Source organism: Clostridioides sp. LIBA-7602 (assembly GCF_056688945.1).
In genome coordinates this window covers 57672-173014 of sequence record NZ_CP196991.1, presented here as the reverse complement: position 1 = coordinate 173014, position 115343 = coordinate 57672, and the positions used below count along the sequence as shown (strand labels likewise).

The 115343-nt window shown below is 34.7% G+C and carries 99 protein-coding genes, 34 tRNA genes, 12 rRNA genes and 2 other annotated features (2 of these 147 cut by a window edge); of the genes, 3 read left to right on the top strand and 142 right to left on the bottom strand.

The features are described 5' to 3' along the window. The 35 genes from ACTG45_RS01170 to ACTG45_RS01000 all read right to left on the bottom strand — a co-directional run. Positions 1–681 carry the 5' portion of a YwmB family TATA-box binding protein gene (locus ACTG45_RS01170; RefSeq protein ID WP_021382552.1) on the bottom strand. It extends 54 nt beyond the left edge of the window, so only the first 681 of its 735 coding nucleotides appear in the window; it begins with the start codon at positions 679–681; its stop codon lies beyond the left edge, outside the window. A gap of 86 nt (positions 682–767) precedes the next feature. Beyond that, entirely contained in the window at positions 768–1637 is an 870-nt protein-coding gene (locus tag ACTG45_RS01165; RefSeq protein WP_479919658.1) for a 4Fe-4S binding protein, read from the bottom strand. Between the two features lie 184 nt (positions 1638–1821). After that, positions 1822–3123, bottom strand: a complete 1302-nt coding sequence (locus tag ACTG45_RS01160; protein ID WP_021382558.1) for a rhodanese-like domain-containing protein — start codon at positions 3121–3123, stop codon at positions 1822–1824. A gap of 215 nt (positions 3124–3338) precedes the next feature. Beyond that, positions 3339–5171: a glutamine--fructose-6-phosphate transaminase (isomerizing) gene (gene glmS / locus ACTG45_RS01155; RefSeq protein ID WP_479919657.1), complete on the bottom strand. Its 1833-nt coding sequence runs from the start codon at positions 5169–5171 to the stop codon at positions 3339–3341. 268 nt (positions 5172–5439) lie between these two features. Next, positions 5440–6786 (bottom strand): phosphoglucosamine mutase, encoded by a 1347-nt coding sequence (glmM, locus tag ACTG45_RS01150; RefSeq protein ID WP_479919656.1) that lies wholly within the window; start codon positions 6784–6786, stop codon positions 5440–5442. A gap of 170 nt (positions 6787–6956) precedes the next feature. Further along, entirely contained in the window at positions 6957–7514 is a 558-nt protein-coding gene (locus ACTG45_RS01145; RefSeq protein ID WP_021382553.1) for a 2-oxoacid:acceptor oxidoreductase family protein, read from the bottom strand. Further along, positions 7515–8267, bottom strand: a complete 753-nt coding sequence (locus ACTG45_RS01140) for a thiamine pyrophosphate-dependent enzyme (RefSeq protein WP_003420710.1) — start codon at positions 8265–8267, stop codon at positions 7515–7517. Further along, complete coding sequence (locus ACTG45_RS01135; protein WP_021382548.1) at positions 8267–9346, bottom strand: 3-methyl-2-oxobutanoate dehydrogenase subunit VorB; 1080 nt, start codon at positions 9344–9346, stop codon at positions 8267–8269. Before ACTG45_RS01135 ends, ACTG45_RS01140 begins: the two co-directional genes overlap by 1 nt. A gap of 28 nt (positions 9347–9374) precedes the next feature. Beyond that, on the bottom strand, positions 9375–9590 hold the full coding sequence (locus tag ACTG45_RS01130; RefSeq protein WP_021382532.1) for a 4Fe-4S binding protein: 216 nt from the start codon (positions 9588–9590) through the stop codon (positions 9375–9377). Positions 9591–9632: 42 nt separating this feature from the next. Further along, a complete protein-coding gene (locus tag ACTG45_RS01125) occupies positions 9633–10310 on the bottom strand; it encodes a hypothetical protein (protein ID WP_021382542.1) in 678 nt (225 codons plus the stop codon). Next, positions 10300–11379: a butyrate kinase gene (gene buk, locus ACTG45_RS01120; RefSeq protein WP_479917879.1), complete on the bottom strand. Its 1080-nt coding sequence runs from the start codon at positions 11377–11379 to the stop codon at positions 10300–10302. Before buk ends, ACTG45_RS01125 begins: the two co-directional genes overlap by 11 nt. 21 nt (positions 11380–11400) lie before the next feature. After that, positions 11401–12303, bottom strand: coding sequence for a phosphate butyryltransferase (gene ptb, locus ACTG45_RS01115; protein ID WP_021382540.1), 903 nt, complete (start codon positions 12301–12303; stop codon positions 11401–11403). Between the two features lie 304 nt (positions 12304–12607). Next, positions 12608–13789 (bottom strand): CdaR family protein, encoded by a 1182-nt coding sequence (locus ACTG45_RS01110; RefSeq protein ID WP_479917878.1) that lies wholly within the window; start codon positions 13787–13789, stop codon positions 12608–12610. After that, positions 13786–14625, bottom strand: coding sequence for a diadenylate cyclase CdaA (cdaA, locus tag ACTG45_RS01105; protein ID WP_021382536.1), 840 nt, complete (start codon positions 14623–14625; stop codon positions 13786–13788). The genes ACTG45_RS01110 and cdaA overlap by 4 nt, the downstream gene beginning before the upstream one ends. A gap of 926 nt (positions 14626–15551) precedes the next feature. Further along, positions 15552–15625 (bottom strand) — tRNA-Arg (locus ACTG45_RS01100). 9 nt (positions 15626–15634) lie between these two features. Beyond that, a tRNA-Gly gene (locus ACTG45_RS01095) sits at positions 15635–15709 on the bottom strand. A gap of 10 nt (positions 15710–15719) precedes the next feature. Beyond that, positions 15720–15796, bottom strand: a tRNA-Asp gene (locus ACTG45_RS01090). Positions 15797–15801: 5 nt separating this feature from the next. Beyond that, positions 15802–15877: transfer RNA gene (locus ACTG45_RS01085), tRNA-Val, on the bottom strand. 5 nt (positions 15878–15882) lie between these two features. After that, a tRNA-Gly gene (locus ACTG45_RS01080) sits at positions 15883–15956 on the bottom strand. 9 nt (positions 15957–15965) lie between these two features. Then, positions 15966–16040: transfer RNA gene (locus ACTG45_RS01075), tRNA-Glu, on the bottom strand. 15 nt (positions 16041–16055) lie between these two features. Then, positions 16056–16131, bottom strand: a tRNA-Met gene (locus ACTG45_RS01070). 15 nt (positions 16132–16146) lie between these two features. Continuing rightward, positions 16147–16232 (bottom strand) — tRNA-Leu (locus ACTG45_RS01065). Positions 16233–16237: 5 nt separating this feature from the next. After that, positions 16238–16312: transfer RNA gene (locus tag ACTG45_RS01060), tRNA-Asn, on the bottom strand. Positions 16313–16318: 6 nt separating this feature from the next. Further along, positions 16319–16435 (bottom strand): 5S ribosomal RNA (gene rrf, locus ACTG45_RS01055). Between the two features lie 130 nt (positions 16436–16565). After that, positions 16566–19462, bottom strand: a 23S ribosomal RNA gene (locus tag ACTG45_RS01050). A gap of 311 nt (positions 19463–19773) precedes the next feature. After that, positions 19774–19849: transfer RNA gene (locus tag ACTG45_RS01045), tRNA-Ala, on the bottom strand. A 55-nt stretch (positions 19850–19904) separates the two neighbouring features. After that, positions 19905–21407 (bottom strand): 16S ribosomal RNA (locus ACTG45_RS01040). A 110-nt stretch (positions 21408–21517) separates the two neighbouring features. Beyond that, positions 21518–21594, bottom strand: a tRNA-Ile gene (locus tag ACTG45_RS01035). Between the two features lie 11 nt (positions 21595–21605). After that, positions 21606–21694 (bottom strand) — tRNA-Leu (locus ACTG45_RS01030). Positions 21695–21699: 5 nt separating this feature from the next. After that, a 5S ribosomal RNA gene (gene rrf, locus ACTG45_RS01025) occupies positions 21700–21816 on the bottom strand. Positions 21817–22016: 200 nt separating this feature from the next. Further along, positions 22017–24913 (bottom strand): 23S ribosomal RNA (locus tag ACTG45_RS01020). Between the two features lie 311 nt (positions 24914–25224). Beyond that, positions 25225–25300, bottom strand: a tRNA-Ala gene (locus ACTG45_RS01015). 55 nt (positions 25301–25355) lie between these two features. Beyond that, a 16S ribosomal RNA gene (locus ACTG45_RS01010) occupies positions 25356–26858 on the bottom strand. The 16S, 23S and 5S rRNA genes sit together here with 13 tRNA genes alongside, the layout of an rRNA operon. Positions 26859–27661: 803 nt before the next feature. Then, on the bottom strand, positions 27662–28201 hold the full coding sequence (gene nrdG, locus ACTG45_RS01005) for an anaerobic ribonucleoside-triphosphate reductase activating protein (protein ID WP_021382529.1): 540 nt from the start codon (positions 28199–28201) through the stop codon (positions 27662–27664). Between the two features lie 20 nt (positions 28202–28221). Continuing rightward, the gene (locus ACTG45_RS01000) at positions 28222–30573 is read right to left on the bottom strand and encodes an anaerobic ribonucleoside triphosphate reductase (RefSeq protein ID WP_479919655.1); all 2352 of its coding nucleotides are present in this window, start codon (positions 30571–30573) and stop codon (positions 28222–28224) included. A gap of 372 nt (positions 30574–30945) precedes the next feature. Between ACTG45_RS01000 and ACTG45_RS00995 the strand changes: the two genes are divergently transcribed. Further along, complete coding sequence (locus tag ACTG45_RS00995; RefSeq protein ID WP_021382527.1) at positions 30946–32130, top strand: pyridoxal phosphate-dependent aminotransferase; 1185 nt, start codon at positions 30946–30948, stop codon at positions 32128–32130. A 316-nt stretch (positions 32131–32446) separates the two neighbouring features. Here ACTG45_RS00995 and rrf (ACTG45_RS00990) read toward each other — a convergent pair. The 107 genes from rrf (ACTG45_RS00990) to ACTG45_RS00460 form a co-directional block, all read right to left on the bottom strand. Then, a 5S ribosomal RNA gene (gene rrf / locus ACTG45_RS00990) occupies positions 32447–32563 on the bottom strand. A 114-nt stretch (positions 32564–32677) separates the two neighbouring features. After that, positions 32678–35574 (bottom strand): 23S ribosomal RNA (locus ACTG45_RS00985). Positions 35575–35822: 248 nt separating this feature from the next. Continuing rightward, positions 35823–35898: transfer RNA gene (locus ACTG45_RS00980), tRNA-Ala, on the bottom strand. Positions 35899–35953: 55 nt separating this feature from the next. Further along, positions 35954–37456, bottom strand: a 16S ribosomal RNA gene (locus ACTG45_RS00975). Between the two features lie 116 nt (positions 37457–37572). After that, positions 37573–37649, bottom strand: a tRNA-Met gene (locus ACTG45_RS00970). Between the two features lie 7 nt (positions 37650–37656). Then, a tRNA-Phe gene (locus tag ACTG45_RS00965) sits at positions 37657–37732 on the bottom strand. A gap of 3 nt (positions 37733–37735) precedes the next feature. Continuing rightward, a tRNA-Ile gene (locus ACTG45_RS00960) sits at positions 37736–37812 on the bottom strand. A 6-nt stretch (positions 37813–37818) separates the two neighbouring features. After that, positions 37819–37895: transfer RNA gene (locus tag ACTG45_RS00955), tRNA-Pro, on the bottom strand. A 60-nt stretch (positions 37896–37955) separates the two neighbouring features. Further along, positions 37956–38031, bottom strand: a tRNA-Trp gene (locus ACTG45_RS00950). An 11-nt stretch (positions 38032–38042) separates the two neighbouring features. Beyond that, positions 38043–38116 (bottom strand) — tRNA-Ile (locus ACTG45_RS00945). Between the two features lie 4 nt (positions 38117–38120). Continuing rightward, positions 38121–38197: transfer RNA gene (locus ACTG45_RS00940), tRNA-Pro, on the bottom strand. 8 nt (positions 38198–38205) lie between these two features. Continuing rightward, a tRNA-Ser gene (locus tag ACTG45_RS00935) sits at positions 38206–38296 on the bottom strand. A gap of 23 nt (positions 38297–38319) precedes the next feature. Next, positions 38320–38408: transfer RNA gene (locus ACTG45_RS00930), tRNA-Ser, on the bottom strand. A gap of 2 nt (positions 38409–38410) precedes the next feature. Continuing rightward, positions 38411–38486: transfer RNA gene (locus ACTG45_RS00925), tRNA-Lys, on the bottom strand. A gap of 11 nt (positions 38487–38497) precedes the next feature. Then, a tRNA-Gln gene (locus tag ACTG45_RS00920) sits at positions 38498–38573 on the bottom strand. Positions 38574–38582: 9 nt separating this feature from the next. Beyond that, positions 38583–38659 (bottom strand) — tRNA-Arg (locus ACTG45_RS00915). 10 nt (positions 38660–38669) lie between these two features. Further along, positions 38670–38743 (bottom strand) — tRNA-Gly (locus ACTG45_RS00910). A gap of 16 nt (positions 38744–38759) precedes the next feature. Then, a tRNA-Tyr gene (locus ACTG45_RS00905) sits at positions 38760–38844 on the bottom strand. Between the two features lie 14 nt (positions 38845–38858). Next, positions 38859–38933, bottom strand: a tRNA-Thr gene (locus ACTG45_RS00900). A 12-nt stretch (positions 38934–38945) separates the two neighbouring features. Next, a tRNA-Asp gene (locus ACTG45_RS00895) sits at positions 38946–39022 on the bottom strand. A 5-nt stretch (positions 39023–39027) separates the two neighbouring features. Next, a tRNA-Val gene (locus tag ACTG45_RS00890) sits at positions 39028–39103 on the bottom strand. A gap of 5 nt (positions 39104–39108) precedes the next feature. Continuing rightward, positions 39109–39183: transfer RNA gene (locus ACTG45_RS00885), tRNA-Glu, on the bottom strand. Between the two features lie 4 nt (positions 39184–39187). Next, a tRNA-Asn gene (locus ACTG45_RS00880) sits at positions 39188–39262 on the bottom strand. Between the two features lie 7 nt (positions 39263–39269). Next, positions 39270–39386, bottom strand: a 5S ribosomal RNA gene (gene rrf / locus ACTG45_RS00875). A gap of 132 nt (positions 39387–39518) precedes the next feature. Further along, positions 39519–42415: ribosomal RNA gene (locus tag ACTG45_RS00870) — 23S ribosomal RNA — on the bottom strand. 249 nt (positions 42416–42664) lie between these two features. Next, a tRNA-Ala gene (locus ACTG45_RS00865) sits at positions 42665–42740 on the bottom strand. A gap of 55 nt (positions 42741–42795) precedes the next feature. Continuing rightward, positions 42796–44298, bottom strand: a 16S ribosomal RNA gene (locus ACTG45_RS00860). Positions 44299–44581: 283 nt separating this feature from the next. Next, positions 44582–45286, bottom strand: a complete 705-nt coding sequence (cwlD, locus tag ACTG45_RS00855) for an N-acetylmuramoyl-L-alanine amidase CwlD (RefSeq protein WP_021382515.1) — start codon at positions 45284–45286, stop codon at positions 44582–44584. A gap of 541 nt (positions 45287–45827) precedes the next feature. Beyond that, positions 45828–46220, bottom strand: coding sequence for a 30S ribosomal protein S9 (gene rpsI, locus ACTG45_RS00850; protein ID WP_003421105.1), 393 nt, complete (start codon positions 46218–46220; stop codon positions 45828–45830). 28 nt (positions 46221–46248) lie between these two features. After that, a complete protein-coding gene (rplM, locus tag ACTG45_RS00845) occupies positions 46249–46680 on the bottom strand; it encodes a 50S ribosomal protein L13 (protein ID WP_021382526.1) in 432 nt (143 codons plus the stop codon). Between the two features lie 119 nt (positions 46681–46799). Continuing rightward, positions 46800–47531, bottom strand: coding sequence for a tRNA pseudouridine(38-40) synthase TruA (gene truA / locus ACTG45_RS00840; RefSeq protein WP_479919654.1), 732 nt, complete (start codon positions 47529–47531; stop codon positions 46800–46802). 29 nt (positions 47532–47560) lie between these two features. Then, positions 47561–48364, bottom strand: coding sequence for an energy-coupling factor transporter transmembrane component T family protein (locus tag ACTG45_RS00835; protein WP_479919653.1), 804 nt, complete (start codon positions 48362–48364; stop codon positions 47561–47563). Next, entirely contained in the window at positions 48358–49224 is an 867-nt protein-coding gene (locus tag ACTG45_RS00830; RefSeq protein WP_479919652.1) for an energy-coupling factor transporter ATPase, read from the bottom strand. The genes ACTG45_RS00835 and ACTG45_RS00830 overlap by 7 nt, the downstream gene beginning before the upstream one ends. Next, positions 49212–50045 carry an energy-coupling factor transporter ATPase gene (locus tag ACTG45_RS00825; RefSeq protein WP_021382523.1) on the bottom strand — a complete coding sequence of 278 codons (834 nt, stop codon included), beginning with the start codon at positions 50043–50045 and terminating at the stop codon, positions 49212–49214. Before ACTG45_RS00825 ends, ACTG45_RS00830 begins: the two co-directional genes overlap by 13 nt. A gap of 119 nt (positions 50046–50164) precedes the next feature. Next, positions 50165–50506, bottom strand: coding sequence for a 50S ribosomal protein L17 (rplQ, locus tag ACTG45_RS00820; protein ID WP_003421117.1), 342 nt, complete (start codon positions 50504–50506; stop codon positions 50165–50167). 20 nt (positions 50507–50526) lie between these two features. Next, positions 50527–51474, bottom strand: a complete 948-nt coding sequence (locus ACTG45_RS00815) for a DNA-directed RNA polymerase subunit alpha (protein WP_003427733.1) — start codon at positions 51472–51474, stop codon at positions 50527–50529. Between the two features lie 77 nt (positions 51475–51551). After that, positions 51552–52175 (bottom strand): 30S ribosomal protein S4, encoded by a 624-nt coding sequence (gene rpsD, locus ACTG45_RS00810; protein ID WP_021382518.1) that lies wholly within the window; start codon positions 52173–52175, stop codon positions 51552–51554. A gap of 32 nt (positions 52176–52207) precedes the next feature. Then, positions 52208–52606 (bottom strand): 30S ribosomal protein S11, encoded by a 399-nt coding sequence (gene rpsK / locus ACTG45_RS00805; protein ID WP_003421122.1) that lies wholly within the window; start codon positions 52604–52606, stop codon positions 52208–52210. Between the two features lie 35 nt (positions 52607–52641). Continuing rightward, positions 52642–53013 carry a 30S ribosomal protein S13 gene (gene rpsM / locus ACTG45_RS00800; protein ID WP_021382517.1) on the bottom strand — a complete coding sequence of 124 codons (372 nt, stop codon included), beginning with the start codon at positions 53011–53013 and terminating at the stop codon, positions 52642–52644. Positions 53014–53165: 152 nt separating this feature from the next. Next, on the bottom strand, positions 53166–53279 hold the full coding sequence (gene rpmJ, locus ACTG45_RS00795) for a 50S ribosomal protein L36 (protein ID WP_002509257.1): 114 nt from the start codon (positions 53277–53279) through the stop codon (positions 53166–53168). A 35-nt stretch (positions 53280–53314) separates the two neighbouring features. After that, positions 53315–53533, bottom strand: coding sequence for a translation initiation factor IF-1 (gene infA, locus ACTG45_RS00790; RefSeq protein WP_003421127.1), 219 nt, complete (start codon positions 53531–53533; stop codon positions 53315–53317). A gap of 37 nt (positions 53534–53570) precedes the next feature. Continuing rightward, positions 53571–53840: a KOW domain-containing RNA-binding protein gene (locus ACTG45_RS00785; protein WP_021382520.1), complete on the bottom strand. Its 270-nt coding sequence runs from the start codon at positions 53838–53840 to the stop codon at positions 53571–53573. Between the two features lie 21 nt (positions 53841–53861). Further along, complete coding sequence (gene map, locus ACTG45_RS00780; RefSeq protein ID WP_021382516.1) at positions 53862–54608, bottom strand: type I methionyl aminopeptidase; 747 nt, start codon at positions 54606–54608, stop codon at positions 53862–53864. Continuing rightward, entirely contained in the window at positions 54609–55259 is a 651-nt protein-coding gene (locus ACTG45_RS00775; RefSeq protein ID WP_021382510.1) for an adenylate kinase, read from the bottom strand. A gap of 16 nt (positions 55260–55275) precedes the next feature. After that, complete coding sequence (secY, locus tag ACTG45_RS00770) at positions 55276–56544, bottom strand: preprotein translocase subunit SecY (RefSeq protein ID WP_021382521.1); 1269 nt, start codon at positions 56542–56544, stop codon at positions 55276–55278. A 43-nt stretch (positions 56545–56587) separates the two neighbouring features. Then, entirely contained in the window at positions 56588–57031 is a 444-nt protein-coding gene (gene rplO / locus ACTG45_RS00765) for a 50S ribosomal protein L15 (protein ID WP_003421135.1), read from the bottom strand. 32 nt (positions 57032–57063) lie between these two features. After that, the gene (gene rpmD / locus ACTG45_RS00760; RefSeq protein WP_003421137.1) at positions 57064–57249 is read right to left on the bottom strand and encodes a 50S ribosomal protein L30; all 186 of its coding nucleotides are present in this window, start codon (positions 57247–57249) and stop codon (positions 57064–57066) included. 14 nt (positions 57250–57263) lie between these two features. Next, positions 57264–57773: a 30S ribosomal protein S5 gene (gene rpsE, locus ACTG45_RS00755; RefSeq protein WP_003421138.1), complete on the bottom strand. Its 510-nt coding sequence runs from the start codon at positions 57771–57773 to the stop codon at positions 57264–57266. Between the two features lie 20 nt (positions 57774–57793). Beyond that, the gene (rplR, locus tag ACTG45_RS00750; protein ID WP_021382519.1) at positions 57794–58162 is read right to left on the bottom strand and encodes a 50S ribosomal protein L18; all 369 of its coding nucleotides are present in this window, start codon (positions 58160–58162) and stop codon (positions 57794–57796) included. 35 nt (positions 58163–58197) lie between these two features. Beyond that, on the bottom strand, positions 58198–58740 hold the full coding sequence (gene rplF, locus ACTG45_RS00745) for a 50S ribosomal protein L6 (RefSeq protein WP_003435668.1): 543 nt from the start codon (positions 58738–58740) through the stop codon (positions 58198–58200). 30 nt (positions 58741–58770) lie between these two features. Next, positions 58771–59169 (bottom strand): 30S ribosomal protein S8, encoded by a 399-nt coding sequence (gene rpsH, locus ACTG45_RS00740; RefSeq protein ID WP_021382525.1) that lies wholly within the window; start codon positions 59167–59169, stop codon positions 58771–58773. 32 nt (positions 59170–59201) lie between these two features. Further along, positions 59202–59387, bottom strand: coding sequence for a type Z 30S ribosomal protein S14 (locus ACTG45_RS00735; RefSeq protein ID WP_003421149.1), 186 nt, complete (start codon positions 59385–59387; stop codon positions 59202–59204). 17 nt (positions 59388–59404) lie between these two features. Next, positions 59405–59947: a 50S ribosomal protein L5 gene (gene rplE / locus ACTG45_RS00730; RefSeq protein ID WP_021382514.1), complete on the bottom strand. Its 543-nt coding sequence runs from the start codon at positions 59945–59947 to the stop codon at positions 59405–59407. A gap of 29 nt (positions 59948–59976) precedes the next feature. Beyond that, positions 59977–60282: a 50S ribosomal protein L24 gene (gene rplX / locus ACTG45_RS00725; RefSeq protein WP_021382513.1), complete on the bottom strand. Its 306-nt coding sequence runs from the start codon at positions 60280–60282 to the stop codon at positions 59977–59979. 23 nt (positions 60283–60305) lie between these two features. Further along, positions 60306–60674, bottom strand: a complete 369-nt coding sequence (rplN, locus tag ACTG45_RS00720; RefSeq protein ID WP_021382511.1) for a 50S ribosomal protein L14 — start codon at positions 60672–60674, stop codon at positions 60306–60308. 25 nt (positions 60675–60699) lie between these two features. Beyond that, complete coding sequence (rpsQ, locus tag ACTG45_RS00715) at positions 60700–60954, bottom strand: 30S ribosomal protein S17 (protein ID WP_003421156.1); 255 nt, start codon at positions 60952–60954, stop codon at positions 60700–60702. 23 nt (positions 60955–60977) lie between these two features. Next, positions 60978–61181 (bottom strand): 50S ribosomal protein L29, encoded by a 204-nt coding sequence (gene rpmC / locus ACTG45_RS00710; protein WP_003421158.1) that lies wholly within the window; start codon positions 61179–61181, stop codon positions 60978–60980. A gap of 1 nt (position 61182) precedes the next feature. After that, the gene (gene rplP / locus ACTG45_RS00705; RefSeq protein WP_003421160.1) at positions 61183–61614 is read right to left on the bottom strand and encodes a 50S ribosomal protein L16; all 432 of its coding nucleotides are present in this window, start codon (positions 61612–61614) and stop codon (positions 61183–61185) included. A 35-nt stretch (positions 61615–61649) separates the two neighbouring features. Then, positions 61650–62489 (bottom strand): 30S ribosomal protein S3, encoded by an 840-nt coding sequence (gene rpsC, locus ACTG45_RS00700; protein WP_054268681.1) that lies wholly within the window; start codon positions 62487–62489, stop codon positions 61650–61652. A 22-nt stretch (positions 62490–62511) separates the two neighbouring features. Beyond that, positions 62512–62847 carry a 50S ribosomal protein L22 gene (gene rplV, locus ACTG45_RS00695; RefSeq protein ID WP_009887891.1) on the bottom strand — a complete coding sequence of 112 codons (336 nt, stop codon included), beginning with the start codon at positions 62845–62847 and terminating at the stop codon, positions 62512–62514. Between the two features lie 31 nt (positions 62848–62878). Further along, entirely contained in the window at positions 62879–63160 is a 282-nt protein-coding gene (gene rpsS, locus ACTG45_RS00690; RefSeq protein ID WP_021386634.1) for a 30S ribosomal protein S19, read from the bottom strand. A 34-nt stretch (positions 63161–63194) separates the two neighbouring features. Further along, positions 63195–64025, bottom strand: coding sequence for a 50S ribosomal protein L2 (gene rplB, locus ACTG45_RS00685; protein WP_003421168.1), 831 nt, complete (start codon positions 64023–64025; stop codon positions 63195–63197). Positions 64026–64054: 29 nt separating this feature from the next. Then, positions 64055–64345 (bottom strand): 50S ribosomal protein L23, encoded by a 291-nt coding sequence (gene rplW / locus ACTG45_RS00680; RefSeq protein WP_003435681.1) that lies wholly within the window; start codon positions 64343–64345, stop codon positions 64055–64057. Then, positions 64345–64968: a 50S ribosomal protein L4 gene (rplD, locus tag ACTG45_RS00675; RefSeq protein WP_021386633.1), complete on the bottom strand. Its 624-nt coding sequence runs from the start codon at positions 64966–64968 to the stop codon at positions 64345–64347. The genes rplW and rplD overlap by 1 nt, the downstream gene beginning before the upstream one ends. A 29-nt stretch (positions 64969–64997) precedes the next feature. Continuing rightward, the gene (gene rplC / locus ACTG45_RS00670; protein ID WP_021386632.1) at positions 64998–65627 is read right to left on the bottom strand and encodes a 50S ribosomal protein L3; all 630 of its coding nucleotides are present in this window, start codon (positions 65625–65627) and stop codon (positions 64998–65000) included. A 91-nt stretch (positions 65628–65718) separates the two neighbouring features. Further along, positions 65719–66030, bottom strand: a complete 312-nt coding sequence (rpsJ, locus tag ACTG45_RS00665; protein WP_003421175.1) for a 30S ribosomal protein S10 — start codon at positions 66028–66030, stop codon at positions 65719–65721. A 370-nt stretch (positions 66031–66400) separates the two neighbouring features. Then, a complete protein-coding gene (gene tuf, locus ACTG45_RS00660) occupies positions 66401–67594 on the bottom strand; it encodes an elongation factor Tu (RefSeq protein WP_169469762.1) in 1194 nt (397 codons plus the stop codon). Between the two features lie 90 nt (positions 67595–67684). After that, positions 67685–69751, bottom strand: coding sequence for an elongation factor G (fusA, locus tag ACTG45_RS00655; protein WP_021382502.1), 2067 nt, complete (start codon positions 69749–69751; stop codon positions 67685–67687). A gap of 48 nt (positions 69752–69799) precedes the next feature. After that, the gene (gene rpsG / locus ACTG45_RS00650) at positions 69800–70270 is read right to left on the bottom strand and encodes a 30S ribosomal protein S7 (protein ID WP_021382504.1); all 471 of its coding nucleotides are present in this window, start codon (positions 70268–70270) and stop codon (positions 69800–69802) included. A gap of 121 nt (positions 70271–70391) precedes the next feature. Continuing rightward, a complete protein-coding gene (rpsL, locus tag ACTG45_RS00645; protein ID WP_021382501.1) occupies positions 70392–70814 on the bottom strand; it encodes a 30S ribosomal protein S12 in 423 nt (140 codons plus the stop codon). Positions 70815–71102: 288 nt separating this feature from the next. Beyond that, entirely contained in the window at positions 71103–74588 is a 3486-nt protein-coding gene (gene rpoC, locus ACTG45_RS00640; protein ID WP_021382500.1) for a DNA-directed RNA polymerase subunit beta', read from the bottom strand. 41 nt (positions 74589–74629) lie between these two features. Continuing rightward, on the bottom strand, positions 74630–78346 hold the full coding sequence (rpoB, locus tag ACTG45_RS00635; RefSeq protein WP_021382506.1) for a DNA-directed RNA polymerase subunit beta: 3717 nt from the start codon (positions 78344–78346) through the stop codon (positions 74630–74632). 469 nt (positions 78347–78815) lie between these two features. Then, the gene (gene hdhA, locus ACTG45_RS00630; RefSeq protein ID WP_479919651.1) at positions 78816–79604 is read right to left on the bottom strand and encodes a 7alpha-hydroxysteroid dehydrogenase; all 789 of its coding nucleotides are present in this window, start codon (positions 79602–79604) and stop codon (positions 78816–78818) included. A gap of 388 nt (positions 79605–79992) precedes the next feature. Next, entirely contained in the window at positions 79993–80358 is a 366-nt protein-coding gene (gene rplL, locus ACTG45_RS00625; protein ID WP_021382505.1) for a 50S ribosomal protein L7/L12, read from the bottom strand. Between the two features lie 57 nt (positions 80359–80415). Beyond that, on the bottom strand, positions 80416–80922 hold the full coding sequence (gene rplJ, locus ACTG45_RS00620; RefSeq protein WP_003421187.1) for a 50S ribosomal protein L10: 507 nt from the start codon (positions 80920–80922) through the stop codon (positions 80416–80418). 42 nt (positions 80923–80964) lie between these two features. Then, positions 80965–81093 (bottom strand) — a sequence feature (ribosomal protein L10 leader region). A 51-nt stretch (positions 81094–81144) separates the two neighbouring features. Then, positions 81145–81843, bottom strand: a complete 699-nt coding sequence (gene rplA, locus ACTG45_RS00615) for a 50S ribosomal protein L1 (protein ID WP_021382507.1) — start codon at positions 81841–81843, stop codon at positions 81145–81147. Between the two features lie 70 nt (positions 81844–81913). Next, positions 81914–82339 carry a 50S ribosomal protein L11 gene (gene rplK, locus ACTG45_RS00610; protein ID WP_003421189.1) on the bottom strand — a complete coding sequence of 142 codons (426 nt, stop codon included), beginning with the start codon at positions 82337–82339 and terminating at the stop codon, positions 81914–81916. Between the two features lie 35 nt (positions 82340–82374). Beyond that, positions 82375–82917, bottom strand: coding sequence for a transcription termination/antitermination protein NusG (gene nusG, locus ACTG45_RS00605; RefSeq protein WP_003421190.1), 543 nt, complete (start codon positions 82915–82917; stop codon positions 82375–82377). A gap of 19 nt (positions 82918–82936) precedes the next feature. Continuing rightward, positions 82937–83158, bottom strand: a complete 222-nt coding sequence (gene secE, locus ACTG45_RS00600; protein ID WP_003429494.1) for a preprotein translocase subunit SecE — start codon at positions 83156–83158, stop codon at positions 82937–82939. Positions 83159–83183: 25 nt separating this feature from the next. After that, a complete protein-coding gene (rpmG, locus tag ACTG45_RS00595) occupies positions 83184–83333 on the bottom strand; it encodes a 50S ribosomal protein L33 (protein WP_003421192.1) in 150 nt (49 codons plus the stop codon). Positions 83334–83582: 249 nt separating this feature from the next. Beyond that, positions 83583–84776: an elongation factor Tu gene (tuf, locus tag ACTG45_RS00590; protein WP_169469762.1), complete on the bottom strand. Its 1194-nt coding sequence runs from the start codon at positions 84774–84776 to the stop codon at positions 83583–83585. A 73-nt stretch (positions 84777–84849) separates the two neighbouring features. Continuing rightward, positions 84850–85497, bottom strand: a complete 648-nt coding sequence (gene sigH / locus ACTG45_RS00585; RefSeq protein ID WP_021382468.1) for an RNA polymerase sporulation sigma factor SigH — start codon at positions 85495–85497, stop codon at positions 84850–84852. 64 nt (positions 85498–85561) lie between these two features. Then, positions 85562–86089 (bottom strand): NYN domain-containing protein, encoded by a 528-nt coding sequence (locus ACTG45_RS00580; RefSeq protein WP_479919650.1) that lies wholly within the window; start codon positions 86087–86089, stop codon positions 85562–85564. A 2-nt stretch (positions 86090–86091) separates the two neighbouring features. Further along, positions 86092–86829 carry a 23S rRNA (guanosine(2251)-2'-O)-methyltransferase RlmB gene (gene rlmB, locus ACTG45_RS00575; protein ID WP_021382471.1) on the bottom strand — a complete coding sequence of 246 codons (738 nt, stop codon included), beginning with the start codon at positions 86827–86829 and terminating at the stop codon, positions 86092–86094. 12 nt (positions 86830–86841) lie between these two features. Next, positions 86842–87600, bottom strand: a complete 759-nt coding sequence (thyX, locus tag ACTG45_RS00570; RefSeq protein ID WP_021382485.1) for an FAD-dependent thymidylate synthase — start codon at positions 87598–87600, stop codon at positions 86842–86844. Between the two features lie 105 nt (positions 87601–87705). Continuing rightward, complete coding sequence (locus tag ACTG45_RS00565; protein ID WP_044211958.1) at positions 87706–88101, bottom strand: ribonuclease III domain-containing protein; 396 nt, start codon at positions 88099–88101, stop codon at positions 87706–87708. A 2-nt stretch (positions 88102–88103) separates the two neighbouring features. Further along, on the bottom strand, positions 88104–89501 hold the full coding sequence (gene cysS, locus ACTG45_RS00560) for a cysteine--tRNA ligase (RefSeq protein WP_021382482.1): 1398 nt from the start codon (positions 89499–89501) through the stop codon (positions 88104–88106). A 146-nt stretch (positions 89502–89647) separates the two neighbouring features. Continuing rightward, positions 89648–89803, bottom strand: a complete 156-nt coding sequence (locus ACTG45_RS00555) for a hypothetical protein (RefSeq protein WP_021382499.1) — start codon at positions 89801–89803, stop codon at positions 89648–89650. A gap of 221 nt (positions 89804–90024) precedes the next feature. Continuing rightward, a complete protein-coding gene (gene gltX / locus ACTG45_RS00550; protein WP_479919649.1) occupies positions 90025–91506 on the bottom strand; it encodes a glutamate--tRNA ligase in 1482 nt (493 codons plus the stop codon). A 432-nt stretch (positions 91507–91938) separates the two neighbouring features. After that, positions 91939–93384, bottom strand: coding sequence for a proline--tRNA ligase (gene proS, locus ACTG45_RS00545; RefSeq protein ID WP_021382483.1), 1446 nt, complete (start codon positions 93382–93384; stop codon positions 91939–91941). A gap of 120 nt (positions 93385–93504) precedes the next feature. Beyond that, positions 93505–95220, bottom strand: coding sequence for a proline--tRNA ligase (locus tag ACTG45_RS00540; protein ID WP_479917872.1), 1716 nt, complete (start codon positions 95218–95220; stop codon positions 93505–93507). 63 nt (positions 95221–95283) lie between these two features. Then, positions 95284–95492 (bottom strand) — a binding site (T-box leader). Between the two features lie 94 nt (positions 95493–95586). Then, positions 95587–96072 carry a 2-C-methyl-D-erythritol 2,4-cyclodiphosphate synthase gene (ispF, locus tag ACTG45_RS00535; protein ID WP_479919648.1) on the bottom strand — a complete coding sequence of 162 codons (486 nt, stop codon included), beginning with the start codon at positions 96070–96072 and terminating at the stop codon, positions 95587–95589. Beyond that, a complete protein-coding gene (gene ispD / locus ACTG45_RS00530) occupies positions 96069–96782 on the bottom strand; it encodes a 2-C-methyl-D-erythritol 4-phosphate cytidylyltransferase (protein WP_021382498.1) in 714 nt (237 codons plus the stop codon). Before ispD ends, ispF begins: the two co-directional genes overlap by 4 nt. Positions 96783–97058: 276 nt before the next feature. Next, on the bottom strand, positions 97059–97991 hold the full coding sequence (lplA, locus tag ACTG45_RS00525) for a lipoate--protein ligase (protein ID WP_479919647.1): 933 nt from the start codon (positions 97989–97991) through the stop codon (positions 97059–97061). Between the two features lie 178 nt (positions 97992–98169). Next, entirely contained in the window at positions 98170–98820 is a 651-nt protein-coding gene (locus tag ACTG45_RS00520; RefSeq protein ID WP_479919646.1) for a class II aldolase/adducin family protein, read from the bottom strand. Between the two features lie 171 nt (positions 98821–98991). Next, a complete protein-coding gene (locus tag ACTG45_RS00515; protein ID WP_479919645.1) occupies positions 98992–99465 on the bottom strand; it encodes a hypothetical protein in 474 nt (157 codons plus the stop codon). 27 nt (positions 99466–99492) lie between these two features. Next, on the bottom strand, positions 99493–100848 hold the full coding sequence (locus ACTG45_RS00510; RefSeq protein WP_021382469.1) for a PTS galactitol transporter subunit IIC: 1356 nt from the start codon (positions 100846–100848) through the stop codon (positions 99493–99495). Positions 100849–100924: 76 nt separating this feature from the next. After that, entirely contained in the window at positions 100925–101227 is a 303-nt protein-coding gene (locus ACTG45_RS00505; protein ID WP_479919644.1) for a PTS sugar transporter subunit IIB, read from the bottom strand. Positions 101228–101306: 79 nt separating this feature from the next. Continuing rightward, a complete protein-coding gene (locus tag ACTG45_RS00500; RefSeq protein ID WP_479917868.1) occupies positions 101307–101771 on the bottom strand; it encodes a PTS sugar transporter subunit IIA in 465 nt (154 codons plus the stop codon). Beyond that, a complete protein-coding gene (locus ACTG45_RS00495) occupies positions 101746–104697 on the bottom strand; it encodes a sigma 54-interacting transcriptional regulator (RefSeq protein WP_479917867.1) in 2952 nt (983 codons plus the stop codon). Before ACTG45_RS00495 ends, ACTG45_RS00500 begins: the two co-directional genes overlap by 26 nt. 405 nt (positions 104698–105102) lie before the next feature. Beyond that, positions 105103–106833: a dihydrolipoyl dehydrogenase gene (lpdA, locus tag ACTG45_RS00490; protein ID WP_479919643.1), complete on the bottom strand. Its 1731-nt coding sequence runs from the start codon at positions 106831–106833 to the stop codon at positions 105103–105105. 163 nt (positions 106834–106996) lie between these two features. Then, a complete protein-coding gene (locus ACTG45_RS00485) occupies positions 106997–108043 on the bottom strand; it encodes a 2-oxo acid dehydrogenase subunit E2 (RefSeq protein WP_479919642.1) in 1047 nt (348 codons plus the stop codon). Between the two features lie 12 nt (positions 108044–108055). Continuing rightward, positions 108056–109042: an alpha-ketoacid dehydrogenase subunit beta gene (locus ACTG45_RS00480; protein WP_021382484.1), complete on the bottom strand. Its 987-nt coding sequence runs from the start codon at positions 109040–109042 to the stop codon at positions 108056–108058. A 24-nt stretch (positions 109043–109066) separates the two neighbouring features. Then, positions 109067–110029: a thiamine pyrophosphate-dependent dehydrogenase E1 component subunit alpha gene (locus tag ACTG45_RS00475; RefSeq protein WP_021382479.1), complete on the bottom strand. Its 963-nt coding sequence runs from the start codon at positions 110027–110029 to the stop codon at positions 109067–109069. A 37-nt stretch (positions 110030–110066) separates the two neighbouring features. Beyond that, the gene (locus ACTG45_RS00470; protein ID WP_479919641.1) at positions 110067–111020 is read right to left on the bottom strand and encodes a sugar-binding transcriptional regulator; all 954 of its coding nucleotides are present in this window, start codon (positions 111018–111020) and stop codon (positions 110067–110069) included. 245 nt (positions 111021–111265) lie between these two features. Then, on the bottom strand, positions 111266–112720 hold the full coding sequence (locus ACTG45_RS00465) for an aspartyl protease family protein (RefSeq protein WP_479919640.1): 1455 nt from the start codon (positions 112718–112720) through the stop codon (positions 111266–111268). Positions 112721–112837: 117 nt separating this feature from the next. After that, a complete protein-coding gene (locus tag ACTG45_RS00460; protein WP_479919639.1) occupies positions 112838–114319 on the bottom strand; it encodes an aspartyl protease family protein in 1482 nt (493 codons plus the stop codon). 167 nt (positions 114320–114486) lie between these two features. Between ACTG45_RS00460 and ACTG45_RS00455 the strand changes: the two genes are divergently transcribed. Both ACTG45_RS00455 and ACTG45_RS00450 read left to right on the top strand, forming a co-directional pair. Further along, complete coding sequence (locus ACTG45_RS00455; protein WP_479919638.1) at positions 114487–115221, top strand: response regulator transcription factor; 735 nt, start codon at positions 114487–114489, stop codon at positions 115219–115221. A 4-nt stretch (positions 115222–115225) separates the two neighbouring features. Then, positions 115226–115343, top strand: the beginning of a protein-coding gene (locus ACTG45_RS00450) for a sensor histidine kinase (protein WP_479919637.1). The gene runs 980 nt beyond the window's last position; 118 of the gene's 1098 nt are visible here — the first part of the coding sequence; its start codon is at positions 115226–115228; its stop codon lies beyond the right edge, outside the window.

Genomic DNA, 115343 nt, shown 5'->3' with positions numbered 1-115343 from the left:
ATCCTCATTATATTTAATTCCTATATTTAAATTAATTTTTTCCCCTAAATAGTCTAAATCATCATTTAATACTTTACTATATGCTGTTATTGATAAAAAGTTTACGTCTTTCACTTTATCTATTTGCTTAGCACTCATATTATATAATATTTCTTGTAAAATATCATCATATTTGTTGTTTTGTAACCTTTTTGTGTATTCTCCAACAATGCAAGCAGACACATCTACTTGAGATGAATATTTATTTAACACGTTTTCTACGTTACGATAAATATCCTCTTTATGTTTATATACTTTGTTGTCCAATATGTCAACTATTATGTAACCTTCTTTATTATTTTTATTTATTCCTTTTATAGAAATTTCTTTATCGCTACCTTTTATAGTAGCACATAATTGCATTTTATTGCCATACCCTTTTTGATTCCAATTTATTCCTTTTTCATCCAACTTTAGATTGTTAATTATTTCTATAAAAATATTACGAAATTCTTTATTTGATAAATTATAATTTATAACAGAATTGATTTTTACATTATAAAATTTAAAATCTGCTTCCGAAATTTCAAGTGCATTAGTTAATCTATTATATCTAGTATTTATACTTGTATCTGCATAAGATATTGTCATTCCTATAATCATTAATATAAAAAAGCATATAGCTAATCTTATCCTTTTCATAATAAAAAATCCCCCTTAAATATGTTTTTCTGTATAACAGAATTATTAACAAATTTAAGAGAGATATACTTCCTCAATATGTATTTTTATGCATTTTTGGATTTTGTATTCATTAAATGTTTCTCAAATTCTTCAATACCAATTCTTTCTAATACTTTACTTATTCTTTCTCCTGGACTTGCTAAATGTTTATATGTATCAAATACATCTTGAACTAATTCTTCTATATTATCTTCTGTATACAGATTGCCAAGTCTGTCTCCAAATCTATAACCTCTTCCCATTCTACCACCAAGATAGACAGCTAATCCTTTTTTATCAACTTCCATAGCTCCAAATGGACATACCTCAGCACATTTCCCACAATTTACACACTCGTCTTTATTCCACACTAGTTTCTTATTTTCCATATATACTGATTTTTGTCTACAAGATGATGTACATAGTCCACAATTCTTACATTTATCTTCATTAAATTTTACATATGCTTGTCCTACAATACCTACATCATTAGTATTAGCCTTTGCACAATTGTTTGGACATCCAACTAAAGTAATCTTAGTCTTAGATGGTAAATCATATCCAAAATATGAATCATGTAACTTTCCACATAACTCTTGTGTATCATATATTCCATGTTGACATACAGTACCTTTACATGCAACTAGTGGTCTTACTTTTTTCCCTGTACCACCATGTTCTAGACCTACAGCCTTCAAATCTCCTTTTATTAAATCTATATCTTCATATTTTATCCATGGTATTTCCATAGCTAATCTAGTAGTAACCCCTAAATAACCTCTGCCATATTTTTCAGATAACTTTGATAAGTTGTTAAGTTGTTCTGCTGTAAAGTTTCCAGCTCTACTCAATATTCTTATTGAGAAATATCCTTCTTGGCTTTGGGCTAATATACCTTCTGCTTTCAACTTTGCTTTTTCATCTTTGCTAATCATATTTCACACCTCATATTATATTTATAATTTTATACTGCTAATAATATGTTTAAATAAGTCCACATTTATATAATCATATTCTAACTCTGTTTATATTTTAAAACATAACAAAGGTATATTCAACTTAATAAATTAAATATACCTTATATATTAAATAATTCTATTGTACTTTTAAAGACTGACTCTATTTGTGTTCTCCAACTTCAATTAGATTTGAGTTATCAAGACTCCATCCCATCCATCCATCGCTATAAAGAGAGGTTTCTTCAACACCTATTACATTTGCATAGGTTAATACTTCAGCAGCACGCCAGCCGCTTCCACACATAAATATAAGCTGTTTATTCATATCTATACTTTCTTCATTCCACATTTCTAAAATCTCATATTTGTTTCTCATTGTATTATCAATATTACGATATTCTTCTAGTGAAACACTATCACTCCCCGAATGTCCATATAAAGCACCTGGGACACGTCCCTTTTTATCATAATATGTATATCCAGATATTTTACCTATATGCTCATCCCAAGTACGAATATCTATTAATGCACATTTATTTTTTTCTTTTAGTTTTTGTTTTAATTCGGTTGTTGTAACTATTAATTGTGGATTAACGGGTATATTTGCTCCAAAATTAGTACATGAATGCCTTGAGTTACTAGTAACTTCTAATTCATATCCTGCTGATATCCATGAATCTATTCCACCATTTAATACCCTTACATCTTTTACTCCTATATATCTCAATATAACAGCCAATCTGTAAGATGCCATAGTTGTACTACTTGAAACTATTACAGTATCATCTTTTGTGAACCCATAATCCAAAGCAAACTGAGTTAGATTATCATCATTATCAAGCATCCATGTTGGAGGAGGTTCTATAATATCAGTATTTATATGAATGCTTGTAGGTATATGCCCTTTTGCATACGATTCTTTTTCTTCTCCCCAACTTGCTTCAATCATTTTTATATTCTTGGAGTTTTCAAATGTCTCAGGTATTCCTCCATCGAGTATCTTTTTTATTATAGAAGCTGGAACTATCATTTGATAATTTTTATATCTTTCCATTGGAAGGTTATCATTCTCTGCCCATTGCTTAATATCATATTTATATAAATATTTATATCCTTTTTTAAACAAATAATCTGCTACAAGCAAAGCATCTTTTCCATTTGCATCATATAATACTATATTTTTATTTAAATCAATTCCTTTAGTTCTCAGTGCTTGTTCTAGCACTTTATCTTTTTTATCTGAGTATACACTTAACCAATTAGCAGAAAAGTCTACAGCACCTTTTATATGTCCACCTCTTTTTACTCCATCTAACTTCCATCCATTGTAGGCATCATTTAAACGAGTATCAATTATAATCCAAGATTTGTCTTGTACCTTTTCTTGTAAGACCTCAGTAGAAATTGATTCAAGATTAACAAAAAAATCTTCTCTATTTTTCTTTTTAAAATCATCTGACATAATTTATTCTCCTATTTATAGTATTTTTTATTTCAAATCATAGTATTTTTTATTTCAAATCATTTCACTATGTTAAAACTATTTTCTTATAAGGTGTTAGATTAATTATAACAAAAAAAATATATTTAAACCTCATAAAAAAACTCATCCTATAGATTACAAACAATAGAATGAGCTTTTTAATAAATATTATCTATTTAATTTTTAATATATTTTTATTCAACTGTTACTGATTTTGCTAGATTTCTTGGTTTATCAACATCGCATCCTCTTAATACAGAAACATGGTAAGCAAGTAACTGCATTGGTACAACAGCTAATATAGGAGATAAAATATCATCTGAGTTTGGTATATAGATTATTTTATCAGCAGATTTCTCAACATCTTTATTATGACTTTGAGCTATTGCTACTACATAAGCTCCTCTTGCCCTTACTTCTTCCATATTAGAAACCATTTTTTCAAATAATTTTTCTTGAGTAGCTATAGCAATTACAGGAGTTCCTTTTTCTATTAAAGCTATTGTTCCATGCTTTAATTCTCCTGCTGCAAAAGCTTCTGCGTGTATATATGAAATCTCTTTTAACTTTAATGAACCTTCCATTGCTAAACTATAATCTATTCCTCTTCCTAAATAGAATGCATGGTCAGAACTCACAACTGTTTTAGCAATTTCTTTTATATACTCTTCATTATCTAGTATTTCTTGTATTTTTGATGGTATTTCTTTCATCTTAGAAATCATACTATCATAAAATTCTCTATTTATTGTTCCTTTTTTAATAGCAAAATCTAGAGCTATCATATATAGAGAAGTTATTTGAGTAGTATATGCCTTAGTTGATGCAACTGCTACTTCAGGACCTGCCCAAGTATAGAAAACATCATCTGATTCTCTAGCTATAGACGAACCTACAACATTAGTTATAGAAAGTATTCTTGCTCCTTTAGCTTTTGAATCTCTTAATACTGCTAGAGTATCTGCTGTCTCTCCAGATTGACTAACTAATATTACTAATGAATTTTCATCTACAAATGGGTCACTATATCTAAACTCTGACGCTATATCAGTTATTACTGGTATATTTACAAATTTTTCTATAGCATACTTACCAAGTAATCCAGCATTATATGCTGTTCCACAAGCCACTATATAAACCTTATTTATTTTATCTAAATCTTCTTTAGAAATATTTATACTATCTAAAACTATACTTCCATTGTCATCAAGTCTTCTTTCTAGAGTTTCTCTAACACCTGTTGGTTGCTCGTGAATTTCTTTTGACATAAAGTAATCATATCCACCTTTAGATGCAGCCTCTACATCCCAAGTTACATGGAATACTTCTTTTTCTACTAGATTTCTATTAGAATCATAAACTGTTACATTTTCATCCTTTAAATGAACTATCTCTCCATTTTCTAAGAAATAAACATCTCTAGTATACTTTAATAAAGCAGGTATATCTGATGCTATAAAGTTTTCGCCTTCACCAACGCCAACTACAAGAGGACTATCTTTTCTTACTGCAACTAATTCATTTCCATCTTCTTTACATATAACACCTAGTGCATAAGCTCCTCTTAATTTTGATATAGTTTTGTATACAGCATCTAATAAATTACCTTCATAGTATTTATCTACTAAATGTGCTATTACTTCTGTATCTGTCTGAGATTCAAACTTAACACCTTCAGAAATTAATTCTTCTTTTATTTCCATATAATTTTCTATTATCCCATTATGAACAACTGCTATTGTTTTAGCTTGATTAAAATGAGGATGTGAGTTTACATCAGATGGTTCTCCATGAGTTGCCCATCTTGTATGCCCTATTCCTAAATTTCCATCAATAGGATTCTTTTCTAAATCCTCTGCCAATACAGAAAGTCTGCCTTTAAACTTTCTAATGTTAAGTTCTTCTCCATTAGAGTTATTAACTGCTACTCCTGCTGAATCATAACCTCTGTACTCTAACTTAGAAAGTCCTTCTACTATAACTTCTGCTGCCTTTCTACTTCCTAAATATCCAACTATTCCACACATTATTTGTGTCCTCCTAAAAAATATTATTTATATATTTTAAGAGTTAGGTCATATAAGTTTACTTTGGCTTCCCTTTGTCCATAGGATTACTCCTATTATTTAAAGAAGTCTTTCGATGGTAAACACACCGCAGAGCATCCGCCGACAATTCGATTAACTCTGACCTCGTCAACTTAGTTCCTATGTTACTTAATAATTATGTCTATAACTAAGTTCTGGCGCTTAGAAAGGTGCCCTCAGTATTTATACCTGAGAATACCCTTATAAATTACGATAATTTTTCTTGTATAAGATTAGCTAAATTTGTTGCTAATTCTTTTATTTGACCTTCCTCTTTACCCTCTAACATAACTCTAACTAATGGCTCAGTTCCTGATGGTCTTATCAGAACTCTACCATTTCCATCTAAAATAGATTCTATTCTTTCTATCTCAGTTTTTATTTCTGGATATTCCATATATTTAGTTTTATTTTCATTTTTTATTGTTGCATTTACTAATACTTGTGGATATTGACTCATTATTGCTGCAAGCTCTGATAAAGGTTTCTTTTCTTGCAAGATTATATTTGCAAGTATTAAAGAACTAAGTACTCCATCTCCAGTTGTATTGTAATCTAAGAATATCATATGCCCAGATTGTTCTCCACCAAGATTGTATCCATTCTTAACCATGTCTTCTAAAACATATCTATCTCCAACTGCTGTAGTAGATAAATTTATTCCATTTTCTTTAGCAGCTATTGTTAATCCTATGTTACTCATAACTGTAACTACTAAAGTGTCTTGTGCTAATTTATTATTTTTCTTTAAATTTAAAGCACTCAATATCATTATATGGTCTCCATCAACAATTTGACCCTTTTCATTTACAGCAATTAATCTATCAGCATCTCCATCATATGCAAGACCTAAGTCAGCATTATGTTCCAAAACAGCGTTTTGAAGTTGTTCTGGATGTGTAGAACCACATTTATCGTTTATATTATTTCCATCTGGTGAGCTATTTATTGAAATTACACTTGCTCCTAATTCATCAAATACAATTGGTGCTACTTTATATGATGCACCATTTGCACAATCCAATACTACTTTTAATCCTTTAAAATCAGTGCTTATTATTGATTTCAAATAGTCTACATAGTCTCTTTGTGCATAATGTTCATGTAATTTTCGTCCTACATTTTCACCAATTGGTAGACATTCAATTTTGTCTATATCATCTATATATTCTTCTATTTTTAATTCAATTTCATCATCCAATTTATATCCATTCTTATTAAAGAATTTAATTCCATTATATTCAACAGGATTATGAGATGCAGATATAACCACGCCACAATCAGCACCATATTTTCTAGTTAAATATGCCACTGCAGGTGTTGGTATTATTCCAACAGTAATAACATCACATCCAACAGACATAAGACCTGCTATTAAAGATGCTTCTAACATATCTCCTGATATTCTCGTATCTTTACCTACCACTACTTTTACTCTGTGGTCTCCTTGAGCTAAAACAAAACCACCAGCTCTACCAAGTTTATATGCTAAGTCACATGTTAATTCTGTATTTGCTACTCCTCTAACTCCATCTGTTCCAAAATACTTTCTCACTAAAGATTCTCCTTTCATAATTGAAAAGCTTGCAATTTGTATTATATTTTTATAGTTCATAAAATAACATTATATTCTTAATTTCAGTCATAAAAACATTTTAATACTTATCAGCAAAAAAGACAATAGAAATAATTCTATTGTCTTTTTTTTGACATCTTTTTTCTTTATTAGTTAGTTGCTACAGAACATGCAGCATCCATACCTTTTTGTAAAGCTTCTCTGTTTAATGGAACGAATTTTTCTTTTCTAGGTCCAAAAACTTTCTTAAATGCTTCTAATACAGATTCTATATCTACAGTATCAGCTACTTTTAAGTAAGCCCCTAGCATTATCATATTAGCAACTTTGTCATTTCCTAACTCAACTGCTAATTCATTTGCTGGTATATAATAAACATCTACATCTGTTCTATCAACTTTTTCTTTTATTAAAGAGCTATTTACTATTATTTTTCCACCAGGGATAACATCATCTTTGAATTTTTCAAATGCTGGTATGTTTAATAATATAGCTGCAGTTGCATCATCTGTTATAAGTGGAGAACCAACTGGCTCACTAGATACAGTTACTGCACAGTTTGCTGTACCTCCACGCATTTCTGGTCCATAAGATGGTAACCAAGAAACTTCTTTTCCTTCTAGCATTCCTGCATAAGTAAGTAATTGTCCCATAGACATAACACCTTGGCCTCCGAAGCCTGCACATATTACTCTAGCTGTAGACATTTACTTCACCTCCTCAACTTCAACATTTTTGAAATTTCCTAATGGATAGTATGGTATCATATTGTCTCTTAACCATTGTAAAGCATCATTTGGAGCTAGTCCCCAGTTTGTAGGACAAGTAGATAATACTTCTACTATTCCAAATCCTAATCCTGCTTGTTGAACTTGGAATGCTTTCTTTATAGCTTTTTTAGCTTGTCTAACATGAGCTGGAGTATCAACTGCTACTCTTTCTACAAATACAGCTCCTGTTAATGTAGCTAACATTTCACTTACTCTTATTGGATAACCTTGAGTTTCAGCATTTCTTCCTGATTGAGCAGTAGTAGCTCTTTGTCCAACTAGTGTAGTTGGAGCCATTTGCCCACCAGTCATACCATATGTTGTATTGTTTACGAATATAGTAGTTATTTTTTCACCTCTAGCAGCTGCATGAACTATTTCAGCAGTACCGATTGAAGCTAAGTCTCCATCACCTTGATAAGTGAATACTGTATTTTCAGGATGAACTCTTTTTATTCCTGTAGCTGCTGCTGGCGCTCTACCATGAGCAGCTTCTTGAGTGTCACAGTTGAAATATTTATATCCTAAAACTGAACATCCAACTGGAACAACACCTACAGCATCACCCAATACTCCTAATTCTTCTAATACTTCACCAACTAATCTATGGATTATACCATGTGTACATCCTGGACAGTAGTGAGTTTGAGTATCTTGTAATCCTTCAGTTTTCTTAAATACAACAGCCATTATCTAGCACCTCCTGCAACCAATTCTCCGGCAATAATTTTTTTAGCTTTTTCAACTATTTCTGCTGGTGTTGGAGTCATTCCTCCTGGTCTTCCATGGAAGTAAACTGGTAATTTACCTTCTACTGCCATTTTAACATCTTCCACCATTTGTCCCATACTCATTTCAACAGTTAATATGTTTCTAGCATTAGGAATTTGGTCAAATGCTTCAAATGGGAATGGCCATAATACTTTAGGTCTTATAAGACCTGCTTTTATTCCTTCTTCTCTTAATATATCAATTGCGCTTTTTACTACTCTTGAAGTAGTTCCATAAGCTGCAAATACAAATTCAGCATCTTCTGTTTTGTACATTTCGTATTGAACTTCATTTTTTTCCATTGCTTCAAATTTTTCTTGTAAATGCCAACAATGGTCTTCTAGTACTTCTGGCTCTAAGTATAGAGAGTTTATTACATTAGGTACTCTTTTCCCTTTAGTTCCAACAGTTGCCCAATCTTTAGGAGGCAATTCTCTTTTCTTTTCAGGAGCTTTAAATTCAACTGGCTCCATCATTTGACCTATCATACCATCTGCAACTACCATAACTGGTGATCTGTAGTAATCTGCAACGTCAAAAGCTTCCATTATCATATCAACAGCTTCTTGAACTGTAGCTGGTGCGAATACTGGAGTTCTGTAGTCTCCATTTCCTCCACCTCTTGTAGACATAAAGTAGTCAGCTTGTGAAGGTTGTATACTTCCAAGTCCTGGACCACCTCTCATTACGTTAAGTACAACACAAGGAACTTCTGCACCTACTGCATATGTTATACCTTCTTGTTTTAAAGCAACTCCTGGTGAAGATGAAGAAGTCATAACTCTTGCTCCTGCACCTGCTCCACCATAAACCATGTTTATCGCAGAAACTTCTGATTCAGCTTGAACGAACGCTCCACCTATTTTTGGTAACTCTCTTGATAAATATTCTGGTAATTCACTTTGTGGAGTTATTGGGTAACCGAAGAAATATTTGCAACCAGCTTCTATAGCTGCTTTTCCAAATGCTTCGTTACCTTTCATAAGTATCTTAGCCATTAAAATTCCCCCTTAAATATTAATTAAATTAATCTCTTTCTACTGTTATAACTACATCTGGACACATAGTTGCACAACTTGCACATCCTATGCATTTTTCCATTTCAAAAACAGTTGCTGGGTTATACCCTTTTTTGTTTATTACATTTGAGTCTAATTGTATGATTTTTACTGGACATGCTTCAACGCATAATCCACAACCTTTACAACGTTCTTCATTAAAAGATACTTTTCCTTTAGCCATTTACCTAAGCCTCCTTAAACTTTCTATATATTTGAGCTCAAACTACATCCAATCTTCTCTCATATATAATTTTATAGGAAAAATTTCTCCTTCTATGTCTTTTGGTAACTGTTCAACAAGATTTTCTAAACACGCAACATATCTTATAGGTATATTACATTTCTCAGAAACTTCTTTTGCAACTTTCTGTCCTCTTAAAACATCATCAATAGTAGTAAATCTAATGAGATGAGTATTATTAATCAGACCTGTTACCTTTAACTTAGAAGATTTTTCTATTTCCTTTATATATTGGATAACTTCTTCAGAAGTTTGAGTTTTCTCCCTATTTGCATTTATTACAAAAAGCATATCATAGTCGCCTTCTTTTAACAAATGACTAAATCTTCCTATAACTCTAGCACCTACATTATCTCCACCTAAATCTATAACAGAATTGTATGAATGGTCCACCATAGGAGACATTACTTCTGCTGATACTGCTGGTAAATCTAATGTTGGAGCATTGATTGAGCTATCTATTGGTTGTATACCTAAAGATTTCATTAGCTCTTTCTTTTCTCTAGTTCTAAAGTATACATTTACCACATCTAAATCGGCTATAGCAACTTTGCCAGAAACCATATCTCTTAATTTAACAACATAGTTCATCGCAAATTCACTTTTACCACTTCCATAGTGACCAGTTATGATTCTTATTCTTTTATCATTAGTTATCATAAACTTGGGCCTCTTCTTCACCAGTTAAAACTCTAAGTCCACCTTGAGCTAATGCAATCATTTCATCTTCTCCAGGATAAACTTTTACATCTGCTATAAATTTAACTCTATCTGCAATCATTTCTGTAAACATTTTTGAATATGCGATTCCACCAGTTAATAATATTGCTTTTACATCTCCCTTAAGAACGGCTGCACTAGCTCCTATTTCTTTAGAGATTTGATATGCCATAGCTTCATATAATAATTTAGCTTTTTCATCACCAGCTTCAATTCTTTCTTCAACTTCTCTAGCATCATTAGTATTTAAGTATGCAACTAATCCGCCATTACCTTTTATTTTCTTTTTAATTTCATCTTGAGTATATTTTCCACTAAAGCACATTTTTACTAATGCCCCTACTGGTAATCCACCACTTCTTTCTGGAGAGAAAGGTCCTTCTCCATCTAATGCGTTTGCAACATCTACTATCTTACCATTTTTATGAGCTCCAACAGAAACTCCTCCACCCATGTGAGCAACTATAAGATTTATATCTTCATATTTATTTCCTATTTCTCTAGCATATCTTCTTGCTATTGCCTTTTGATTTAAAGCATGTACTACACTTGCTCTGCTTATTTCAGGCATACCAGAAATTCTAGCTATATCTTCTAATTCATCCACAACAACAGGGTCTACTATGTATGAAGGAACATTTGCTTCATCACCTATTTGTTTTGCTATTATTCCACCTAAGTTTGAAGCATGTTCTCCTAAAACTCCTACTTTTAAATCTTCAATCATCCCAGCACTTACTGAATAAGTACCACCTTTTATAGGTTTAAGAAGTCCTCCTCTACCTACTACAGCATCTAATTCAGATGTTTTTACTCCACCTTCTTTTAGAGCTTCTTCTATTACTTGTTTACGGAATTCAAATTGATCTGACACTTTCTCATATTTTCCTATTTCTTCTGAGGAATGTCTTAAAGTTTTTTCAAATACTAAATCCTCATTATCAAATACAGCTATTTTAGTTGATGTCGATCCAGGATTTATTGTTAAGATTTTAAATATTTTGCTCATTTGCCTATTTCCCCCTTAAATTTAAGCCTTTGCTGCCATTAAAACACCTAAAGCTATTGAGTTAAGTTTAGTTTCTTCGCTGTCTGCTCTAGAAGTTAGTATTATTGGTGCTTTAGCCCCAACTATAACTCCTGCATTTTTTGATTTTGAGAAGAATACCAAAGCTTTATATAATATGTTACCACCTTCGATATCTGGAGCTAACAGTATATCAGCTCTTCCTGCTACAGGATGATTTATACCTTTATGTTTAGCTGCTTCTAAAGAGACTGCGTTATCAATTGCAAAAGGTCCACCAACCATACAACCTTTGATTTCTCCTCTTTCATACATTTCTTCCAGTTCTTTAGCTTCAACTGTATCTTTCATTTTTGGATTTACTTTTTCTTTTGCGCATATTGCAGCAACTTTTGGTTCGTTTATATCTAGTGAATGTGCTACTGTACAAGCATTTTCTATGATTTGCTTTTTAGTATTTGTATCAGGAGCTAAATTCATAGCTGCGTCAGTTATGAAAAATAATCTGTCATATCCCTCTACATCAAATACTGCTACGTGACTCAATACATTTCCAGTTCTAAGACCTACTTCTTTGTTTAAAACTGCTTTTAGTATTATTGATGTGTCTACTAAGCCTTTCATTACCATGTCGGCTTTTCCTTGTGAAACTAATTCAACAGATTTTAGAGATGCTTCTGCTAAATCTTTTATATCTATCAGTTCATAATTTTCGATATCCATGTCTATGCTTTTTGCAATTTCTTTAGTCTTTTCTATATCACCTACTAAAATAGCATCTGCTATTTTTTCTTTTCTAGCCATCTCAACTGCCATTAAAACTTCTTTATCTTGACAACATGCTACTGATATAGTTTTAGGTCCTCTTTCTTTTGCAAACTTAATTACTTCTTCAAAGCTTTTCATGCATTTCCACCTCATCTTGAATTTTTTGAAATAGAACTTTTTATATCTCAATTAAATTATAACTCGTTCAGCAACGTTTTCCTAGGGATAATTGAAATATTTAATTCAAAAATATTTATTTAAATCTATTTATCAGTCTTTTTTCATATATCTAATACTTTTTAGATTTAACAAATATCTCATTGTCCTTATTTTATAATATAACTAAAATAAACAAGATGCAACAAAAACATAAAATTAACAAACTTAATTTTATAGGTTTTTTTGTCGCATCTTGTAACAACTAAATATTCGAAATATTTGTTCATTCCACTTCAACAATATTAGGTTCTATATTTATTTTTTTAAATTGAGATGTTGTTTCATATTTTATTTTATATTTACTATCTTCTACAGGCCCTTCTGATAAATCAATAAACAACGAAATATCTTTTTTATTTAGCTTACTTAAATCTTCTGTTGATTCTACAACAACTTTTATATCTACATCAGAAATTATACTTGGATTATCCATATTTGTTGGAATATTTCTTAATTCAATATCCCCTACACTATATAGAAACTCTGCACTTAACTGTTTTGTTTCATTTAATTTTATTGTTATAGAACTCTCCTCAAGAGTTATACCTTCTGGAACTTCTAAACTCACTTCTTTTTCTTCTCCATTAGCCAAACCAGCTAAATCAACAGGTTTTGTCTTAATATAATTTATTTTGTCTATATTTTCTTTCTTTCCTTTTATTGTAACTTGTTCTGCACTTAATTTATAGTTTTTCAATGCATCATTATCTTTACTATCTTTTAGATTTACTCTTATTGGTACAGTTTTTTCTTTTAATAGTTCTATTTGTGCCGTTACAAAAGATGAACTTAATGTTACACCTTCAACCTTAGTTCCCTTACTATTTAATGGGATTAATTCCAATTTTTTAGAAAAATCTTCTGTTTTATTTCCAACATCTAAATTAGCTCTTACACTTTTGACTTCATTAACTAGACTCCTTGGACCCGACACATCGACAAAATCTTTACTAAGTTCAATTTTATTTATATTTCCTTTTGAATTTCCACTTACTTCTACCTTTATATCTCTTTTTTCTTTTATATTTTTTTCAAGATTCACTACTAAAACATCATGCTTAAATTCTATAGTGACACCTTGAGGAATATTTGCTTTTAAATACACTTCTTTCTGTCCTTGTATTGGGTCTTCAATAGTTCCATATACATGTATATCTTCTTTTTTAACACCTTGTACCTTTGATAAACTGCCTTTTATATATACATCTGCTGTTAATTTTTCGTCTGGATATATAACAAGATTTTTATCTTTTAAATCACTCATATTACTTATAGATACAGGTATATCTTCAAACCCTTTAGTTTCTTCAGGGTCAACCACAGCCATAACATACATCCATAATGCAATTGCACTTAAAAATGATATTATTTTTATTTTGGTATTATTTTTCAGTCTGTTTATCATTTAAATATACCACCTTTGAAAAAACTTCTTGTTTCTGTATTTGTTTTTAAATTACTACGTAATATATTCATCATTCTTTCTCTAGAAATATCTCTATACAATTTACCTGACTTAGCAATTGAAACTCCTCCAGTTTCTTCCGACACAATCAGTGTAATACAGTCAGATACTTCACTTACACCTATTCCCGCTCTATGTCTAGTACCTAAGTCTTTGCTTAAGTCCTTACTTTCTGTCAATGGTAAGAAACATGCAGCTGCCTTTACCTTAGAATCTCTAATTACAACAGCTCCATCGTGTAATGGGGTATTGGGTATAAATATATTTATTAATAGCTGTCTAGAAATTTCAGCATCAATAATAGTTCCTGTATTTATTATATCACTTATTCTAGTTTCTCTTTCCATTATGATAAGAGCACCTATTTTTTGTCTAGAAAGTGAATACAAAGCTTCTACAATTTCCTCTATATTTCTATTAAGAGTTTCTTCCGAAGTATTTACATTCTTTCCAAATAAATTAAACTTTGCTCTTCCTATATGCTCAAGTCCTGCTCTAAATTCTGGTTGAAAAATTATAAGAGCAGCTATAACTCCATAATCTAAAGCTTTAAGAGATATCCAATAAACGGTATGCAATTTAAAAGTGTTACTAAGTTGAGTTGCTAATAAAAGAAATATTATTCCTTTAAATACTTGTTCTGCCCTTGTATCTTTTATAAACATAAATATTTTGTAAAAAATATACGCTACTATAGATATGTCAATTAAATCATATATACTCATTCTTAATATTATATTAAAAAATCCATTTAAAAAAGAATTTATATCTAACACAGTTTTATCCTCCTGTTTGATAACTTCTTAATTATTTACACTATGTATTATACTATATAAATCTAACTCTATACAAACTATTTAACTTTTGTGTAAATAATTCTAATTTTATGCTTCGAGATTGTTAAATAATCTCTAAACACATCAAAAATATCAATCAATAAATACATATTTTTATTAAAATTAGTTTCAAGTCAATTAAATCAAACCATCAAGGCGCGAATACAAAATAGTACTCGCGCCTTAACGCAGTTTTATGCTATAAAACCTATTTAATATATCATTAACTAATATATATTTACTACAATAAATTTGATAATCTACTCATCAATTGTAAAATTAAAAGATTATCTATCATTAATATTATCTTATTAATGTAATTTTTATCTTAAAGTAATAACTTGCTTTATACCTAGTTTAGATAAATTTATTTTAATATGTTACTTTATTTTAATATGTTACTATAAATTACTATTAAAAGTTATTTTCCATAACTAAAATAACACACATTCTCAAATTTATACATTCATCACTCATACTATTATAATCCATTTAGTATAATCTATAAATGTTACATTACATTGTCAATTCTTTATAATACTTAACTTTTTATAATCTATTATATAGGTACAATTAATTACTCTATAAGTTCATAAGGTAATCTAATGTATTAATATTCTAAAGTATACAATATAATGTATATATTCTTTACCTACTAGTTAATAACTCCTTCTAACTATACGTTTCATAAACTTCTTGTAGACTATTATACATTACCATTCATATGTTTACAATATTAATGAATATACTGTAACTCTTACATATTTTAAAGTTTATAAAGAAAAAGACACAGGTAATGTACATGTATCCTGTGTCTTTTTAAACAATATAAAAGTTTACTATAAAATATAGTAAACTTTTCTTAATGAGCGCACAGGGATTCGAACCCCGGACACACGCCTTAGAAGGGCGTTGCTCTATCCAGCTGAGCTATGCACCCAAGTTATTATGGAGCGGGAAACGAGATTCGAACTCGCGACTTCAACCTTGGCAAGGTTGCGCTCTACCACTGAACTATTCCCGCTTATTTAGTTTGGCGACCTGGAAGGGGTTCGAACCCTCGACCTCCAGCGTGACAGGCTGGCATTCTAACCAACTGAACTACCAGGCCGCAAATGGTGGGACCAACAGGGCTCGAACCTGTGACCCCCTGCTTGTAAGGCAGGTGCTCTCCCAGCTGAGCTATGGTCCCATTTTTGGAGCGGGTGAAGGGGATCGAACCCTCACAGCTGGCTTGGAAGGCCAGAACTCTACCATTGAGCTACACCCGCATATTTAATTGGTGACTCGTAGGGGAATTGAACCCCTGTTACCGCCGTGAAAGGGCGGTGTCTTAACCTCTTGACCAACGAGCCATTTTAATATTTTAATGGTTGCGGAGGCAGGACTCGAACCTACGACCTTCGGGTTATGAGCCCGACGAGCTGCCAACTGCTCCACTCCGCGATATTGTTTTATAAGTGCCGAAGACCGGAATCGAACCGGTACGAGAGGTAAGTCCCGCAGGATTTTAAGTCCTGTGCGTCTGCCAGTTCCGCCACTTCGGCTTTTTTGGCTCCAAGGGTGGGGCTCGAACCCACAGCCTACCGGTTAACAGCCGGTTGCTCCACCGTTGAGCTACCTTGGAACATTAACGTGGCTACGTCCTACTCTCCCAGGCAGTTTCCCACCAAGTACCATCAGCGCTAGAGAGCTTAACTTCTGTGTTCGGAATGGGAACAGGTGTATCCTCTCTGCTATTGTAACCACATAATCTTTATACTTAATATATTTTATGTTTAATATAACTATTAAACTTTAGAATCTAGTAAATACTAGTTTCCTTAGAGTTAGTACTCTAAAAACTACACATATATTTTACTGAATGGACATCAAATAATTTGGTCAAGTCCTCGACCTATTAGTATCGATAAGCTAAATACATTGCTGCACTTACACCTTCGACCTATCAACCAGATAGTCTTTCTGGGGTCTTACCCTTGCGGTGGGAAATCTTATCTTGAAGTTGGCTTCGCGCTTAGATGCTTTCAGCGCTTATCCATTCCGTACATAGCTACCCAGCCATGCCCTTGGCAGAACAACTGGTACACCAGAGGTACGTCCATCCCGGTCCTCTCGTACTAAGGACAGGTCTTCTCAAATTTCCTACGCCTGCGACGGATAGGGACCGAACTGTCTCACGACGTTCTGAACCCAGCTCGCGTACCACTTTAATGGGCGAACAGCCCAACCCTTGGGACCTACTACAGCCCCAGGATGTGATGAGCCGACATCGAGGTGCCAAACCTCCCCGTCGATGTGGACTCTTGGGGGAGATAAGCCTGTTATCCCCAGGGTAGCTTTTATCCGTTGAGCGATGGCCCTTCCACGCAGAACCACCGGATCACTAAGTCCGATTTTCATCCTTGCTCGACCTGTATGTCTTGCAATCAAGCTCTCTTTTGCCTTTACACTCTACGTACGATTTCCGACCGTACTGAGAGAACCTTTGAGCGCCTCCGTTACCTTTTGGGAGGCGACCGCCCCAGTCAAACTGCCCACCTGACAGTGTCCCAAGACCAGATTCATGGCCTATGGTTAGAGTCCCAGTACTACAAGGGTGGTATCCCAAGGATGGCTCCGCCAAAACTGGCGTCCTGGTTTCAAAGCCTCCCACCTATCCTGTACATGTAGTACCAAGACCCAATGTCAAGCTACAGTAAAGCTCCATGGGGTCTTTCCGTCCTGTCGCAGGTATCCGGCATCTTCACCGGAATTACAATTTCACCGAGTCTGTTGTTGAGACAGTGCCCAAATCGTTACGCCTTTCGTGCGGGTCGGAACTTACCCGACAAGGAATTTCGCTACCTTAGGACCGTTATAGTTACGGCCGCCGTTTACTGGGGCTTAAGTTCACTGCTTCGATTGCTCTAACAGATCCCCTTAACCTTCCAGCACCGGGCAGGCGTCAGCTCCTATACATCGTCTTGCGACTTAGCAGAAACCTATGTTTTTGGTAAACAGTCGCTTGGGCCTATTCTCTGCGGCCACCGGATGGTGGCACCCCTTATCCCTAAGTTACGGGGTCATTTTGCCGAGTTCCTTAACAACAGTTCTCTCGCGGGCCTTAGGATACTCTCCTCACCCACCTGTGTCGGTTTGCGGTACGGGTACCTTTAACCTCGATAGAGACTTTTCTTGACAGTGTGAAATCAGCTACTTCGCTACTAAATTTCGCTCCCCATCACATCCCAGCATTATCAAAGCGGATTTACCTACTCTGACTGCCTCAATGCTTGGGCACACATAACCAACAGTGTGCTTAGCTTATCCTACTGTGTCATCCCATCTCTCAAACGGTTATCGGTAGTACAGGAATATCAACCTGTTGTCCATCACCTACGCCTTTCGGCCTCAGCTTAGGTCCCGACTAACCCAGGGCGGACGAACCTTCCCCTGGAAACCTTGGGTTTACGGCCTGTGGGATTCTCACCCACATCTCGCTACTCATGCCAACATTCTCACTCCCATACTGTCCACATGTCCTTACGGTCATGCTTCAACCCGTATGGGAAGCTCCCCTACCCATCATAATGATGCCGTAGCTTCGGTAGTAAGTTTTAGCCCCGGAAATCTTCGGCGCAGGATCACTCGACCAGTGAGCTATTACGCACTCTTTGAATGAGTGGCTGCTTCTAAGCCAACATCCTGGTTGTCTGTGCAATCCCACATCCTTTACCACTTAACTTACATTTAGGGACCTTAGCTGACGATCTGGGCTGTTGCCCTTTCGACTATGAATCTTATCACCCACAGTCTGACTCCCAAGTATAAGATGACGGCATTCGGAGTTTGATAGTCTTCGGTAGGTGCAATACCCCCTAGGACATTCAGTGCTCTACCTCCGTATCTCTCACCTTGAGGCTAGCCCTAAAGCTATTTCGGGGAGAACCAGCTATCTCCGGGCTCGATTGGAATTTCACCGCTACCCACAAGTCATCCCCGAGCTTTTCAACGCTCGTGGGTTCGGACCTCCACGAAATTTTACTTTCGCTTCATCCTGCTCATGGGTAGGTCGCCCGGTTTCGGGTCTACGTCAAGTAACTGAACGCTCAGTTAAAACTCGCTTTCGCTACGGCTCCACACCTTAAGTGCTTAACCTTGCTACTTAACGTAACTCGTTGGCCCGTTCTACAAAAAGTACGCGGTCACACAAGAAATGTGCTTCCACAGCTTGTAAGTGCAGGGTTTCAGGTTCTATTTCACTCCCCTCCCGGGGTTCTTTTCACCTTTCCCTCACGGTACTATACGCTATCGGTCACTAGGTAGTATTTAGCCTTGGAGGGTGGTCCCTCCTGCTTCCCACAGGGTTTCACGTGTCCCGTGGTACTCTGGATCATATCTGAAGTCTTCTCGTTTAACATACAGGACTATTACCTTCTGTGGTGGGTCTTTCCAAACCTCTTCAATTACGATACCTCTTCGTTATGATATGTCCGCAACCCCAATAAAGAAAACTTTATTGGTTTGGGCTATTCCGCGTTCGCTCGCCGCTACTTACGGAATCGAATTTCTTTCTCTTCCTTCAGGTACTTAGATGTTTCAGTTCCCTGAGTTCCCCTCATTAAGCTATGTATTCACTTAATGATACTTAGACATTACTCTAAGTGAGTTTCCTCATTCGGAAATCTTCGGATCAAAGTTTACGTGCAACTCCCCGAAGCTTATCGCAGCTTATCACGTCCTTCATCGGCTCCTAGTGCCAAGGCATCCGCCCTGCACCCTTAATAACTTGACCAGTTAAAAAGGTTTGATAGATTAAAGTCTATCAACTTGATAATTTTAAAAAGTTATCAGCTTTATATCTTACAAATTAGATGTCATATCACTAAATATATATGCAGTTTTCAAAGTGCTAACGCACAACGCCAACGGATAAATCCCGTTGCTTAAAGTGCTAACGCACGTCGCCAACAAACAAACTTCACATTCGTTCAGTTTATTCTGTTGCTTAAGGTGCTAATGCACAAGGCTTGTATAAAAATAAGCTTAAAGTGCAATGTAAGAGTCTACTAGATAAATCAAAGATTTAAGTAATATGCTCTTAAATGGTGGAGATGAGGAGAGTCGAACTCCTGACCCCTTGCTTGCAAGGCAAGTGCTCTCCCAACTGAGCTACACCCCCAAATATGAAGTTCATAAAGAACTTTCAAAATTAAACAGTAGGCAATTCTCCTTAGAAAGGAGGTGATCCAGCCGCACCTTCCGATACGGCTACCTTGTTACGACTTCACCCCAGTTATTGATTCCACCTTCGACGACTTCTTCCAAAAGGTTAGATAATCGGCTTCGGGCGTCTCCAACTCCCGTGGTGTGACGGGCGGTGTGTACAAGACCCGGGAACGCATTCACCGCAGCATTCTGATCTGCGATTACTAGTAACTCCAGCTTCATGTAGGCGAGTTTCAGCCTACAATCCGAACTGAGAGTAGCTTTAAGGGATTAGCTCCACCTTACGGCTTGGCAACCCTCTGTACTACCCATTGTAGCACGTGTGTAGCCCTAAGCATAAGGGGCATGATGATTTGACGTCATCCCCACCTTCCTCCAGGTTATCCCTGGCAGTCTCTCTAGAGTGCCCAACTTAATGATGGCAACTAAAGACAAGGGTTGCGCTCGTTGCGGGACTTAACCCAACATCTCACGACACGAGCTGACGACAACCATGCACCACCTGTCACCAATGTCCCCGAAGGGAAGTCTCCGATTAAGGAGATGTCATTGGGATGTCAAGCTTAGGTAAGGTTCTTCGCGTTGCTTCGAATTAAACCACATGCTCCGCTACTTGTGCGGGTCCCCGTCAATTCCTTTGAGTTTCACTCTTGCGAGCGTACTTCCCAGGCGGAGTACTTAATGCGTTAGCTGCGGCACCGAGGGGGGTAACCCCCGACACCTAGTACTCATCGTTTACAGCGTGGACTACCAGGGTATCTAATCCTGTTTGCTCCCCACGCTTTCGTGCCTCAGCGTCAGTTACAGTCCAGAGAGCCGCCTTCGCAACTGGTGTTCCTCCTAATATCTACGCATTTCACCGCTACACTAGGAATTCCACTCTCCTCTCCTGCACTCAAGTCTCCCAGTTTCAAGAGCTTACTACGGTTGAGCCGTAGCCTTTCACTCCTGACTTGAAAGACCGCCTACGCACCCTTTACGCCCAGTAAATCCGGATAACGCTAGCCCCCTACGTATTACCGCGGCTGCTGGCACGTAGTTAGCCGGGGCTTCCTCCTCAAGTACCGTCATTATCTTCCTTGAGGACAGAGTTTTACGACCCGAAGGCCTTCATCACTCACGCGGCGTTGCTGCATCAGGCTTTCGCCCATTGTGCAATATTCCCCACTGCTGCCTCCCGTAGGAGTTTGGACCGTGTCTCAGTTCCAATGTGGCCGATCACCCTCTCAGGTCGGCTACTGATCGTCGCCTTGGTAAGCCGTTACCTTACCAACTAGCTAATCAGACGCGGGTCCATCCTGTACTGGCTCACCTTTGATATTTAAGAGATGCCTCTCAAATATGTTATCCCGTATTAGCATACCTTTCGGTATGTTATCCGTGTGTACAGGGTAGGTTACCCACGCGTTACTCACCCGTCCGCCGCTCTTTACCGAAGTAAATCGCTCAACTTGCATGTGTTAGGCACGCCGCCAGCGTTCATCCTGAGCCAGGATCAAACTCTCAAATAAAAGTTTATCAGGCTCAGATACTATTGTTATCAAAATATCTGGCTTTATGGTTTGTTTCTTGTTTTATAAATTAACCTACTGTTTAATTTTCAAAGTTCTTTAAATTATTGTGGTGGGCCATCAGGGACTCGAACCCCAGACCTACCGGTTATGAGCCGGGCGCTCTAACCAACTGAGCTAATGGCCCACAATAATTTGTGGTGCCGAAGACCGGAATCGAACCGGTACGAGAGGTAAGTCCCGCAGGATTTTAAGTCCTGTGCGTCTGCCAGTTCCGCCACTTCGGCACATCACCTGGCTATGTCCTACTCTCCCAGGCAGTTTCCCACCAAGTACCATCAGCGCTAGAGAGCTTAACTTCTGTGTTCGGAATGGGAACAGGTGTATCCTCTCTGCTATTATAACCAGATTATTGTCTAAATTTTCATTTAACTTTTTTCTAAGACAAGTATTATAATAACATCTTTGTCTTATTATGTCAATACTTTTTTTATTCGATTCTTTAGTTTATAAAACTACTAAAAATCTATAATTTTTGACAAGTTTAAACATATAGAGTTAGCACTCTAAAAACTACACATATATTTTATTGAATAGACATCAAATAATTTGGTCAAGTCCTCGACCTATTAGTATCGATAAGCTAAATACATTGCTGCACTTACACCTTCGACCTATCAACCAGATAGTCTTTCTGGGGTCTTACCCTTGCGGTGGGAAATCTTATCTTGAAGTTGGCTTCGCGCTTAGATGCTTTCAGCGCTTATCCATTCCGTACATAGCTACCCAGCCATGCCCTTGGCAGAACAACTGGTACACCAGAGGTACGTCCATCCCGGTCCTCTCGTACTAAGGACAGGTCTTCTCAAATTTCCTACGCCTGCGACGGATAGGGACCGAACTGTCTCACGACGTTCTGAACCCAGCTCGCGTACCACTTTAATGGGCGAACAGCCCAACCCTTGGGACCTACTACAGCCCCAGGATGTGATGAGCCGACATCGAGGTGCCAAACCTCCCCGTCGATGTGGACTCTTGGGGGAGATAAGCCTGTTATCCCCAGGGTAGCTTTTATCCGTTGAGCGATGGCCCTTCCACGCAGAACCACCGGATCACTAAGTCCGATTTTCATCCTTGCTCGACCTGTATGTCTTGCAATCAAGCTCTCTTTTGCCTTTACACTCTACGTACGATTTCCGACCGTACTGAGAGAACCTTTGAGCGCCTCCGTTACCTTTTGGGAGGCGACCGCCCCAGTCAAACTGCCCACCTGACAGTGTCCCAAGACCAGATTCATGGCCTATGGTTAGAGTCCCAGTACTACAAGGGTGGTATCCCAAGGATGGCTCCGCCAAAACTGGCGTCCTGGTTTCAAAGCCTCCCACCTATCCTGTACATGTAGTACCAAGACCCAATGTCAAGCTACAGTAAAGCTCCATGGGGTCTTTCCGTCCTGTCGCAGGTATCCGGCATCTTCACCGGAATTACAATTTCACCGAGTCTGTTGTTGAGACAGTGCCCAAATCGTTACGCCTTTCGTGCGGGTCGGAACTTACCCGACAAGGAATTTCGCTACCTTAGGACCGTTATAGTTACGGCCGCCGTTTACTGGGGCTTAAGTTCACTGCTTCGATTGCTCTAACAGATCCCCTTAACCTTCCAGCACCGGGCAGGCGTCAGCTCCTATACATCGTCTTGCGACTTAGCAGAAACCTATGTTTTTGGTAAACAGTCGCTTGGGCCTATTCTCTGCGGCCACCGGATGGTGGCACCCCTTATCCCTAAGTTACGGGGTCATTTTGCCGAGTTCCTTAACAACAGTTCTCTCGCGGGCCTTAGGATACTCTCCTCACCCACCTGTGTCGGTTTGCGGTACGGGTACCTTTAACCTCGATAGAGACTTTTCTTGACAGTGTGAAATCAGCTACTTCGCTACTAAATTTCGCTCCCCATCACATCCCAGCATTATCAAAGCGGATTTACCTACTCTGACTGCCTCAATGCTTGGGCACACATAACCAACAGTGTGCTTAGCTTATCCTACTGTGTCATCCCATCTCTCAAACGGTTATCGGTAGTACAGGAATATCAACCTGTTGTCCATCACCTACGCCTTTCGGCCTCAGCTTAGGTCCCGACTAACCCAGGGCGGACGAACCTTCCCCTGGAAACCTTGGGTTTACGGCCTGTGGGATTCTCACCCACATCTCGCTACTCATGCCAACATTCTCACTCCCATACTGTCCACATGTCCTTACGGTCATGCTTCAACCCGTATGGGAAGCTCCCCTACCCATCATAATGATGCCGTAGCTTCGGTAGTAAGTTTTAGCCCCGGAAATCTTCGGCGCAGGATCACTCGACCAGTGAGCTATTACGCACTCTTTGAATGAGTGGCTGCTTCTAAGCCAACATCCTGGTTGTCTGTGCAATCCCACATCCTTTACCACTTAACTTACATTTAGGGACCTTAGCTGACGATCTGGGCTGTTGCCCTTTCGACTATGAATCTTATCACCCACAGTCTGACTCCCAAGTATAAGATGACGGCATTCGGAGTTTGATAGTCTTCGGTAGGTGCAATACCCCCTAGGACATTCAGTGCTCTACCTCCGTATCTCTCACCTTGAGGCTAGCCCTAAAGCTATTTCGGGGAGAACCAGCTATCTCCGGGCTCGATTGGAATTTCACCGCTACCCACAAGTCATCCCCGAGCTTTTCAACGCTCGTGGGTTCGGACCTCCACGAAATTTTACTTTCGCTTCATCCTGCTCATGGGTAGGTCGCCCGGTTTCGGGTCTACGTCAAGTAACTGAACGCTCAGTTAAAACTCGCTTTCGCTACGGCTCCACACCTTAAGTGCTTAACCTTGCTACTTAACGTAACTCGTTGGCCCGTTCTACAAAAAGTACGCGGTCACACAAGAAATGTGCTTCCACAGCTTGTAAGTGCAGGGTTTCAGGTTCTATTTCACTCCCCTCCCGGGGTTCTTTTCACCTTTCCCTCACGGTACTATACGCTATCGGTCACTAGGTAGTATTTAGCCTTGGAGGGTGGTCCCTCCTGCTTCCCACAGGGTTTCACGTGTCCCGTGGTACTCTGGATCATATCTGAAGTCTTCTCGTTTAACATACAGGACTATTACCTTCTGTGGTGGGTCTTTCCAAACCTCTTCAATTACGATACCTCTTCGTTATGATATGTCCGCAACCCCAATAAAGAAAACTTTATTGGTTTGGGCTATTCCGCGTTCGCTCGCCGCTACTTACGGAATCGAATTTCTTTCTCTTCCTTCAGGTACTTAGATGTTTCAGTTCCCTGAGTTCCCCTCATTAAGCTATGTATTCACTTAATGATACTTAGACATTACTCTAAGTGAGTTTCCTCATTCGGAAATCTTCGGATCAAAGTTTACGTGCAACTCCCCGAAGCTTATCGCAGCTTATCACGTCCTTCATCGGCTCCTAGTGCCAAGGCATCCGCCCTGCACCCTTAATAACTTGACCAGTTAAAAAGGTTTGATAGATTAAAGTCTATCAACTTGATAATTTTAAAAAGTTATCAGCTTTATATATTACAAATTAGATGTCATATCACTAAATATATATGCAGTTTTCAAAGTACTAACGCACAGTGGCAACGGATAAATCCTGTTGCTTAAAGTGCTAATGCACGTCGCCAACAAACAAACTTCACATTCGTTCAGTTTATTCTGTTGCTTAAGGCGCTAACGCACAAGGCTTGTATAAAAATAAGCTTAAAGTGCAATGTAAGAGTCTACTATATAAATCAAAGATTTAAGTAATATGCTCTTAAATGGTGGAGATGAGGAGAGTCGAACTCCTGACCCCTTGCTTGCAAGGCAAGTGCTCTCCCAACTGAGCTACACCCCCAAATATGAAGTTCATAAAGAACTTTCAAAATTAAACAGTAGGCAATTCTCCTTAGAAAGGAGGTGATCCAGCCGCACCTTCCGATACGGCTACCTTGTTACGACTTCACCCCAGTTATTGATTCCACCTTCGACGACTTCTTCCAAAAGGTTAGATAATCGGCTTCGGGCGTCTCCAACTCCCGTGGTGTGACGGGCGGTGTGTACAAGACCCGGGAACGCATTCACCGCAGCATTCTGATCTGCGATTACTAGTAACTCCAGCTTCATGTAGGCGAGTTTCAGCCTACAATCCGAACTGAGAGTAGCTTTAAGGGATTAGCTCCACCTTACGGCTTGGCAACCCTCTGTACTACCCATTGTAGCACGTGTGTAGCCCTAAGCATAAGGGGCATGATGATTTGACGTCATCCCCACCTTCCTCCAGGTTATCCCTGGCAGTCTCTCTAGAGTGCCCAACTTAATGATGGCAACTAAAGACAAGGGTTGCGCTCGTTGCGGGACTTAACCCAACATCTCACGACACGAGCTGACGACAACCATGCACCACCTGTCACCAATGTCCCCGAAGGGAACTCTCCGATTAAGGAGATGTCATTGGGATGTCAAGCTTAGGTAAGGTTCTTCGCGTTGCTTCGAATTAAACCACATGCTCCGCTACTTGTGCGGGTCCCCGTCAATTCCTTTGAGTTTCACTCTTGCGAGCGTACTTCCCAGGCGGAGTACTTAATGCGTTAGCTGCGGCACCGAGGGGGGTAACCCCCGACACCTAGTACTCATCGTTTACAGCGTGGACTACCAGGGTATCTAATCCTGTTTGCTCCCCACGCTTTCGTGCCTCAGCGTCAGTTACAGTCCAGAGAGCCGCCTTCGCAACTGGTGTTCCTCCTAATATCTACGCATTTCACCGCTACACTAGGAATTCCACTCTCCTCTCCTGCACTCAAGTCTCCCAGTTTCAAGAGCTTACTACGGTTGAGCCGTAGCCTTTCACTCCTGACTTGAAAGACCGCCTACGCACCCTTTACGCCCAGTAAATCCGGATAACGCTAGCCCCCTACGTATTACCGCGGCTGCTGGCACGTAGTTAGCCGGGGCTTCCTCCTCAAGTACCGTCATTATCTTCCTTGAGGACAGAGTTTTACGACCCGAAGGCCTTCATCACTCACGCGGCGTTGCTGCATCAGGCTTTCGCCCATTGTGCAATATTCCCCACTGCTGCCTCCCGTAGGAGTTTGGACCGTGTCTCAGTTCCAATGTGGCCGATCACCCTCTCAGGTCGGCTACTGATCGTCGCCTTGGTAAGCCGTTACCTTACCAACTAGCTAATCAGACGCGGGTCCATCCTGTACTGGCTCACCTTTGATATTTAAGAGATGCCTCTCAAATATATTATCCCGTATTAGCATACCTTTCGGTATGTTATCCGTGTGTACAGGGTAGGTTACCCACGCGTTACTCACCCGTCCGCCGCTCTTTACCGAAGTAAATCGCTCAACTTGCATGTGTTAGGCACGCCGCCAGCGTTCATCCTGAGCCAGGATCAAACTCTCAAATAAAAGTTTATCAGGCTCAGATACTATTGTTATCAAAATATCTGGCTTTATGGTTTGTTTCTTGTTTATAAATTAACCTACTGTTTAATTTTCAAAGTTCTTTATGCTTTATCTGTTTGCCCTTTTCTTGAGGACAAGTATTACTATACCAACTTTTCCTTTTAGAGTCAATAACTTTTTTTACATTTTTTATTTTCAAATATCTTATTTATCTATATATGGTTATATTATCCACATTATAAACAACTGATTCATATTGTTTTAACTTATTACATTAAATATTATCCACATTATAAACATATTTATCCACAAATTACAAAATTTAATATTTTTTATACAAATACATACTTTATATGTAATTAGCCTTATTCATTCGACTGATTTATATTATAAAATTTATTTCTAAGCTAAATACAAACCAAGAAATTCAGTTAAAATACCTATTTTAAACCTTTTCTATTTTTTAAGATACTTAATACTAATATTAGTAATACTAGGTAAGTAACTTTTTAAGATACTTATCAACATTTAATCATTTATTTAAATATTTCTACTATAGTAATTAAATATCTTTAAATCCCAATTGAATATTCTAGTTTCTTAGCAAAGAATCCATTACTTCATATCTGATATATTTTTAGAAACTATACATTAAACTAATCTAACTTATAAAATAGTTAAATTAGAATAACACAATGAGTATTTTTATTTAACCATTATATCTTAATATAATACAAATTTAAGACATTACATAAAGATAGATGGGAGTAAATATATTAATATATTTACTCCCATCTATTTATATTTTATTCTGCTATAGATAAATCATCTTTCATGTATTGTTCAACTAAAAATACTTTTTTATATTTCAAACTTTTTTGTACATCAATTATTCTTTGATTTGATGAACCTCTAAACTTTAAACTTATATCTTTTTTCTCAGCTATAAATTTTCCATCTACTAAAATATCAATTTGTTTTAGTAAATTTAGATTTTTAAAATATCTACTATTTTTCTTATCTAATAACTGCTCAAATGTAAATCCAGTATATGACCATACATCCAATCCGTTTCTTTTAGCTTCTTTTGCAATTTCTTCTAATGGTTCCGGTTGTAAAAATGGTTCTCCCCCTGATAATGTAATACCCTTTTGTAACTTTAATGATTTTATCTTATTTATAATTTCTTCTGTATCCATATAAAATCCCCCACATAAATCGTGTGTCTGAGGATTATGGCATTCTTTACAATTATGGATACATCCTTGAGTCCATATTACCATCCTTAATCCTGGTCCATCAACTATACTGTCATGACTTATAGTAGATGACATTCTTATTTTCATAACTATTCCTCCAAATAAAACTATCTATGCTTTACCCTATCTCTTACTTCAGCTTTTTTTGCATTATTAAATCTGTCAACTGTGCCAACTAAATATCCTGTTATTCTTCTTATTCTTTCAAATTTGATATCACTTTCATCTTCATTTCTTCCACATACAGGACATATGTTACTTGCTATTACACCTGAAAAACCACATATTGGATCTCTATCTACAGGATGATTTATGCTTCCATATCCTATGCCTAAGTCTTTCATGGCTTTTATAACTGTCTCAAAAGCTTCTAGATTATCTGATGGATCTCCATCTAATTCCACATATGTTATATGACCTGCATTAGTCAGTTCATGGTATGGAGCTTCTATCTCGATTTTGTCATATGCACTTATATTATAATAAACTGGTACATGGAATGAGTTAGTGTAATATTCTTTGTCTGTTATACCTTTAATTTCTCCATATACTTTTTTATCTATTTTAGTAAATCTACCTGAAAGACCTTCTGCTGGTGTACCCATTAAAGAGAAATTTAATTTGTATTTATTTGTCGCTTCATCCATTCTAGCTCTCATATGTGACACTATTTTTAATCCTAATTCTTGAGCTTCTTTACTTTCTCCATGATGTTTACCTATAAGAGCAATAAGACACTCTGCTAAACCTATAAATCCAATTGTCAATGTTCCTTGTTTTATTACTTCTTTTAATGTATCTTCTGGTCCTAAGTCATCAGAGCCTTTCCATACTCCTTGCCCCATCAAGAATGGGAAATTCTTCATTTTTTTATTTCCTTGAACCTCAAGACGCTCTAATAATTGTTCTATAATTAAGTCTATCTTCTCATCTAATTCTTCAAAAAAGCTGTCTAAATTAGCTTTTTCACCATTTACAATACCATGTTTTATACCCAGTCTAGGTAAATTAACTGTAGTAAAAGATATATTTCCTCTACCACTAACTGTTTCTGAACCACATACATTACTAAGTACTCTTGTTCTACAACCCATATATGTAGCCTCTGTATCTGGTTCACCTTTTCTGTAATATTTAGCATTAAAAGGCGCATCTAAGAAACTAAAATTAGGAAATAGTCTTTTAGCTGATACTCTGCATGATAATTTAAATAAATCATAGTTAGGGTCTTCAGGATTTAAATTTACTCCTTCTTTAACCTTAAATATTAAAATTGGAAAAATTGGTGTTTCTCCATTACCTAGTCCTCTTTCTTGAGATAATAGAAGATTCTTAGTTACCATTCTTCCTTCTTCAGAAATATCTGTTCCAAAGTTCACACTTGAAAATGGTACTTGTGCACCTGCTCTAGAATGCATTGTATTTAAATTATGTATAAATGCTTCCATAGATTGGTATGTTTTTTTATCAGTTTCTCTATATGATTCTTCAAATGCAAAATTCTGCATGTTATTTACAAGTTCTTCATCAATATCAAAAGTTTCTACTAATTTCTCTTTTTCTAAATTTAGATATAGTTCTTCTCTCTTAAGGCCAACCTTTTGATTTGTTTCTTTCTCTGTATTATATACTATGTCCTTTATTGCATCATTATTTTCAATTCCTTTAAATAACTTTAATGCTTTAGCTAAGTTTCCTATGTAAAATTTCTTAAAGGTCTTATATACACCTTCAGCCAATCCATAATCGAAAAATGGTATACTTTGACCTCCATGTTGATCATTTTGATTACTTTGTATAGCGATTGCAGCTAATGCTCCATAACTTATTATATCTTGTGGTTCTCTTAAAAATCCATGTCCTGTTGAAAATCCACCATTAAATAGTTTTTTAACATCTATCTGGCAACAAGTTAATGTACCCATATTTAAAAAGTCCATATCATGTATGTGTATATCTCCATTCTCATGGGCAAAAGAATGTTCTGGCTTTAATATATGAGTCTTACAAAATTCTTTAGATACAGTGCTTCCATATTGTAGCATAGTTCCCATAGCTGTATTACCATTAATGTTTGCATTTTCTCTTTTTATGTCAGCATCTTCTGCATCCTCAAAAGTAATCTCCTCTATTGCCTTCATCAATCTTGTTTTTGAATTTCTTATTCTACTTCTTTCAGTCCTATATATTATGTATTCTTCGCTAGTTTTTGCATGACCAGTTTCTATAAGAATCTTAACTACTGAATCTTGAATATCTTCAACACTTGGAACTGTTTCTGAATATTTATGATTTAAAAATCTTATTACTTCCTGAGTTAATTGCTCAGATAATTTATAATCGGGTACTATTCCTTCCCTTTCTGCAACATTTGTCGCTGCTAAAAATATAGCTCTTGTTATTCTATCTTCATTAAATGGGATTACTCTTCCATCTCTTTTTTTTACGAATTCAACCAATTAAAAAAACCTCCTATTACTATATATTGTATTTTATTAATCTACATACCACTATATGTAGTATATTAAGTCTAAAAAAATCCCCTTCAACTAAGTTAAAGGGATTATCTTAATAATTTCTATATTAAGATTACCAAATTTGTACATAATAGTCAAACTTACGCAAGTCATTGCAAATACTATCTAGATATTTTGAACAGTAGCGTTTCTAACAACTCTGAGAGTCAAAACTTTTTTCTCTTTTTTTTACACTAATTTTAGGCAAAAAACGTATAATTTCATATACATTAATGTATATATCTACAAATTTCCTTATGTAAATTCTTTAAAATTGTCGTATAATATAAATAATAATTTAAAAGGAGGCATTTTATGTTATCAAAAAGACTAAACTTTATAACTCCATCCTACACAATAGGTATTAGTTCAAAAGTTAAAGAAATGGAAAATAACGGAATTAAAGTAATAAATCTTAGTATAGGAGAACCTGATTTCAACGTACCTAATAATGCAAAAACTTATGGTATTGATTCTTTAAATAAAGATTGTACTAAATATGATTTAGTTCCAGGATTAAAAATACTTAGAGAGGAAATTTGTAAAAAACTTATTAATGAAAATAACTGTAAATATTCAATAGATGAAATAGTCATATCAAGTGGAGCAAAAAACTCTATAACAAATACTTTACTAGCTTTAACAGATGAAGGAGATGAAGTATTATTGCCAAAACCTTATTGGGTTAGTTATCCTGAAATGGTTAAATTGGTTAATGCTGTTCCAGTTTTCATTGATACTAAAAAAGAAAATGAATTCAAGTTAACAAAAGATGAGCTTGAAAAATCTATAACAAATAAAACAAAAATTCTTGTAATAAATAATCCTTCAAATCCTACTGGTAGTGTTTATACAAGAGATGAGTTAATAGAAATAGTAGATGTATGTATACAAAATAAAATATATATTTTAGCTGATGAAATATATGAAAAAATATGCTATAACGGAGAATTTACATCAATTGCATCATTAAGTGAGGAAGCCAAAGATATAACAATAACTGTAAATGGTTTTTCTAAATCTGCTGCAATGACTGGATTAAGACTAGGATATACAGCATCTAATAAAACGATTGCTAAAGCAATGAGCTCTATACAGGGACATCTTATATCTCATCCAAGTTTAACAGCACAATACATAGCATATGGAGCCTTAAAAGATTGCTCAACTGATATAGATAATATGGTTAAGACATATAAATCTAGAAGAGACTTAATTACATCAAAATTAGACTCTATCGAAAATGTAGGATATGTAAATCCAAATGGCGCATTTTATGCATTTATAGACCTTTCTAAAGTATCTGAGAGATTTGAGTATAAGGATAGCTTTTCTATAGAATTTTGTAATCAATTTCTAGAAGAATATAACGTTGCAGTTGTTCCTGGAATAGCATTTGGCATGGATAAATATATTCGTATATCTTATGCTTGCAGTGAAAATACTTTCTTATCTGGATTAGATAAATTAAAAGAGTTTGTATATAAAATAATGGCATAATAACAATTTAAATTAAATAATTCCTAGATATAATTGTATTAAATGATAGTTAACATACCAAATAAGTATATAAAATTTATTTAATAACTTAACTAAAATATTAGATAAAAAAATGAAAGAGGCTGTCTCAAAAGAGAGATAAGCCTCTTTTTCATTGTTGAAATGATAAAAATATATTTGATTTCACACAAAGAAGAGTGCCTCATAAACTAAAAAGTTCATTTTGAGACACCCCCCTTTATTTTTCAATTAAAACATTAAATCAAATAAAATGTTGAATTAATGTGCTAATTTAATTTATCATAATAAAAAGATTACGTGGCTACGTCCTACTCTCCCAGGCAGTTTCCCATCAAGTACCATCAGCGCTAGAGAGCTTAACTTCTGTGTTCGGAATGGGAACAGGTGTATCCTCTCTGCTATTGTAACCACATAATCTCTATGCTTAATATATCTATTAAGTTATTAGAATCTAGTAATACTAGTTTCTTTAGAGTTAGCACTCTAAAAACTACACATATATTTTACTGAATGAACATCAAATAATTTGGTCAAGTCCTCGACCTATTAGTATCGATAAGCTAAATACATTGCTGCACTTACACCTTCGACCTATCAACCAGATAGTCTTTCTGGGGTCTTACCCTTGCGGTGGGAAATCTTATCTTGAAGTTGGCTTCGCGCTTAGATGCTTTCAGCGCTTATCCATTCCGTACATAGCTACCCAGCCATGCCCTTGGCAGAACAACTGGTACACCAGAGGTACGTCCATCCCGGTCCTCTCGTACTAAGGACAGGTCTTCTCAAATTTCCTACGCCTGCGACGGATAGGGACCGAACTGTCTCACGACGTTCTGAACCCAGCTCGCGTACCACTTTAATGGGCGAACAGCCCAACCCTTGGGACCTACTACAGCCCCAGGATGTGATGAGCCGACATCGAGGTGCCAAACCTCCCCGTCGATGTGGACTCTTGGGGGAGATAAGCCTGTTATCCCCAGGGTAGCTTTTATCCGTTGAGCGATGGCCCTTCCACGCAGAACCACCGGATCACTAAGTCCGATTTTCATCCTTGCTCGACCTGTATGTCTTGCAATCAAGCTCTCTTTTGCCTTTACACTCTACGTACGATTTCCGACCGTACTGAGAGAACCTTTGAGCGCCTCCGTTACCTTTTGGGAGGCGACCGCCCCAGTCAAACTGCCCACCTGACAGTGTCCCAAGACCAGATTCATGGCCTATGGTTAGAGTCCCAGTACTACAAGGGTGGTATCCCAAGGATGGCTCCGCCAAAACTGGCGTCCTGGTTTCAAAGCCTCCCACCTATCCTGTACATGTAGTACCAAGACCCAATGTCAAGCTACAGTAAAGCTCCATGGGGTCTTTCCGTCCTGTCGCAGGTATCCGGCATCTTCACCGGAATTACAATTTCACCGAGTCTGTTGTTGAGACAGTGCCCAAATCGTTACGCCTTTCGTGCGGGTCGGAACTTACCCGACAAGGAATTTCGCTACCTTAGGACCGTTATAGTTACGGCCGCCGTTTACTGGGGCTTAAGTTCACTGCTTCGATTGCTCTAACAGATCCCCTTAACCTTCCAGCACCGGGCAGGCGTCAGCTCCTATACATCGTCTTGCGACTTAGCAGAAACCTATGTTTTTGGTAAACAGTCGCTTGGGCCTATTCTCTGCGGCCACCGGATGGTGGCACCCCTTATCCCTAAGTTACGGGGTCATTTTGCCGAGTTCCTTAACAACAGTTCTCTCGCGGGCCTTAGGATACTCTCCTCACCCACCTGTGTCGGTTTGCGGTACGGGTACCTTTAACCTCGATAGAGACTTTTCTTGACAGTGTGAAATCAGCTACTTCGCTACTAAATTTCGCTCCCCATCACATCCCAGCATTATCAAAGCGGATTTACCTACTCTGACTGCCTCAATGCTTGGGCACACATAACCAACAGTGTGCTTAGCTTATCCTACTGTGTCATCCCATCTCTCAAACGGTTATCGGTAGTACAGGAATATCAACCTGTTGTCCATCACCTACGCCTTTCGGCCTCAGCTTAGGTCCCGACTAACCCAGGGCGGACGAACCTTCCCCTGGAAACCTTGGGTTTACGGCCTGTGGGATTCTCACCCACATCTCGCTACTCATGCCAACATTCTCACTCCCATACTGTCCACATGTCCTTACGGTCATGCTTCAACCCGTATGGGAAGCTCCCCTACCCATCATAATGATGCCGTAGCTTCGGTAGTAAGTTTTAGCCCCGGAAATCTTCGGCGCAGGATCACTCGACCAGTGAGCTATTACGCACTCTTTGAATGAGTGGCTGCTTCTAAGCCAACATCCTGGTTGTCTGTGCAATCCCACATCCTTTACCACTTAACTTACATTTAGGGACCTTAGCTGACGATCTGGGCTGTTGCCCTTTCGACTATGAATCTTATCACCCACAGTCTGACTCCCAAGTATAAGATGACGGCATTCGGAGTTTGATAGTCTTCGGTAGGTGCAATACCCCCTAGGACATTCAGTGCTCTACCTCCGTATCTCTCACCTTGAGGCTAGCCCTAAAGCTATTTCGGGGAGAACCAGCTATCTCCGGGCTCGATTGGAATTTCACCGCTACCCACAAGTCATCCCCGAGCTTTTCAACGCTCGTGGGTTCGGACCTCCACGAAATTTTACTTTCGCTTCATCCTGCTCATGGGTAGGTCGCCCGGTTTCGGGTCTACGTCAAGTAACTGAACGCTCAGTTAAAACTCGCTTTCGCTACGGCTCCACACCTTAAGTGCTTAACCTTGCTACTTAACGTAACTCGTTGGCCCGTTCTACAAAAAGTACGCGGTCACACAAGAAATGTGCTTCCACAGCTTGTAAGTGCAGGGTTTCAGGTTCTATTTCACTCCCCTCCCGGGGTTCTTTTCACCTTTCCCTCACGGTACTATACGCTATCGGTCACTAGGTAGTATTTAGCCTTGGAGGGTGGTCCCTCCTGCTTCCCACAGGGTTTCACGTGTCCCGTGGTACTCTGGATCATATCTAAAGTCTTCTCGTTTAACATACAGGACTATTACCTTCTGTGGTGGGTCTTTCCAAACCTCTTCAATTACGATACCTCTTCGTTATGATATGTCCGCAACCCCAATAAAGAAAACTTTATTGGTTTGGGCTATTCCGCGTTCGCTCGCCGCTACTTACGGAATCGAATTTCTTTCTCTTCCTTCAGGTACTTAGATGTTTCAGTTCCCTGAGTTCCCCTCATTAAGCTATGTATTCACTTAATGATACTTAGACATTACTCTAAGTGAGTTTCCTCATTCGGAAATCTTCGGATCAAAGTTTACGTGCAACTCCCCGAAGCTTATCGCAGCTTATCACGTCCTTCATCGGCTCCTAGTGCCAAGGCATCCGCCCTGCACCCTTAATAACTTGACCAGTTAAAAAGGTTTGATAGATTAAAGTCTATCAACTTGATAATTTTTAAAAGTTATCAGCTTTATATATTACAAATTAGATGTCATATCACTAAATATATATGCAGTTTTCAAAGTGCTAACGCACAGCGCCAACGGATAAATCCCGTTGCTTAAAGTGCTAACGCACAAGGCTTGTATAAAAATAAGCTTAAAGTGCATATAAGAGTCTACTAGATAAATCAAAGATTTAAGTAATATGCTCTTAAATGGTGGAGATGAGGAGAGTCGAACTCCTGACCCCTTGCTTGCAAGGCAAGTGCTCTCCCAACTGAGCTACACCCCCAAATATGAAGTTCATAAAGAACTTTCAAAATTAAACAGTAGGCAATTCTCCTTAGAAAGGAGGTGATCCAGCCGCACCTTCCGATACGGCTACCTTGTTACGACTTCACCCCAGTTATTGATTCCACCTTCGACGACTTCTTCCAAAAGGTTAGATAATCGGCTTCGGGCGTCTCCAACTCCCGTGGTGTGACGGGCGGTGTGTACAAGACCCGGGAACGCATTCACCGCAGCATTCTGATCTGCGATTACTAGTAACTCCAGCTTCATGTAGGCGAGTTTCAGCCTACAATCCGAACTGAGAGTAGCTTTAAGGGATTAGCTCCACCTTACGGCTTGGCAACCCTCTGTACTACCCATTGTAGCACGTGTGTAGCCCTAAGCATAAGGGGCATGATGATTTGACGTCATCCCCACCTTCCTCCAGGTTATCCCTGGCAGTCTCTCTAGAGTGCCCAACTTAATGATGGCAACTAAAGACAAGGGTTGCGCTCGTTGCGGGACTTAACCCAACATCTCACGACACGAGCTGACGACAACCATGCACCACCTGTCACCAATGTCCCCGAAGGGAAGTCTCCGATTAAGGAGATGTCATTGGGATGTCAAGCTTAGGTAAGGTTCTTCGCGTTGCTTCGAATTAAACCACATGCTCCGCTACTTGTGCGGGTCCCCGTCAATTCCTTTGAGTTTCACTCTTGCGAGCGTACTTCCCAGGCGGAGTACTTAATGCGTTAGCTGCGGCACCGAGGGGGGTAACCCCCGACACCTAGTACTCATCGTTTACAGCGTGGACTACCAGGGTATCTAATCCTGTTTGCTCCCCACGCTTTCGTGCCTCAGCGTCAGTTACAGTCCAGAGAGCCGCCTTCGCAACTGGTGTTCCTCCTAATATCTACGCATTTCACCGCTACACTAGGAATTCCACTCTCCTCTCCTGCACTCAAGTCTCCCAGTTTCAAGAGCTTACTACGGTTGAGCCGTAGCCTTTCACTCCTGACTTGAAAGACCGCCTACGCACCCTTTACGCCCAGTAAATCCGGATAACGCTAGCCCCCTACGTATTACCGCGGCTGCTGGCACGTAGTTAGCCGGGGCTTCCTCCTCAAGTACCGTCATTATCTTCCTTGAGGACAGAGTTTTACGACCCGAAGGCCTTCATCACTCACGCGGCGTTGCTGCATCAGGCTTTCGCCCATTGTGCAATATTCCCCACTGCTGCCTCCCGTAGGAGTTTGGACCGTGTCTCAGTTCCAATGTGGCCGATCACCCTCTCAGGTCGGCTACTGATCGTCGCCTTGGTAAGCCGTTACCTTACCAACTAGCTAATCAGACGCGGGTCCATCCTGTACTGGCTCACCTTTGATATTTAAGAGATGCCTCCCAAATATATTATCCCGTATTAGCATACCTTTCGGTATGTTATCCGTGTGTACAGGGTAGGTTACCCACGCGTTACTCACCCGTCCGCCGCTCTTTACCGAAGTAAATCGCTCAACTTGCATGTGTTAGGCACGCCGCCAGCGTTCATCCTGAGCCAGGATCAAACTCTCAAATAAAAGTTTATCAGGCTCAGATACTATTGTTATCAAAATATCTGGCTTTATGGTTTGTTTCTTGTTTTATAAATTAACCTACTGTTTAATTTTCAAAGTTCTTTATTGATATAGTTAGATGGTAGCGGTAATAGGAGTCGAACCTATGACCTTTCGGGTATGAACCGAACGCTCTAGCCAACTAAGCTATACCGCCGTATTTCTGGTGCCCAGAGGCGGAATCGAACCACCGACACGGGGATTTTCAGTCCCCTGCTCTACCGACTGAGCTATCTGGGCAAATGGTGGGCCTAGCTGGACTCGAACCAGCGACCTCACGCTTATCAGGCGTGCGCTCTAACCACCTGAGCTATAGGCCCTTTTCTTGGTCGAGGTGAAGGGACTCGAACCCCCGGCCCCATGGTCCCAAACCATGTGCGCTACCAAACTGCGCTACACCTCGAAATTTCATTTATTCTATTATACTACTCTAAAATCTACTTTTTTTCAAGTCCTTTTTATTTGGCAGGGGTGGAGGGACTCGAACCCCCGGCGCACGGTTTTGGAGACCGACGCTCTACCAACTGAGCTACACCCCTATGAAGAATAATGGACCTTCAGGGACTCGAACCCCAGACCTACCGGTTATGAGCCGGGCGCTCTAACCAACTGAGCTAAAGGTCCAAGTTGGTCGAGGTGAAGGGACTCGAACCCCCGGCCCCATGGTCCCAAACCATGTGCGCTACCAAACTGCGCTACACCTCGTTTTTAAATGGCGGAGAAGGAGGGATTCGAACCCTCGCACCGGTTACCCAGCCTAATCCCTTAGCAGGGGATCCTCTTGAGCCACTTGAGTACTTCTCCAAATTAATTCCTATTTATTTACTTGGCGGAGAGGGTGGGATTCGAACCCACGGCCCCTTTCGAAGTCACTGGTTTTCAAGACCAGCTCCTTAAACCACTCGGACACCTCTCCATTGGTGATCTATCCGCGACTCGAACGCGGGACACCCTGATTAAAAGTCAGGTGCTCTACCGACTGAGCTAATAGACCATATTTTTATTTGGCTGGGGATGCAGGACTCGAACCTACGCATACATGAGTCAAAGTCATGTGCCTTACCGACTTGGCTAATCCCCAATATATATGTGGTGAGCGCACAGGGATTCGAACCCCGGACACACGCCTTAGAAGGGCGTTGCTCTATCCAGCTGAGCTATGCACCCACGCTTTCTTTGGAGCGGGTGAAGGGGATCGAACCCTCACAGCTGGCTTGGAAGGCCAGAACTCTACCATTGAGCTACACCCGCATATTTAATTGATAATTGGTGGAGGATGGTGGATTCGAACCACCGAAGTCGATGACAACAGATTTACAGTCTGCCCCCTTTGGCCGCTCGGGAAATCCTCCGTATTAATTTTACATGGAGCTGGTGATAGGAATCGAACCTACAACCTGCTGATTACAAGTCAGCTGCTCTACCGTTGAGCCACACCAGCATTTTTTTGTTTTGGCGACCTGGAAGGGGTTCGAACCCTCGACCTCCAGCGTGACAGGCTGGCATTCTAACCAACTGAACTACCAGGCCGCAAATGGTGGGACCAACAGGGCTCGAACCTGTGACCCCCTGCTTGTAAGGCAGGTGCTCTCCCAGCTGAGCTATGATCCCACAAATGGTGACTCGTAGGGGAATTGAACCCCTGTTACCGCCGTGAAAGGGCGGTGTCTTAACCTCTTGACCAACGAGCCATATTGGCTCCAAGGGTGGGGCTCGAACCCACAGCCTACCGGTTAACAGCCGGTTGCTCCACCGTTGAGCTACCTTGGAATATCCAACGTGGCTATGTCCTACTCTCCCAGGCAGTTTCCCACCAAGTACCATCAGCGCTAGAGAACTTAACTTCTGTGTTCGGAATGGGAACAGGTGTATCTTCTCTGCTATTATAACCACATTTTTTTCTTGTTGCTAGGACAAGTATAATATTAACATTTTTTGTTATTTTTGTCAATACTTTTTTTAAACTTTTTTAGAGCTAACACTCTAAAAACTACACATATATTTTATTGAATGGACATCAAATAATTTGGTCAAGTCCTCGACCTATTAGTATCGATAAGCTAAATACATTGCTGCACTTACACCTTCGACCTATCAACCAGATAGTCTTTCTGGGGTCTTACCCTTGCGGTGGGAAATCTTATCTTGAAGTTGGCTTCGCGCTTAGATGCTTTCAGCGCTTATCCATTCCGTACATAGCTACCCAGCCATGCCCTTGGCAGAACAACTGGTACACCAGAGGTACGTCCATCCCGGTCCTCTCGTACTAAGGACAGGTCTTCTCAAATTTCCTACGCCTGCGACGGATAGGGACCGAACTGTCTCACGACGTTCTGAACCCAGCTCGCGTACCACTTTAATGGGCGAACAGCCCAACCCTTGGGACCTACTACAGCCCCAGGATGTGATGAGCCGACATCGAGGTGCCAAACCTCCCCGTCGATGTGGACTCTTGGGGGAGATAAGCCTGTTATCCCCAGGGTAGCTTTTATCCGTTGAGCGATGGCCCTTCCACGCAGAACCACCGGATCACTAAGTCCGATTTTCATCCTTGCTCGACCTGTATGTCTTGCAATCAAGCTCTCTTTTGCCTTTACACTCTACGTACGATTTCCGACCGTACTGAGAGAACCTTTGAGCGCCTCCGTTACCTTTTGGGAGGCGACCGCCCCAGTCAAACTGCCCACCTGACAGTGTCCCAAGACCAGATTCATGGCCTATGGTTAGAGTCCCAGTACTACAAGGGTGGTATCCCAAGGATGGCTCCGCCAAAACTGGCGTCCTGGTTTCAAAGCCTCCCACCTATCCTGTACATGTAGTACCAAGACCCAATGTCAAGCTACAGTAAAGCTCCATGGGGTCTTTCCGTCCTGTCGCAGGTATCCGGCATCTTCACCGGAATTACAATTTCACCGAGTCTGTTGTTGAGACAGTGCCCAAATCGTTACGCCTTTCGTGCGGGTCGGAACTTACCCGACAAGGAATTTCGCTACCTTAGGACCGTTATAGTTACGGCCGCCGTTTACTGGGGCTTAAGTTCACTGCTTCGATTGCTCTAACAGATCCCCTTAACCTTCCAGCACCGGGCAGGCGTCAGCTCCTATACATCGTCTTGCGACTTAGCAGAAACCTATGTTTTTGGTAAACAGTCGCTTGGGCCTATTCTCTGCGGCCACCGGATGGTGGCACCCCTTATCCCTAAGTTACGGGGTCATTTTGCCGAGTTCCTTAACAACAGTTCTCTCGCGGGCCTTAGGATACTCTCCTCACCCACCTGTGTCGGTTTGCGGTACGGGTACCTTTAACCTCGATAGAGACTTTTCTTGACAGTGTGAAATCAGCTACTTCGCTACTAAATTTCGCTCCCCATCACATCCCAGCATTATCAAAGCGGATTTACCTACTCTGACTGCCTCAATGCTTGGGCACACATAACCAACAGTGTGCTTAGCTTATCCTACTGTGTCATCCCATCTCTCAAACGGTTATCGGTAGTACAGGAATATCAACCTGTTGTCCATCACCTACGCCTTTCGGCCTCAGCTTAGGTCCCGACTAACCCAGGGCGGACGAACCTTCCCCTGGAAACCTTGGGTTTACGGCCTGTGGGATTCTCACCCACATCTCGCTACTCATGCCAACATTCTCACTCCCATACTGTCCACATGTCCTTACGGTCATGCTTCAACCCGTATGGGAAGCTCCCCTACCCATCATAATGATGCCGTAGCTTCGGTAGTAAGTTTTAGCCCCGGAAATCTTCGGCGCATGATCACTCGACCAGTGAGCTATTACGCACTCTTTGAATGAGTGGCTGCTTCTAAGCCAACATCCTGGTTGTCTGTGCAATCCCACATCCTTTACCACTTAACTTACATTTAGGGACCTTAGCTGACGATCTGGGCTGTTGCCCTTTCGACTATGAATCTTATCACCCACAGTCTGACTCCCAAGTATAAGATGACGGCATTCGGAGTTTGATAGTCTTCGGTAGGTGCAATACCCCCTAGGACATTCAGTGCTCTACCTCCGTATCTCTCACCTTGAGGCTAGCCCTAAAGCTATTTCGGGGAGAACCAGCTATCTCCGGGCTCGATTGGAATTTCACCGCTACCCACAAGTCATCCCCGAGCTTTTCAACGCTCGTGGGTTCGGACCTCCACGAAATTTTACTTTCGCTTCATCCTGCTCATGGGTAGGTCGCCCGGTTTCGGGTCTACGTCAAGTAACTGAACGCTCAGTTAAAACTCGCTTTCGCTACGGCTCCACACCTTAAGTGCTTAACCTTGCTACTTAACGTAACTCGTTGGCCCGTTCTACAAAAAGTACGCGGTCACACAAGAAATGTGCTTCCACAGCTTGTAAGTGCAGGGTTTCAGGTTCTATTTCACTCCCCTCCCGGGGTTCTTTTCACCTTTCCCTCACGGTACTATACGCTATCGGTCACTAGGTAGTATTTAGCCTTGGAGGGTGGTCCCTCCTGCTTCCCACAGGGTTTCACGTGTCCCGTGGTACTCTGGATCATATCTGAAGTCTTCTCGTTTAACATACAGGACTATTACCTTCTGTGGTGGGTCTTTCCAAACCTCTTCAATTACGATACCTCTTCGTTATGATATGTCCGCAACCCCAATAAAGAAAACTTTATTGGTTTGGGCTATTCCGCGTTCGCTCGCCGCTACTTACGGAATCGAATTTCTTTCTCTTCCTTCAGGTACTTAGATGTTTCAGTTCCCTGAGTTCCCCTCATTAAGCTATGTATTCACTTAATGATACTTAGACATTACTCTAAGTGAGTTTCCTCATTCGGAAATCTTCGGATCAAAGTTTACGTGCAACTCCCCGAAGCTTATCGCAGCTTATCACGTCCTTCATCGGCTCCTAGTGCCAAGGCATCCGCCCTGCACCCTTAATAACTTGACCAGTTAAAAAGGTTTGATAGATTAAAGTCTATCAACTTGATAATTTTTAAAAGTTATCAGCTTTATATATTACAAATTAGATGTCATATCACTAAATATATATGCAGTTTTCAAAGTGCTAGCGCACAGCGCCAACGGATAAATCCCGTTGCTTAAAGTGCTAACGCACAAGGCTTGTATAAAAATAAGCTTAAAGTGCAATGTAAGAGTCTACTAGATAAATCAAAGATTTAAGTAATATGCTCTTAAATGGTGGAGATGAGGAGAGTCGAACTCCTGACCCCTTGCTTGCAAGGCAAGTGCTCTCCCAACTGAGCTACACCCCCAAATATGAAGTTCATAAAGAACTTTCAAAATTAAACAGTAGGTAATTCTCCTTAGAAAGGAGGTGATCCAGCCGCACCTTCCGATACGGCTACCTTGTTACGACTTCACCCCAGTTATTGATTCCACCTTCGACGACTTCTTCCAAAAGGTTAGATAATCGGCTTCGGGCGTCTCCAACTCCCGTGGTGTGACGGGCGGTGTGTACAAGACCCGGGAACGCATTCACCGCAGCATTCTGATCTGCGATTACTAGTAACTCCAGCTTCATGTAGGCGAGTTTCAGCCTACAATCCGAACTGAGAGTAGCTTTAAGGGATTAGCTCCACCTTACGGCTTGGCAACCCTCTGTACTACCCATTGTAGCACGTGTGTAGCCCTAAGCATAAGGGGCATGATGATTTGACGTCATCCCCACCTTCCTCCAGGTTATCCCTGGCAGTCTCTCTAGAGTGCCCAACTTAATGATGGCAACTAAAGACAAGGGTTGCGCTCGTTGCGGGACTTAACCCAACATCTCACGACACGAGCTGACGACAACCATGCACCACCTGTCACCAATGTCCCCGAAGGGAACTCTCCGATTAAGGAGATGTCATTGGGATGTCAAGCTTAGGTAAGGTTCTTCGCGTTGCTTCGAATTAAACCACATGCTCCGCTACTTGTGCGGGTCCCCGTCAATTCCTTTGAGTTTCACTCTTGCGAGCGTACTTCCCAGGCGGAGTACTTAATGCGTTAGCTGCGGCACCGAGGGGGGTAACCCCCGACACCTAGTACTCATCGTTTACAGCGTGGACTACCAGGGTATCTAATCCTGTTTGCTCCCCACGCTTTCGTGCCTCAGCGTCAGTTACAGTCCAGAGAGCCGCCTTCGCAACTGGTGTTCCTCCTAATATCTACGCATTTCACCGCTACACTAGGAATTCCACTCTCCTCTCCTGCACTCAAGTCTCCCAGTTTCAAGAGCTTACTACGGTTGAGCCGTAGCCTTTCACTCCTGACTTGAAAGACCGCCTACGCACCCTTTACGCCCAGTAAATCCGGATAACGCTAGCCCCCTACGTATTACCGCGGCTGCTGGCACGTAGTTAGCCGGGGCTTCCTCCTCAAGTACCGTCATTATCTTCCTTGAGGACAGAGTTTTACGACCCGAAGGCCTTCATCACTCACGCGGCGTTGCTGCATCAGGCTTTCGCCCATTGTGCAATATTCCCCACTGCTGCCTCCCGTAGGAGTTTGGACCGTGTCTCAGTTCCAATGTGGCCGATCACCCTCTCAGGTCGGCTACTGATCGTCGCCTTGGTAAGCCGTTACCTTACCAACTAGCTAATCAGACGCGGGTCCATCCTGTACTGGCTCACCTTTGATATTTAAGAGATGCCTCTCAAATATGTTATCCCGTATTAGCATACCTTTCGGTATGTTATCCGTGTGTACAGGGTAGGTTACCCACGCGTTACTCACCCGTCCGCCGCTCTTTACCGAAGTAAATCGCTCAACTTGCATGTGTTAGGCACGCCGCCAGCGTTCATCCTGAGCCAGGATCAAACTCTCAAATAAAAGTTTATCAGGCTCAGATACTATTGTTATCAAAATATCTGGCTTTATGGTTTGTTTCTTGTTTATAAATTAACCTACTGTTTAATTTTCAAAGTTCTTTTGTCGTATTTTCGTGCTCCTTTTGGGCACTCATATATAATACCATCTATATGATTCCAAGTCAACGCTTTTTTAACTTTTATTTTAAATATTTTTTTGACAAGACAAAAATAGCCTATATTAATGCATTTTAACCGCTTTAATACAAGCTATTTACATATTCAGACCCATTTTTATAATACTTTTAACTTAGATATTTTTGTATTCCTATGTATATTGCCCATGCTATCTTCTCTTGATATGTTTCATCAGTCAAAAGTTTACATTCTTTTTCATTTGATAAAAAACCGCACTCTATTAATACTGATGGAATGTTATTTTCTTTTAAAAGATATATATCGTCTCTAGGTTTGACCTCTCTATTGTTTGTCTTATCTACTACTCTTTTAAGTTCCTCTTGAATACACTTTGATAATTCTTTACTATCTTGTTTGTCTTTAGGATAAAAAGTTTGAGCTCCATAGTATTTTGATTGTTCAAAGGCATTGAGATGTATAGAAACAAACATATTAGCATTAGAATTAGATATTATTTCTTTCCTATTTTTCAAATTCTCATTATACTTTTGTCTTGTCGTTTTGTTATTTTCCTCTTTGTAAAGACTACTATCATCTTCTCTAGTCAATATTACAAGACCTCCACTTGATTCTATAAGCTCTCTAAGCTTAAGTGTTATGGCTAAGTTAATATCCTTTTCAGATGTACTCTTATCCTTATTTAACGCCCCTGGGTCAATCCCTCCATGGCCAGCATCTAAAATTATTGTTTTATTTGTTACTGGCATATACTTAATAACATCTTCGGATATATTTTTCACTTCAAATATTGACACTATCACTAGACACACCATAACAAAACTGAAAATTATATGTTTTATGTACTTTCTCACAACATCACCCTGTATATGTATACTTACAAAAACACTATAATATTCCAGATATTAGTACAAACATTTAAATTTTACTTTTCTAATTATCAATTTCCATTTATTGTATTAACTTATTAGTATTGGCATATATAATTTACAATATCATATATTACTAACCCCTTTAATTTAACACTCTTATCTACTATTAGATAATAATTGATTTGGTAAAAGACTATATAAGTTACAATAACATAATCTATGAATTATACTAATTAATATATATTCATAGATTATGCTGTTAAAGAATACAAAAATTTTAATTACAAATTTATAAAATTCTATACTACTTTCATTAACAATACCATTATATAAATAAATTTAATACTTTATCGTTATATTAAATAAATAAAAAAGGATGCTTTCCCTACAGAAAAACATCCTAATAAAACATCTTATTATTTCATTGTATATAAATCTTAATTTAAACCCAACATTTTTAACATACCAATACTTTTCAAATAAAAATATATAAGGTATTTTGCTTTTCCAAAAAAATAAGTAATTATCTTTTTGAGAATTGTGGAGCTCTTCTTGCTGCTTTTAATCCGTATTTCTTTCTTTCCTTCATTCTTGCATCTCTAGTTAAGAAACCTTCTTTCTTTAAAGCAGGTCTTAAATCTAAATCAGCTTTTAATAAAGCTCTAGATATACCATGTCTTATAGCTCCAGCTTGTCCAGTGAATCCTCCACCTTCAACTTTTACTATAACATCATATTTATTTTCATTTCCAGTTAAAACTAATGGTTGTTTAACATCTCTTATTAATGTTTCATAGTTAAAATAATTTTCTAATGCTCTTCCATTTACTAATATATTTCCTTCACCTGCAACTAGTCTTACTCTAGCAACAGAACTTTTTCTTCTTCCAGTTCCATAATATTGAACGTTAGCCATTATAAACTCCTCCTTTCACCTATTAATCTTACTTAAAGTTTAAAACTTCTGGATTTTGAGCTGCATGAGTGTGTTCAGCACCTGCGAATACTCTTAATCTAGTCATCATTCTGCTTCTTAATTTGTTCTTAGGTAACATACCACTTACAGCATGTGCTATAACTTCTTCTGGTTTCTTATCCATCATATCTCTGTAAGATATTTCTTTTAATCCACCTACATAACCAGTATGGTATCTGTAATATTTTTGATCTAATTTCTTACCACTTAAAACTATCTTTCCTGCATTTACTACAACAACAAAATCTCCACCATCAACGTGAGGAGTAAATGTTGGTTTATGTTTACCTCTCAATACTGTCGCTATTTCTGTTGCTAAACGACCTAGTGTTTTACCTTCAGCGTCAACTAAGTACCATTTTCTTTGTACATCAGCTGGCTTAGCTATATAACTTTTCATAACTGTCCCTCCTTAACTATTTCTCATAAAATTTTTTTACCGTTTATGTCAAGTCCGGGGCAAGTGGACTTATTAACACATTCTCATATATTTTAATACATGTAGCCTGGTGTGTCAAGTTAATAATGAACTTTTTTAAGAAATAATCCTTGTGCTGGAGCTGTATGTCCACATTTTGACCTAGTTTTAGATTCTATTATCTCTAAAAATGACTCATTAATTCTACCACGTCCTATATCAATAAGTGTTCCAACAATAATTCTTACCATATTATATAAAAATCCATTACCACTAATTTCTATGACAATCAAGTCGTCTTTTTTATTGATATCAATATCATATATAGTTCTAATTGTATCTTTTACAGATGAACCAGAACTCATAAAACCTTTAAAATCATGTGTTCCTAAAATACTTTTTGACTCTAAACACATTTTGTCAAAATCAAGTTCATATTTTACTTGATACGATATATCACTAAGTATCGGATTTCTAAACTTGCTATTATATATTAGATATTTATATGTTTTACCTTTTGCACTATACCTTGAATGGAAATCTTCGTTAACTTCACATGCTTTTATAATTGATATATCCTTTGGTAGTTTAGCATTTAAAGCCATTGGTATACTTTCTACATTTATGTCTGAATTAATTTTAAAATTTGCAATTTGACCAATAGCATGAACTCCTGAATCAGTTCTACCTGACCCTACAAGTTTGACTTCTTCTCTTGTTATATCATATATAGCCTTTTCTATTGTACCCTGTATTCCTAAAGAATCAGGTTGTTTTTGCCATCCACAATAATTACTGCCATTATATTGGATTGTAATTTTTATATTTCTCATACTTTACCTCGTTTATATCTATGTTTCTATTAAATTGCTATAAATCTAGTAGCTATAATAACTCCTAAATAAACAACTTGGAATACACATGCTATATAGTCTCCCTTTGTTATGACAGACTCTCTCATTTTAGTTCTATTGTGTCCACCTCTATAACACCTAGCTTCCATAGCCATAGCTAATTCATCAGCTCTTCTAAATGCACTCACAAATAATGGCACCAAAAGAGGTACTAAGTTCTTAGCTCTATTTATAAGGTTTTTACTTTCAAAATCTGCTCCTCTAGACATTTGGGCTTTCATTATTTTATCTGTTTCATCCAACAATGTAGGAATAAAACGTAAAGCAATTGTCATCATCATTGCAAGCTCATGTACTGGTAAACCAATTTTTTTAAATGGGTTAAGCAATCTTTCTATACCATCTGTTAATTCTATTGGGGAAGTAGTTAGAGTAAGCAAAGATGTCCCAACCACTAAAAATATAAGTCTTATTGCCATAAAAATTGCTTGTCTTAGACCTTGTTTTGTTATTGCCAAAAATCCAAATGACCAGATTTCATCACCTGGCAAGAAAAAAATATTTATAAGAAATGTAAACAAAATAATCCATTTAAGAGGCTTTACACCCTTAATAATATACTTGACTGGTATATTAGCTAACTTTATCATACCTAATAAACATAATAAAACTACTATATAAGGCCAAAATTTATTTACTACAAATATAGACACCATAAATACAATTGTTGCTACAAGTTTTATCCTTGGATCTAATTTATGAATAGCAGAACTCGTTGGGTAGTATTGCCCTATAGTTATATCTTTTAACATAATCCTCGTCCTCTCACAACTTTTAATATTTCTTGTTTTGCTTCTTCTAAAGTCAATATATCTTCTCTGATGTCAAAACCTTTTTGTCTCAATTTCAATGCAAGCTCTAAAACTTGTGGAATATCTAATCCTATCTCTTTCAATTTACCAGCATTTGATTTAAATACTTCTCTAGGAGTTCCCATAAATTCTATTCTACCATGATTCATAACAATTAAAGTTTTTGCTAACTTTGCCATATCATCCATACTATGTGATGACAGTATTATAGTCATATTGTTTTTTTCATGTAAATCCTTTATTAAATTAAAAATTTCATCTCTTCCACCAGGGTCAAGACCAGCAGTAGGCTCATCCAGTATAAGAACTTCCGGATTCATAGCTATAACTCCAGCAATTGCTACTCTACGCTTTTGACCTCCAGATAATTCAAAAGGAGATTTATCTTTAAACTCCTCATAATCAAGTCCTACAGCTTCCATTGATGCTTTTACCCTGTTATGTATCTCAGACTCCTCTAAGCCCAAATTAGCAGGTCCAAAAGCTATATCTTTATCAATCGTTTCTTCAAACAATTGGTATTCTGGATATTGAAATACAACACCTACTCTTTTTCTAATCTCAGTTAGGTTCAAGTTTTTATCTGTTATATTAAAATCATTTATAAATATTTCTCCTGAGGAAGGCTTTAATAGTCCATTTAAATGTTGTATTAGTGTAGATTTTCCTGAGCCTGTATGACCTATAAGACCAACAAAATCTCTATCTTTAATCTCAAAAGAAACATCATCAAGTGCCTTACTTGCAAAAGGCATGCCTTCGTTATATATATGTGTTAAATTCTTTACTATAATTGACATAATTCCATCACCATCTCATCCACAGTTAATATATCACTACCAATATTCATACCCTCTTCTATTAATAAACTAGATAACTCTGTCATACAAGGTACATCTAAACCGATTTCCTTTAGCATTTTTATTTCACTAAATACTTCTCTAGGAGTTCCCTCTAAGATTTTTTTCCCTTTTTCCATAACTACAACCCTATCTGCCTCTACTGCTTCTTCCATAAAGTGTGTTATATGTATAACAGTTATATTTTCTTCTTTGTTAAGTCTTTTTATTGTTTTCATAACTTCTTTTCTTCCAGATGGGTCTAACATTGCAGTTGCTTCATCAAATATTATACATTTAGGTCTCATAGCAATAATTCCTGCTATTGCAACTCTTTGTTTTTGACCACCTGATAACAAGTGAGGCTGTCTGCCTCTTAAATCATACATACCTACACTCTTTAAAGACTCCTCTACAATACGTCTTATTTCTTTAGGCTCTATACCTAAGTTTTCAGGTCCAAACGCAACATCTTCTTCCACTATTGTAGCCACTATTTGATTATCTGGGTTTTGAAATACCATACCTGCAGTTTGTCTTATATCCCATAATCTTTCTTCCTCTTTGGTGTCCATTCCATCAATAAGAATATTTCCCTCAGTAGGCATAAGAATTGCATTTAAGTTTTTAGATAAAGTAGACTTACCAGAACCATTATGTCCTATTATCGCAACAAATTCTCCTTTTTTAACATCTAGGCTTAAATTATCTATTGCTTTAAGTTTTGCTTCATCTGTAATATACTCAAACGAAATATTATTTACCTTTACTATATTATCCATTAATTCATACTCCTTTTAGTAAGCAATAACTTATAAAAATCATTTTACACATTATTATATCACACCTGAGTCAAAAAAATAAAAAAAAGATTAAGCCATCAAGCCTAATCCTTTCCTTACTATACTAATTCTATAAAAGCCATTTCAGCAGCATCGCCTTTTCTTGGCCCTATTTTTATTATTCTAGTGTATCCACCATTTCTCTCAGCATATTTTGGAGCTAAATCTGTGAATAAGTTATTAACTACTGTTTCATCCATAACATAAGCTAAAACTTGTCTTCTAGCATGAAGATCCCCTCTTTTAGCAAGAGTTATCATCTTTTCAGCCATTCTACGAGTTTCTTTCGCTCTAGTCACTGTAGTTTCTATTCTTCCACTTCTTAGTAAGCAAGTTACTAAGTTTCTTAACATAAGGTTTCTGTGAGCTGTTTCACGTCCTAATTTACGGTACTTAGCCATTCTTATCCCTCCTTTGCTCGCTATTCTTCACTTGGTTTTAATCCTAGTCCAAGTTCCTCTAGTTTTTGTATTACCTCTTCTAATGACTTCTTACCTAGGTTTCTAACCTTCATCATATCGTCCTCAGACTTATTAGCTAATTCTTCAACTGTGTTAATTCCCGCTCTCTTTAAACAGTTATATGATCTAACTGATAAATCTAATTCTTCTATAGTCATCTCAAGAACTTTTTCTTTTTGATCTTCTTCTTTTTCTACCATGATTTCAACACTACTTACATGTTCAGTTAAGTCTATAAATAGATTTAAATGCTCAACTAATACCTTTGCAGCTAATGATATACCCTCTTGAGGATTTATACTACCATTAGTCCAAACTTCTAGTACTAATTTATCATAATCTGTTTTTTGACCAACTCTTGTGTTTTCAACATGATAACTAACTTTCTCAACAGGAGTATATATTGAATCCACAGGTAAAACACCTATTGGAACATTCTCTGTTTTATTTTCTTCAGCAGAAACATATCCTCTACCTTTATCTACAAATATCTCCATATTAAGTTTAGCATTATCATCTAATGTAGCTATTGCTAAATCTTTGCTTAATATTTCAACATCTGGAGGGCAGATTATATCTGCACCTGTGATAGAGCATGGTCCTTGAGCCTCTATTTTAAGTGTTCTACTTCCTTCACCATCTATAGTTGCTGAAAGCTCTTTTAAAGTTAATATTATCTCTGTAACATCTTCTTTAACACCAGGTATTGTAGAGAATTCATGAAGAACTCCATCTATTTTTATAGCATTTACTGCTACACCTGGTAATGATGATAATAATATTCTTCTTAGTGCGTTACCTATAGTTATTCCATATCCTCTTTCTAGAGGTTCTATAACAAACTTACCATATCTATAGTCTTCGCTAAGCTCAACTATATCTACTTTTGGCTTTTCTATTTCTATCATGGACAAAACCCTCCTTAAAATTCAGTAATCCACTGAGGGTAAACAAAATTTTAAAATAATTTTTAAAAGTGTGCTTATTATTTAGAGTAAAGTTCTATGATTAAGTGTTCAGCTATCTCAAGATCTATATCTTCTCTTGTTGGAACACCAACTACTTTTGCTGTCATTCCTTCTACATTAGCTTCTAACCATTTAGGAGCTATTCTTGAGTTAACTTCTACTAAATTTTTGAATTTTGCAGAAGATCTTGATTTCTCTTTAACTTCTATAACATCTCCAACTTTAACTACTAATGAAGGAATGTCTACTTTATTTCCATTTAAAGTGAAATGACCATGAGCTACTAATTGTCTAGCTTCTTTTCTAGAAGATGCTAGTCCCATTCTGTAAACTACATTATCTAATCTTCTCTCTAATAAACTTAATAAGTTTTCCCCTGCTTTACCAGGCATATTTTCAGCACGTTCATATAAGTTTCTAAATTGAGTCTCTAAAACTCCATATATTCTTTTAACTTTTTGTTTTTCTCTTAATTGTAATCCATAGTTAGAAACTTTCTTTCTTCCTTGGCCATGTTGACCTGGAGCATAGTTTCTTTTTACTATAGCACATTTATCTGTATAACATCTATCACCTTTAAGGAATAATTTCATTCCCTCTCTACGGCATTGTCTACATGATGCACCTGTATATCTTGCCATTTATCTACACCTCCTATTTGTACTCTTATTAATTACACTCTTCTTCTCTTTGGTGGTCTGCATCCGTTATGTGGGATTGGAGTAACATCTTTTATCATAGTTACTTCTAGTCCAGTTGCTTGTAAAGCTCTTATTGCAGCTTCTCTTCCTGAACCTGGCCCCTTTACGAATACCTCAACACTTTTTAATCCGTGTTCCATCGCAGCTTTTGCAGCTGTTTCAGCAGCCATTTGAGATGCAAATGGAGTTGATTTTCTTGATCCTTTGAATCCTAATTGTCCAGAACTTGCCCAAGATATAGCATTTCCGTGAACGTCAGTTAAAGTTATTATTGTATTATTGAAAGTTGATTGTATATGAGCATGACCACGTTCTATATTTTTACGTTCTCTTCTTCTAATACGTGTAACTTTCTTTTTTGGTTTAGCCATTTTCCTTTTCCCTCCTTCATCTAAGTATTATTTATTTATTTTTTCTTTTTACGAGATACTGTTTTTCTAGGACCTTTTCTAGTTCTAGCATTAGTCTTAGTTCTTTGTCCTCTTAATGGAAGACCTTTAGCGTGTCTTATTCCTCTATAACATTTTATATCTCTTAATCTCTTTATGTTTAAAGCAATTTCTCTTCTTAAGTCACCTTCAACTAAGAAATCGTCATCTATAACTTTTCTTAAATCATTAACTTGATCTTCTGATAAATCTTTTATTCTAGTATCTGGATTTATCTCAGCCTTAGCTAATATTTCGTTAGCAGTCGCTTTACCTATACCATATATATAAGTTAAGCCTATCTCCGCTCTTTTTTCTCTAGGTAAATCTACCCCAGCTATTCTTGCCATGATCGCACCTCCTACACATAGTTTTTAGTGTTTAAAACTTCGTATCATATACCAATCCTACGCCAGATTGTTCAACGATTTTAACGTTCTTTTGTTAACATCACAATATAGTATTATACTATAAATTTTAACAAAATACTAGTAATAATTTCTTATCCTTGCTTTTGCTTATGCTTAGGATTTTCACAGATAACCATTACTTTTCCTTTTCTTTTTATTACTTTACATTTTTCACATATTGGTTTTACTGATGGTCTAACCTTCATTATTAATCCCTCCTTAGACTAAATATTAATATAGTCTACTTCTTACGCCAAGTAATTCTTCCTCTTGTCAGGTCATATGGAGAAAGTTCAACATTCACCTTGTCACCTTCAAGAATTCTTATGAAGTTCATTCTTAGCTTTCCAGAAATGTGGCATAATATCTCATGTCCATTTTCTAGTTTAACTTTGAACATAGCATTAGGTAAAGCTTCTGAAACTGTACCTTCTAATTCTATAACATCTTTTTTGGCCATTAACTAACCAGCCCTCCATTTCAATAAGTTAAATCATCTAATTTAACTTAGTAAGTTCAGCTCTTAAAAAAGAATCTGTAATTTCTTGTCCAGATACTACTCTTTTTCTAACTTCATCATTAATAAAATTATATTTTTTTAAGTGCTTCACTTTCTTTAACTTAGGTTTGTCAAGTTTTCTTTTCTTTCCATCAGCTATTAATACATATTCATTATTAACTATTTTGACTACGAAAAATAAATTTCCTTTGTCGCGTCCTAATGAAACTTTAACAACTTGACCTATACTTAAATTATCTGATAGCACTTTTTTCACCTACTTTTTAAATTACAACTTTGTCAATATCAAAGGTTCATGTTCAGTAATTGCTATCGTATGCTCATAATGAGCTGATTTCTTTCCATCTATTGTAACAGTCGTCCACCCATCTGATAGAGTCTTTACATGATAACGACCTGCATTAACCATTGGCTCTATAGCAATAACCATTCCTTCTCTAAGTCTTGGTCCTTTTCCTGGGAGTCCATAATTAGGTACTTGTGGATCCTCATGAAGATTTGCTCCAACTCCATGCCCCACCAAATCTCTAACTACTGAGAAACCATGTTTCTCAACGTGTGTTTGTACTGCGTGTGAGATATCTGAAAGTCTATATCCTAATTTAGCAAATTTTATTCCTTCATAGAAGCTTTCTCTAGTTACTTCTATCAATTTCCTATCTTCTTCAGATATCATGCCTACTCCGTGAGTTTTCGCAGAATCACCATGATATCCTTTATAATAGGCTCCTATATCTAAGCTTATAATGTCCCCTTCTTTTAATATGGTTTCTCCTGGAATCCCATGTACTACTTCTCTATTGATAGAAGCACATATACTTCCTGGAAAACCTCCATATCCTTTAAAAGAAGGTTCTGCATTATATTTTCTTATATTCTCTTCAGCTATTTTATCTAATTCTAAAGTAGATATTCCCGGAGAAATAGCTTTTCTTAAAACTTCATGAGTATCAGCAACAATTTTGCCAGCTTCTCTTAGAAGTTCTATTTCTTTTTTTGATTTCAAGATAATCATTTATTTTCCACTTCCTAAAGCTGAGACAATATCTTCAAATACTTTATCTATTGCTTGGTCACCTTTTATATCTGCTATTATACCTTGTTTTCCATAATAGTCTACTAAAGGTTTCGTTTCATCTAGATAAACTTGTATTCTCTTAGATACAGTTTCTTCATTATCATCAGCTCTTTGATATAATTCTCCTTGGCATACATCACATACACCTTCTACTTTAGGAGGATTAAACTCAACATGGTAAGTAGCTCCACAAGACTTACATATTCTTCTACCAACTGCTCTAGATACTAGTATGCTCTTGTCAACTTCAATATTAACAACTTTATCTAGTTCTATACCAGTATCTTTTAAGAATATATCTAAGTGTTCTCCTTGTGCTACATTTCTTGGAAATCCATCTAACATAAATCCATTTTTACAGTCTTCTTGAGATATTCTATCAGTAACTAAACCTACAGTTAACTCATCTGGTACTAATAAACCTTGGTCCATGTATTCTTTAGCTTTCTTTCCAAGTTCTGTTCCCTCTTTTATATTCTTTCTGAATATATCTCCTGTTGATATATGAGGTATATTGTATTTTTCTACTATTCCTGCCGCCTGAGTACCTTTACCAGCACCTGGAGGTCCAAGTAATATTATTCTCATATTATCCATCTCCATTTTATTTTAAGAAACCTTGATAGCTTCTCATAACTAAGTTTGACTCTAACTGTCTCTTAAGTTCCAAAGCAACCCCAACAACGATTAACAATGAAGTCCCAGCTAGACTCATATTTACTTTCATATAATGTGTTGTAAGAGCTGGCACCATAGCAATTATTGCTAAGAAAGTAGCTCCAGCTAAAGTTAATCTAGTTAAAATTCTATTTAAATAATCCATAGTAGGTTCACCTGGTCTTATACCTGGAATGAATCCACCATTATTTTTCATATTTTTAGATATGTCTTCTGTATTGAATGATACAGTTGTATAAAAATATGAGAAGAAAATTATAAGTAGAATCTCAATTGATCTATATGTCCAGAATCCTTGTTCTGTTGCCATACTTAAGTATTTTTGAACAAAAGCTTGAGCATTTGACCCCATAAACATAGCTATTGTTTGAGGAAAAGCTAAAAGTGAACTAGCAAAAATTATAGGCATAACTCCTGATTGGTTAACTTTCATTGGTATATGAGAACTTTGTCCTCCATACATTTTTCTTCCAACAACTCTTTTAGCATATTGTACAGGTATCTTTCTAGTTGCTTCTTGTATAAATGTAACTCCTGTAACTGTAAGTAATATAACTACAATTAGAATTACTATAACCCAAGGTGCAACGTCACCAGATTTAACTTGTTGTACGATTTTAATAACATCTGTAGGTATTCTTGATATTATACCTGCAAATATTATTACTGAACTACCATTACCAATTCCTTTTTCAGTAATTTTGTCCCCAATCCACATTACTAACATACTTGCTGAAACTAATGTTATTACAACAGTTGATATAAAAAACACACTATTTGATATTAAAGCACTTCTTACAATTCCTAATGTAATTCCCAAAGCTTGTACAACTGCTAGAGCTAGTGCTGTATATTTAGTGTACTTATTAATTTTTTTCTTTCCTTCTTCGCCAGATTTTTGAAGTTCTGCTAGACTTTCAAAACCTACTGTTAGAAGTTGTATTATGATTGATGCAGTGATATATGGGCTTATACCTAAAGCAAATAGTGAAAAGTTACTAAATGCTCCACCAGTAAACATATTATACAGAGAAAGTAGACTATTGCCGCCTACCATCTTTTGTATAATACTAGTGTCTATGCCTGGAACTGGTATAGTAGTACCTATTCTGAATATCACGATCATCATAAGTGTATACATTACTTTTTTTCTTACTGCTTTAATCTTCCAAGCTTGTTTTAATTTTGACAGCACGCTAATTCACCCCGCCTGTACTGGCTAGGAGATTAGCAGGTTATTATACTAACTCTGCTTTTCCACCAGCTTTTTCTATTTTTTCTTGAGCTGAAGCTGTAAATTTAGCAGCTTTAACAGTTAAAGCTTTCTCTAAATTACCTTCACCTAAGATTTTGATTCCGTCTTTACCTATTTTGCTTATAGTTTTAGTAGATTTTAATAATTCTGCAGTTATTTCTGTTCCATTTTCAAATCTATTTAAAACTTCAACATTAACTTCTGTGTAAACTTTCTTAAATATGTTATTGAAACCTCTCTTAGGAAGTCTTCTAGCTAGTGGCATTTGTCCACCTTCAAATCCTACTCTTACTCCACCACCAGAACGAGACCATTGACCTTTTTGTCCACGTCCTGCAGTTTTACCTTGTCCAGTTGCAGTACCTCTACCTAATCTTCTCTTAGCTCTTACTGCACCTTCAGCAGGTTTTAACTCATGTAACTTCATGGATTGCACCTCCTTGCACTACTTTATAAAAATTATTCAGCTATTTCAGTTACTTCTAATAAGTGACTTACTTTATTTATCATACCTCTTGTTTGGGCATTGTCTTCTTTTACAACAACTTGCTCTCTTTTTCTTAATCCTAACGCTTCAACATTCTTTTTTTGGTTAGGAGTAGTTCCTATAACACTTCTAACTAACTTTATTTGTAATTTAGCCATTTTACACTACCTCCTTACCCTAGAAGTTCTTCAACTTTTTTACCTCTAAGTTTAGCTATATCTTCAACTGTTTTTAGAGAATTAAGTCCTTCTATTGTAGCATTTACCATATTTCTTGGATTGTTAGATCCTAAAGATTTAGCTCTAACGTCTTTTAGTCCAGCTAACTCAAGTACGGCTCTAGCAGGTCCCCCAGCTATTACTCCTGTACCTTCTACAGCAGGCATTATTAATATATTTCCAGCACCAAAGTGTCCGCGTACTTCGTGAGGAATTGTAGTCCCAACTATTGGCACTACTATTAGATTTTTCTTAGCATCTTCAACTGCTTTTTTTATAGCGTCTGGTACTTCCATTGCTTTCCCAGCACCTATACCAACGTGTCCGTTTTCATCTCCAACAACTACTAACGCTGCAAATCTGAAGTTTCTACCACCTTTTACAACCTTAGTAACACGTCTTACTTCAACAACTTTTTCTTGTAAGTCAAGTTGTCCTGCATCTATCGGCTTACGACGTAGCATGTATTTTTCCCTCCTTCGTATTAGAACTTAAGACCAGCTTCTCTAGCACCTTCAGCTAATTCTTGAATTCTTCCATGATATAAGTATCCACCTCTGTCAAATACAACTTCAGTGATTCCTTTTTCAACAGCTTTTTTAGCAACTAATTCTCCAACTTTCTTAGCTGCTTCCTTGTTTCCTGTATGATTGACAGCACTCTTAACTTCTGCGTCTAAAGAAGATGCAGCAACTAGAGTTACTCTTTGTGTGTCATCTATTATTTGAGCATATATATTGTTAGCACTTCTAAATACACATAATCTTGGTCTTTGAGAAGTACCGCTTATTTTTCTACGAACTCTCTTATGTCTTTGAAGTCTATTAGCATTTTTATCAGCCTTTTTTAACACCTAGCTCACTCCTTTCTAGCGTTTAAGTTTTGGTATTATTTTTTACCAGTTTTTCCTTCTTTACGTCTGATTACTTCATCAACGTATTTTATACCTTTACCTTTGTATGGCTCTGGTTTTCTCCAAGCTCTTATCTTAGCAGCATAATTTCCTACTAATTGCTTGTCTATACCTTTTACTATTAACTCTGTTTGGTTTGGAGCTTCAACAGTTATTCCTTCTGGATCTTCCATTTCAACTGGATGAGAGAAACCTAAGTTCATAACTAATTTCTTTCCTTGTTTTTGAGCTCTATATCCAACACCTTTTAATTCTAATTTCTTTTCGAAACCAGTATTTACACCTACAACCATATTATCTAATAAAGTTCTAGTTAATCCGTGTAAAGATCTATGTTTTTTATTATCAGTTGGTCTTTCAACCATTATTGTATTTTCTTCTTTTTTTATGTTTAACTCAGCACTTAATTGTTTAGTTAAAGTTCCTTTTGGACCTTTTACTGTAACTAAATTTCCTTCAGCTATAGTAACTTCAACACCTGCTGGTATTATTATTGGCTTAACACCTATTCTTGACATGGTCGCACCTCCTTACATTGTTCATATTAATTACCAAACGTAGCAGATTACTTCTCCACCAACATTTTCTTTTCTAGCTTGCTTGTCAGTTAATATTCCTTTTGAAGTAGATATAACTGATATTCCTAATCCGTTTAATACTTTTGGTATCTCGTGATTAGCAGCGTAAACTCTCATACCAGGCTTAGATATTTTCTTAAGACCTGTTATAACTCTTTCGCCTTCTTGTCCGTACTTTAATTGTATTCTTATGATACCTTGTTTTCCGTCTTCTATAACATCATAACCTCTTATGAAACCTTCTTCTAATAAGATTCTAGCTAACTCTTTCTTAATATTAGAAGCTGGAACATCTACAGTTTCATGCTTAACAACATTAGCATTTCTTATACGAGTAAGCATATCTGCAATTGGATCTGTCATTGTCATTTTGTTGCCCTCCTTCCATTCTAATCAAGCTTCTACCAGCTTGCTTTTCTAACACCAGGTATTTGACCTTTATAAGCTAATTCTCTAAAGCATATACGGCATATACCAAATTTTTTCAAAACTGAATGCGGTCTTCCGCATATAGTACATCTAGTGTATTCTCTAGTAGCGTACTTTTGCTTTCTTTGTTGTTTAACAACCATCGCTTTTCTAGCCACGGGAATCCCTCCTTTGCTTACTTAGAAAATGGCATTCCTAATAATTTTAATAATTCACGAGCTTCTTCGTCAGTTTTCGCTGTAGTAACAAATATTATATCCATTCCTCTTACTTTATCTATTTTATCATATTCTATTTCAGGGAATATTAATTGTTCTTTAACTCCTAAAGCATAGTTTCCTCTACCATCAAAAGCGTTAGGGTTAACTCCTCTAAAGTCTCTAACTCTTGGTAAAGAAACAGAAACTAGTTTGTCCATAAAGTAGAACATTTTGTCAGCTCTTAATGTAACTTTTGTTCCTATTGGCATTCCTTCTCTTAATTTGAAGTTAGCAACAGATTTTCTAGCTTTAGTTATAACAGGTTTTTGTCCTGATATTATTTCTAATTCTTCAACGCCTTTTTCTAATCCTTTTGGATTTTCTCTAGCGTCACCTATACCCATGTTAATAACTATTTTATCTAACTTAGGTATCTCCATTACGTTTTTGTATCCAAATTTCTCCATTAAAGCAGGAGCAACTTCTTTCATGTATTTTTCTTGTAATCTAGAAGCCATTTAAGGTCCCTCCTTTCAAGCAATATTTATTATAATTCTTTTCCGCTCTTTGCTGATACTCTTACTTTGTTCCCATCTTTTACTTCATATCTTACTCTAACGCCTTTTCCTGTTTCAGGATCAAATGGCATTACATTAGATATGTGTATTGGGGCTTCTTTATTTATTATTCCACCTTGTTGGTTCATAGCACTTGGTTTTTGATGTTTAGTTATTACATTTACACCTTCAACTAACACTTTGCTAGCTTTAGGATATACCTTTAAAACTGAACCTTTTTTACCTTTATCTTTACCTGCTATAACTACAACAGTGTCACCTTTTTTAACACGCATCATGTCCTATTGCACCTCCTTAATTATAGTACTTCTGGAGCAAGAGAAACTATTTTCATGAATTCATTGTCTCTTAACTCTCTAGCAACAGGCCCGAATATACGAGTCCCTACTGGAGTTTTATCGTCTTTTATTATAACAGCTGCATTCTCATCAAAAGAAATATAACTTCCATCATTACGTCTCATGCCTTGTTTAGTTCTCACTATAACAGCTTTAACAACTTTACCTTTTTTTACAACTCCACCAGGTGTTGCACTTTTAACAGTAGCAACTATAACGTCACCTATGTTACCATATCTTCTTTTACTTCCGCCTAGAACACGTATACATAAAATTTCTTTAGCTCCTGAGTTATCAGCAACTCTTAGACGTGATTCTTGTTGTATCATATCGTAATCCCTCCTTCTTCAAAAACTATTTCACTTTCTCAACAACTTCAACTAGTCTAAATCTCTTGTCTTTTGATAAAGGTCTAGTTTCCATTATTTTAACTCTATCTCCGATGTTACATATATTCTTTTCATCATGAGCCTTGAATTTCTTAGTTCTCTTAACACGTTTATTATATAGTGGATGACGTACAAACTCTTCAACAGCTACTACTATTGTTTTATCCATCTTATCACTAACAACACGGCCTATTCTAACTTTTCTTCTTCCTCTTTCCATGTTTAAAAAGCCTCCTTTCCAAATTAAGCTCTAGTTTCGTATAACTTTCTTTCAGCAAGAACAGTTTTAACTTTTGCTATATCCTTCTTAACAAACTTTATTCTAGCTGTATTTTCTAATTGACCAGTAGCTAATTGGAATCTTAAGCTAAATAATTCACTTTTGAAGTCGTTTAATTTGTTCATTAGCTCTTCGCTTGTTAAATCTCTTAATTCTTTAGCTTTCATCCTATTCACCACCCTTTACTTCTAAATCTTCTTTTTTCACAAATTTACATTTGATTGGTAATTTATGTGCAGCAAGTCTCATAGCTTCTCTTGCCTTATCTTCAGAAACACCCGCTAATTCAAACATAACTCTTCCTGGCTTAACTACAGCTACCCAATATTCTGGAGAACCTTTCCCTGCACCCATACGAGTTTCTGCTGGTTTTCTTGTTACTGGTTTATGAGGGAATATTTTTATCCAAACCTTTCCCCCTCTTTTTATATATCTAGTCATCGCGATTCTGGCAGCTTCTATTTGATTAGAAGTTATCCAAGAAGCTTCTAAAGCTACTAATCCAAACTCACCATAAGTAACTTTGTTACCTTTATGAGCTTGCCCAGCCATACTTCCTCTATGAACTCTACGACGCTTTACTCTTTTTGGCATTAACATGAGTATTTTTCCTCCTTCCTTGAACCTAACTATTATTAATTTCCTTTGTTTTCAGTTCTTTGAGGTCTTGATCCACCTTGAGGTCTTTGTCCTCTGTAGTTTCCTCTGTTATCATTTCCTCTATTATCATTTCCTCTATAGTTTCTATTGTCATTTCCTCTTCTATCGTTTCTTCTGTTATCTCTCTTATTGTCTCTTCTATCGCTCTTTCTGCTTTCTTCTCTTGGATTTACACCGTCTCTAGTTGGTAAAACTTCACCATTACATATCCAAACTTTTATACCGATTTTTCCATAAGTAGTATCAGCTTCAGCGAAACCATAATCTATATCTGCTCTTAAAGTTTGTAGTGGCACATTTCCTTCACTATAACCTTCAGTTCTAGCCATCTCAGCTCCACCTAATCTTCCTGAAGCAGAAACTTTTATTCCTTTAGCACCAGATTTCATTGCTCTTTGTATAGCTTGTTTCATTGCTCTTCTGAAAGCAACTCTTCTCTCTATAGCTAAAGCTATATTTTCAGCTACTAATTGAGCATTTTTATCTGTACTTCTTACTTCTACTATATTAACTATTATAGTTTTCTTTGTCATTTTTTCTAATTCAACTTTTAATGCTTCGATTCCTGCACCAGCTCTTCCTATAACTACTCCTGGCTTAGCAACGTGTAAGTCCATTTTTATTTTGTTAGCTGATCTTTCTATTTCTATCTTAGCAACTCCAGCTGAGTATAATCTTTTCTTTAAGAATTTACGTATATTATGGTCTTCTAATAATAAGTTTCCGAACTCTTTTTTATCAGTAGCGAACCATCTTGAGTCCCAATCTTTTATAACACCGACTCTTAAGCCGTGTGGATTAACCTTTTGACCCATTACTTTCCCTCCTATCTATTAATTATTTTTTCTCTTTAACAACAACCTCTATATGAGAAGTTCTTTTTCTTATTGTAGTTGCACGACCCATAGCTCTAGGCATGAATCTCTTCATTGTTGGTCCTTGATTAGCAACTATTGATGCTATATATAATTTTTCAGTATCCATTTCGTGATTGTTTTCTGCGTTAGCTTTAGCTGATTTTACAACCTTAGCTATTATTGAAGCTGCTCCTCTTGGAGTAAACTTTAATATTGCTAATGCTTCATCAACATTCTTTCCTCTAACAAGGTCACATATTTGGCCTGCTTTTCTTGGTGATACACGTACGTATTTAGCAGTAGCTTTTGCTTCCATTGTTATTCCTCCTTTCTTAGTCATAATTTAATTATTTTCTCTTATTAGATTTTTCGTCATCCTTATGTCCTTTGAAAGTTCTAGTAGGAACGAACTCACCTAATTTATGTCCAACCATATCTTCTGTTATATATACTGGAACATGTTTTCTTCCATCATGAACAGCTATAGTGTTTTCTACCATTTGTGGAAATACAGTTGAAGATCTTGACCAAGTTTTTATAACTTCTTTACTTCCACTAGCATTCATAGCTTCTATCTTCTTTAAAAGTCTTGCATGGACAAAAGGCCCTTTTTTAGTTGATCTTGACATTTATATTCCTCCTTTCCGAGCAAAAATAAATTTACTACTTAGTTCTTCTTGATACTATTAATTTATTTGAAGCTTTATTTTTCTTTCTAGTTTTGTATCCAAGAGCTGGTTTACCCCATGGAGTAACAGGAGATGGTCTACCTATTGGAGATCTACCTTCCCCTCCACCGTGTGGATGGTCATTAGGGTTCATTACAGAACCTCTTACAGTAGGTCTTATTCCCATATGTCTTTTTCTTCCTGCTTTACCGATAACTACGTTACCGTGCTCTATATTTCCAACTTGTCCTATAGTAGCTTTACAGTTTATGCTTACTAATCTCATCTCACCTGATGGTAATCTTAATAAAGCATTTTTTCCTTCTTTAGCCATTAATTGTGCAGAAACTCCAGCAGATCTAACTAATTGAGCTCCTTTTCCTGGCTTTAATTCTATATTATGAATGATAGTACCAACTGGCATATCTTTTAATGCTAAACAGTTTCCTGGTTTTATATCAGCACCTAATCCTGACAATATAGTATCTCCAACGTTAATTCCAACTGGAGCTAATATATATCTTTTTTCTCCATCAGCATAGTTTAATAATGCGATATTTGCAGTTCTGTTTGGATCATATTCTATAGTAGCAACCTTAGCAGGTATACCATCTTTATCTCTTTTAAAATCTATTATTCTATATTTTCTTTTTTGTCCTCCACCTCTATGACGAACAGTTATTCTACCATGTACGTTTCTACCAGCATTTTTCTTTAAGTTAACTAAAAGAGATTTTTCTGGTTGGTTACATGTTATTTCATCAGAAACTAAAACTGTCATTTGTCTTAAGGCAGGAGAAGTTGGTCTAAACTTTTTTATAGCCATCTGTTTTCCCTCCTTCGTTTGTTATAATACTACATTCCTTGGAAGAATTCTATTTCTTTACTATCAGCAGTTAACTTAACTACTGCTTTCTTAAAGCTTGATGTTCTTCCTTGAGTTCTACCCATTCTTTTAACTTTTCCATCGTAGTTTAAAGTATTTACTTTATCAACACTAACTCCGAATACTTTTTCTACTGCTTTTTTTATTTCAGTTTTGTTCGCATCTTTAGCCACAACAAAAGTGTATTTTTTTTCACCCATTTCAGCCATACTGTGCTCAGTTACAACTGGTCTTATTATTACATCATGTGGATTAGTCATTATGCGTACACCTCCTCCACTTTTTTAACAGCATCTGTAGTTATTATGAATGAATCATATTTTAATATGTCATATACATTCATAGTATTAACTAATGCAGTTTGAACACCTTCTATATTTCTAGCTGATTTTATTATGTTATCATTTTTGTCAGCTATAACTACTAAAGCTTTTTTAGCAGCATTTATATTATTTAATATTTGAGCGAATTCTTTAGTTTTAGGAGCATCCATGTTTAATGCATCTAATACTATAACTTCACTATTTTGTATTTTTGAAGATAAAGCACTCTTCATAGCTAATCTTCTTACCTTCTTAGGTAATGTATATCTGTAGCTTCTTGGCTTAGGTGCAAAAGCAACTCCTCCACCTACCCATTGTACAGATCTTGTAGAACCTTGTCTTGCTCTACCTGTTCCTTTTTGTTTCCAAGGTTTTCTTCCGCCACCTCTAACTTCTGCTCTAGTTTTAGCAGATTGAGTTCCTTGTCTCTTATTTGCTAATTGATTTTTTACAACTTCGTATAAAACATGTCCATTAACTTCTACGCCAAATATAGAATCTGATAATTCTATTTCTCCAACGTTTTGTCCACTAACATTTAGTACATTTAATTTTGGCATTGTTATTCCTCCTTTCTCTAGGTTAGTCATTATTTAGAAACCTTTACAGCTTCTTTTATAGTTACTACTGAACCTTTAGCTCCTGGTATAGCTCCCTTAACTAATATAAGGTTCTTATCAGCATCTACTTTAACAACCTCTAAGTTTTGAACTGTTACCTTTACGCTTCCCATGTGTCCAGCTAATTTTTTGTTTTTAAATACTCTACCAGGGTAAGAACAAGCTCCCATTGAACCTGGTCTTCTGTGGTATCTAGAACCGTGAGTTTCAGGACCTCTACTTTGTCCATGTCTTTTTATTGGACCTTGGAATCCCTTACCTTTACTTATTCCAGTAACATCTATTTTTGCACCTGCTTCAAATACATCAGCTTTTATTTCTTGTCCTACTGTGTATCCTTCTACAGAATCTACTCTAAATTCTTTTAAATGTTTCTTTAAAACATTAGCAGCAGCTAAATGTCCTTTTTTAGGTTTGTTTAAAGCTTTTTCTTTAGCATCTTCGAAACCTATTTGTATAGCATTGTATCCATCTTTATCAACTGTTTTTATTTGAGTAACGACCATAGGTCCTGCTTCAACAGCTGTTACAGGTATAACTACACCTTTATCAGTGAATATTTGAGTCATACCAACTTTTTTTCCTAATATTCCTTTCATATTAGCACCTCCTATAATTCTTACAGCGGATTACATCTTTTAGAGTAATCATTCTAAGATAATCATCTATAGGATAATATCTTAGGGGTTCTTATAATTTTATTTCTATATCTACACCTGCTGGTAAGTCTAATCTCATTAATGAGTCAACTGTTTTAGGTGTTGGATTAGCTATGTCGATTAGTCTTTTATGAGTTCTTATTTCAAATTGTTCTCTAGAGTCTTTGTACTTATGTACAGCTCTTAATATAGTTACAACTTGTTTTTCTGTTGGTAGAGGCACAGGTCCTGAAACTTGTGATCCAGCCTTTTTAGCAGTTTCAACTATTTTCCCTGCTGAAAAATCTAATAATTTGTGATCATATGATTTTAATCTTATTCTTATTTTTTCATTCTTAGCCATTTTGTTTTCCCTCCTTTATCACGTGTTTAATTTTCAAGTTGCGTACAACCAATACCGATACACTGCTCCGGGTGTGTTGTAACTTTCAAATCGATATTAGTTCGTATTTCACTAGGATTTAATTCTTATTTTCTTAATCTCTCAAGCACACTATTATATTTTATATCATCTGTTACATTTTTTCAAGTTTTTTTTATATTTTTTTCAATTTTATTTTCTATTACAACAGCATAACCTCAGACTTGATTGTTAATCTGTCTCAAGGCACTAGTTTAGTATATATGCTTTAGTGCTACTTGTCAACAAAAAACAAAAAAGAGAGGTGTTACCCCCTCTTTTTCTATATTAAATCCATTAGTTTAGTAAAAGATTACTCTACTATTGTAGCAACAACTCCTGAAGCTACTGTTCTTCCACCTTCTCTTATTGAGAATCTTAATCCCTCTTCTACAACTATTGAGTTTATTAAGTCTACTTCCATTGTTACGTTATCTCCAGGCATTACCATTTCTATTCCATCTGGTAATTTACAAGCTCCTGTTACGTCTGTTGTTCTGAAATAGAATTGTGGTCTATATCCATCAAAGAATGGTGTATGTCTTCCACCCTCTTCTTTTTTAAGTACATATACTTCTGCTGTAAACTTTGTGTGTGCCTTTACTGATCCAGTTTTTGCTAGTACTTGTCCTCTTTCTATCTCGTTTCTTTGTACACCTCTTAATAATGCTCCTATATTATCACCTGCTTGTGCTTGGTCTAATAATTTTCTGAACATCTCTACTCCTGTTACTACTACTTTTCTTGGTGCTTCTGTTAATCCTACTAATTCTACTTCGTCTTGTACTTTTAGTACTCCTCTTTCTACTCTTCCTGTTGCAACTGTTCCTCTTCCTGTGATTGAGAATACGTCCTCTACTGGCATTAAGAATGGCTTGTCTGTATCTCTCTCTGGTGCTGGAATATACTCATCTATTTGCTCGAATAATTCTACTATCTTATTTCCCCACTCGCTCTTTGGATCTTCTAATGCCATTAATGCTGATCCTCTTACTATTGGAGTATCATCTCCTGGGAAATCATATTCTGTTAATAAATCTCTTACTTCCATTTCTACTAATTCTAATAACTCTTCATCATCTACCATGTCACATTTGTTTAAGAATACTACTATATATGGTACACCAACTTGTCTTGATAATAGTATATGCTCTCTTGTTTGTGGCATTGGTCCATCTGTTGCTGAACAAACTAATATTGCTCCGTCCATTTGTGCTGCTCCTGTTATCATGTTCTTAACGTAGTCAGCATGTCCTGGGCAGTCAACGTGTGCGTAGTGTCTGTTTGGAGTCTCATACTCAACGTGTGCTGTTGATATTGTGATTCCTCTTTCTCTTTCTTCTGGAGCTTTATCTATGTTTGCGAAATCTACTGCTTCTCCTAATTGGTATCTGTCATATAATGTTTTTGTTATTGCTGCTGTTAATGTAGTTTTACCGTGGTCAACGTGTCCTATTGTACCTATATTAACATGAGGTTTTGTTCTTTCGTATTTAGCTTTAGCCATTTTGAATTTCCTCCCTTTATCTTGTGCGATATGAGATATATCTCATATCGCTGATTATTTTTTATATTTATATTATTAATTATTTTTAAATTATTTTCCTTCAGCTATTTTCTTAGCAACTGAAGCTGGAACTTGCTCATAGTGATCGAATATCATTGTATAAGTTGCACGACCTTGAGTTGAAGATCTTAGGTCTGTTGAGTATCCAAACATTTCTGAAAGTGGAACGAATGCATTTATAACTTGTGCACCACTTCTAGCTTCCATACCTTGAATTAATCCTCTTCTTGAGTTTAAGTCACCCATAACATCTCCCATGTAATCTTCAGGAGTAACAACTTCTACTTTGAAGTAAGGCTCTAAAAGAACTGCATTACCTTTCTTCATAGCATCTTTGAATGCCATTGAACCAGCCATTTTAAACGCCATCTCAGAAGAGTCAACCTCATGGTAAGAACCATCATATAACTCAACAGCAACGTCTACAACTGGATAACCAGCAACTATACCAGATTGCATAGCTCCTTGTATACCCATGTCAACTGGACCAACATATTCTTTTGGTACAGATCCACCAACAGTTTTGTTTGTGAACTTGTATCCTTCACCTGGCTCTTGAGGAGCAACTCTAATCTTAACGTGACCGTATTGTCCTCTACCACCTGATTGCTTAGAGTACTTGTATTCAACATCAACTGGTTGAGTTATAGTTTCTCTATATGCAACTTGTGGTGCACCAACTTTAGCTTCTACTTTGAATTCTCTTAATAATCTATCTACTATTATCTCTAAGTGTAACTCACCCATACCAGATATTATAGTTTGTCCTGTTTCTTGGTCAGTCTTAACTGTGAAAGTTGGGTCTTCTTCAGCTAATTTTTGAAGAGCTATACCCATTTTTTCTTGAGCTGCTTTAGAGCTTGGCTCTATAGCAACAGATATAACTGGCTCAGGGAATTCCATAGATTCAAGTATTATTGGATTAGCAGGGTCACATAATGTGTCTCCAGTAGTAGTATCTTTTAATCCTACTGCTGCTGCTATATCTCCAGCATAAACTTTAGTTATTTCTTCTCTTGTATTGGCATGCATTTGTAATATACGACCAATTCTTTCTCTCTTATTCTTAGTTGCATTTAAAACATAAGAACCAGATTCTAATGTTCCAGAGTAAACTCTGAAGAACGCTAGTTTTCCAACGAATGGGTCAGTCATTATTTTGAATGCTAATGCAGAGAATGGCTCTTCATCAGAAGAATGTCTTTCAGCTTCTTCTCCATCTTCTAATATACCTTTTATAGCTGCTATATCTGTTGGTGCCGGTAAGTAATCTAAAACTGCATCTATTACTAACTGAACACCTTTATTTCTATAAGCTGTACCACAGAAAACTGGGTTCATTTCACAAGCTATAGTAGCTTTTCTTATAGCAACTTTTAATTCTTCTATAGTAGGCTCTTCACCTTCAAGGTATTTCATCATTAGTTCTTCATCAGTTTCAGCTACCGATTCAACTAATTTTTCTCTCCACTCAGTGGCTAATTCTTTCATGTCTTCTGGTATATCTGTTTCTTCCATTTCAACCCCTAGGTCGTCTTTGTATATAACAGCATCCATTTTTAATAAGTCTATTATACCTATGAATGAATCTTCTTTACCTATTGGTAATTGCATAGGAACTGCATTAGAATTTAATCTAGATTTCATCATGCTTACAACATTGTAGAAATCTGCACCTAATATATCCATTTTATTTACAAAAGCTATTCTAGGTACTCCATAAGTTTCAGCTTGTCTCCATACATTTTCTGATTGAGGCTCAACTCCACCTTTTGCACAGAATACAGCAACTGAACCGTCAAGAACTCTTAGAGATCTTTCAACTTCAACTGTGAAGTCCACGTGTCCAGGAGTATCTATTATATTTATTCTATGGTCTTTCCATGAAGCAGTAGTAGCAGCAGAAGTTATTGTTATACCTCTTTCCTTTTCTTGCTCCATCCAGTCCATTTGAGAAGCTCCTTCATGAGTTTCTCCTATTTTATGAGTTTGCCCAGTATAAAACAGAATTCTTTCTGTAGTAGTAGTTTTTCCTGCATCTATATGAGCCATGATTCCTATATTCCTAGTTCTTTCCAAAGGAAACTTTCTAGCCATGGTTATCCTCCTTATGATATCCTCAATTTTATAAGATATCTATATATCCTACCATCTGTAATGAGCAAATGCTTTATTAGCCTCTGCCATTTTATGAGTATCTTCTTTTTTCTTAACTGAAGCTCCAGTGTTGTTAGCTGCATCCATTATTTCTTTAGCAAGCTTATCAACCATTCCTTTTTCTCCACGAGCTCTAGTGTATTTTACTAGCCATCTTAAACCTAATGTTTGTCTTCTTTCAGGTCTAACTTCGATTGGTACTTGGTAGTTTGCTCCACCAACTCTTCTTGCTTTTACTTCTAAAACAGGCATTATATTGTCCATTGCTTTATTAAATACTTCTAAAGCTTCTTCTCCTGTCTTTTCAGCAATAACTGCGAAAGCATCATAAACTATACTTTGAGACTTTCCTTTTTTTCCGTCTACCATTAGATTATTTATTAATTTAGTAACTACCTTACTCCCATACATAGGATCTGGTAAAACTTCTCTTTTTGGAACATTACCTTTTCTTGGCATTTCGCTTCCCTCCTTAATTATTTAACTTAAATCATAGGTACTCGACATAATTCACTTAATGCCGTGATGCCATAAATATATATATTTAAAGCACCGAACTATAATCAATCATTAATTGTTTTTACTTTTTAGCTTCTTTAGGTCTCTTCGCACCGTACTTAGATCTTGATTGTCTTCTCTTATCAACACCTGCTGTATCTAAAGTACCTCTTAGTATATGGTATCTAACCCCTGGAAGGTCTTTTACTCTTCCTCCTCTTATAAGAACAACACTATGCTCTTGTAAGTTGTGTCCTTCTCCTGGTATATAAGCAGAAACTTCTATACCATTAGTTAATCTAACTCTGGCAACTTTTCTTAAAGCTGAGTTAGGTTTCTTAGGAGTAACTGTTTTTACTGAAGTACAAACCCCTCTTTTTTGTGGGGCACTAGCGTCAGTTACTTTCTTGTTTAAAGAGTTGTAACCTTTTTGTAATGCTGGAGCAGTAGATTTCTTCTCTACCGCTTTTCTACTTTTACGAACTAATTGGTTAATTGTTGGCATCATCTGCACCTCCTTCCAAATTTTCGATCTTATCAGTGACCGCCAACTACATCAATATGAATATTCATACTGACTGATTGTAACATACGTTACTTACAATTTAATGTCTATAACACATAAATATGTGATATTAGCATTTTTCTAGCTTGATGCTTTTTAGTTTTCATTTATTGCCATCTAAAAGTCACTAAGAGCTTATTCAAGCCCTTAGTGCACTTTTAAACAACACACTTTACTATTTTAACACCACAAATAATGGTTGTCAAGATTTCTTTACTCTATCTGCCATTAATCTTCAATTTTTTCAACAGCTATATTTCTATATTTCTTCATTCCTGTTCCAGCTGGTATTAATTTACCTAATATAACATTTTCTTTAAGTCCTATTAAGTGGTCTTCTTTACCTTTTATTGCTGCTTCTGTTAGTACTCTTGTTGTCTCCTGGAATGAAGCTGCTGATAGGAATGAATCAGTTGCAAGAGACGCTTTAGTTATACCAAGTAAAACTCTTTTAGCAACTGCTGGTCTTAGACCTTTGGCTACAGCATCTTTATTACATTCATTGAATGTTAATACATCTTCATATCCACCTGGTAATAAATCTGTATCTCCTGGGTCTTCAACTTTAACTTTAGATAGCATTTGTCTTACTATAACTTCTATATGCTTATCGTTAACGTCAACCCCTTGAAGTCTATACACTCTTTGAACTTCTTTAACTATATATTCTTGAACTCCCTTAACACCATTTACTCTTACTATATCATGAGGATTTATAAATCCTTGTGTTAATGGGTCTCCAGCTTCTAACATTTGACCTTGTTTAACCTTTAATCTAGAGCCATATGGTATCACATATGTTTGAGTTTCGCCTTCTGCTGGTATTACATTTACTTCTTTTCTCTTTCCAGTTTCGTCTATTTCAACTCTACCAGATACTTCAGTTATTACGGCTAATCCTTTTGGTTTTCTAGCTTCAAATAATTCTTCAACCCTTGGAAGACCTTGAGTTATATCGGCTCCTGCAACTCCTCCAGTATGGAATGTACGCATTGTAAGCTGAGTACCCGGCTCACCGATAGATTGAGCTGCTATTATACCAACTGCTTCACCTATATTAACTTCTTTTCCTGTAGCTAAGTTTCTACCATAGCACTTAGAACAAACTCCATGATTAGTTTTACAGTTAAGAACTGTTCTTATCCTAATTTTTTCAATTCCTAAATCTACTATAGTTTCTGCTTCATCTTCTTGTATCATAGCATCAGCTTCAACTATAACTTCGCCAGTTTCAGGATTTAATATAGGGTCTATAGTATATCTTCCTACAATTCTATCGTATATCTCTTCTATAACTTCATTTCCTTCTTTTATAGCATAAATTTCTGTAGTATCCTCTGTTCCACAATCTATTTCTCTTACAATAACATCTTGACTTACATCAACAAGTCTTCTTGTTAAGTATCCAGATTCAGCTGTACGTATAGCGGTATCAGCAAGACCTTTTCTGGCACCATGTGAAGATGTAAAGTATTCTAGTACTGATAGACCTTCACGGAAATTAGATTTAACTGGTATCTCAACTGTTTTACCAGACGCATTGGCCATAAGACCACGCATTCCTGCCAGCTGTCTAATTTGGTTTTTAGAACCTCTGGCTCCTGAATGTGCCATTATATATATATTATTTAATCTGTCTAGTCCACCCATAAGAGCATCAGTAACTTTATCAGTTGTTTCTGTCCATGTCTCTATGACTTTCTCATATCTCTCTTCATCAGATATTAGACCTCTTCTGTACGCTTTTTCATATTTATCAACTTTTGCTTCTGCTTCAGATATAAATACTTTCTTTTCTTCTGGTACACTCATATCATCAACAGCAACTGTTATTCCACCTAGTGTAGAATATTTAAACCCTAGAGCTTTTATATAATCTAGTAATTCAGCTGTTTCTGTATTTCCATGTTTTCTAAAACATTTATCTATTATCTTACCAAGAGATTTTTTATCTGCTAAGAAATCAACTTCCAGTGCAAATGGGTTTTCTTTTCTATCTACAAAACCTAAATCTTGAGGTATATTTTCATTAAATATAAATCTACCAACTGTACTTTCAACTAATGAACTGCTTCCATCTTCAAGTGTTACCTTTAATTTTACTAAAGCATGTAGATGAACTGATTTATTATAATAAGCAAGTAATAGTTCATTAAAATCTTTAAATACCATTCCTGTTCCTTTAGCTCCATCTTGTGCTTCTATTGTTAGATAATAGCAACCTAAAACCATATCCTGAGATGGAGTAGTTATAGGTGAACCATCTTTAGGAGCAAGGATATTATTTACAGAAAGCATTAAGAATCTTGCTTCTGCTTGTGCCTCTACTGATAAAGGTACATGGACTGCCATTTGATCCCCATCGAAGTCTGCATTATAGGCTGTACATACAAGAGGATGTAGTTTTATAGCCTTACCTTCAACTAAGATTGGTTCAAATGCTTGTATACCTAATCTATGTAGAGTCGGTGCACGGTTAAGAAGAACTGGATGACTTTTTATAACATCTTCTAAAACATCCCAAACTTCTGGTTTAACTTTTTCTACTATAGATTTAGCACTTTTTATGTTATGTGCATATCCTTCTTTAACTAATTTGTCCATAACAAATGGCTTGAATAATTCTAATGCCATTTTCTTTGGAAGTCCACATTGGTAAAATTTAAGTTCTGGTCCAACAACTATAACAGAACGTCCTGAGTAGTCAACACGCTTACCAAGTAAGTTTTGACGGAAACGACCTTGTTTACCTTTTAACATATCTGATAAAGATTTAAGTGGTCTATTCCCAGGGCCTGTTACAGGTCTACCTCTTCTACCATTATCTATTAATGCATCAACGGCTTCTTGAAGCATTCTTTTTTCGTTTCTTACAATTATATCTGGAGCTCCAAGCTCTAATAATCTTTTAAGTCTATTATTTCTATTTATAACTCTTCTATATAAATCATTTAGGTCTGAAGTCGCGAATCTTCCACCATCTAGTTGTACCATCGGTCTTAAATCTGGTGGTATTACTGGTATTGCATCTAAAATCATCCACTCTGGTTTATTTCCAGACTTTTTAAATGCCTCTACAACTTCTAATCTTCTGATTGTTCTAACTTTCTTTTGTCCTGTACTATCTTTTAATTCCGCTCTTAAGTCTTTACTTTGTTGTTCTAAATCTATATTCTGTAGCAATGTCTTTACAGCTTCAGCACCCATTCCTACAGTAAAAGTATATCCATACTTTTCAAGAGCAGTTCTGTATTCTTTTTCTGTAAGTAACTGTTTTTCATTTAATCCAGTTTCTCCTGGATCAACTACTACATATGAGGCGAAGTATAATATTTTTTCTAATGATCTTGGTGACATATCAAGTAAAAGTCCCATTCTACTTGGTATACCCTTGAAGTACCAGATGTGAGACATAGGAGCAGCTAGCTCTATATGTCCCATTCTCTCTCTTCTTACTTTTGATTTAGTTACTTCTACTCCACATCTATCACAAACTACACCTTTATATCTAACTCTTCTATATTTACCACAATGGCACTCCCAGTCTTTTTGTGGTCCAAATATTCTTTCACAGAAAAGACCATCTTTCTCTGGCTTTAAAGTACGGTAATTTATAGTTTCTGGCTTTTTAACTTCTCCTCTAGACCATTGTCTTATTTTTTCTGGAGAAGCCAATGCTATTTTTATCGACTCGAAATTGTTTAATTCAAACAAGGAGTTCTCTCCCTTCTATTTGAGATTTACATTAATTAAATTTACACATCAAAGTCATCACTTTCAAAATCTATTTCTTCTTCAAATAAATCCTCTTCAGCGAATTCTTCTAAATTCTCTATATCCTCATCTTCTGCGTTTTCAGCAAAATCATCTTCAATTTCTTCTATTATATTACTTTCTTCAACTTCTCCCATATGATTTACAACGTCTAGCTCAAATTCGCCTATTGTATCATCTTCATCTACAGATTCTCTTACTTCTATTTCTTGGTCTTCATCTGTCAATACTTTTACATCTAAGCATAAACTTTGAAGTTCTTTTATAAGAACCTTAAATGATTCTGGGATTCCTGGCTCAGGTATGTTTTCACCTTTAACTATAGCTTCATAAGTTCTAACACGACCTACAACATCATCAGACTTAACAGTAAGTATTTCTTGAAGTATGTGAGCAGCTCCATATGCTTCTAGAGCCCAAACCTCCATCTCTCCAAATCTTTGTCCACCAAATTGAGCTTTACCACCTAGTGGCTGTTGAGTAACTAATGAGTATGGTCCAGTACTTCTTGCATGTAATTTTTCATCTACTAAGTGATGTAGTTTTAAGTAATACATATATCCAACAGTTATTCTGTTATCAAAAGTTTCACCTGTTCTACCATCGTATAAAGTTAATTTACCATCTCTAGGATACCCAGATGCCTCAAGAGCATCCATTATATCGTACTCATTAGCACCATCGAATACTGATGTTGCCACATACCATCCTAATGTCTTAGCAGCAAGTCCTAAATGGACTTCTAGAACTTGACCGATGTTCATACGTGATGGTATACCTTGTGGGTTAAGTATTATGTCTAGAGGAGTTCCATTTTCCATGAATGGCATATCTTCTTCTGGTAATATTCTTGAGATAACCCCTTTGTTACCATGACGACCAGCCATTTTATCTCCAACTTTTATCTTTCTTTTTTTAGCTATATAACATCTTACTAATTCATTTACTCCTGGAGATAAGTCATCTCCATTTTCTCTAGTAAATACTTTTACATCAACTATTATACCAGATTCACCATGAGGTACTTTAAGTGAAGTATCTCTAACTTCCCTAGCTTTTTCTCCGAATATTGCACGAAGCAATCTTTCCTCAGCAGTAAGTTCAGTTTCTCCTTTTGGAGTTACCTTACCAACTAGTATATCACCTGAGTCTACCTCTGCACCTATTCTTATTATACCTCTGTCATCTAGGTTTTTAATTGCACTATCTCCAACATTAGGTATATCCCTAGTTATTTCCTCTGGTCCTAGTTTTGTATCTCTAGCTTCACATTCATACTCTTCTATATGAATTGTTGATAATCTATCTTCTTTAACTAATCTTTCATTTATTAATATGGCATCCTCGTAGTTATAACCTTCCCAAGTCATGAATGCTATAAGACAGTTTCTTCCAAGTGCAACTTCTCCTAAATCAGTTGCTGGACCATCTGCTATAACATCGCCTCTCTCAATCTTTTCACCTTTACTTATTATAGGTGTTTGATTTATACAAGTACCTGAGTTTGAACGTTTAAACTTAAGTAAATTATATCTATCTCTGTTTCCATCTTCTCTTTTTATAATTATTTCATCTGCTGTTACTCTTTCTGCTATACCAGAGTTTCTAGCAACAACAACTGCTCCAGAGTCTTTTGCAGCTCTATATTCTATACCAGTTCCTATAATTGGTGCTTCTCTTCTAACTAGAGGCACTGCCTGACGCTGCATGTTAGCTCCCATAAGGGCACGGTTGGCATCATCATTTTCTAGGAAAGGTATCATAGCAGTGGCAACAGATACAACTTGCTTAGGAGATATATCCATGTAATCTACTCTGCTTTCAGGAACCATTTCAACAGCACCATTTACAGTTCTACAAACAACTCTATGGTTTACGAACTTACCATCATCTGTTAATGGCTCATTTGCCTGAGCTCTTACAAATAAATCTTCCTCATCAGCAGTTAGATAATGTATTTCATCAGTAACTGTTGATGTTTCTTTATCAAATTTTCTATATGGTGATTCTATAAATCCAAATTCATTTATCTTTGCATAAGTTCCTAGAGAGTTTATAAGACCGATGTTTGGTCCCTCTGGAGTCTCTATCGGACACATTCTACCATAGTGTGAATGGTGAACGTCACGCACTTCGAATCCAGCTCTTTCTCTTGAAAGACCTCCAGGTCCAAGAGCTGATAATCTTCTCTTATGTGTTAACTCAGACAGAGGATTTGTTTGGTCCATGAACTGAGATAACTGAGAACTACCAAAGAATTCTTTTATTGCAGCAGAAACTGGTCTTATGTTAACCAACGCTTGAGGCGTTATGGCTTCCATATCTTGAACTGTCATTCTTTCTTTTATAACTCTTTCCATTCTTGAAAGACCAATTCTAACTTGATTTTGTAATAATTCACCTACAGATCTTATTCTTCTGTTTCCTAGGTGGTCTATATCATCAATATTTCCTATATTATAGAATATATTAAATTCATAACTTATTGAAGCTATTATATCATCTAATAATATATGTTTTGGTATAAGTTCTTTAATTCTTGATTTTATAGCTTCTTTTATTTCTTCTTCGTCGCTATATCCATCTAAAATTTCTTTTAAAGTTGGATAATGTACTTTTTCTTTTATGTTTAAATCATCTATGTCAAAATTAATGTGAGACTTAATATCTACAAAGTTGTTTCCTATAACTCTAACTTTCTTATCATCATCCATTAGTAGATTTACTACATTTATACCTGCATTTTGTATATCTTTAGCTAACTCATAACTTATTTTTTCTCCAGCTTTTACAAATACTTCCCCAGTTTCTGGATTAATTATGTCTTGTGCTGAAATTTTATTCATTATTCTATAACATAAAGCAAGTTTCTTATTAAACTTATATCTACCAACTTTTGCTAAATCATATCTTTTTGGATCAAAGAATAAAGCATTTAACAAAGATGATGCACTTTCTACAGTAGGAGGTTCGCCTGGTCTTAATTTTTTATATATCTCAACAAGACCTTCTTCTACTGATTTAGTATTATCCTTTTCTAATGTAGCAGTTAATCTCTCGTCTTCTCCTAAAAGGTCAATTATCTCTGCATCTGTTCCTATTCCTAAAGCTCTAAGTAAAACTGTAACTGGTTGCTTTCTTGTTCTATCAACTCTTACAGAAATTACATCATTAGAATCTGTCTCATATTCTAACCATGCTCCTCTATTAGGAATTACAGTAGATGAAATCAATCTCTTACCTGTTTTATCTCTTTCTTCCGCATAGTAAACACCAGGAGATCTAACTAATTGACTTACTATAACTCTTTCTGCTCCATTTATAACGAAAGTTCCTCTTTCTGTCATTAAAGGGAAGTCACCCATAAATACTTCTTGTTCTTTTATTTCGCCTGTTTCTTTATTTATAAGTCTTACCTTAACTTTTAGAGGTGCACAATATGTAGCATCTCTCTCTTTACACTCTTCTATATCGTACTTTGGTTTATCGTCTAAAGAATAGTCAACAAATTCCAATATAAGATTACCAGTATAATCTTCTATTGGTGAAATATCATCAAACACTTCTTTTAAACCTTCTTTTAAAAACCACTCATAGGAATCTACTTGAATTTCTATAAGATTTGGCACATCAGCTATTTCCTTAATTTTAGAAAAGCTCATTCTAGTTCTTTTACCTATCGTGACAGGATGTGGCATTCACTTTTCACCTCTCAATAATTAAAAATAAAACAATAGTTCATTCTAACGCATCTAATAATTTTAGCATATTGTCAAGTATTTTTCAATATATTTTTTATCTTATATGTAAACTATGCATTATTTTTGATTTTTTGTAAATTATTTTAAGCATATATTATGTATTATGTACAATTTTTCAATATAAAATCCATATTTTGCATTTATAGGTCTAATTTTCTATATAAAATTATATACAAATACCATTCCCCTATTTAATTATAATTCCATAAGAAAATAGTTGTAAATAATTAGATTTATACAAATATATACAATTTATTTAATATACAAAATAAAGACCATAGATAAATTTAAATTGGAATTTTGAGCATTAAACTTTTTCCAATATAAATTATATCTATGGTCTTTATAAAAATAGAATTTTTAACATAACTAATTCATAAATCTTCATTACATATTATCAACTTGACTATCCTAATATATTATCTGCAAATTGTGGAGTAGGTAAACCAAATCCTCCTGCAACTTCAAGTAAATCTCCTGTTATAAATGATGAGTCATCACTAGCATAGAATAAGACAGCTTTAGCGATATCATCTGGTTCTCCTATACGATTTAAAGGAACATGCTTTAAAAACTCTTTTATGAATTCTGGAGACATATTATCCAGTGCAGCCTTAGTTGCAATAAGACCTGGAAGTACAGCATTACATCTAACATTATCTTTTGCATATTGTGTCGCTATATTTTGAGTTAATGAATTGATTGATGCTTTTGATACACAGTAAGCTATTCTGGATAAATCAGGTAATACTGAACCTATACTTGATATATTTACTATACTGCCTTTTCCATTCTTTATCATATGAGGAATTGCTGCTTTACATGGTAAATACACACTTTTTAAATTAGTATTTACTGTGTCAAAGAAATTATCTGTATCCCCAGTTACAAGGTCTTTGTCAAGAGAAGGGTTTGTTGAACCAAAATTGTTTACAAGTATATCTATCTTACCTTCTTTTTTAACTACATCTCCTATCATTGAAGTAAAAGTTTCTTCTTCACGAGCATTAAAGTAAACAAACTTAGCACAACCACCTTCTGCACTTATTTTATTTATAACTTCATTAGCTAATTCTTCTGAACGAGCTGCTAAATATACAATTGCTCCATTCTTTGCTAATATCTCTGCTGAAGCTAATCCAATACCTTTTGTTGCAGCAGTAACTACTGCAATTTTTCCTTGTAATTTTTCCATTGTTAATTCCTCCTTAAATATATCCTTCAAAGTCTACAATTTTCGATTTTTTTAAATACTTAGTTCATTTTAAAATTTATATTCGTTAATTAATTATTTATTACATTTTATTTCCAAATTACTCATGTATTTTTTTAAAATAATATGTAATTTTTTACAGTTCCATTTAATTATATACCCTACATATATACATTACAATAATTGTTTATATTTTAATTTAATAACAATATTAAATTAAGATATCATTACATACTATATGATACCCTTAATTTAATACTATTATATAAATTTTTTTCATTTTATAAAAATATTTTATTTATAATTCCAAATAAATTCTATAATTCTTTGCAAATAAAAAAGATACCCATTGGGTATCTTTTTAAAGAAACTACTTAACTTCTACTTTAGCTCCAGCAGCTTCTAATTTTTCTTTTATTTGATCAGCTTCTTCTTTAGAAGCTCCTTCTTTAACTGTCTTAGGAGCATTATCAACTACTTCTTTAGCTTCTTTTAATCCTAATCCTGTTATTTCTCTAACTGCTTTTATAACTCCAACTTTTGAAGAACCAACTTCAGCTAATACTACATCAAACTCAGTTTTTTCTTCAGCAGCTGGTCCACCAGCAGCTGCACCAGCTACCATTACTGGAGCTGAAGCTGATACACCGAATTTTTCTTCAGCAGCTTTAACTAATTCATTTAATTCTAAAACTTTCATATTTTCTATAGCTTCTAATATTTGTTCTATTGTCATTTTTAGCACCTCCGAATTTTATTTCAAATTAATATTTATAATTTTTTAATTAAGCAATTAAGCTTCTTCTTGACCTTCTGCCTTTTTCGCTATTGCATCTATTAAATATGCAAAGTTTGATACTGGAGCTTTTAAGCTACCAAGTAATTTAGCGATAAGAACTTCTCTTGATGGTATGTTAGCCATTTCAACAATTTTAGACTCATCGTAGAATGCACCTTCCACAATACCCATCTTTAATTTCATCTTTGGATGAGAATCCATGAATCCTTTTAATATTCTTGCTGGAGCAACTGGATCATCATATCCAAATGCTATAGCATTAGTTCCAACTAATAATTCATCATTGAATTGCTCTATACCAACTTCTTTAGCTGCTCTTCTAACTAAAGTATTTTTATATACTTTGTAATCTACACCAGCTTCTCTCATTTGTTTTCTTAACTCAGTTACTTCTTCAACTGTTAATCCTTTGTAATCTACAACAACAGCAGCAGAAGATTTTTGTAACTTTTCAACTATCTCAGAAACAACTTCTGATTTAATTTCTATAGCTTTTCTCATATAGATGTGCACCTCCTTCACCAAATAGGCTTAGTATTTACCGCAACATTATAAAAAGCTTTTGTTGCCAAAAGTAGACATCAAAAGCTTTAGTAATCTCAATTTATCTAAAACCTCGGCGGGATATTAAGCTTTCGCACCCACTATCTACGGCAAATCTATTCTTTTTTACATTGACAAGTGATATGATAACATTTTTGTCAACCTGTGTCAACAGTTTTATTATTCAGCTGTTCTTGCTGGGTTTATTTTAACTCCAGGTCCCATTGAAGAAGCTACTGTTACACTTCTTAAATATTGTCCTTTAGCAGCAGCTGGTTTAGCTTTTATTATAGCATCCATTAATGCTGCAAAGTTTTCAGCTAATTTTTCTCCACCAAATGATACTTTTCCTACTGGAACGTGTATTATGTTAGTTTTGTCTAATCTGTATTCAACTTTACCAGCTTTTATTTCATCTATAGCTTTAGCTACATCAAATGTAACTGTTCCTGATTTAGGGTTTGGCATTAAACCTTTAGGTCCTAATACTCTACCTAATCTACCTACTACACCCATCATATCTGGAGTAGCAACTACTATATCAAATTCAAACCAGTTTTCACCTTGTATTTTTTGAACTAATTCTTCAGCTCCTACAAAGTCAGCACCAGCTTGTTCAGCTTCTTTAGCTTTCTCACCTTTAGCAAAAACTAAAACTCTTTTAGTTTTACCAGTTCCGTGAGGTAATACAACTGCACCTCTTACTTGTTGGTCAGCATGTCTTGAGTCAACACCCAATTTAATGTGTGCTTCTACTGTCTCATCAAATTTAGCTCCAGCTATATCTGAAACTAATGTTAATGCTTCTGATGCATCATAGAATTTAGTTCTATCTACTTTTTGTAATGCACCTGCATATCTTTTACCTTTTTTAGCCATTTTATTTTCCTCCTCGTGGTTAATTTCGGCTTTTCGCCTCCCACTTTATAAAAAAAAGTGTTTCTTTTTATTAGTCTTCTATTACAACACCCATGCTTCTAGCAGTACCAGCTATCATACTCATAGCAGCTTCTACTGATGCAGCATTTAAGTCAGGCATTTTTAACTCAGCTATTTCTCTTACTTGAGCTGAAGTCATTTTAGCAACTTTCTTTTTGTTTGGTTCTCCAGAACCTGATTTTAAGTTTAATGCTTTTTTAATTAAAACTGCAGCTGGTGGAGTTTTTGTTATAAAACTGAATGATCTATCTTGATATACAGTTATAACAACTGGTATTATCATTCCAGCTTGATCTGCAGTTTTAGCATTAAATTCTTTTGTGAATCCCATTATATTAACACCATGTTGTCCTAATGCTGGTCCAACTGGTGGCGCTGGAGTAGCCTTTCCTGCAGGTATTTGTAATTTTATTTGACCTATAACTTTTTTAGCCATTTTGAGCGCACCTCCTCAGATTTTTCTATATAGTATTAGATTTTTTCTATACCTTCAAGCTCTATTACAAATAGAGTCCTTTTACCAAATGCATTTATGCATACTTTGACTTCTCTATTTTCTAAGTCAATTTCTTCTATGTTACCTATTTGTCCACTAAATGGTCCTTGAGATACTTTTACTGTGTCTCCTATTTCAAAATCAATATCGCTATTTACTACTTTAGGGTCTGTTGTATCTATTCCCATAGCTTTGACTTCATCTTCACTTAATGGTACTGGTTTTGAACCAGGTCCAACGAAACCTGTAACTCCCTTAGTATTTCTTACTACATACCAAGATTCATCAGTTATTATCATTTTAACCAAAACATAACTTGGATAAACTTTACGTTGTCTAGTTTTTTCTTTTCCAGTTTTAGTAGTTTCCACTACCTCTTCTGTTGGAACAACTACTTGTCTTATGCAGTCTTCCATACCTCTTGTTTTAACTGCTTTCTCAATTGTAGCTTTAACTTTATTTTCATGTCCCGAATAGGTATGAACTACATACCAACTTGCTTCTTGTAATTCTGACATTTAACTTACCTCTTTTCGTCTATTTTAGTAATAACGCTAGTGCACCAGATAATATAGTGTCTATACCCCATACTAATATAGTGCATGAAATAACTACAGTTAAAACTATACTTGTGTTTTTAAACAGTTCCTTTTTTGTCGGCCATGTAACTCTTTTTAATTCTTGTTTAGTTTCTTTTAAATATCCAAATAAACTAAACCTTTTTTTAGTTTTTGCACCGTCATTTTTTTGGGCAGCCATTCCATACTCACATCCTTATAAAAAACTATTTTGTTTCTTTATGAGTTGTATGCTTTTTACAGAATCTACAATATTTTTGTAATTCTATTCTGTCTGGATTATTTTTCTTATTCTTAGTAGTGTTGTAGTTTCTTTGCTTACACTCTGTACATGCTAAAGTTACTTTAACTCTCATCTGATACACCTCCAACTTTGTAATACAATAATATATATTGTTAATATATGTGAATATAATACCTTTAAAATATGTATTTATTAAAAATCTACAGTATTCAAGATATTATTAACTTCCTATAATCATTACCTTGTATAAGTTATCACAAAATCCTATGCTGTGTCAATGTTTTTGTATTTCTATGTTAAAAAAAGAGGAGCATAACCCCTCTTTCTATTATTCTTTTTAATCCATCAGTTTAATAAAAGATTACTCTACTATTGTAGCAACAACTCCTGAAGCTACTGTTCTTCCACCTTCTCTTATTGAGAATCTTAATCCCTCTTCTACAACTATTGAGTTTATTAAGTCTACTTCCATTGTTACGTTATCTCCAGGCATTACCATTTCTATTCCATCTGGTAATTTACAAGCTCCTGTTACGTCTGTTGTTCTGAAATAGAATTGTGGTCTATATCCATCAAAGAATGGTGTATGTCTTCCACCCTCTTCTTTTTTAAGTACATATACTTCTGCTGTAAACTTTGTGTGTGCCTTTACTGATCCAGTTTTTGCTAGTACTTGTCCTCTTTCTATCTCGTTTCTTTGTACACCTCTTAATAATGCTCCTATATTATCACCTGCTTGTGCTTGGTCTAATAATTTTCTGAACATCTCTACTCCTGTTACTACTACTTTTCTTGGTGCTTCTGTTAATCCTACTAATTCTACTTCGTCTTGTACTTTTAGTACTCCTCTTTCTACTCTTCCTGTTGCAACTGTTCCTCTTCCTGTGATTGAGAATACGTCCTCTACTGGCATTAAGAATGGCTTGTCTGTATCTCTCTCTGGTGCTGGTATATACTCATCTATTTGCTCGAATAATTCTACTATCTTATTTCCCCACTCGCTCTTTGGATCTTCTAATGCCATTAATGCTGATCCTCTTACTATTGGAGTATCATCTCCTGGGAAATCATATTCTGTTAATAAATCTCTTACTTCCATTTCTACTAACTCTAATAACTCTTCGTCATCTACCATGTCACATTTGTTTAAGAATACTACTATATATGGTACACCAACTTGTCTTGATAATAGTATATGCTCTCTTGTTTGTGGCATTGGTCCATCTGTTGCTGAACAAACTAATATTGCTCCGTCCATTTGTGCTGCTCCTGTTATCATGTTCTTAACGTAGTCAGCATGTCCTGGGCAGTCAACGTGTGCGTAGTGTCTGTTTGGAGTCTCATACTCAACGTGTGCTGTTGATATTGTAATTCCTCTTTCTCTTTCTTCTGGAGCTTTATCTATGTTTGCGAAATCTACTGCTTCTCCTAATTGGTATCTGTCATATAATGTTTTTGTTATTGCTGCTGTTAATGTAGTTTTACCGTGGTCAACGTGTCCTATTGTACCTATATTAACATGAGGTTTTGTTCTTTCGTATTTAGCTTTAGCCATTTTGAATTTCCTCCCTTATCTTTCGATATAAATTAATTTTGCTCACAATAAGCTTATGGTAAGTATTTTACTATTAATCATTTCTGTTTTCAAGATGTTTTTCTAATTTTCTCTTAACCCTTTGTAAAGCGTTATCTATTGACTTTACATCTCTTTTAAGCTTGTCCGCTATAAACTGGTATGACTTTCCATTTAAATATAATTCTAGGACTTCTAATTCCAAGTCACTTAATAATTCGTTCATCTTTGATTCTATATTTTTCAACTCTTCTTTACTAATTATAAGCTCTTCTGGATCTGTTACTATACTTGTAGCTATAATATCTAAAAGTGTTCTGTCTGACTCTTCATCATATATTGGTTTATTCAAAGAAACATATGAATTTAAAGGTATATGTTTTTGTCTTGTTGCAGTTTTTATAGCAGTTATTATTTGTCTTGTTATACATATCTCTGCAAAACATTTAAATGAATTTGTCTTACTTCCATCAAAATCTCTAACTGCCTTATAAAGGCCTATCATTCCTTCTTGTATTATATCTTCTTTATCTGCTCCAATTAAAAAATATGACTTTGCTTTTGCCTTTACAAAATTTCTGTATTTGGTAATAATGTACTCTAATGCTATTTTATCTCCTTCACTTGCTCTTAATACAATGTTATACTCATCTTGCTGACAATTGTCTATTAACTCATAACTTTTTTCTTTCGCTACCAACATGTAAATCTCCCCCATATATAAAACAAATTTATAGGTATATTATAGTCTAAAGAAGCTAGTAATTTCAACGCTTTCTACGAATGTTCTCAAGTTTCGACAATGTTTCTTTATCTAACCTTTCCTCCAACCAATTTCGCTGAATTTTTTTCCTCAAACCGCTATTTTTTTCCTTCATTTTATTCTTGGAACGATCTAACTCTAGCTTTAATTCTCTCGCAGACATTCTTGTAGCACCTTTTCCTAAAATCATTTGTTGCTCTGCATAGTCATTAGTCGCTACTTTTACATCATCATACTTTGATAAAGAAGTTATAAATTTTTCTATATAACTATCTGCTGTTTGGTGCTCTCTTGTATAAACTATTGTTATGTGTTTTCTTTTCTCAACTTTTTCTCGTGAATTCTTAACATTATAAGCATCAAAAACTATTATAGTTTTATAACCCATAAACTCAGAAAATTCTATAATATCATCAATAAGCTTTTCTCGAGAATCTTCTAAGTCATCTTTAGCCAGTTCTTTCAAATTATCCCACGCATTTATAATATTGTAGCCATCTATTATTAAGTAATGATTTATATTTTTTTTCATGGTTATTTACTTTTATCCAGTCTTTGTCTGAATATCTCATATAAAAGTATCCCACCTGCCACAGATGCATTTAAAGACGTAACATTACCTATCATTGGCATTTTTACTATAAAGTCACAGTTTTGTTTAACCAATCTAGATATTCCAAAACCTTCACTTCCAATTACTACACCAAGAGGACCTGTAAGATTTTGTTTATAAAAAGTTTCTCCATCCATATCAGCAGCTGCAATCCACAGCCCTTCATCTTTTAATCTTTTTATTGTATTAACTATATTGGTTACCTTACAAACTGGCATATACTCTACTGCTCCAGCGGATGCTTTAGCAACTACAGGGGTTATGTGTACAGACCTTCTCTTTGGAATAATAACTCCATGTGCTCCTACTGCATCTGCTGTCCTTATTATCGAACCTAGATTATGTGGATCTGTTATCTCATCTAGTATAATGAAAAATGGGTCCTCATCTTTATTCTTTGCTAAATCTATTAACTCATCCAATTCATAATACTTATATTCACTTGCATAAGCTATTACACCTTGATGTGCATGACTTGTGCTGACCTCATCCAACTTATGTTTATCAACATATTGTATGATTATGTTTTTTTCTTTAGCCATTCCTATTATTTTTTTAATTGAACCTTCTTTAGCTGAATTTGAAATTAATATTTTGTCTATTTCTCTATCACTTTTTATAGCTTCTATTACTGGATTTCTTCCTTCTATACTTGCCAAATGATTCACCTCCTACAAGGCCTTAAATTTTTCTCTAACTTGAACTATATCTCCACAAGTCATAGTTCCTTCTGGACAACTCCCATTTACACAACTTGGTCCAGTCTTTTTAAATAGTATTGGAGCAACCTTTTTAACCTCTCTTAACATCTCTACAGCTAGATTTCTTATTTCCCACTGTGCTCTTTCACAGCATCTATGTTCAAAGAAATTAAACAAACTTCTAGCATTTATAGTAAATACCATTTTTGTTTCGCATGCATTTGGAAATACATATCTAGCATCTTCTATTGCTTTCTTCTCAGCTTGTCTTTTTGCTGTTTTTTCATTTTTTCCATCTTTTATTAATTCATTATAATGATTTTCAAATAATATCTCTACTAAGTTATCATAAGCCTCTTGGTCTTTTTTCATTGAATTTATAAATAACTCTTTTGCTTTTTCTATTTTTTCTATTTCTGGAGGAATTATGTACTCAAATTGCTCTAATTTAACATATCTTTGACTTTGTTGTGAAAAACTAGCTATACGATGTCTAACAATTTGATGTGAACAAGCTCTTGATATCCCTTCTATTGAAAATGTAAATGAAGCATGTTCTAATATTGACCCATGGCCTATACCTAATAACATATTTAAAAATTTCTCTATACTTTCATCTGTTAAGTCTTTTTCTATTTCGTCTGTCCCAACTGGTGAATAACATAGCTTAGCTGCCATAGCTATTACTTTTTCTGGTTCAGGTGTATGTGATATTAATTTTACTTTCATAAACTTTTATCCTTTCTCATGACTAATTTCTATATATTTATTATACATTAGTTATAAAAAAAGTGTTGCCTTATTGATTATTATTAAGACAACACTCTTTAATATTTACATATCTCTTTCAATAATTTTGATTCCTTTATTGATAATATATTGAAGTCTCTCTATTTCATTATTTAAATACAAATATCCAACCAAGGCCTCAAATCCAGTTGCATGTTTATAGTCTATAATATCTGCATTTTTAGGAGAAGTATTTGATTTTTGATTTCTTCCCCTTTTGTATATTTTGCTCTCTTCCTCAGTTAATTCAGCTTCAATTTCATGAATTATACTCGCCTGAGCTTTAGCTTTTACATACTTTATAGCTAATTTATGCAAATCATTAACTTTTCTTTGTGTATTCTGTCTAATTAAATGTTCTCTTATATATGTCTCATACACTGTATCACCTAAGTATGCTAAAACTAGTGGTGACATAGTAACTAATTCAGTTTTTTCCATTTTTATACCCTTTTCCACTTAACGCCTTGTCTTGTGTCTTCTAATACAATTCCCATATCTAATAATTGTTGTCTTATATCATCTGCTAATTGGAATTCTTTATTTTTCTTTGCATCAGTTCTTTTTTGTATTAATTCTTCAATGTCCTTATCTAATACAGTATCTTTTTTCTTATTTACAATGTTTAATACTTTTGTAAGCTCATTAAATTCATCTAAGCATTTTTTAGCAAACTCTAGAGAAGAGTTTTCATCTACATTAGAATTTATTAACTTAGCTAACTCAAATATTACACTCACTGCATCTGCTGTATTGACATCATCGTCCATAGCGTCGATAAATTTTTGTCTGAAGTTATCTAACTCTTTAACAAGCTCTACTTCTTTTTCTGTTAAAGTAGACTCTTTTAAATTACTTAATGTAAATTCTAATTTTTCTTTAGTATTATATAATCTTTCAAGACCAGCTTTAGCTTGATTTAGCATCTCATCACTAAAGTTTACTGGATTTCTATAATGTGCTGATAACATGAAAAATCTTACTATCTCTAAATCATATAATTTTGATATATCTCTTACTGTAAAGAAATTACCTTTAGATTTACTCATCTTTTCATCATTTATATTTATATATCCGTTGTGCATCCAGTATTTTGAGAATGTTTTTCCACTTCTAGCTTCACTCTGAGCTATTTCATTTTCATGATGTGGGAATGTTAAATCTTGACCACCTGCATGTATATCAATTGTCTCACCTAAATATCTCTTAGACATAACAGAACATTCTATATGCCATCCAGGTCTACCTTCTCCCCAAGGACTATCCCATCCTGGTTCACCTTCTTTTTTGGCTTTCCAAAGAACAAAGTCCATAGGATGTCTTTTTTGGTCATTAACTTCAATTCTAGCACCAGCTTCTAAGTCTTCTTGTTTTTGACCTGAAAGCTTTCCATATCCTTCAAACTTATTTGTATCAAAATACACATCACCATTTACTGCGTATGCATATCCCTTATCTTCTAATTCTTTTATAAAATCTATAATCTGTTGTATATTATCTGTAACTTGAGGATGAACAGTAGCTCTTTTAATTCCTAACCCATCACAATCTACAAAATATTCTTTTATATACTTAGTAGCAACTTCCTCTGGAGATATTCCTTCTTCATGGCTTCTATTTATAATCTTGTCATCAACATCTGTAAAGTTTTGTACATAAGTTACATCATATCCTCTATACTCTAAATACCTTCTTAGAGTATCAAATATTATAAATGGTCTTGCATTACCTATATGTATATAGTTATAAACTGTCGGACCACACACATACATTTTTACCTTTCCTTCTTCTAATGGAACAAATTCTTCTTTTGTTCTAGTCAATGTATTATAAACTTTCACACTCATCACCTCACCGTATTTTTATAAATTATTTTATTAACATTATATATTATATTATAGTTGAAAATTGCAATAAATAATAGTACTACTATCATTTTTAGTACTATCCTTCTAAACCACATCATAACAAATACTATTGTTATTCTCTATTGCTCTTCTAAAAATATCTTTTTTTGAGAAGAACATTTTTCAAAAGTTTCTTCTGTAATCATTTTTTCATCTTTTAATTTTTCTAAAATTGTAACATATTCTAAGCATAGCTCCTTTAATTCCTTTTTAACATCATCCATATTACTATACATAGTAATTACCCCCTTAATAATTAAATCAAACTAAAATAATAGATTTCCTTCTTCTATGCTTAATATTTTTATTAGTTTATTATTAATATTTTATTTATATTTTTGCTTTGCTTTTTATATATTAAATTTATAGCCCTAAATACCTTCATTTTCTTAACTAGATATTTTCACCAAATACTAACACAAAAAAAGTCCGCTTCTAAATTAGCGGACTTTTATGACTATAATATATTATTTTTTACATAAGCTATTCTATTTAAGCAAGTTTCTTTTCCTAAAACCTCCATTACTTTTGGTAAATCTGGTCCATGCATTTGCCCTGTTAAAATTATTCTTGAGCCCATAAATAAATTTTTTCCTTTTATTTTATACTCTTTTTGTATTTCTTTAAGCATTGCTTGAACAAATTCAGCATTTAATACTTCTGATTTTTCTATTTTTTCTTGTAAAGCATCTATTAAAGTAGGTATGTGTTCTAATTTTAAGAATTCACTTCCTTCTTCAGTCTCTACTTCTATTTTATCTCCAAAGAATATACTTGCATGTTCAGTAACTTCTTTTACATATTGTAATTTTTCTTTAAGTACTGATATCATACTCTTTAAAAACTCATACTTACTAGTAGCTTCTTCTTCTGTTATAAATCCATCTTCTATTAAGAATGGTATTGCTAAATCTGTTAAGTAAGTGTCATCACCATCTTTTATATAATGTTGATTAATCCAATTTAGCTTTTCAGTATCAAATACTCCACCACTTTTAGATACTCTTTCTACAGAGAATGCTTTTTCTAATTCTTCCATTGTAAACAATTCTTGATTATCTTCTGGAGACCAACCAACTAATGCTACATAGTTTACTAAACCTTCTGGTAAATATCCTTTTTTCTTAAAGTCTTCAACTGCTACATCACCTTGTCTCTTACTTAATTTTTTCTTTTCTTTATTAAGTATATTTGGTAAATGTACAAATACAGGTGCTTCCCATCCAAAAGCTTCATATAAATAGACATGTTTTGGAGTAGATGATACCCACTCTTCTCCTCTTATAACATGTGTGATTTTCATTAAATAATCATCTACAACTACTGCAAAATGATAAGTTGGGAATCCATCTGTTTTCATTAGTACCTGGTCATCTAAATCATTAGTATTAAATTCCATATCTCCTCTAACTAAATCTGTAAACTTAATTGTATGATTCTCTGGTAATCTTAATCTTATAACGTATGGTATTCCTGCTTTTATATTTGCTTCTACTTCTTCTTTAGAAAGATTCTTACAGTGACCATCATATTTAGCTGTTTCTCCTGCTGCTCTTTGAGCATCTCTTACTTCATCTAGTCTTTCCTTTGTACAGAAACAATAATAAGCCTTTCCACTATCTAAAAGTTGTTTTATATATTCTCGATATATATCTAATCTCTGAGATTGAATATATGGACCATATTCTCCCTTTTGTATTACACTTCCATTGTCATCTAATATAACACCTTCATCATGATTAACACCAGCCCATTTCATAGCATTAAGCATATTCTCTATAGCACCTTCCACTAATCTACTTTGGTCTGTGTCCTCTACTCTTAATATATACTCTCCGCCCATTTTTTTTGCAAATAAATAGTTATATAAAGCAGTTCTTAAACTACCTATATGTACAAATCCTGTTGGACTTGGTGCAAATCTTACTCTTACATTCATTTTTACTTCCTCCTGATATTTTATTCAATATAACTATAATATTAAACTAGTACATTGTTTTGCAAGTTTATTTTTACTGAACCTCCCATGACTAAAGTCACAGGGTTCCTGTTTCATAGAATTTCGCATAATCAAATCTAATAATAATATCCTTATTTATTTAAAAATACACATGTTTATTATAGCAGAAAATCCTAGTTTTAATTTCATAAATCTTTCTTTTAATCCATTTATTTGCTGAAAATTAAAAGCATTCCCTATTGATATATTTGTATTTATTAGTTACTTTATGGAATATTTATATAGTAACTGTTCTACAAAGTAAGTATGTACACTAATAATAAATATATATAAGGAAATAAAACTTAAATAAAAATTGGGATGAAAAGTATCAAATACTCATCACCCCAGTTTTTATTTAAACATCTTATTTTAGTAAGCTTTTGCCATTACTACCATATTATCTGCTTCTTTTCCACAATATACACACTTGTGACCTAAGTTTTCTTGTTCAAAAGGTAAGCATCTTATAGTTGCTCCTGTTTCTTCCTTAATCTTAGCTTCACATTCTGCATCTCCACACCACATAGTCTTTATGAATCCTGGCTTTTCTTCTAAAGCTTTTTTAAACTCATCCATATTTTCAACTACAGATGTATTGTCTTCTCTGTGTTTTTTTGCTTTTTCAAACATATCATTGTGTATAACATCAAATAAATCACATATGGCATCAGCTAATCCTTCTAAAGGCATAGAACTCTTTTCTAAAGTATCTCTTCTGAATATCATAGCTTGATTATTTTCTATATCTTTTGGTCCAATTTCAATTCTTACTGGAACACCTTTCATTTCCCACTCATTAAACTTCCAGCCAGTTGTATAGTTGTCTCTATCATCAACTTCAACACTTACTCCTTTAGCTTTTAAATCAGCATATATTTTATCCACTGTTTCCATTACATTTCCTTTTTTAGCAGCTATAGGAACTATAACAACTTGGATTGGAGCTACTCTTGGTGGGAATACTAGACCTCTGTTATCACTATGAGTCATTATAAGTCCACCTATAAGTCTTGTAGATGCTCCCCAAGATGTATGGTATGGATTAGCTAAATTTCCTTCTCTATCTGCAAAAGTAATCTCAAAAGCTTTTGTAAAGTGTTGACCTAAGAAGTGACTTGTACCTGATTGTAACGCTTTACCATCATGCATCATAGCTTCTATAGTATATGTTCTTTCACCACCTGCAAACTTCTCACTTTCACTTTTTTGACCAGCTACAACTGGCATTGCAAGTAATTCTTCACATAATGCTTTATATATTTCTAATTGTTGTATTGTTTCTTCTTGTGCTTCTTCTGCTGTTTCATGTAATGTATGACCTTCTTGCCATAAAAACTCAGATGTTCTTAAGAAAGGTCTAGTTGATTTTTCCCATCTAACAACTGAGCACCATTGATTATAAAGGTATGGTAATTCTCTATATGATTTTAACCATTTCGCATACATTGTACATATTATAGTTTCTGAAGTAGGTCTTACACATAGTCTCTCTTCTAATTTTTTATTTCCTCCATGTGTTACCCATGCAACTTCTGGAGCAAAACCTTCAACATGCTCTGCTTCTTTGTTTAATAAACTTTCTGGTATTAATAATGGGAAATAACAGTTTTTGTGTCCAGTTTCTTTAAATTTTTTATCCATAAATTCTTGCATTTTTTCCCATAATGCATATCCATATGGCTTTACAACCATAAAACCTTTTACTGGTGCATAATCAACTAAGTCAGTCTTAGTTATTACATCTGTATACCATTGTGGGAAATCATCTTCCATCTTTGTTATTTCTTCAACAAATTGTTTTTCATTTTTTGCCATTTCAATTACCTCCTCATTTATTATGTTTTTATAAAAAAACACCACTTTATCTCCTTATATAGATAAAATGGTGTTTATAAAGTACAACTCTGATTATCTATACAATAGCTTTTTAAGTTACTATCCTAACCTAACATTATTTTTGATAAACTCTGCCTTTACTTTTTCATTTATTTCTTTTATGTCAATTATTTCTTTATCTTCTTTATGTCTAAACTTAAATTCTACTTTACCTTCACTAATATTTTTACCTACTGTAATTCTCATAGGTATTCCTATTAATTCTGAATCATTAAATTTCACACCTATTCTTTCGTCTCTATCATCTAATAAAACTTCTACACCCATAGCTTGTAAATCATTATATATCTTTTCAGCTATTGATACTTGTTCCTCATTTTTCATATTTGCTGGAACTATCACAACATGGTATGGAGCTACTGATAAAGGCCATATTATACCTTTTTCATCATTATGTTGTTCAATTATAGCTGCAGCTGTTCTTTCAACACCTATTCCATAACATCCCATTACTATAGGTTTTGATTTTCCATCTTTATCTATAAAGTTTGCATTCATAGATTCTGAGTATTTAGTTCCTAGCTTGAATATGTGACCTACTTCAACACCTCTGGCTATTTCAAGTGGCTTCCCACATACTATACACTTGTCGCCTTCTTGAACATTTCTAAAATCTCCAACTATTCCTTCAAAATCTCTTCCATAGTTAGCATTTTTTATATGATACTCAGTTTTATTAGCCCCAACAACTATGTTTCTTTGTTCAACAATTTCTTTATCTATAAATACATAGTCAGCGTTTATACCTATTGGTCCAGCAAAACCTACTTCTGCATTAGTTACTTTTCTCACTACATCATCTGTAGCAAGTGCAAATTCTATAACAGAACCTATCGCATTAGACACTTTAACTTCGTTAACTTCTCTATCTCCTCTTACAACAACTACAACTGTTTTTCCATCTGCCTCATATACTAAAGTTTTAGCAAATTTATCTGGAGAAATTTTTAAAAATTCCTCTAGTTCTTTTATTGTAGCTGCTCCTGGCGTATGAACTTCTTCTAATTCCTTCATATCTTCTTTTTCTGATACTACATTACAAGATTCTGCTCTCTCTACATTTGCTGCATAGTCACATCCACTACAGAATACAACTTCATCTTCACCAACTTCTGATTTAACCATAAATTCAGCTGATGTAGACCCTCCTATAGCTCCTGAATCTGCCTGAACTGGACTATTCTCTAGACCACATCTATCAAATATACTCACATATGCATCAAACATATCTTGATATGATTTATCTAGACCTTTATCATCTACATCAAAACTATATGCATCCTTCATAGTAAAAGTCTTAGTTCTCATAACACCAAATCTTGGTCTTCTTTCATCTCTATATTTTACTTGTATTTGATACAGGTTCAATGGCAATTGTTTATATGAAGTAATTTCTTGTCTTATTATATCAGTGAAGGCTTCTTCATGTGTTGGTCCGAGACAGTATTCTCTTTCTGTTCTGTCTTTTAGCCTAAACATTTCTTCACCCATAGCAGTCCATCTTCCGGACTCTTTCCATAATTCAGAAGGAAGTAAAGCCGCACAAAGTATCTCTTGACAATCTTTTTTATTTAGTTCTTCTCTAATTATTTGTTCAATTTTTTTGAACACTCTTAATCCCATCGGTAATTGATTATAAACCCCTGAAGTCATTTTTTTTATCATTCCCGACCTAACCATTAATTGATGGCTTGTAATCTCAGCATCTGCTGGGATTTCTTTTAATGTCGGCATAAACATTTTAGACATTTTCATTAATAGATTCCTCCTGAATATTAATTTCTTGAAAATATAAAAAACCTCTCATCTCTATACAAGTATAGAGACGAAAGGTTTAATTTCCGCGGTACCACTCTAGTTAGCTATATAAATAGCTCTCTTTTGGGAATGTAACGGTTCCTACCGTAAAGATTTTTATACCTTTAAGCTAAAAGACAGGTTCAAACATTTCCTCTTGAAAACTCTCACCAACGTTTTCTCTCTGTAAAGATTTCATCGTTTTACTATTTCTTTATCATAGCTAGTTTTATATTTATATTAATTTCACTTAAATTCACATATTATAGATATTCTATATAGGCCTATTATTTGATATCCAATAAACTTATTACTAATAATATATTAATTATTCTGACTTGTCAACAATAATAAACAAATACTTTGTGATGCGATACCTTGTTTTGCTCCTGTGAAGCCAAGACCTTCTTCTGTAGTTGCCTTTATGTTTATATTATCAATATCCGTATTTAAAGTTTTTGATATGTTATTTCTCATGCTGTCAATATATGGAGCCATCTTAGGGCTTTGAGCAATTATAGTGCTATCTATATTCCCAATCTTATACCCTTTACTTGTTATTAGATTATATACATATTCTAATAATTTCATACTATTTGCTCCCTTATATTTTTCATCTGTATCTGGGAAATGCTTACCTATATCACCTAAAGCTAAAGCTCCTAAAATAGAATCCATTATTGCATGTATCAGTACATCAGCATCAGAATGACCTAACAAACCTTTATCATGTGGTATTTCTACTCCACCAATTATAAGTTTTCTATCCTCTGTTAATTTGTGTACATCATATCCTAACCCTATTCTCATATAATTCTCCTTCTACTATTAACTTCATCTCTTTTTTCCATATTTAATATTTGTTCTGCTATATTTAAATCTTCTGGACTAGTTATCTTTATATTTTCATAAGAGCCCATTACCATAGTAACGCTTTGCCCTATATTTTCCACCAACATTGAATCATCAGTACCATAGTAATTGTTCTTATATGCTTGTTCATAAGCGTTTATTATCAGATTATATTCAAAAGTTTGAGGAGTTTGTGCTGCCCACAATAGACTTCTCTCTGGAGTTTCTTTTACTGTTCCATCGGACACTATCTTTATAGTGTCACTTACTGGAACACCTACAACTACAGCTTTTCTTTCTTTAGCCATCTTTATAGATTCATTAATTATTCTATGGTCTACAAATGGTCTTGCTCCGTCATGAATAAGTACTATGTCACAATTTTTATCTAATTTTTTTAAGCCATTATATATTGAATCCTGTCTCTCTTTTCCACCATATGCTATTTTTATATTTTTAAAATTATACTTATTTATTATATTTTCCTTAAAAAAATCTTCCTCTTCTTTTTTTATACATACCACAATTTCATCTATATTTATATTTTCATAAAAAACTTGAATTGTATGAGCAATAATTTCTTTTTCTCTTAATTTTATGAACTGTTTGTTTATATCTAGGTTCATTCTCCTTCCGCTTCCTGCAGCAACAATTATAACACTATACATGGTATCACCTCGTATTTTATTTTTAACCATAATTTATTAAAACTTTCAATATTTTTTATTTTAACCATCTGATTAATTATATATTAAATTTTCAGTTGTATAAACAGTTAATCTCTATTTTCTAATTAAAAACATGCACATTTAATTCGATATATATTGATTTTTCAATAGTATTGTTTTTAACTTTACAACTTTGTAATGGTTTATAAACTTGCAAAAAATATTCAAAGCCTCCAGTTTGATATAAGAAAATTTTATCAAATTGGAGGCTTTATATTAAAATATTAAATTAATTAAATCTATGTAATGTGGATAATTTTCTAAGAGGCTATCTTTTATTTCTTGTTTAAAAAACTCCACTTCTAGCAACTTATCCATATTAATCACATCATCCTTGTAAGAAATAAAAAACTTTGATACCTTCCACTTATTAACATGTATATTGATTTCACTTTCACTATTAAATGGCAGTATTACTTGAAATTTAGGTGTTTTACCATATGCCCACTCCACTTTTTTATACTTGTCTTCCACTAGATTGTATACACTTTTAATATCATCATCATCTAATTCAAGTTCTTTTATATTTTTTATATTAGATTTTAAATATTTAACACAATAATCTAAAAAGTAATTTATATCTTTTTCAAGTACAAGTTTAATATTTGTCACTTTACTTGAAACAGACTTAGTAGCATTTGATTCAGTTGATTTATTTGAATTCAAATACTTAGTCAATTTATTTAAATCCGAATCATAAAGAAGAGTTCCATGATAAAGAGAATTTTTTCTTTTTATAGACTGTGCTGAGCCTGAAATTTTTTTACCATTTAAAAATAAATCTTTTCTTTCGGTTATAGATACATCTAAGCCTAAGGTTAAGAGCATATCTTGCATAAACTTAGTATGCTCCAAAAAATCTATTTCATGAAGATGCCTATCTTTTTGTATGAATGACATATTTATATTACCTAAATCGTGATAAACAGTACCTCCTCCAGATATTCTTCTTAAAATAGGGATTTCTCCCTTTTCAATGACATGATGATGTATTTCCTGATATGGATTTTGATTTTTACCAATAAAAATGGATTCCTCGTTTCTCCATATGATTATAATATCATCATTATATTTTTCATTTAAAAATAGATATTCTTCTAATGCTAAATTAAAGTAAGGATTTGTGCTTTTGTTTAATAAGTAATACATAGAAATATAGACTCCTTTTTTATTTTATCTTATTTTTTATTTTAGACTTAAATAATTTTATATACTATTAGACTTCCTATTTTTCTTTCTTAATTATTAAACTTATTATATCATTATAAAACGCCTTAATATTATTGAATATCTATATTTTTACGTCAATTTAAAAGTTTTACCTAGCTTATTTGTCCTGACCATATACATTAAAAAATACATCTCTAGCTCTTTGAATTTCTTCGTCTGGCAATAATACTGGTGTGCCAATTGATTTTGCCAGGTAATATACTTTTGCTGAATCTTCCAACATTACAGCTGCTGTAATGGCATGTCCTACAGACGGACCAACTGCTATTACACCATGATTTGCTAAAAGACACGCTCTTTTGTTACCAATTACTTCAACAACACATTTCCCCATTTTGTTAGATGTTGGTGGTGCAAATTTTGCGACAGGTACCGTCCCACCTACCTCATTTGCAAGAGTTGTACTTGCACACGCTATAGGTTCATTTAAAATAGCAAAACAACTTGAGTATGTAGAGTGTGTATGAATTATACTATTTATATCTTCTCTATGTTTATATATATATAAGTGGTCTGGCAAATCCACTGATGCTTTCCATTTTCCATCTATAGTGTTTCCTTCTATATCCACTATAACAATATCACTTGGTATAAGGTTTCTATAGTCCATTCCACTTGGGGTAATTGCTATATATCCAGTTTCTTCGTCTCTTCCACTTACATTTCCTCCTGTTAATGTCACCAACTTATAATTTAAAAGGTCTAAAGATGCCTGTAAGACTTCTTTTCTCAATTTCTCCAACAACATTAGTTAAATCCCCCAATCTATTATAGACACAACCTTTATATATCTTAGTTGCACCTTATTATTTAAATACTATCTTCAATTTTATTTGAAAATTCCAAAAACTTTCCATAAAACCTAATATTACATTTTATCAATAGAAATTAATCCACTTCCAATTTTAATTTTTTACTCTTATACTCCTTTATTATCTAATCTCTTATTTCTAAATTTTAATGATTCTGGATATAAACCTTCTTCTAATGCAACAAAATAATTGTATAATTCTATATCGTTACTAAACATATTTGTTCTTATCCAATACCTACCTTTAAAAAAGCTCCCATCATTAATTTTCAGATAAAGATTTTTATTGTAAAACTCTCGTATTCTTACTTTCTTGATATCTTTAATTTCATACTTATGTGTAGCAATAAATGAGATAAAATGTATACATTTATTATCAATAATAATTTCTTTAGGATTACTTGATGATACAAAAGTATTGTGTATCCCATAGGTACAGATAATTATCAACAAACTATACATATTTACACTAAAATTTATATAGTTATTAAACAGTGCATAAATCAATATCAAAATCATAAAAAATCCTGGTACTATCACGCTAATTAAGTATCTTATAGAATTATATTTATATTTTTTCATAATCCATACACTCCAATAAAATTATTTTTATATTTCCTCTTCTAGAGATAATTTTTTATTTTCCTTTATTATTCTATTTCTATTGTAAATAGCCATTCCTAAAGCTATAACTCCAAAAATCACTCCTCCAATAGCTTTATAATTCATAATCTTTACAAATACCCAACTTAATGGATTTGCACCATCACAAATGCTTGAAATCATAGTTGCTCCTTCAGGCATTTTAAAACTAGCATTTAGAGCCATTTGAGTAAATAGTGGAGCTAAATTAGTTGCAATTAACAATCCAGAAGTAATTATAAGTATTCCTATTATTAATGTTCTAAATACATTTCCTTTTGTAATTGGTACGATTAAAACAAGTGCAAATGGAATTACTGCTAAGTCTGCAAATGGCAGGACTTTATTTCCTGGTAATATAGCTGCTATAACTATAGTTAAAGGAACCAATACTAATGCAACTGACAATGTAACAGGATGACCTATCCCTACTGCTGAATCTAAACCTATATAAATCTTCCCTCTATTTTTAAATCTTTTCTCAATAAATTCCTGTGCCGCTTCTGATACTGGTAATAAACCTTCCATTAACAATGCTGCCATCTTTGGAATTAATATCAATACAGCTCCCATAGTTACACCTAACTGTAATATACCTTTTATATCATATTTCGCTGCAATACCAATTATTATACCTATTATAGACCCCATGATTAAAGGTTCTCCAAATAATCCAAATTTTTTCTGTAGTGTATCCGCATTTATCTCAATCTTATTTATACCTGGTATTAAGTCTAGTAATTTATTCACAACTATAGCAATTGGAACAAATGCTTGTGTAAATCCATGAGGAAGGGATATCCCTGGCATACCCAAATATTTCTCTATACCTGGAGCAGTTAAATCTGCCATTACCAATACAATTACCATATTTGCTACTGCCGCAAACACTCCCCATACTACACTTTGTGTGGCTCCTGCTACTAAAGCCCCTGTAAAAGCAAAATGCCAGTAATCCCATATGTCTACATCAACAGTTTGAGTAGTATTAGTAATTAACATAACTATATTTACTACAAGACCTATTGGAATAATTAAAGCCCCTACCGTTGATGCAAAAGCTATAGCTGATGCTGCTGGCCAGCCTACATCTATTATAGATAGGTTTAATCCTAAGTTCTTAACCATTTGTTGTGTTGCTGGACCTAAGTTATCTGTCAATAAAGCTATAATAGTATTAAGACCTATAAATCCAACCCCCACTGTTAAACCAGCTCTTAATGATTTTCCAATCTTTGTGCCTAATATCAAACCAAAAATACATATTATTATTGGCATCATTACTTGTGCACCTAAACTAACAATGAAATTTAATATCTCCATCTAAAGACCCTCCATTATTTAATTTTCAGTCTCTAAAACTTATAATTTTAGAGACTCTATTCTTTAAAAGTTCAAATTATAATTCTAATTTTTCCAATACATCATCGATTAATTTGTCCATTCCAACACCAGTTAAAAAAGGTAACCCATTTATTACAGGTGTTTTTATACTACTAGAAACTTGTGTAGTACAAATTATCAAATCATAGTCAGGTGCTTTTGACGCAACTTCCACTACTTTACACTGTGTAATATTAACCATATCTAATTTCCCAAGGTCTTGAAGTGCTTTCTTTAATTTGTTTATAGCAATTGTTGAAGTACATACTCCTGTTCCACATGCAACTAATATTTTTTTAGCCACATTATTCACCCCCATTAAAATTGTTTTATTTTAAAGATATCTATAGTTAGAAATCTTCAATAGCATTTATATATTTTTAATACTCTTTACATGTTTAATTTTTTAGTTTAGAGTTTAATAAGTCACTCATACTTTCTTCATTTAAATCTACAATATTATTTAACATATTCTTATCTTGAAATATAGTCATAAGTTTTTCTAATAATTGTAATTGTTCTTGTGGCTCTTTTACTGCTAACATAAATACAACTTTTACATCAATTTCAGTATCTTCTGTACCCATCATTATAAATTTTACAGGCTTATTAAGTATGCCAATCGCTATACCTGGTTCATTTACATGTACTATATCTGTATGTGGTATAGCTACTCCATAGATTTCCGTTGGTAACCCTGTAGCATACTTTTTTTCTCTTGCTATAACAGCTTCTATGTAACTTTCTTTTACATACTGTTTATCAAATAAACGTTGTCCTAAAAATTTTAATGCATCTTCATTATTCGACACTTCAATATTTTTGAAAATTAAATTACTACTGATTATTTGCATTGACTCCATCTAATATCATCTCCCTAATAAAATCTCTATCTTTAATGTTTTTTATATCTTTAAATTCATCTGTTTCTATAAATGTAAGTAGAGTATTTAATGGATTAAAGCATTTTTGGTCTACAGCTAATAAAAGTATTATTTTCACTTTATTTTTACTCCATATAATAGGATTTTTCAAAATAGCTATACTTATAGCTGGTCTAATTACATCTATTCCATCAGTATGAGGTATTGCTATTCCATCTGATAATTCAGTCGGAAATAGATTATCTCTTTCTACCACTTTTTTATAGAAATTTTTCGTCACATAACCTTTTTCTCTAAGTTTTTTACTCATGTACTTTAAAGCGTCTTCTTTTGATTTAACTTGTAAATCTACAAAGATATCTTCTTTATGTATTAAATCTGATAATTCATATTTTTTATTTGTTTTAACAATTTGATTTGTATCAATTAAATTATTTATTTGATTTAATTTTGTTTTATCATTTATGTCTACTAGGCTAAAGAAAGGGATATTGGCTATCTGTGGGTCAATTGTTCCAACTATAGCAATTACATTCTTATCATTACTTATTTGCTTTATCTCTAAGTCAAGACTTGGATATTCAATCATACCTATAGATTCTATATCAACCTTTTCATTTATACCTTTAATATTTTCCTCTAAGATTTTTTTTACCTTACAAGCTCCTCCTAATCCTGTAATACATAATGTTAAAATTATAGGTTTTCTAGAATCTAATTTTGTGTTGTTATATTTACTAGCCCTCTCCTTTACTTGTGGTTCTATACTTTTAACTTCATCAACTATTTCATCTATTGTTAAATCTGGTAAAACTGCTCTTCGTATAACTTCTATGGATAGTAAGGTGTCAAATCTACATATTGTCCTTATATTAATCCCTGTCTTCCCAGAGATAATATCTCCAAAATATGAAAGCGAACCCATATCAACTAATATAATCACGCCTCTACCTTCATCAATATCTTTTACTACTGTAGTAGCCTCTTCAATCATTTCTTCTGGTTTTTTTTCAAATGGCATATCTAAATACCTTGCATGGTTAATTCCTAATAGTTTATTTGTAACTTCACATACAGATGAAGCCACTCTTCCATGAGCCATAAGAAGTACACCTATCTTTTTTTGTTCAGATATATCTCTTCTGCTACTCATTTTAAAATATATCGCTATTATACCTATTTCTTCTTTTGGCAAATTTATATTATATCTTTCCTTCAGATGTTGAGCTACCTTTTCTGCTACAGAGTATTCTAATGGATAATTTCCTATTATTTCTTTTAAATGGGCATTGGATATTACTTTACCTTCTTTTAGCCTCTCAAAAGCTGCTTTTAAGTGAACTGCTAAACATAAATGTAGATTTGGCTCTAAGGAACTAAGATATTGTGATGCTATTTTGATTACTTCATAAGTAAGCTCTACAATATATTTTCCAACAATCGGACTTATATCTGGAATATTATCACTAATAGAAACTTTTTTAACTTGCTTTATATATTTTTGAATACAGCTTTCTAACTCTCCTCCAACAATTCTATTTATAACATCAAAATCTAAACCTTGCTCTAATAAATCAATATGTCTTCTTTCAGTAAGCTTATATATTTCATCTGGAAAAGTATATATATCTTCATTTTTCTTTTCTATCTCACCATGATAACTTGAGTCTATAATTAAGTCTCCATCTACATAGTTTTCTATTTTATCTCTACAATTTCTAATTTTCATAAGACCTTGTTTAACATATCCAGGTACATCTGATATATTTATATTTACTTCTTTCTGTTTGCTCGTAAGTTTGTTTAATAGTCCCCTGGCACAAGCTACTTGAATATCACTTCTAAGCTGACCAACATTTCCTATACAATCGTAAAGCATAAGAGCTTTTAATACATCTGATTTTATATGTATTCTTGTTTCCATTCTTTGAGCTTCTATTAAGAAGAAGTTATTTATAATATCAAACCTCTCATTTAATGGTCTTGCAACTAATTCTGGTATTTCAATTGTTACAGGTATACGTCTTTTAAATGTATTAAGTAAGTGAGAATCTATGGGTTCAGAAGTTGCTGAAATAATCATTACATCTATTTTATTTGTCAACCTTGTTTCTCCTAGCTTTCTGACCATACCTTTATCAATTAATTGAAATAATATCTCTTGACCTTCATGAGGCAATCTATGTATTTCATCTATAAACAAGATTCCTCCATTTGCTTTTGATACTAAACCTTCTTTGGTCTCATCAGCTCCTGTAAAAGCACCTTTGACATGTCCAAATAATTGAGATAATAAAAGCTGTGGATTTTCTGAATAATCTGCAGCATTAAAAACTATAAAAGGTGCATTCTTAGGGAATCTAGATGATTCTACTGCAAATTTATACATACATTCTGCTAACTCACTCTTTCCAACACCAGTTGGCCCCATAATGATGGTGTGAAGGCCGTGAGGAGGATAGAGTATTGCTGCTTTGGATAATTTTATAATTGTACTTAAACTGCCACTACTGCCTATTAATTTATCAAATGCTATATCTATATTTTCTCCATTATTCTTTATCTCTTCTTTTTTATCATCAACTTCTTTATCAGGCTTTAAATCATCAGAATCTTGAATTTCTTTTAAATACTGTATGACTGTAAATCTTGATACTGTAAATCCAATACTGTTTAACCTTCTTGTTATGTCATTTTTATTTATAATATTTTCTTCCTTTAAAATGTCCTTTATAGCTTTAATCAAAACAACTTTTCTTCTTTGTCTTGAATCCTCTATTTTTAACTCATTTCTCAAAAAGGTAACATCTTCTCTTCGAACATTTAGCATACTTGAAATTGCTTCATCTGTTAAAGGATTTTTCTTATCTTCATTTTCAATTAGGTTTTTTATTCTTTGCCTCATTTATAATTGTTCCCTCCTTACTATTTATATAGCAACTTATATGCCATATATTGTTTTTTTTGTGCTTATTATTATTGCATAAAATCATAACATTTAAATCAAGCTATTCTTTTATTGAAATATTAAGAAAATTTTTTTTAATATTTTACAAATAATACGTTTAAAAAAACAAAAAAGTCTTTTTTTCTAATTACAAGTAAAGTCATACTAAAATGACACTGTTATTTTATATTACTATCTTTTTTGTACAACAAAAACTACAAATATTTAATTTCTATATTTTCACATAAAAAATACTCCTTCTCGTACAAATATATATATTTATACAAGAAAGAGTATGGCTAAATAAGTATTTTAAGATTTTATAATATAAATTTATTTTAATAATAAACTTACATTAATAATTTATTTTTTAGGTAAATGTAAACATCTCCCATTTACATCTGCTAAAGCTTCCATCAAAGCTTCTGAAGTACATGGATGACCAAATATCAACTCACTAGCTTCATCAGCAGGTATTTCTAATGCCTTAAATGATGCTGCATGATTTATAAGTTCTGCTACACCACATCCAAACATATGTACTCCTAAAATTTCTCCATATTTATCATCTGCTATCACTTTTACATATCCTTGCTCTTGTCCAGAAGCTAAGGCTCTTCCATTTCCAGCAAAGTTGAATTTACCCACTTTTACATTATGTTTTTTTCTAGCCTCTTCTTCTGTAAGTCCAACTGATGCTACTTCTGGAATTGTATAGACACAACTAGGCAACGCACTTAAATCAACTTCTTCATTCATCCCTAAAGCATTTGCAGCTGCTACCTCTCCCATTTTAAATGCTGCATGAGCTAACATCACACCACCAGTAACATCACCTACTGCGTATATATTTGGTATACTTGTCTCCATTTTACTGTTTACAGCTATTGAACCTTTATCTATTTTAATATCCAAATCTTCTATACCAGAAAGATTAGCTTGTCTTCCTATAGCATATAGACATAAATCTGCTTTTATTGGCTCTTCATCTTCAATGCATACTACTATTTTATTGCCTTCTTCTTTGAATTCAGAAACTTTCTTCTTAGTTAATACATTTATACCTTTTTTACTAAGAGAATAGTTCAGAGATTCGCTCAATTCTTTATCCATTCTTGGAATTATTCTATCTTCCATTTCTACAATAGTTACCTTAGAACCTCTTGAATTAAATATCTCTGCAAATTCGCAACCTATCACTCCACCACCAATTATTACTAATTCTTGTGGCACCACTTCTAAATCTAAAGCTTCTGTACTAGTTATTATCAAATTCGATTCTATTCCTTTTATAGGTAATACTCTTACTTTAGAACCTGTTGCGATTATTATATTTTCTGTATCTAAAATTTTTCCATCAGATAATATTACTTTATGTGCTTCTTTAACGCTAGCTTTAAGATTAAATACATCTACATTTCTGCTTTTTAATAGACCACCAACACCAGCTGTAAGTTTTTTAACTACTCTATTTTTATATTTTATTGCTTTTTTGATATCCTGTTCCTTATCTACAGCTACTTTTACGCCCCTCTTTGATAACTGTTCAACTTCTTCCAATATTTCTGCTGTTTTTATATAGGTCTTTGTAGGAATACAACCTCTATTTAAGCAAGTTCCTCCTAATATGTTTTCTTCAACTAATGCAACTTTTCCACCTAATAGAGATGCTTTTAATGCTGATAAATAACCTCCAGGTCCTCCACCTATTACTACTACATCATAATCATGATTACATTCTTTTTTATTTATTTTTTCTTCTTTTTCCTCTACGTTTTGAATTTCTTCAACAATATCTTCTTTTGAGACATTACCAGATAAATATTTAGCTTTTATTTCTTCTTGATTTTCACCTTTTTCTGCTATTACACCTATTACTGTAAATACTGGTAATACTTCACCTTCTTCTTTATGTATGATTACAGCCAGTGTACCTTCTCCCTCTGACTCTATTTCCATGTTTACTTTGTCTGTTGTTATCTCTAATATAGGCTCTCCAATTTTTACTTCTTCACCTTCTTGTTTTAGCCAAGAAACTATAGTACCTTCTTCCATAGCTACTCCTGCTTTTGGCATTATGACTTCTACTGACATAGGCTCTCCTCCTATTTATTTTCATATATTTTCATTAATCAATTTATATTCATATAGTTACATTTAAAAGTAATGCCGAATATATAAAAGTTTTAAATTTACCTAGATAATCATAACTATGTAATCTATTAAAACTATTATATCGGTAATGAAACATCAAAAACTATACAAGCATTGATAAAGGATTTTCTAACAATTCTTTTAAGTCTTTTAAGAATTTTGCTGCTACTGTTCCATCTATTACTCTGTGGTCTGATGTCAATGATAAGTTCATTATAGGTTTTATTTTAGCTTCTCCATTTACTGGAACAAACTTATCTTGTGTAGCACCCACCCCTAGTATTGCACTTGAAGGCATATTTATTATAGGTGTGAATGTAGTTATACCATACATTCCAACATTACTTATAGTAAATGTATTGCCTTCTTGGTCTGCTGGTAGAAGTTTTCCTGTCTTTACTTTTTCAGCAAGCTCTTTACTTTCTTTAGCTATCTCTTTTAAAGATTTTTTATTTACATTTTTTACTACTGGGACATATAAGCCTTCATCTAGCCCGACTGCAATAGCTACATTTATATCTTTATATCTAAATATTCCATCGTCTGTCCATGCTGAATTTAAAGCTTGATGCTTTGGAAGTATTCTAGATACTGCCATTACTATTAAATCTGTCATAGTTAATTTTACTCCAGTTGCTTCTTTTACTGTGTCTATTAACTTTGCTCTAAGTGACTTCAATTCAGTAGCATCTACCTCTATGTTGAATGTAAATACAGGAGCACTAAAATAACTTTCTGACATTCGTTTTGCTACAGTGGCCCTCATTGGATTTGGTTTTTCAAACGTTCCTTCTACTGTATTAAACATGCGTGAATTTTCATCTTTACTCTTTGTCTCTTTTTGCTCACTAGCTTTAGATGTATTAAATGATACAATAGTTTCTTTTTTAGTTAATTTTTCTACATCGCATTTTCTTATTTTTCCATTATATCCAGTACCTACAATAGTTTCTAAATCTATATTCAAATCTTCTGCTATTCTTTTAGCTAAAGGAGTAGTATTTGCCTTACTATCTTTTAAGTAATTTAACACATCAACTAAATGAATTCTTCCATTTTCTCCACTTCCAATCAGCCTATCTAGTTTTATATCGTCTTTTCTTGCTTGATGTCTGGCTGCTGGTGTGGCCTTTACTTTATTTGCCACCATATCTATCCCTCCTTATCTAACAATTAAAGATTTTATTGCTTCTTCTATTTCATCAACTCTTGGGACAACTGCTTTTTCTAACTCTGGATTATATGGTATTGGCACATCTTTTCCGCAGATTCTTTTTACTGGTGCATCTAAATAATCAAATGATTCACTTTCTGTTATTAATGCTGATATTTCTCCACCTAGTCCACCAGTCTTGGCTGCTTCATGACAAATTAGAACTCTTCCAGTTTTACATACACTCTTCACTATAGTCTCTTTATCTAATGGATATAAAGTTCTTAAATCTATAATTTCTACACTTATATTTTCTTTTGATAGTGCCTCTACTGCTTCCTCAACACTTTGTAACATTCTTCCATAAGTGATTACTGTAACATCTGTACCTTCTCTTTTAATATCTGCCTTTCCAATTTCAATTACATAATCATCTTCTGGAACAATACCTTTTTTTCTATATAACAATTTATTCTCAACAAATATGACTGGATTATTATCTCTTATAGCTGCTTTTAATAACCCTTTAGCATCTGCTGGTGTAGAAGGTGCAACCACTTTTACTCCTGGAACATGGCAAAACCATGCTTCTAAGCTTTGTGAATGTTGCTCTGCTGAACCAGTTCCAGAACCACCAGGACATCTAACAACCATTGGAACTTGAGCTTTTCCACCAAACATATATCTCATTTTTGCTGCTTGATTTACAATTGCATCCATAGAGATTGTTACAAAATCCATAAACATTACTTCCATAATAGGTCTTAGACCAGTTGCCGCAGCTCCTGCTGCTGCCCCTGCTATAGCAGCTTCTGATATAGGAGTATCTCTTACTCTTTCTGGACCAAACTCATCTATCATTCCAACTGATACACCAAATGCTCCTCCATATATACCTATATCTTCTCCCATAAATATTACATTTTCATCTCTTCTCATTTCTTCTGACATTGCTTCTTTTATAGCTTGTGCATATGTTAGTTCTCTTGTACTCATTTTTATTTTCCTCCTTTACCATTCTTAGTCTGCATATACATCCTCTAATAAAGACTCTATCTTTGGATTTGGACTGTTTTGAGCAAACTCTACTGCATCTTCTATTGATTGTTTTGCAAATTCTTGAATTTTATCTAATTCATTTTCGTTAGAGATATTATTTTCGATAAGATAATTTCTTAAAAATTCAATAGGGTCCTTTGCTTTCCATGATTCTATTTCTTCTTTTGTTCTATATACATTTGCATCTGATTTTGAGTGACCTAACCATCTATAAGTTCTACTTTCAATCAATACAGGTCCTTCACCTCTTCTACATTTCTCAGCAGCTTTTTGTACTGTCTCGTATACTTCTATTGGATTATATCCATCTATTGATATTCCCTCTATTCCATAAGAAGCTGCTCTAGTAGCAATACTGTCTATATTCATATGACGTTTTATACTTGTTGACATACCATATAAGTTATTTTCACAGTAGAATATTATTGGCAACTTCCATATTGAGGATAAATTTATCCCTTCATGAAAAGTACCTTCATTTGATGCTCCATCACCAAAACTGCATAAAACTATTTTACCTGTTTTTTTATATTGTTGTGTAAGTGCAGCTCCTGGAGCTATTGTAAGACCTCCACCTACAACTCCATTTGCCCCTAAGTTACCTGACTCAATATCTGCTATATGCATTGAGCCTCCTTTTCCTTTACAAAATCCTGTTTCTTTACCCATAAGTTCAGCCATCATCTTGTTTAAGTCTATTCCCATACCTATAAATTGACTATGTCCTCTATGAGTTAATGATACTAAATCTCCTTTTTCTAAAGCCATTACAGCTGCTACACTTGAAGCTTCCTGACCTACAGATAAATGAGTTGTTCCATGTACCATACCTCTTGCAAAAAACCAACTAACCTTTTCTTCAAATTTTCTAGCCTGATTCATTCTCTTATACATTTCAAGCAATGTTTCTTTTGATATTGACATATACATTCCCTCCTGTTAACTTTTATCTATTATTATATTAGTCACAATCTTCTAATAATTTAAGTGCTAAACTGTGATTAATTGCCAAACTATTTATAAACTTTGCTTTTAATGATGCTTTTATTGCTTCTATTTTTTCATCTCCTGAAGCTACACCTATTGTTCTTTTTATTTTTTTTAAATCTTCTAGCTTTACTCCTAATACTCTTTGATTAAATTCAAGTATAGAAGTTTTTCCTTCTTTATCAAAGGCTTGTAAACAAATTGCACCTATTGAGTTATATTTTTTTAAATCTTCTATATCTTCTTCATGCATGTATCCAGAAGCCATTATTGTTGAGTTTAAGCTCATAGGATTTCCTATACCTACGATTGCTATAGTCGTTTTATATATTAAATCTAGTACTTCTTTAATTTTTTCATCTTTACAAAGTTTTTCTTTTGTAGACAAATCAGACATAACAGCTGGAGCATGTAATAATTTAAAATCACCTCCAAAAGCTCTTGCTAAACTTACTGCTATTTGATTTGCATGAATATCTATTTCATTGTCTCCAATTCCACCTAACAGAGGTATAAATGTGACGTTTTTACAGTTATTTTTTTCTACATATCTAGGTATTTCTTTTAGTGTCGTGCCTATTGAAACCCCTATTATATCATTTTCCTTTACTACTCTAGTTAGGTATTCAGATACAGCTCTTGCTAATTCTTGTTTTTGAGTTAGTGAATCCTGTTTATCATCTACAACTATTACTTCTTTCAATTTGTATTTTCTTTCTAGACTTCTCTCTATTTTTTGGTAGTCATTTTTCAAAACATCAACTATCTGTATTTTTACTATTCCTTGCTCAAAAGCTTCTTTTAATATTCTTGATATTGTTGGTCTTGATATTCCCAATTGATTTGCTATTTCTTGTTGATTTAAATTATCTTCATAATAAAGTGAACAACACTTCATCATTAACCTTATGTCTCCAATTTTTTTCATTTGCTTTCCTCCAAAATCAAGCTTTTTTAATTATCTTTACATTTGTTCAATCATTTTACTTAATTTCAGTAACATTATAGAAGGGGTTCATATAAAAAGTCAACTGTTTTTTTGTATAACTAAAAAATTATTGTAATAAATACTAGTAAAGATATAATTTTATATACAAAAATACGGTGATACTTTTTTGTACCACCGTGTCCTTAAATAAATATTTTTCACTTAATTTTAATTATATAATACTTCTAATTACTGAATGTCATCTTCATAGAATCGAAATCAATCGACCATTTATAATTATTAAAATAATGATGACTTATCAGTCCATCTCTAACAAATCCAACTTCCTCATTATAATCCAAAAGCCCACCTGTAAAATAATATCCAAGACCATTCTTCAATTGTAAATTACCCAGACCATATGATGAAATATCGAAATGTGCTTCTTTATAATCGCTTCCTCCCATTCCACCTTGTCCTTCAGGAACTTGCTTTAGCTCAGGCATAGGAATCTTCAAAGAATCTATTGTTTCTTCAGGTAGTATAATTCCGGCACCTTTTGGGTCACCCAGTCCTGAATCAAGGAAGAAATTCAAATTACTTTTCTGATTTACTGAGCCTTTTCCAAACATGAAATGAGTAGATGCAAGTGTAAATGGAATTTCTTCTAATATTTTATCATTTGCAAGCATTTCATTAAGATTATTTCTTCCTATTTCATTTCGAGGTCTTAATATTAGTTGACCGCTAGGATAATCCATTGTAGGTACAAATTCCTTTAATACACTTGTACCAATAATACCATGTACATCTCCATACTCCTTAAATGCCTCTTTAAATCCATCAAATGGTCCTAACATTACAGGTACATTTTTAATATTTACATCTCCTATAGTAAGTGAATCCGCTTGACCAAGACCAGTTTCAGCAGTCTTACCTCCAGCATATTTGTTTTCACTTTTTGAAGCTGTTTTTATACCAAGTTCTTTTGCAAGTTTCTGATCAACAGTAAACATTGGACCGCCAGTATCAATAACAGCATTTATTCTTTTTCCATTTATCTCTACTGGAACAACTGGCAGAGGGTCGGATGTGATAAAAGGAATAATAGTTTCACTTTTTCCATTCCAATCAATTTGATTTGGCTGTTTATCCTCAAAAGATTTCATCATTTCCAGTATACTATTGTTTTTGCCTTCTGATGCTGCGGATAACTTTTCAGCTTTTTGGTATTGATTTGTTTGATAATATGTAAGTGTCAATCCGTTTTCAGCCTTTGCTTTGAATTTATCAGGATATTGTTCTATAAGAGTATTATATAACTTTTCAGCCTTTTCATAATTCCCCTTTAGATATTCTATTTGTGCAGAAAGAAAGATTGCATCTGGTGAAGGATTTTTTAAACTTAGCAAAGGATTCAATATCTCTTGTGCTTTTACAATCTCACCTAATTTAAATAGTATTTGAGCATATTCTAATCTTAGAGCTTCGTCGTTTGGATTTTTCTCATACTTTCCTTTGACTTCTGTTAGTTGTTTTTCACAACTTGCACGAGTAACTTTTTCTGTTGTTTTAGTTGTTGACTTAGGTGTTGAGCTTTTTGCTGAAGTAGCCTGAGATGTACATCCTGTCATTACACCAACGATTAAAGCTCCACATAATAGAATACTTATTCCTCTTGACTTTAGTGATTTTATCATTTTTTACCTCCTATTTTTGTTCTTACCTTGCTTATTATCTATAAGATACAATATGAAAGTAAAATGAAAGTAAAATAAAAGTAAAATAAAAAAAACATCTCTTGTACACAATTTAGATTATATATTCTTCTTCTCGTTAAATATCATCTTCATTGAATCAAAATCAATTGTCCATTTGTAATTCTTCAGATAATTATGGCTTATTAAGGCATCTTGAAAAAATCCATGTGCTTGATACATCCCTTCTTGTCCTGTCGCAAAATGTCCAATACCTTTTTTCTGTTGCACATTACCCAACCCATATGATGAAATATCAAACTGTGCTACTTCAAAATCATTTCCCGTCATTCCACCTTCCTCTGTAGTAGCTGGTCTTAGCTTTGGCATAGTAATACCCAATAAATCTATCGTTTGTTTAGGCAACATAACCCCAGCACCCTTTCCACCATTAAATCCTGAATCAATAAAGAAATTAAGATTATTTTTATTATTAATTGAACCTTTACCAAACATATAATGAGTAGAAGAAAGTGTGAATGGAATTTGTTGTATTATTTCACCTTTACCTTCTTTGGCATCTTCATCGGTTACAACTATTTCATTCCTTACTACTTCACTTCGTGGTCTTAATACCAACTCACCATTTGGATAATCCATTGTTGGTACAAATTGTTTTAATACATTTGTACCAAGAACAGCACGAACATCTAATCCAGTACTCTTAAATAGTTCTGCAAGTCCACCAAGCTCTCCTATCATTACCGGGATATTTTTCATATTTATATCTCCTACCTTAAATGAATCAGCTCTACTAAACCCAATCTCAGAAGTACCACCTCCAGCAAAATTTCCATCTGCATTTGAAACTGGTTTGATTCCAAGTTCTTTTGCAAATTTTTTGTCAAGAACAAATGTAGGAGCACCAGTATCAATAAAAGCGTTCATTCTTTTTCCATTTATCTCTACTGGCACAACAGGCAGAGGGTCAGTTGTAAGAAATGGAATAACACTTTCATTTTTTCCATTCCATTCAATTTGATTAGGTTGTTTATCACCAAAATCTTTCATCATATTGTTCAATAAGCTACTTGCATTTTCTTGCCCCATAGATAGCTGTTTTGCTTTCTGATATTGATTTGTTTGATAATAGACCATTGATAGTCCAGCTTCTGCCTTTTCTTTAAATTTATCTGGATATTTCTCCACAAGAGTATTGTATAGCTTTTCCGCTTTTGTATAATTACCATTCATATATTCTATTTGTGCTGAAAGGTAAATAGCATCTGGTAGAGGTTTATCTCCATTTAAAAAAGGTTTTAATACTTCTTGCAATTCTGTAAAATCTCCCAATTCAAATAAGTTTTGAGCATATTTTAATGCTAAGGCTTCATCATTTGGGTTTTTCTCATATTTTTCTTTTGATTTCTTCAACTGTTTTTCAGAACTTACACGGGTAACTTTTTCCATTGTTTTAGGTGTTGACTTAGATGTTGAGCTTTTTGTTGATGTAGCCTGAGATGTACATCCTGTCATTACACCAACAATCAAAGCTCCACATAACAGAACACTTAGTCCTCTTGATTTTAGCAATTTTGTCATTTTTTACCTCCTATTTTATTTTTATCTCTCTTTTTATCTATAGAATATAGTATGAAAATAAAATAAAAGTAAAGTGAGGGTAAAAACAAAAGAATAATTTATTGCTTACACTTTGCATGTATGGTATTATAATGATACTATTTTTGTATACTGGGAGATGAAATATTATGGATGACAAATTGGAAAACCCTGAAAAGATACTTATTGTTGATGATGAAGAAGGGCTGTTAACCCTAGTGAAAATAACCTTAAATAAAGAACACTATAATAATGTTACCTGTGTATCAACAGGAACCAAAGCCCTTGAGTGTATTGAAAACAGGCAATATGACCTTATCATTCTTGATGTAATGCTACCAGATTATTGCGGATTTGACCTATGCGCGAAAATACGCAGGAAAACTATAGCCCCTATCATATTTCTGACTGCCAAAACTGGTGATTACGATAAATTATCAGGACTTGCCATTGGTGGTGATGATTATATAACAAAACCTTTTAATACAATGGAGCTTGTCGCCAGAATCAAAGCTATTTTTAGGCGTCAACAACTTGAACGTTCAGTATTACATACTCATTCAGAAAATTCCTTAATTTATCATTATGGTTATATTATTCTTGATATGACTTGTGCAATACTTACTGTAAATGGTCAAGACGTAGAATGTACAGCCAAAGAACTCGAGCTAATGGAATTTTTTTGCCAAAATCCTAACAAGGTCTTTACTACATCACATCTGTACGATACAATTTGGGGATTAGCAGGATATGGAGATGAAAAGACTGTTACAATACATATATCCAAGCTTAGAAAAAAGATATTGGATGATAATAAACCATACAAAGTTATTACAAACCTTCGTGGAATTGGGTATAAGTTCATACCACCAGATGGGAGCTGATATATTGAAAAAATTATACTTTCGTTTTATTGCTTACTTTACAACAGGTCTCTTTATATTTCTAGTATACTTCGTTACATTATTCATATTACTTAATCAATTAATATATCCTGAAAAATCAC

What these genes read in the sequence shown, in the direction of transcription:
- ACTG45_RS01165 (WP_479919658.1), bottom strand. Translation starts at nt 1,637, where the DNA reads ATGATTAGCAAAGATGAAAAAGCAAAGTTGAAAGCAGAAGGTATATTA.
- ACTG45_RS01160 (WP_021382558.1), bottom strand. Translation starts at nt 3,123, where the DNA reads ATGTCAGATGATTTTAAAAAGAAAAATAGAGAAGATTTTTTTGTTAAT.
- glmS (WP_479919657.1), bottom strand. Translation starts at nt 5,171, where the DNA reads ATGTGTGGAATAGTTGGATATTTAGGAAGTAGAAAGGCAGCAGAAGTT.
- ACTG45_RS01145 (WP_021382553.1), bottom strand. Translation starts at nt 7,514, where the DNA reads ATGTCTACAGCTAGAGTAATATGTGCAGGCTTCGGAGGCCAAGGTGTT.
- ACTG45_RS01140 (WP_003420710.1), bottom strand. Translation starts at nt 8,267, where the DNA reads ATGGCTGTTGTATTTAAGAAAACTGAAGGATTACAAGATACTCAAACT.
- ACTG45_RS01135 (WP_021382548.1), bottom strand. Translation starts at nt 9,346, where the DNA reads ATGGCTAAGATACTTATGAAAGGTAACGAAGCATTTGGAAAAGCAGCT.
- ACTG45_RS01130 (WP_021382532.1), bottom strand. Translation starts at nt 9,590, where the DNA reads ATGGCTAAAGGAAAAGTATCTTTTAATGAAGAACGTTGTAAAGGTTGT.
- ACTG45_RS01125 (WP_021382542.1), bottom strand. Translation starts at nt 10,310, where the DNA reads ATGATAACTAATGATAAAAGAATAAGAATCATAACTGGTCACTATGGA.
- buk (WP_479917879.1), bottom strand. Translation starts at nt 11,379, where the DNA reads ATGAGCAAAATATTTAAAATCTTAACAATAAATCCTGGATCGACATCA.
- ptb (WP_021382540.1), bottom strand. Translation starts at nt 12,303, where the DNA reads ATGAAAAGCTTTGAAGAAGTAATTAAGTTTGCAAAAGAAAGAGGACCT.
- ACTG45_RS01110 (WP_479917878.1), bottom strand. Translation starts at nt 13,789, where the DNA reads ATGATAAACAGACTGAAAAATAATACCAAAATAAAAATAATATCATTT.
- nrdG (WP_021382529.1), bottom strand. Translation starts at nt 28,201, where the DNA reads ATGAAAATAAGAATGTCATCTACTATAAGTCATGACAGTATAGTTGAT.
- ACTG45_RS00995 (WP_021382527.1), top strand. Translation starts at nt 30,946, where the DNA reads ATGTTATCAAAAAGACTAAACTTTATAACTCCATCCTACACAATAGGT.
- rpsI (WP_003421105.1), bottom strand. Translation starts at nt 46,220, where the DNA reads ATGGCTAACGTTCAATATTATGGAACTGGAAGAAGAAAAAGTTCTGTT.
- rplM (WP_021382526.1), bottom strand. Translation starts at nt 46,680, where the DNA reads ATGAAAAGTTATATAGCTAAGCCAGCTGATGTACAAAGAAAATGGTAC.
- truA (WP_479919654.1), bottom strand. Translation starts at nt 47,531, where the DNA reads ATGAGAAATATAAAAATTACAATCCAATATAATGGCAGTAATTATTGT.
- ACTG45_RS00835 (WP_479919653.1), bottom strand. Translation starts at nt 48,364, where the DNA reads ATGTTAAAAGATATAACTATAGGGCAATACTACCCAACGAGTTCTGCT.
- ACTG45_RS00830 (WP_479919652.1), bottom strand. Translation starts at nt 49,224, where the DNA reads ATGTCAATTATAGTAAAGAATTTAACACATATATATAACGAAGGCATG.
- ACTG45_RS00825 (WP_021382523.1), bottom strand. Translation starts at nt 50,045, where the DNA reads ATGGATAATATAGTAAAGGTAAATAATATTTCGTTTGAGTATATTACA.
- rplQ (WP_003421117.1), bottom strand. Translation starts at nt 50,506, where the DNA reads ATGGCTAAGTACCGTAAATTAGGACGTGAAACAGCTCACAGAAACCTT.
- ACTG45_RS00815 (WP_003427733.1), bottom strand. Translation starts at nt 51,474, where the DNA reads ATGATAGAAATAGAAAAGCCAAAAGTAGATATAGTTGAGCTTAGCGAA.
- rpsD (WP_021382518.1), bottom strand. Translation starts at nt 52,175, where the DNA reads ATGGCAAGATATACAGGTGCATCATGTAGACAATGCCGTAGAGAGGGA.
- rpsK (WP_003421122.1), bottom strand. Translation starts at nt 52,606, where the DNA reads ATGGCTAAACCAAAAAAGAAAGTTACACGTATTAGAAGAAGAGAACGT.
- rpsM (WP_021382517.1), bottom strand. Translation starts at nt 53,013, where the DNA reads ATGGCAAGAATAGCTGGGGTAGATTTACCTAGAGAAAAAAGAGCGGAG.
- rpmJ (WP_002509257.1), bottom strand. Translation starts at nt 53,279, where the DNA reads ATGAAGGTTAGACCATCAGTAAAACCAATATGTGAAAAATGTAAAGTA.
- infA (WP_003421127.1), bottom strand. Translation starts at nt 53,533, where the DNA reads ATGGCCAAAAAAGATGTTATAGAATTAGAAGGTACAGTTTCAGAAGCT.
- map (WP_021382516.1), bottom strand. Translation starts at nt 54,608, where the DNA reads ATGATTATCTTGAAATCAAAAAAAGAAATAGAACTTCTAAGAGAAGCT.
- ACTG45_RS00775 (WP_021382510.1), bottom strand. Translation starts at nt 55,259, where the DNA reads ATGAGAATAATATTACTTGGACCTCCAGGTGCTGGTAAAGGTACTCAG.
- rplO (WP_003421135.1), bottom strand. Translation starts at nt 57,031, where the DNA reads ATGAAGTTACATGAGTTAAAACCTGCTGAAGGTGCAGTAAGAGCTAAG.
- rpmD (WP_003421137.1), bottom strand. Translation starts at nt 57,249, where the DNA reads ATGGCTAAATTACAAATAAAGTTAGTTAGAAGTGTTATAGGAACTACT.
- rpsE (WP_003421138.1), bottom strand. Translation starts at nt 57,773, where the DNA reads ATGCTACGTCGTAAGCCGATAGATGCAGGACAACTTGACTTACAAGAA.
- rplF (WP_003435668.1), bottom strand. Translation starts at nt 58,740, where the DNA reads ATGTCAAGAATAGGTGTTAAGCCAATAATAATACCAGCAGGTGTTGAA.
- rpsH (WP_021382525.1), bottom strand. Translation starts at nt 59,169, where the DNA reads ATGACAATGACAGATCCAATTGCAGATATGCTTACTCGTATAAGAAAT.
- rplE (WP_021382514.1), bottom strand. Translation starts at nt 59,947, where the DNA reads ATGGCTTCTAGATTACAAGAAAAATACATGAAAGAAGTTGCTCCTGCT.
- rplX (WP_021382513.1), bottom strand. Translation starts at nt 60,282, where the DNA reads ATGCGTGTTAAAAAAGGTGACACTGTTGTAGTTATAGCAGGTAAAGAT.
- rplN (WP_021382511.1), bottom strand. Translation starts at nt 60,674, where the DNA reads ATGATACAACAAGAATCACGTCTAAGAGTTGCTGATAACTCAGGAGCT.
- rpsQ (WP_003421156.1), bottom strand. Translation starts at nt 60,954, where the DNA reads ATGGAAAGAGGAAGAAGAAAAGTTAGAATAGGCCGTGTTGTTAGTGAT.
- rpmC (WP_003421158.1), bottom strand. Translation starts at nt 61,181, where the DNA reads ATGAAAGCTAAAGAATTAAGAGATTTAACAAGCGAAGAGCTAATGAAC.
- rplP (WP_003421160.1), bottom strand. Translation starts at nt 61,614, where the DNA reads ATGTTAATGCCAAAAAGAGTAAAGCGTCGTAGAGTTCATAGAGGAAGT.
- rpsC (WP_054268681.1), bottom strand. Translation starts at nt 62,489, where the DNA reads ATGGGTCAAAAGGTTAATCCACACGGCTTAAGAGTCGGTGTTATAAAA.
- rplV (WP_009887891.1), bottom strand. Translation starts at nt 62,847, where the DNA reads ATGGAAGCAAAAGCTACTGCTAAATACGTACGTGTATCACCAAGAAAA.
- rpsS (WP_021386634.1), bottom strand. Translation starts at nt 63,160, where the DNA reads ATGTCAAGATCAACTAAAAAAGGGCCTTTTGTCCATGCAAGACTTTTA.
- rplB (WP_003421168.1), bottom strand. Translation starts at nt 64,025, where the DNA reads ATGGCTATAAAAAAGTTTAGACCAACTTCTCCTGCCTTAAGACAAATG.
- rplW (WP_003435681.1), bottom strand. Translation starts at nt 64,345, where the DNA reads ATGACTAATCCACATGATGTAATAATAAGACCAGTTGTAACTGAGCAC.
- rplD (WP_021386633.1), bottom strand. Translation starts at nt 64,968, where the DNA reads ATGCCAAAATTAAATGTACTAAATGTTAGTGGACAAAACGTTGGAGAA.
- rplC (WP_021386632.1), bottom strand. Translation starts at nt 65,627, where the DNA reads ATGAAAGGAATATTAGGAAAAAAAGTTGGTATGACTCAAATATTCACT.
- rpsJ (WP_003421175.1), bottom strand. Translation starts at nt 66,030, where the DNA reads ATGGCTAAGAATGAAAAAATAAGAATAAGATTAAAATCATATGATCAC.
- tuf (WP_169469762.1), bottom strand. Translation starts at nt 67,594, where the DNA reads ATGGCTAAAGCTAAATACGAAAGAACAAAACCTCATGTTAATATAGGT.
- fusA (WP_021382502.1), bottom strand. Translation starts at nt 69,751, where the DNA reads ATGGCTAGAAAGTTTCCTTTGGAAAGAACTAGGAATATAGGAATCATG.
- rpsG (WP_021382504.1), bottom strand. Translation starts at nt 70,270, where the DNA reads ATGCCAAGAAAAGGTAATGTTCCAAAAAGAGAAGTTTTACCAGATCCT.
- rpsL (WP_021382501.1), bottom strand. Translation starts at nt 70,814, where the DNA reads ATGCCAACAATTAACCAATTAGTTCGTAAAAGTAGAAAAGCGGTAGAG.
- rpoB (WP_021382506.1), bottom strand. Translation starts at nt 78,346, where the DNA reads ATGCCACATCCTGTCACGATAGGTAAAAGAACTAGAATGAGCTTTTCT.
- hdhA (WP_479919651.1), bottom strand. Translation starts at nt 79,604, where the DNA reads ATGGAAAAATTACAAGGAAAAATTGCAGTAGTTACTGCTGCAACAAAA.
- rplL (WP_021382505.1), bottom strand. Translation starts at nt 80,358, where the DNA reads ATGACAATAGAACAAATATTAGAAGCTATAGAAAATATGAAAGTTTTA.
- rplJ (WP_003421187.1), bottom strand. Translation starts at nt 80,922, where the DNA reads ATGAGAAAAGCTATAGAAATTAAATCAGAAGTTGTTTCTGAGATAGTT.
- rplA (WP_021382507.1), bottom strand. Translation starts at nt 81,843, where the DNA reads ATGGCTAAAAAAGGTAAAAGATATGCAGGTGCATTACAAAAAGTAGAT.
- rplK (WP_003421189.1), bottom strand. Translation starts at nt 82,339, where the DNA reads ATGGCTAAAAAAGTTATAGGTCAAATAAAATTACAAATACCTGCAGGA.
- nusG (WP_003421190.1), bottom strand. Translation starts at nt 82,917, where the DNA reads ATGTCAGAATTACAAGAAGCAAGTTGGTATGTAGTTCATACCTATTCG.
- secE (WP_003429494.1), bottom strand. Translation starts at nt 83,158, where the DNA reads ATGGCTGCCCAAAAAAATGACGGTGCAAAAACTAAAAAAAGGTTTAGT.
- rpmG (WP_003421192.1), bottom strand. Translation starts at nt 83,333, where the DNA reads ATGAGAGTTAAAGTAACTTTAGCATGTACAGAGTGTAAGCAAAGAAAC.
- tuf (WP_169469762.1), bottom strand. Translation starts at nt 84,776, where the DNA reads ATGGCTAAAGCTAAATACGAAAGAACAAAACCTCATGTTAATATAGGT.
- sigH (WP_021382468.1), bottom strand. Translation starts at nt 85,497, where the DNA reads ATGTTGGTAGCGAAAGAAAAAAGTTATGAGTTAATAGACAATTGTCAG.
- ACTG45_RS00580 (WP_479919650.1), bottom strand. Translation starts at nt 86,089, where the DNA reads ATGAAAAAAAATATAAATCATTACTTAATAATAGATGGCTACAATATT.
- thyX (WP_021382485.1), bottom strand. Translation starts at nt 87,600, where the DNA reads ATGAAAGTAAAATTAATATCACATACACCTGAACCAGAAAAAGTAATA.
- ACTG45_RS00565 (WP_044211958.1), bottom strand. Translation starts at nt 88,101, where the DNA reads ATGGAAAAAACTGAATTAGTTACTATGTCACCACTAGTTTTAGCATAC.
- ACTG45_RS00555 (WP_021382499.1), bottom strand. Translation starts at nt 89,803, where the DNA reads ATGTATAGTAATATGGATGATGTTAAAAAGGAATTAAAGGAGCTATGC.
- gltX (WP_479919649.1), bottom strand. Translation starts at nt 91,506, where the DNA reads ATGAATGTAAGAGTAAGATTTGCACCAAGTCCAACAGGATTTGTACAT.
- proS (WP_021382483.1), bottom strand. Translation starts at nt 93,384, where the DNA reads ATGGCAAAAAATGAAAAACAATTTGTTGAAGAAATAACAAAGATGGAA.
- ACTG45_RS00540 (WP_479917872.1), bottom strand. Translation starts at nt 95,220, where the DNA reads ATGAAAATGTCTAAAATGTTTATGCCGACATTAAAAGAAATCCCAGCA.
- ispF (WP_479919648.1), bottom strand. Translation starts at nt 96,072, where the DNA reads ATGAGAATAGGGTTAGGATATGATGTACACAAATTAACAGAGGATAGA.
- ispD (WP_021382498.1), bottom strand. Translation starts at nt 96,782, where the DNA reads ATGTATAGTGTTATAATTGTTGCTGCAGGAAGCGGAAGGAGAATGAAC.
- lplA (WP_479919647.1), bottom strand. Translation starts at nt 97,991, where the DNA reads ATGTATTACTTATTAAACAAAAGCACAAATCCTTACTTTAATTTAGCA.
- ACTG45_RS00520 (WP_479919646.1), bottom strand. Translation starts at nt 98,820, where the DNA reads ATGTTGTTGGAGAAATTGAGAAAAGAAGTCTTACAGGCATCTTTAGAC.
- ACTG45_RS00515 (WP_479919645.1), bottom strand. Translation starts at nt 99,465, where the DNA reads ATGAAAAAATATAAATATAATTCTATAAGATACTTAATTAGCGTGATA.
- ACTG45_RS00510 (WP_021382469.1), bottom strand. Translation starts at nt 100,848, where the DNA reads ATGGAGATATTAAATTTCATTGTTAGTTTAGGTGCACAAGTAATGATG.
- ACTG45_RS00505 (WP_479919644.1), bottom strand. Translation starts at nt 101,227, where the DNA reads ATGGGGGTGAATAATGTGGCTAAAAAAATATTAGTTGCATGTGGAACA.
- ACTG45_RS00500 (WP_479917868.1), bottom strand. Translation starts at nt 101,771, where the DNA reads ATGGAGTCAATGCAAATAATCAGTAGTAATTTAATTTTCAAAAATATT.
- ACTG45_RS00495 (WP_479917867.1), bottom strand. Translation starts at nt 104,697, where the DNA reads ATGAGGCAAAGAATAAAAAACCTAATTGAAAATGAAGATAAGAAAAAT.
- lpdA (WP_479919643.1), bottom strand. Translation starts at nt 106,833, where the DNA reads ATGTCAGTAGAAGTCATAATGCCAAAAGCAGGAGTAGCTATGGAAGAA.
- ACTG45_RS00485 (WP_479919642.1), bottom strand. Translation starts at nt 108,043, where the DNA reads ATGGTGGCAAATAAAGTAAAGGCCACACCAGCAGCCAGACATCAAGCA.
- ACTG45_RS00480 (WP_021382484.1), bottom strand. Translation starts at nt 109,042, where the DNA reads ATGAGTACAAGAGAACTAACATATGCACAAGCTATAAAAGAAGCAATG.
- ACTG45_RS00475 (WP_021382479.1), bottom strand. Translation starts at nt 110,029, where the DNA reads ATGTCAATATCAAAAGAAACATTGCTTGAAATGTATAAGAGAATGAAT.
- ACTG45_RS00470 (WP_479919641.1), bottom strand. Translation starts at nt 111,020, where the DNA reads ATGAAAAAAATTGGAGACATAAGGTTAATGATGAAGTGTTGTTCACTT.
- ACTG45_RS00465 (WP_479919640.1), bottom strand. Translation starts at nt 112,720, where the DNA reads ATGATAAAATCACTAAAGTCAAGAGGAATAAGTATTCTATTATGTGGA.
- ACTG45_RS00460 (WP_479919639.1), bottom strand. Translation starts at nt 114,319, where the DNA reads ATGACAAAATTGCTAAAATCAAGAGGACTAAGTGTTCTGTTATGTGGA.
- ACTG45_RS00455 (WP_479919638.1), top strand. Translation starts at nt 114,487, where the DNA reads ATGGATGACAAATTGGAAAACCCTGAAAAGATACTTATTGTTGATGAT.